Genomic DNA, 80,989 nt, shown 5'->3' with positions numbered 1-80,989 from the left:
AAAATATCGAGTTCGCACATCTTGTTGTCTGGTTATTGATTTTTCTCAGAACCATTTGATCACATGACAAGATGTGCATCTACCTTAAATTTATGATTTTTATCAAAATCATTAGGGGATTCCTCAGCACAAAGTAGCCCTCTAATTATGATTTTTTCTAAAAATAGAGGTTTTCCTGTGAAAAGGTTATGAAGCTTGCGTTTTTGTTGACTGTATATTGACGTATTCACTTAAGGTGTCATTTTTTTGAACCTTTTATCTCCGGTTTACTTACTGAGCTTCAGCCTTATTTATTACAAAATTTTTAAAATTAGTTTGGTCGTTTTTATAGCAATTAACCAGTCGAGGGAGTGCTCCCAAGAGAGTAAATTACACCTAAAAAAGATTCAATTTGATAGCTTTATACTCAGTTGCAGTGATACTGCTGCACCAATTATCCGATGCTGTAGATGAGCTAACTAGCGGATATATGGCAGATTATTGCTAAGGGGTGAGGCAATTGCGTTAACTTAAATAATCAATTGCATAATTTGCAATCGTTTGAATAAGCATAACTTAGCGTTTAAATAACATAAAAATTCAAACAAAGGCTTATTGATATTTAATCGATTTTTTAGTCGCTTGCTGGCAATAATTATTCTTTGATAAAGCCAGCAGGTTTAAATAAGCGCGTTTAAATTTGGTTGGATAACTGTTTTGATTTTATACGCTAGTATTTGATAGCTAAATAGACGCTGGTTTTTAGGCTTTATGGTTTTAAAACAATCGAATTGTTGAACTAAGATATGTCATCAATTTGGGGCTAGGAGTTAAGAGTTAAGAGCCTGAAAGGATTGTTGAGGAACAGCGAGCTTATAGGCTCGATGATAAAAAGCAAAAAAGGTTAGCCTGGGCTAACCTTTTAGGTGCCTTAGAGTCATCTAAGCAGTGTTATCTAAACGGTGTTATTTGAGTCTTAAGGATAGATCCAGTGCTCTTACGTGCTTGGTTAATGCGCCAACAGAGATATAGTCGACACCGGTTTTAGCGAAGTTAGCAATAGTATCTATTGTTACATCACCTGATACTTCAAGCTTCACACCTTGGCCGTTAGCCTTATAGCTGTTGTTGAGCTCAACCGCCTCTATCATCATGGTGACATCAAAATTATCTAGCATCACTATGTCTGATTGCGCATCGAGAGCCTGCTTTAACTCATCAAGACTCTCAACTTCTACTTCTACTGGTTTATCTGCATGTAGTTCTCTAGCGGCTTGAATAGCTTTGGCTATGCTGCCACAGGCCATGATGTGATTTTCTTTGATCAGAAAGGCATCGAATAATCCGATGCGATGGTTTTGCCCACCACCACAGGTAACCGCGTATTTCTGCGCGGTACGCAGGCCGGGAATTGTTTTACGGGTATCGAGTAGACGGGTATGAGTACCAGCTAATCTGTCTACATAATGTTTGGTCAGTGTTGCAACACCAGAAAGGGTCTGGATAAAGTTCATCGCCGTACGCTCACCCGTTAGGATGGCTCTTGCTGGCCCTTCTAGCTCACAAAGTAGTTGGTTAGGCAGTACTAGGTCGCCATCATCAACATGCCAATGCAGGGCGACTTCACCACCGAGTTGGTTAAACACTTGTTCCGCCCAAGCCTTGCCGCAAAATACCCCTTCTTCTCGGGTGATTAAGTTGGCTTGTGCATTTCTATCGGCTGGAATAAGTAGTGCAGTGATGTCTGCGTCGGCTCTTTGGGTAGAACTCAGATTCGAATTGGTATCTTGGTGGCCTAAATCTTCATCTAAAGCTGCTTTGACTGAGAGACGAATATCATTTTCAAGCATGGTGGCTATCCTTACTGACTTATAACTTGTTTATAGCTGTCGTCGTAACTGTGGCTATAACTGATTTATATATGGGGCACGCTTTAATAGTGGTTTTAATCTTAACATAAGTCTCTAGGGAGTGAGCTAGCATTATCACTGCTGATACTCAGCAAGTAGCGATATTTAGAGGGTGATAATTCTCAAAAGCGCGACTATATTCATAGGGTTAAAACTGCTAAAGTGAATAATAATATTTGCTTAAGGATCATTGTTTTGTCGCTATCTTTAGCCAATGGCTGGGTGGTACAGGCGCGATGGTGCCAGTCACCACATTTTAATATCAGGCCACTTGATGAAGTGAGCTTGCTGGTGATCCACAACATTAGTTTGCCTGCGGGCTGTTTTGGTCAGCCTTATATTGATCAGTTATTTCAAGGTTGCCTCGATATTGAAGCTGATGCGAGTTTTAAAGAGCTGCAAGGCTTAGAAGTATCAGCACACTTTCTAATAAGGCGTGATGGTGAGTTGGTGCAGTATGTCTCTTGTGATGATAGAGCTTGGCATGCAGGGGTATCTGAGTTCGATGGCCGCAGTAATTGTAATGATTTTGCCATAGGCATTGAGCTAGAAGGAACTGATAGCATTACTTATTCAGACGCACAGTATCAAATGCTTATGGAATTAACTAAGAGCTTAATGGCTCATTACCCAGATATTACGCCTACAAGAATTACTGGGCATAGTGATATCGCACCAGGGCGAAAAACCGATCCGGGTAACGGCTTTGATTGGCAGCGTTATAAAGCTGGAATATAAATAGGCTGCAAGTTCGGTGATAGATACGGCCGATACAAGCAGGTTAACCATTGAAGGGTGAAAATTATGGCGTTATTTGCGTTATTAGTCGCAATTTTAGTTGAGAGATTACGGCTTTTACCTAACTCCTGGCAGTTTGATGCCTTGTTATCAAAATATCATAAGTCGCTTATTAGTGAGCAACAGCAGCCGTCATTATTGATGATGACGTTAGTCATTTTGCTGCCTGCAGTTTTTGTCTACATCTTATCTTGGCTAGTATCAGGAGTGTTGTGGGGGGCTATCAGTGTCGTGCTATGGGTGTTGATTGCAGTGCTTTGCTTTAGTCATAACGTGCAAAGAACGGCATTCAAGCGCTATATACAGGCGGCTTGCCGCGGGGACTCACAAGCTTGCTTTAATTATGCCAATGAATTGGATTCTAGCCTTTCTCTAGAGTCAGTTAACGAGAAGGAATTGGGCGAAAAAGTCGGTCAAAGTGTTGCGTGGATCAATTATCGCTATTACGGTGCAATTGCACTTTACCTTATCGTTCTTGGCCCTGTCGGCACAGTGCTTTATTGCACTGTACGCTTTTATAGTGAGCAGAGTCGTAAGAATGATGCGGAGTTACCTTTAGTCGACAATCTGCTGTTCGTGCTTGATTGGATCCCAAGTCGCATTTTCTCATTTGGCTATGTATTAAGTGGTCATTTCAGGCAGGCAATTTCAGCTTGGTTATCACATGCATTAAATCCAAAATCCTCTGCGCGAGATACGATTACTCAAGTCGCAGTCGCTGCGGAGACATTACCTGAGTCATCGTCGGCACCGATTTGTTTACAGTCTACTATTGCTTTATTGCAGTTAAGTAAACGTAATTTTATATTGCTCATTACCGTGTTGTCGTTAATGACCATCTTTGGGGTGGTTAATTAGTCATCACTTGAGCATGTTGTTAGCTAAAAATTAGTCAGTCCTAAATTTGATTTCATTAAATTAATTAGGCTGATTTATGAACGGCTCAGCAATTTTTGCTGGGCCGTTTAATCACCTTTAATTCTTATCCATTTACCAAAAATCTTTCCATGTTTAATTGCTTATAATAATTATTATCAACGCGCAGCTTATTAAAATTGGCACATTGGTCAGACCCCGTTACGATGAAAATCAGCTATGCTCACACATCGCGCATAGATTTGATGTAGATCACTAACTGGACATTCAAAGTGTGATTTGATAAAGTGCGCTCAGTCAATTAAATTGGTAAGACCAATTTACAATAGGAGCTGAGGCCCACATGGCTTATAGCAAAATAAACCAGCCAAAAATATCCGATGTCATTATGGGGCAGTTGGAGCAGATGATTCTGGAAGGCAGTATTCAACCAGGACAAAAGCTACCACCTGAGCGTGAATTGGCATTGCAATTTGAAGTTTCGCGCCCTTCTTTACGTGAAGCGATTCAAAAGCTCGAAGCAAAAGGCTTGTTAATGCGTCGTCAAGGCGGCGGAACCTATGTAAAAGAGCAGCTCTGGCAAAGTCTTGCCGATCCAATCGTTGAACTTATGCATTCAGATTCAGAAAGTCAGTACGACTTACTGGAGTTTCGTCATGCCACTGAAGGCATGATGGCGTATTTTGCGGCGCTTCGTGGTAACGACGCCGATATGCAAAATATCAAGCGTACGATTCTGGAAGTTGAGTCAGCTAATTTAATTGAAGATCAAGCTAATGCGATTGTGCGCTTTTACCGCGCGGTTGCCGAAGCGTCACATAACGTGGCTATGCTTCACCTAGTATTGAGTTTATCTCCTGTGCTGCACAAAAACGTGGCACAAAACTTAGAGCTTTTAAGCCGACGCGAAGAAGCCTCTACCACGGCTAATGATCACAGGCGAGCACTGCTTGCTGCAATTATTCGCCGCGACCCTGAAGCTGCACGCGAAGCCTCCAATGAACACTTAAGTTACATTGAAGAGGTGATGCTATCAGTTAGGGAAGAAGACAGCCGATTGCAGCGTAGCCTGCGTCGATTAAAGAGTGGTGTATAGGTCGATTCTTTAGTGAACCTCCTGTTGCCAGCCAATATTTTTAAAATTTAAATACACTAATCACTGCAGTAGTGACTTAGGTATTACGTATAGGAAAGGACTGCAAAATGTCTGAACATATGCTTAATGACATCGATCCACTAGAAACTAATGAGTGGTTGTCTGCTCTAGAATCAGTTGTACGCGAAGAAGGGGTTGAGCGTGCTCAGTACCTACTTGAGCAAGTACTTGATAAGGCGCGTCTAGACGGTGTCGACATGGCGACAGGTATCACGACCAACTACGTCAACACTATTCCTACGAGCCAAGAGCCTGCATATCCTGGTAATACTACTGTTGAGCGTCGTTTGCGTTCAATTATCCGTTGGAACGCGATCATGATCGTACTGCGTGCATCTAAGAAAGACTTAGATCTCGGTGGTCACATGGCGTCTTACCAATCAGCTGCATCATTTTATGAAATGTGTTTTAACCATTTCTTCCGTGCACCAAACGAAGTTGATGGCGGTGATTTAGTTTACTATCAAGGCCACATCTCTCCAGGTATCTACTCACGCGCATTTTTAGAAGGTCGTTTAACTGCAGAGCAGTTAGATAACTTCCGTCAAGAAGTAGATGGCAAAGGTATTCCTTCATACCCGCACCCTAAGCTTATGCCTGAATTCTGGCAGTTCCCTACGGTATCTATGGGTCTTGGCCCAATGTCTGCTATTTACCAGGCTCGTTTCCTTAAGTACCTAGATGGCCGTGGCTTAAAAGATACTTCAGCGCAGCGCGTATATGCATTCCTAGGTGATGGCGAGATGGACGAGCCAGAATCACGTGGTGCTATCTCTTTCGCTTCACGTGAAAAGCTAGACAACCTATGTTTCCTAATCAATTGTAACCTACAGCGTCTAGATGGCCCTGTAATGGGTAACGGTAAGATCATTCAAGAACTTGAAGGTCTATTTAGAGGCGCAGGCTGGAACGTAGTTAAAGTGATCTGGGGTAACAACTGGGACTCACTAATCGCTAAAGATACTACTGGTAAGTTGCTACAGCTTATGAATGAAACTATCGATGGTGATTACCAGACATTTAAGTCAAAAGATGGCGCTTATGTTCGTGAGCACTTCTTTGGTAAGTACCCTGAGACTGCTGCCCTTGTATCAGATATGACAGATGCAGAGATCTTCGCGCTTAAGCGTGGTGGTCATGATTCATCTAAGCTATACGCTGCATTTAAAAATGCACAAGAAACCAAAGGCAAGCCAACGGTAATCTTAGCTAAAACAGTTAAAGGTTACGGCATGGGCGAAGCGGCTGAAGGCAAGAACATTGCTCACGGCGTGAAGAAAATGGACATGACCCACGTACTACAGTTACGTAACCGTCTTGGCCTAGAAGATTTACTAAGCGATGATAAAGTATCTGAACTACCTTACCTAACGCTTGAAGAAGGTTCTGAAGAGTACAAGTACTTACACGCTCGTCGTGATGCGCTTCATGGTTATACACCACAGCGTCTACCTAACTTCACCAAAGCATTAGAGCTTCCTGCTGTTGATGAGTTCAGCTCTTTGCTTGTTGAGCAAAAGCGTGAAATCTCAACCACTATGGCATTTGTTCGTACACTGAACATCTTGCTGAAGAACAAAGGCATTGGTAAGAACATCGTTCCTATTATTGCTGACGAAGCACGTACTTTCGGTATGGAAGGTCTGTTCCGTCAAATCGGTATTTACAACCCGCATGGTCAGGAATACACACCTGAAGACCGCAGTGTTGTGTCTTACTATAAAGAAGCGACTTCTGGTCAAGTATTGCAAGAAGGTATCAACGAGCTAGGTGCTATGTCTTCATGGGTTGCTGCAGCAACGTCATACAGCACTAACGATTTGCCGATGATCCCATTCTACATCTACTACTCTATGTTTGGTTTCCAACGTGTTGGCGACATGGCGTGGATGGCAGGTGATCAGCAAGCACGTGGTTTCCTATTAGGTGCAACAGCTGGTCGTACAACCCTAAACGGTGAAGGTCTACAGCACGAAGATGGCCATAGTCATGTTCAAGCGAACACGATTCCAAACTGTATCTCTTATGACCCAACATTCGCATACGAGTTAGCAGTAATCATGCAAGACGGTATCCGTCGTATGTATGGTGACCAAGAGAACGTGTTCTACTACTTGACGCTGATGAACGAAAACTACGCAATGCCAGCAATGCCTGAAGGCAGCGAAGAAGGTATTCGTAAAGGTATCTACAAGCTTGAGTCGTACACTGGTAGCAACAAGGTTCAGTTAATGAGCTCGGGCACTATCATGAACGAAGTACGCAAAGCGGCTCAAATTCTAAGTGAAGAGTACGGCGTTGCATCAGATGTTTACTCTGTGACTTCATTCAACGAATTAACTCGTGAAGGTCAAGATGTTGAGCGTTTCAACATGCTGCACCCAGAAGCTGAGCAAAAGACTGCGTACATTACTCAAGTAATGGGCACTGAACCAGCTATTGCAGCAACCGATTACATGAAGAACTATGCTGAACAAGTTCGTGCATTTATGCCTTCTGAATCATTCAAAGTACTAGGTACTGACGGTTTTGGTCGTTCAGACAGCCGTGAAAACCTACGTCGTCACTTTGAAGTAAATGCTGGCTACGTTGTTGTAGCAGCGCTGAATGAACTCGCTAAACGTGGCGATATTGAAAAGTCAGTAGTTGCAGCTGCAATTGCTAAATTCAACATCGACGCTGACAAGACAAACCCGCTATACGCGTAAGAGGCAATACAAAATGACAATCGAAATTAATGTACCAGACATCGGTGCGGATGAGGTTGAAGTAACAGAGATCCTTGTTAGCGTTGGCGACAAGGTAGAAGAAGAGCAATCGCTTATCTCTGTTGAAGGCGATAAAGCGGCGATGGAAGTTCCAGCGTCGAAAGCGGGTATTGTTAAAGAAATCAAAGTGGTTGTAGGTGACAAGGTGTCTACCGATTCATTGATTATGATCTTTGAATCTGAAGGCGCGGCATCTACTCCTGCTGCAGTTGAGTCAGCACCTGTTGCGGCTCCTGCTGCACCAGCTGCGGCTGAGCTAAAAGAAGTTCACGTCCCAGATATCGGTGACGATGAAGTTGAAGTGACTGAAATTTTAGTAACTGTTGGCGACAGCATTACTGAAGAGCAATCGCTAATGAGCGTTGAAGGTGACAAGGCTTCTATGGAAGTTCCTGCACCATTTGCCGGCGTGCTAAAAGAAATCAAAGTGAATGTAGGCGACAAAGTGTCTACTGGCAGCTTGGTAATGGTATTTGAAGTTGCGGGTTCAGCTCCTGCTGCCGCGGCTCCAGCGCCAGTTGCAGCACCGGCTGCAGTGGCGTCAGCACCATCAGTACAAGACGTTAACGTGCCAGACATTGGCGGTGATGAAGTTGAAGTGACTGAAATCATGGTTAGCGTGGGTGATACTGTGACTGAAGAGCAATCACTTATCTCTGTTGAAGGTGACAAGGCTGCGATGGAAGTACCTGCACCGTTTGCTGGTAAAGTGTTAGAAATTAAAGTGGCTCAAGGCGATAAAGTATCGACTGGCTCTTTGATTATGACTTTTGAAGTTGCTGGTAGCGCACCCGTTGCTGCATCAGTACAAGCAGCTCCTGCTCCAGCGGCACCAGTTGCAACTCCTGTTGCAAGCCCTGCTACTAGCCAAGCAGCACCGGCAGCGAAAGAAGACTTCGTTGAAAACAGTGCATACGCTCATGCTTCTCCAGTTATCCGCCGTATGGCGCGTGAACTAGGCGTTAACCTAGCTAACGTTAAAGGTACTGGCCGTAAGAATCGTGTAGTGAAAGAAGATGTTCAAAACTACATTAAAGCGGTTATTAAGCAAGTTGAGTCTGGCGCAGTTAAAACTGCAGCTGGTGGCGGCGAGCTAAACCTACTTGCATGGCCAAAAGTGGACTTCAGCAAGTTTGGTGAAACAGAAGTTAAACCGTTATCACGTATTCAGAAGATTTCTGGTGCTAATCTACACCGTAACTGGGTGAAGATCCCGCATGTTACCCAGTGGGATGACGCTGATATCACTGAACTAGAAGCTTTCCGTAAGGCGCAAAATGCTGCCGAAGCGAAGAAAGACTCTGGCATGAAGATCACACCACTTGTGTTCATCATGAAGGCGGTTGCTAAAGCGCTAGAAGCATTCCCAACCTTTAACTCTTCATTGTCAGAAGACGGCGAAAGCTTAATTTTGAAGAAGTACGTTAACGTAGGTATTGCGGTTGATACGCCAAACGGTCTAGTTGTTCCAGTATTTAAAGATGTGAACAAGAAAGGCATTCACGAGCTATCTGATGAGCTGAAAGAAATCTCTAAGAAAGCACGTGGTGGCAAGCTAACCGCTGCTGATATGCAGGGTGGTTGCTTCACAATCTCAAGCTTAGGCGGTATTGGTGGTACAGCATTTACACCTATCGTTAATGCGCCAGAGGTAGCCATTCTTGGTGTGTCTAAGTCAGATATGAAGCCTGTTTGGAATGGTAAAGAGTTTGAGCCGCGCTTAATGCTGCCGCTATCACTGTCTTACGATCACCGTGTGATTGATGGCGCTGATGGTGCTCGCTTTATCACGTACTTGAATAACTGCTTGTCAGACATTCGTACCTTAGTGCTTTAATCCAAATAGGCTGCTTGATTCAAGCAGCCTATTTTCTAGGTCGCTTATTTGAATCGCTTACCTAATTCGCTTAATCGGCACTATTAATAAACATCAGCAAGATTAAGCGTTTCTAGGATTGTGATCAGCATCAAACAAAGGTTAAAATGCGGCCACCTTACAAGATTTGGCCACAGTTTATCGTTGAGTCGGTTTTATCGTTAACTCGGTGCCACCAACGACATAAAAAGAATAGAGGAAAACATGAGTAACGAAATTAAAACTCAGGTAGTTGTACTAGGCGCTGGCCCTGCTGGCTATTCAGCTGCATTCCGTGCTGCAGACTTAGGTCTAGATACTGTTATCGTTGAACGTTTCAGCACGTTAGGCGGCGTATGTCTAAACGTGGGTTGTATCCCTTCTAAAGCTTTGCTTCATGTATCTAAAGTGATTGAAGAAGCAAAAGCGGTTTCTAGCCACGGTGTTGTTTTCGGTGAACCTCAGATTGATCTTGATAAGCTGCGTGAGTACAAGCAATCAGTAATCGGTCAGTTAACTAGCGGTTTAGGCGGCATGTCTAAAATGCGTAAAGTTAACGTGGTTAACGGTCTTGGTAAGTTCACTGGTCCTAACACGCTAGAAGTTCAAGGTGAAGACGGCGTTAAAGTTGTTCATTTTGAGCAAGCAATTATTGCTGCGGGTTCTCGCCCAATTCAATTGCCATTTATTCCTCATGAAGACCCACGTGTATGGGACTCTACTGATGCGCTAGAACTTAAAGAAGTTCCAGGTAAGCTACTTGTTATGGGTGGCGGTATCATCGGTCTAGAAATGGGTACAGTTTACTCTTCACTAGGTAGTGATATCGACGTGGTTGAGATGTTCGACCAAGTTATCCCTGCAGCAGATAAAGACGTAGTCCGCGTTTATACCAAGAAGATCAAGAAGAAGTTCAACTTGATGCTTGAAACTAAAGTGACTGCTGTTGAAGCTAAAGAAGACGGCATCTACGTTACTATGGAAGGCAAGAAAGCGCCTGCTGAACCTGTACGTTATGACGCTGTTCTAGTAGCTATTGGCCGTATTCCAAACGGTAAAGGTCTAGACGCAGAGAAAGCTGGCGTTAATGTTGATGAGCGTGGCTTTATCAATGTTGATAAGCAGATGCGTACTAACGTACCAAACATCTATGCAATTGGTGACATCGTTGGTCAACCAATGCTTGCACACAAAGGTGTGCATGAAGGTCACGTAGCTGCAGAAGTGATCTCTGGTCTTAAGCACTACTTTGACCCTAAAGTTATCCCATCAATTGCCTACACTGACCCAGAAGTTGCTTGGGTTGGTCTAACTGAGAAAGAAGCAAAAGAGCAAGGTGTTGCTTACGAAACTGCGACTTTCCCATGGGCTGCAAGTGGTCGTGCAATTGCATCTGATTGTGCAGATGGTATGACTAAGCTTATTTTCGACAAAGAGACTCACCGTGTAATTGGTGGTGCTATTGTTGGTGTTAATGGCGGCGAGCTTCTAGGTGAAATTGGCCTAGCGATTGAAATGGGTTGTGATGCTGAAGATCTAGCATTAACCATTCACGCTCACCCAACTTTACATGAGTCAGTTGGCCTAGCGGCTGAGATTTATGAAGGTTCAATTACTGACTTGCCAAACCCAAAGGCAAAGAAGAAAAAGTAAGCATTTACTAATGTTTTGAAAAAGCGCTCATTTGAGCGCTTTTTTTATGTCTAACAGCTCGGAAGAGTTGATTTTTAAGTGAACAATAGATGAATCTCTGTTAGCTAAATGCTACATTCAGGTTAATGTGAAAAGTCCCTAAGCACGTGAGAATAATAATCAAAAAAATTTGGCTTAGCTTCATTCTATTACTGTTAACTTATGCTGTGCCTACCTTGGCCAGTGGCGTAGTCCAGCGGGTGTTTACTGCAAGCGATGGTCTGATTAATGCCACTGTTTTGGATATTGGTTTCGATGAATATGGCTTTACTTGGTTGGCAACCGCAGAGGGCTTATATCGAGTTAGCAGTAATAAAGTTCGTCGTATCGATAAGGTCGGTTTAAACTCTAAAATCAACGATAGCGTGCTTTCTCTCTCGGTTCCTCTAAGTAAACAGCACATCCTAGTCAGCGGCAAGTACCAAGCTTATCTGTATGATATTAAAGCTAATCGATTTGTTGAGTTTGGCAGCCCTGAATTATTTCCAGAGTACCGTGGTAGTGGCATAGTATCGCAAATACAAGATACTGACGGTGAGCGGATCTTTTTGACCTATGACGGTGAACTGCTTAGGTTTAACTACCAAAACATGTCACTTGAGCGAATAAAGTTTCTTCCAAGCAACCCTGATCACCCTTGGTGGCACATCCTATCTTTGTCTGAGAACCGTCTGCTTATTGGTAAAGAAAAGCACTTAGAGGTTCGCGATATTAATGGCGTGAGATTAGAGGTTTTACCCTGGAAAACTGAATGGGGAGGGATAAAAAACGTCATTAAGCATTCCAGTGGGCGAGTCTGGATCAGTTCGAGTAAGGGGCTATTTGAAGTTGACCAGCAAAATCTGTCGATACAAAAAGTCGAACAGCTTGAACACTATATCACCAATATAGCTGAAGATAAGCAAGGCTATCTTTGGCTCTCGACTCGAGCAGGATTACTACGATGGCTCCCCGATTCAGCAAAAGGCATGCTTTATGGTAACGAGTTAAAGCAAAAGTCCAACATAGATTATACCTATGATATTGCCGTCGATGAGACAGGATTGATCTGGGTGGGTGGCAGCGGTGATGGGGTTGCAATTTTAGCTGTCGATCCAGACTTTGTTATTGATAAATACACTAAACAGCCTCCTTACAAGCTTAAAGATGAAGTGGTATGGACCATTTATGCTGATGAAAATCATATTTGGCTCGGTACCGATACAGGCTTGATGTTAGTTGACAAGCACACTCAGAAATCCTACGCGATTAATCCTCAAGGCCTAAGTCTTAGTGACAGCATCTTTAAAATTGACCCGTTAGATAAAGACCATCTGTTGCTGTCTACCACCAATGGTTTGTCGGTGGTGAATAAGAATACCTTCCACAGCCAAAGCTTTGCAGCTTGGTCTGGTGGCCGCAGTTCACTTGAATATAAAATGGTTTATAACACCTTTTTTGATACGTTAATTGAAGGGCGGATCTGGTTTGCGACTAGCAGCGGGCTTTATTATTGGGAAAAAGGGTTTCTCGAGCCCAAACTAATCCGCTTAGGAAGTGCTCTCAATAGTAATATTGCAGTGGAAATTGTTGCGGTTACTCGTGACAGTGAGCAGCGCTTATGGCTCGGTGGTTCACGTATTTTTGGCTACTTAGACTCTCAAAATACCTTCTATCCTGTATTGGCTCCCTTAAGCTTTGCGACAAGCAGTGAATCGAATATTCGATTTATTAAAGAGGTTCATCCAGGAGAGCTGTGGCTTGGTTTAGAGACGCAAGGCTTACTGTCATTTAAGGTTGATTCTGGGGCGATTAAAAGTGTGACCGATGAGTTGGGGGTTAGTTGTGATTCGGTCTACTTTATCGACAATGTTGGTGATTACCGTGTCGTGGGCTGTCCTCGTTCGTTGCTGAGGAAGAATATGCTCGATGGGGAGCTCTTAGTGTTTTCCCCTCGGGATGGTTGGCTGAGCGATGAGCTCAATGAAGGGGCTTACTTTGCCTCCGCAGAGGGCTTATATCTAGGTACTCCAGATGGAGCCATGTTGGTCGATGTCGAGCGATTAGAAAACAGGATCGCAGATGACTCTATGATGCTAGAGTCGATAGAGATCTATTTTGAAGATCGCAGCGAACTCAATTTAATGCCGGAGAATGACTATCATATCTTACCCGGGGCGCAGTTGATCAGTTTTCAATTAGCGCGCCATGACTACCTCAATCAGAAGCCTATGCAGATTAAGTACCGTTTACGTCGAGGCGGAATTGATGAGCAGGCAAGCTATATTTTTCTCGATGGAAAATCCCAACTGAATATTTCCGGTTTAGCTTCAGGATCCTATGTGCTGGATATTCTAAGCACGAACAATGAGGTTTGGTCTGAGAAGCCGTTTTCATTCAGTTTTTACGTTGAAAAATATTGGTGGCAAACTTCTTGGTTTAAAGGTGGTATTTTGCTTTGTCTGTTGCTAACAGGCCTAGGCATTATTTTTTACCGACAGCGCCAAGTGATGGCATTTAAAGGTGTCAATTTGGCACTAATCGATAGTGAGAATAGGCTTAAGCAAGCGCTTAAAGGCAGTAACTCAGAACTGTGGGAGTGGCAACGTGAAAGCGACCTTTTCCGCCTAGAAAATACGGCAGGAGTATTAGCTTCTGGGCAGTCACAAGTTTACTTTAAGTTAGAGCAGTTCCCTATCCACATTGAGGATATCGATGAAGTTATGGCGGCATGGCAAGATATGTTGCTAGAACGCACGGATAGGTTCGAAGTTGAGTATCGATACTGGCGTACCGATGGCGCTATGGGCTGGGTGCGTGTATTGGGGCGCCCAGTTGAAAGGAATGATGTTTCAGGAGTTATCGAGCGGGTTGCAGGGATTTATAGTGATATTACCGAGCAGAGAAAGCTAAAAGACGACGTTTACCTATTGGCGCAAGCATTCGAAAATACATCAGAAGCTGTGCTTATTTTTGATAGCGATGAGAAGATTCAAGTGTCCAATAAGGCTGCTGAAAATATTATCGGATTAAATTCTGAAAGCTTGAACGGTATGTCTTTCTCACAGGTTATACGGGGCGAAGAGATAAGCTCCACTATTGCTCATCTATTGCAGCAGGGGGTTAGCTGGGCTGGAGAGTGTGTTGTTGATTCCGGTAGTAGTCAAAAGTGTGCGGTTTGGCTGAACGTTTCCTCGATTTTGAATACCAGCGGTAATGCTAGCCGCTATGTGGTGGTTTTTTCTGATATCACAGAGCGTAAACGAACCGAGGCTGAATTGCGTCGCTTAGCTAATTTTGATGTATTGACAGGTTTGCCTAACCGATCCTTGTTCTCCAGCAAACTCGCACAGTCTGTGTATCAAGCTGAAAAAGATGGCGGCAATTTAGCCCTACTATTTTTGGACTTAGACAGGTTCAAGCATGTGAATGATTCATATGGTCATAGTATGGGGGATGCCTTGCTAGTCGAAGCGTCTAATCGTTTACAGTCTCTGATTTCAGATGAAAATGTCTTGTGCCGTTTTGGTGGTGATGAGTTTGTCATTTTGCTGCGTGATACTCCTACTATTGATACTGTTAATTACCTTTGTGAGCAGTTACTCGCCAGCATTGAACGGCCCTTTATGCTTTATGGACGCGAGTTCTATATCTCAACCAGTATTGGTGTGAGTATGTGGCCAGAAGATGCAAAGCAGCCAGAAGTGTTGATTAAAAATGCCGACTTAGCTATGTACCACGCTAAGGAAGAGGGCAAGGGGCACTTTAAGTATTATTCCAAGGAACGCAATGCTGAAGCGCTTTATCATTTAGCGTTAGAGGCCGATTTACGCAAGGCCATAGAGCGAAACGAACTAGAGCTTCATTTTCAGCCTCAAATAGATATTTTGCAAAATGATAAACTCGTCGGGGTAGAAGCGCTATTACGCTGGAATCATCCACAGAAGGGTTTTATTCGCACTGATATCTTTATTAAGGTGGCAGAAGCGTGTGGGCTGATCGTGGAAATTGATCGCTGGGTCATGCGTGAAGCTTGTCTTTATGGAGCTCGTTGGGCTCAAGAGTTAACCGAGCCCGTTAAAGTTTCGGTTAATATTTCTGCACTGCATTTCCGTCTCCCCGATTTTATTGGCGGTGTTCAGCAAATCATGACTGAGACCAAGATGCCACACTCGGCGCTTTCGTTAGAGATCACTGAAGGGGTGTTGATGAAAGAGCTGAAGGTGGCTAAGCAACATCTTAAAGCGCTTAAAACCTTAGGTATCGATGTGGCTATTGATGATTTCGGTACTGGCTATTCTTCACTGGCTTACTTGAGGCATTTTGAAGTTAATACCCTTAAAATTGATCGCTCTTTTCTTATTGATATCGCGACTAATAAGGCCGATCAGGCGATAGCGAGTAGCATCATTGAGTTGGCAAGAAATTTGAAATTAGATGTGGTTGCCGAGGGGGTGGAAACCCATGAACAGCTCGAGCATGTTTTCAGTCGAGGTTGCTATGTTATTCAGGGCTACTACTTCGCCAAACCTATGCCGCTTGCCGAAATTGAAACCTATATGGGCTTAAATAAAAGCTTAAAGCAGAACGTAAATAACAAGTTAGCCTTAGAGGTTTAGCCCTCAAGTAGCCTGTCGGTAGCGCTATTTCTTGCGCATCGCCACTAAATAAAATACGTTAAGACATTAGTAGAAGAGTTAAGTAAGTCATTATGATTAATAGAATTATCATTCTTTGCCTAGCAATGGCTAGTTCGCAAGTTTCATTCGCTGAAGAGCGTCCTAAAATCGGCTTAGTCTTGAGTGGTGGCGGTGCAAAAGGTGCGGCTCATATCGGCGTGCTTAAGGTGCTGGAAGAGAAAAATATCCCCATCGATTATATTGCCGGAACCAGTATCGGTGCCTATGTGGGAGGGATGTACGCATTAGGCTATAGCGCTGCAGAGATTGAAGCGATCATGATGAATACTGATTGGAGCCAAGGTTATTCAGACACCATTCCTCGGGAGTCATTAAGTTACCGCGACAAAGAGACTCGTGATCAGTTTAATATTCCAATCAATGTAGGTTACAGCGACGAGCAAGTTAAAATGCCTGCAGGTTTGCTTCGAGGGCAAACGATGTCGCAACTTCTACGTAGTTCGACTAATTTAGTTCACCAATTTGGTGACTTTGATGATCTTTCTATTCCCTATCGTGCAGTGGCAACCAACTTAGTCACCAGCGAACCTGTGGTGTTAAGTTCTGGTAGCGTGGTTGCGGCAATGCAAGCATCGGCATCAGTGCCAGGAGCCCTACAACCTGCGGTTATCGACGGCAAGCTGTTAGTGGATGGCGGGATTGCTAACAATATGCCTGTCGATGTGGTTAAGGCGATGGGCGCAGACATTGTCATCGCGGTCGATATTGGTTCTCCCTTAGTTGGTAAAGATGAGCTAAATAGTACGGTCGCTGTGTTAAACCAGCTCTCCACGATTCTTACCAATGCGAGCTCAGAGAGGCAGAAAGCCCTGCTTAGCGATCATGATATTTTGATCCGTCCCAATATTGGCGACCTAAGCACCACGGACTTTAGCATTATGCCTATTGCACTGCCGCTAGGTGAGATCGCTGCTCGGGAGCAGAGCGATAAGCTTGAGCAGTACAGTGACACTCGTAGTGATTTCAAACAATATTTGGCTCAAAAAAAGCATAAGAGTAAGCAATGGCTAGCGGAGATTAATAGGCCATTAATTAAAGTGGTTTATAACAACGACTCCAAGGTTAGTGAGAAGTTATTGGCGGATAACCTTTCTCTGAATGTTGGTGACCATGTCACAGTAGAAGATTTAGATGCCGGACTAGATAGAATTTATGCATTGGATAAGTTTGAACGAGTCGATGCGGAATTTACAGACACTGATGAGGGGCGGGTATTAACCGTCACAACAAAGGCTAAATCCTGGGGGCCGAATTACTTCCAGCTTGGCTTTAGTTGGGAAGATGACTTTAGCTTAGATTCTGTCATCTCTCTCGATATGGCCTATACCATGACTGAGCTTACCGAGAATGGTGGTGAATGGCGTAATGAGTTATCGCTCGGTTACGACAAATTAATCGCATCTGAGTTTTATCAGCCATTAGCTAAAGATCAGTCCTATTTCAGCCGTGCTCGAGTTGAGTATGAACTGAAAGATTGGAGCTTCTTTGAAAATAACAACCGGGTGTTAGAACTGAAACAAACAGCCTACCGTACCGAAGTAGGTATAGGGGCTAATTACACTCAAAATGGCATGGTCGAAATTGGTGTGCTGGGGGAAAGAGGCGATCTGGAGAACGACATCTGGGGGCTTGGAAAAGTAGATTACTCGGGTTATGGGGGCTACTTCAAATTCGCCTATGATGACCTAAATAGTATTAACTTTCCGACTTCGGGTAATCGTTTCACCTTCAATGTGTATATGAGAAAAGAGAGTTATGAATTAGATGGTGTTGGTGATTCTTCTGATTTCTCGATGCAATATGAAGCCGATTGGCGCGGAGCTGTTGGCGTGGGTAATCACGCTTTTGTGGGTATAGCCTCATTGGCAACAGTTGATAAAGATGGCGCGTTTACAGTAAACGTGTCGGAGCTTGGTGGCTTTTTAAATCTCTCTGGTTATCACAAGAACGCTCTATATGGTTCACACAAGGTGTTTGGTGCCTTTGTGTATCAGTATGACTTAGGGCGAGATGTGCTCGGTATGACCGAATATCCGCTTTATTTAGGTACCAGTATTGAGGCGGGTAACGTTTGGAATCAAAAAGACAATGTGTCACTTGATGACTTAATCTACGCAGGTAGCTTGTACTTAGGCATTGATACTGGCGTGGGGCCTGCTGCGTTTGGTTTTGGCGCATCAGATGATGGTGAAAAAACCGTCTTTCTATTTATCGGTAAGAACTGGTAGTCATTTTGGCGAAAATAATTTCAAGCTAAATGCAATAAAAAGCCCATCAAATGCTGGGCTTTTTGTTTTCAGCTCGATAGATATTCAGCTTGATGAAAATGGCGCTATTGATCGTAAGTCAAAAAGTTTGCTAATGCTTCTAGGCTATCGAGTTGCTGGTGGGCAATCACCCATTTGCCTAGAGTGGCATGTTGTGGCTCTGGGATCGCGATCGTTTGCATATTGGCTGCGCGCGCGGCGATTAACCCATTAAATGAATCTTCAATTGCTAAACAATTAACTGGGTCAATATGTAAGGCTTTAGCGCAATTTAAATACACTTCGGGATGGGGCTTACCATAAGCGAGCGATTCGGCTGATTCAATGGCGTCAAAGTAGCTCGTGATGTCTAACCTGTTTAAAACGGCTTCAATGATTAGACTAGAAGAAGAGGTTGCCAGACCGATTTTAAGCTTATTTTGCTGACAAGCTTGCAAAGCACTGAGTACACCTCGCATAGGTTCACCATCATGCTTGATGTGGCTAACAACCGTATCAACAATGGCCTGAGCCGTTTGCTGGTTATTGTAGTTTTGCCAAGGAGAGCGCGCATACCAAAACTCAACAACTTGGTCGATTCTAAGCCCCGTAGTGAGCTGCATATCCGCCATCGAAACGTTTAAACCCAGCTTACTCATAACTTCGAATATCGCCATTTGCCAAACAGGTTCTGAATCGATCAATACGCCGTCCATGTCAAAAATAACCGCTTTTAGCTGTGGTTTACTCATAGGTATCCAATTATGTTCATTATAACTTTGGTGAATATTAGCTGTGTAAATGCCATAGTTTACGAATAATCATACGATTATCTCGAGCCTAAGCACAGGATTTTTTGACCTATAACGCTTGATAAAATAGCCGGTAACTTAATTTAAATATATGATTTATATAATTTAGATCAATGTTTCAAACTATGGTCTAGTTTTCTTTTTAGTAGAATAGCTTTACTGTATAGCCCGAGATGTCGAACGAGCGTTGTTTTGCTTTTGTGGAAACGTGATCAGATTCATACTTTTGCAAAGCTGTAGTATAATAGCGCTCGAAATAAAGGGTCGAACCTGCCGAGCTGTCAGTTTCAATTTGAAGACGAGCAGTTTCGCTGTAAGAACGCCAAAACAAAAGGAAGGTTGCCGTGCTAGAAGCATATCGTAAACACGTCGCAGAACGTGCTTCAGAGGGCGTAGTCCCTAAGCCACTAGATGCCCAACAAGTGGCACAGCTAGTCGAATTGGTAAAGAATCCACCTGCAGGTGAAGAAGCTGTCATTCTTGATCTGCTAGAAAACCGTATCCCACCAGGTGTTGATGAAGCCGCTTATGTAAAAGCGGGCTTTTTGGATGCTGTCGCAAAAGGCGAAGTATCATCTTCAATCTTGTCATCAGAGCGCGCTGTTGAGCTGCTTGGCACTATGCAAGGTGGTTACAACATCGAACCACTGATTGCTCAGCTAGATAATGAAGCGCAAGCACCATTAGCCGTTGAAGCGCTTTCGCACACACTATTAATGTTTGATTCTTTCCACGATGTAGTGGAAAAAATGCAAGCAGGTAATGATTACGCTAAGCAAGTTGTTCACGCTTGGGCCGACGCTAAATGGTTCCTATCGCGTCCTAAACTTGCTGAAAAAATCTCTCTGACTGTATTTAAAGTCTCTGGTGAGACTAATACCGATGACTTATCTCCAGCACCAGATGCATGGTCACGTCCAGACATTCCATTGCACGCATTAGCGATGCTAAAGAATGCCCGTGAAGGTATCGTGCCTGACGAAGCAGGTACTATTGGTCCAATCAAAGAGATTGAGTCACTTAAACAAAAAGGTTTCCCATTAGTTTACGTAGGTGACGTTGTTGGTACGGGTTCGTCTCGTAAATCAGCAACTAACTCAGTGCTTTGGTTTATGGGTGATGATATCCCTAATGTACCAAACAAGCGTGCTGGTGGTTTCTGCTTAGGTGGTAAGATCGCGCCAATCTTCTTCAACACTATGGAAGATGCGGGCGCATTGCCAATCGAGCTAGATGTTAGCAAGATGGAAATGGGCGATGTTATCGACATCTATCCATACCAAGGTGTTGTTAAGCGTCATGGCTCTGAAGAAGTGATTTCTGAGTTCTCATTGAAAACTGACGTATTAATGGATGAAGTCCGCGCCGGTGGCCGTATCCCATTAATCATTGGTCGTGGTCTAACAGACCGTGCTCGTGAAACGCTAAATCTTGAAGCATCTGCTGAATTTGTGCGTCCACAAGATGTGGCTGACACAGGTAAGGGCTTTACCCTTGCACAGAAGATGGTAGGTAAAGCGTGTGGTGTTACTGGTATTCGTCCAGGCCAATACTGTGAACCTAAGATGACCTCTGTTGGTTCGCAAGATACTACAGGTCCTATGACCCGTGATGAGCTTAAAGATCTAGCTTGTCTTGGTTTCAGTGCAGACCTAACCATGCAGTCTTTCTGCCATACAGCGGCTTATCCAAAGCCAGTTGACGTGAACACGCACCACACACTACCTGATTTCATTATGAATCGTGGCGGTGTTGCACTGCGCCCAGGTGACGGCGTTATTCACTCTTGGTTAAACCGCATGCTTCTGCCTGATACCGTTGGTACTGGCGGTGACTCGCATACGCGTTTCCCTATTGGTATTTCATTCCCTGCCGGTTCAGGTCTTGTGGCATTCGCTGCTGCAACCGGTGTGATGCCGCTTGATATGCCAGAATCAATCTTGGTTCGCTTTAAAGGTGAGATGCAGCCTGGTATCACGCTACGTGATTTGGTACATGCTATCCCGCATAAAGCGATTGAAATGGGTCTGTTGACTGTTGAGAAGAAAGGTAAGATCAACGCTTTCTCTGGTCGCGTCCTTGAGATTGAAGGTCTTGAGCAGCTTAAAGTTGAGCAAGCATTTGAGCTTTCAGATGCGTCAGCTGAGCGCAGCGCTGCAGGTTGTACCATTAAGCTTGATAAAGAGCCTATCATTGAGTACTTAAACTCAAACATCGTTATGCTTAAGTGGATGATTAGTGAGGGTTACGGCGATCGTCGTACTATCGAGCGTCGTATCACTGCTATGCAGGAATGGTTATCAAACCCTGAGCTGATGGAAGCGGATGGCGATGCTGAATACGCAGAAGTGATTGAAATCGATTTAGCTGATATCAAAGAGCCTATTCTTTGTGCGCCAAACGACCCAGATGATGCGATCCTACTGTCTTCAGTTGTAGATACTAAGATTGACGAAGTATTCGTTGGTTCTTGTATGACTAACATCGGTCATTTCCGTGCAACGGGTAAGATGCTTGATAAGTTTGCTACCACTTTGCCAACACGTTTGTGGATTGCGCCGCCAACTAAGATGGACCGCGACCAGCTAACAGAAGAGGGCTACTACGCAATCTTCGGCCGTGTTGGTGCACGTATTGAGATCCCAGGTTGTTCATTATGTATGGGTAACCAAGCACGTGTTGCTGAAGGTGCTACGGTAGTTTCAACTTCTACACGTAACTTCCCGAACCGTCTAGGTACAGGTGCTAATGTTTACTTAGCATCTGCAGAACTAGCGGCAGTTGCTGCACTACTTGGTCGTTTACCATCACCAGATGAGTATCAGACATACGCTAAAGAGTTAGATGCAACTGCAGCTGACACTTATCGTTACCTGAACTTTGATCAAATTGCGTCGTACACAGCAAAAGCTGATGAAGTGATTTTCCAATCAGCAGTTTAATCAATTGATTTAAACCTGTGTGTGTCTAGTCCGAAAAAAGCCTGCTTACTAGCAGGCTTTTTTGTTTTCAGCGACAGCTTAAAAATGCAGTTTTCTAGCCGGAATGCATTGGCAGCATCAGTGAACTCCTGCTCGCTAATTGGTCGCGTTATGATTGGTGTAATTTTAATGCCGTGTTTATTGGCTAAGCGTAGTTATACCAATTAGTATAAAGATTTGGTCGCTCAGCGAGAATTTAGCGGCACTGAGACAAGGTCATTAAGTGCTCCTGCTTTAATGACATTCGCTGCATCCATGCAACTCGCAACGAGTGCAGAGCATAGTTAAACTAGGTTCAAGCTTCCTCTTTTTATCAAGAGTCGCAGTATCAGAGCCGCTAAAACTCGCCATTCTGGAGTGTTTTTGGCTTCCTACTTCTGCGTTGAATAACTTCACAAGGGAGCAACCATTCCTTCAGTTATTCGCCTTGAATTAGTTTGCCAAAAACGCTCTGAGTAGAGCAACTTCTTATACCGATTGGTATGAGCTAGATTGAAGCACTAAAAAGGCCAGCTAATCAGCTGGCCTTTTTTAATTCATTTTTATTTTGCTAGAACCTAGAACCTAGAACCTAGAACCTAGAACCTTTTTTGAGTCTTAAGAATGCTTGCTATGTAGTACTTCTAACAGTTTATCTTCTAACTCAAAGCGAGTTTCCATTGCATGACCTAAAGAAGATAAATCTTTGTCTAAATGGAACAGCACTTGCTCGTCATCGGCTTCAGTATATTTATCATTGAAATCTAGAGCGGTATCCGTGGTCTCGCTGATCTGCGGAACCAGTTGCTGAGCGAGTTCTTGGCTTGAGCTACCATTCTTTTCGCAAGCGGTTACCACTTGGTTATAGATCTCAAAATGGCCTTCTGACACATAATCCATCAATTGGTCACAAAACTGTTTGACTGAGTCAAAGGCGGGTAGTGATTTGTCAGTTTCCTCATACGGCGGGATCCCAGCAATCTGGCAATAGTTAATAAGCAAGTTGCGCCGATTATTTAACCATTGATCTATAAGAGTATTTGAGCCGCCCCATTTTTGTTCGGCTTTCTCTAACTTTCTTAGCATGATCTTCCCCGTTAAGAATCCTTCTCTGTACTTCTAATGTAGGGGAAAAATGTAGTTTTGATCAACCATTTTTGGCCAATTTATGAGGAAATGCTAAATGGACATACCAGAGGAAGGATTGTGAACAAAGTGCTATAAAATAAAATGCCCAGCGATAGAAAGCTATCGCTGGGCGAGTAAAGTTTGTAGCGGGCTCGATGCGACGAGCTTCTTGATTGTTCTTGCTAGCGCAGACTTTTTATACCAAAGCTAGCACTTAGGTGCAACTTTTTTCTGTCACATTGCGAACTGTACAGCTTAGGTTAAGCTAGGTTGTGAATCTATTTCACGTTTTTACTGAAAGCTGTGAACTGCGCTTAGGAGCAAGTAATTGGGCCTGTTATATAAGCCAATAATGTTAACTGCCTCCGAGTTGGCAGAATTTGTCGCGTTACTTGTCACATTATTTTACCTATAGAGGTTACTTTATTAACGTAAATGCTAAACTACTGCCCCAAGCGGATATCACTATAAGTTTAGGAATCAAGCCAAATGGCAGAATTAAAGAATGATCGTTATTTACGTGCGTTATTAAAACAGCCTGTCGATAGAACTCCTGTCTGGATGATGCGTCAAGCTGGCCGTTACCTTCCAGAATATAAAGCCACCCGCGCAGAAGCTGGCGACTTCATGTCTCTTTGTAAGAACCAAGACTTAGCTTGTGAAGTGACTCTTCAACCTCTACGTCGCTACGACTTAGATGCGGCTATCTTGTTCTCAGACATTCTAACTATTCCTGATGCAATGGGCTTAGGCCTGTACTTTGAAACTGGCGAAGGCCCACGTTTCGAACGTCCTACAGATACAATCGATTCAATCAAAAAGCTTTGCATCCCAGATCCAGAAGACGAGCTTGGCTATGTAATGCGTGCTGTAAGCACTATTCGTCGTGAACTAAAAGGCGAAGTACCTTTAATTGGTTTCTCTGGTTCACCTTGGACACTAGCGACTTACATGGTTGAAGGCGGTTCTAGCAAGGCATTTGAAAAGATCAAGAAGATGGCTTACGAAGAGCCAGCTACTTTGCACATGCTACTAGATAAGCTAGCTGACTCTGTGACTTTGTACTTGAACGCTCAAGTTGCAAACGGTGCACAGTCTCTAATGATTTTCGATTCATGGGGTGGCGCGCTTTCTCACCACGCATACCGTGAATTCTCTCTACGTTACATGCAAAAAATCGTTGATGGTCTAACTCGCCATGCAGACGGTCGCCAAGTACCAGTTACTCTGTTCACTAAAGGTGGCGGACTATGGCTTGAGTCTATGGCTGAAACAGGCTGTGACGCACTAGGTCTAGACTGGACTGTAGATATCGGTGATGCACGTCGCCGTGTTGGTCATAAAGTTGCTCTACAAGGTAACATGGACCCATCAGTACTTTACGGTACGCCAGAGCGCATTCATCAAGAAGTGGATCAAATCCTTTCTTCTTACGGTGAAGGTACTGGTCACGTATTTAACTTGGGCCATGGTATTCACCAGCACGTTGATCCAGAACGCGCAGGTTCATTCATTAACTCAGTACATGAGTTATCAGCTAAGTACCACAAGTAATTAGCTCGCCTATCGGCGAATGACTTACCATTGTTTGGTATGAATAAAGGCTCAGTTTACTGGGCCTTTATTGTTTCTGTCGTTTGATTTTATTTCCCATTATTCAGTTTGTATTAAATGTATTTTGAGAAAATACAGCGGCAGATTGATGATTATTTGCAATAAAAGATGAGATTCAATAATGATAGTGAGTTTGTTGATGTTTTTATCAACGACTGTTACACATACAGGTATTATCTGTGGAGGATATAGGGTAGTTTGCTCACACAAACCAAGTCGTAGCCAGAGTGACTGGCGGGTTTTGAATTAGAGAAGTTGTCCTCAGATGCAAATTGGCAAGAAAGTTGTCTTAGTGATATTTGGGATCTGTATCCCCCTCCTAGCTTTAGCTTGCTTAGCTGGAGTGACCTGGCTACACAGCGAAGTTGACGCTATACGTAGTTATGTCATCGAGAAAGAACTAGAGAGCATTCAGTCTCAAGTAGACCGTGATATCGAACGTTTTCAGTTGCAGCTTGATAATTTTTCAATAAATTATCAAATAGGTAATCCCACAGACCTATTGCCAGAGGATGCATTATTTAGCAGTACTCATATGCTGCAAATTAAGGGGGGGAAACTTGAACCTCTCGATATGCAGCAGCCTATGGATTCACAGTTGCCAATGACGTTGCTTGCGAGCGAGCAGGCAAAGGCAGGGGTATATTTCGACAAGGTTCCAGCTTTAGCTTATCTCATCAGCATTCAAGCTAAGTCTGCCGATTCTGAGCGGCTAGTGAGTATGAGTCGGCTCACAGATGATTACCTAGCGACATTAGGCTTTGTCGATTTTGCTACCCGAATAACAATTGCAGCCGGAAGCGCTAAGCCTGGGCTGGTTTTAACTGCCAATACTGTTACTGCTCAATTAGCTCTTCCTGCACTTGTTAATCAAGAACCGGTGCACCTTTCTATTGCCTTCTCGAATCAATTCTTCTCGCGCATGGCGTGGCAATACAGCTTACTAACGCTAGGCGGGCTGGGGCTAGTGATTGCATTACAGTTAGTGGTATTTATCTGGCTAAGAAATGCAGTGTTTAGGCCTTTGAATAGACTCTCTGAGCAAGTAGGCGGCATAGGTCTTGACTTAAAAGGCCGTGCTTACATTAACGGAGCGGGTATTCACGGGACTGGCAAAAATGAGTTTGGCCAGGTCACTAAGAGTATTAATCACCTACTCGAGAACCTCTATCGACAAGAGAGTCAATCTCAAGTCACCTTGGAGTCTATTGCAGAGGCGGTGATCTTGACTGATAATAATGCTGAGGTTAGCTATATCAACCCTTATGCCGAGCGCCTATTGAAGCAGAGTACCGCAGAAGCACTAGGTAAGAGGATCCATGAATTATTACCAGATAACCAAAGCTTAAGCGAGAAGGTTACCGCCTTTCTGCAAAGCGTACCGCTTAATGTAGAGCCCATACTTTTACGCCTTAATTGTGACACTCCAAAGTTAATGAGTGGCACCTTGACACATTTATCTAATCACTCTGGGGAAATCATTGGTGCCGTGCTGGTATTAAAAGACACGACTCAAGAAGCCTTGTTAAAGCGTAAGCTTCAGCGTCAAACTTATTTAGATCCCGTAACGGGTCTACTCAATAGAGCCACTTTTGAAGAGCGCTTTATTGAGTATGCTCAATCATCCCAATCCCTAGCCGTCGTCTACCTAGATCTGGAGCAGTTTAAGCTCATCAATGACTCCAGTGGCCATACCGTAGGTGATAAGATGCTTAATAAGGTGGCCAAATCGATTGAGTCTTGCTTATCGGATAATATGCTATTGGGACGCATAGGGGGCGATGAGTTTGGTTTGATCATTAAAGATAGTTCAGCCCTAGCAGTTGCTAAGTTAATTAAGAAGATCATTGCCGGCGTAGGTCGCCAAACGGTAACGCATAATGATACTTGCTATCGTGTAGGTGTGAGCGTTGGAGTGGCATTGTCACGCTTTAATAAAGACACCGATCTGCTTGGACTGCTCAAAGATGCCGATATCGCCTGTCTTGCAGCCAAGAGCAAGGGCAGTAATCAGGTGTACTTTTATGATGGTCGTGATATCGATTTAAGTTATCAGCGTAATGCGCCTAAATGGGCGGTTAGAATCGTGCAGGCGATTGAGCACAACGAGCTTATTCTCTACTACCAAAAGATAAAGTGTCTTTCTTCGCATAGCCATAGGCAGCGCCTTGAGGTGCTACTAAGGATCCAAGAACCAGGAGGGCGAGTTCTGCCTCCGGCACAATTTATTGCAGCGGCAGAGCGCTTTAAACTTATCGTCGACGTGGATAAAGAGGTCATTAGAAAGACCTTCCTATGGTTGTCTTTAAATGAGGCGCTGTGGGATGACCATTGCCTATCAATTAATTTATCGGGTAATAGCCTTGGCGCCGAGGGCATGGTCGACTTTATTTTGAGTCAACAAAAGCGTTTTAGCGTGCCAAGTAGCTGTATCTGTTTTGAGATCACTGAAACCAGTGCCATTCAAAATCGCAGCCGAGCGATGAAGATGCTATTAGACTTGCGCAAGCGTGGCTTTGCCTTTGCTCTGGATGACTTTGGTAGCGGATTTGCCTCCTATGGCTACCTTAAAGAGATGCCTGTCGATTACGTTAAGATTGACGGTTGTTTCGTGAAAAATTTAGCCAGTAACGCTAAAGATTATGCCATCGTTAAGTCGGTTAACGATGTTTGCCGTGTGATGGGGATTGAGACGGTGGCAGAGTTTGTCGAAAACCAAGAGATTATCGACAAACTCGAGGTGATTGGCGTGAACTATGCTCAGGGCTACGGTATTGGCAGGCCGCAGCCTTTAGACGCCTATCAGAAGCTTTCGACTCCTGAGAAACTGATGGCTTAACATTGATAGCTCTTAGAGGGAGCTATTTGCGATCTCGATTGTTATGTGTGAGGTTTAGGGGCTAAACATATTAACGATTTTGATGGTTAGGCTATAAATGCAAATCTTTAAAGATAAAGTCATTATCATTACTGGTGCATCGGAAGGCATAGGGCGAGCGTTAGCACTGGCACTTGCTCCATATGGATGCAAGTTAGTGATCAGCGCTCGTAATCTCGAGCGGCTGAACTCCTTGGCCAAGGAGTTGGCTGAATTAGGCCATCCTCCTTTAGTTCATGTGGCTGACGTATCGGACCAAGTTGAATGTACTGGCCTAATCCAAGCTTGTATCGAAGCGTTTGGTAAGTTAGATATCTTAATCAATAATGCCGGTATGACCATGTGGTCACGCTTTGATGAGCTTGAAGACTTAAGCGTTTTATCACAGATCATGCAAGTGAACTATCTCGGCCCCGCCTATCTTACCCACGCCGCAATTCCTTACCTTAAACAGACCCAAGGTCAAATCGTCGCTGTTGCCTCGTTAACAGGTATGACTGGTGTACCAACACGTTCGGGTTATGCTGCTTCTAAGCACGCTGTAATTGGCTTTTTTGATTCATTGCGGATTGAACTAAGCGATGACAATGTGGCTGTGACAGTAATTTGCCCTGACTTTGTAGTGACCCAGACCCATAAGCGCGCGCTTGATGAACAAGGTAAGCCCTTGGGGGCAACGCCAATGCAGGAAAGTAAGATCATGACGGCAGAGGCTTGTGCGCAAATGATGTTACCCGTGATTGCCAAACGACAACGTTTATTAATCACTTCTTTTCGAGGTCGAATAGGCCGCTTCTTTAAAATTATCGCCCCAGGCTTAATTGATAAAATTGCACGTAGGGCGATTGCGTCAGGCCGTTAATTCAATTTCGATTAACAGCTTAGACTGAAGCTACTTATTGAGATGTTTTACAATAGTTTCAGCGGCTTCAGCTTTGGTTGCTTTGTCTGCCGTTGGTTCAATATGTGCCGTTGCGTTATGACCCGTCATATCTTCTGCAATATGCAACCAATCTGGATGCCAGTAAAAAGATGAGCCTGATAGTGTGTCCCAGTTATGCACACCAGATGTCTCGCCTTGATAGATAAGATCGCTTACTGAATATTTCATTGTCTAACCCCAGCTTGTTAAGTTTAATTCTTGGCAATTTATCGATCCACTCTGTTTAATATTTATCTTTTAATTTGCGTGGATCTATTGCTGCAGGGTTCAGCATGCACTTTCAAGTCACGCTTTTGTGCTACATAGATCACAAAAAACATGATTGCTTGATATTGGTTTACAAGCTGAAGGCACAAATCAGAGGTTATAAATGAAAAATCGCAGTCACAACCTCTGCGGCTTTCACGGGCACATATTACACGGTAAGTGATGTCATTACGGCTAAGTGATAACCCTTGTTATACCAATATTTTTTTAATGGATTAGCCTATAAGTTAATATAGTAGGCATAAAAAAGCCCTGAATTAACAGGGCTTCTAGATTAACTAGCTAATAAAGAGTCATTTAGCCTTCGCCGTTTTCACGAGCAATCGCGCGGTACGCAATATCAGTTCTAAAGTAGACATCATCCCAATGGATAGCATCAACTAAGTTGTAAGCTGCTTGCTGTGCTTCGGTTACTGTATTACCAAGGGCAGTAGCGCATAGTACGCGGCCGCCATTAGTTACTACGTGACCGTCTTGCATGCTAGTACCTGCATGGAATACTTTCGCGTTGTTATCACCAAGAGTTAGACCGTCAATCACATCGTGCTTGCGATATGCATCTGGGTAACCACCTGCAGCTAGCACTACGCCTACAGCTGCGCGCGAGTCAAACTCAGCAGTCACTTGGTCTAGTTCACCACGAGTTGATGCTAGGCAAAGCTCTACTAGATCTGACTTAAGGCGCATCATAATAGGTTGAGTCTCTGGGTCACCAAAGCGGCAGTTGTACTCAAGTACTTTTGCGCTGCCATCGGGCGAAATCATCAAGCCTGCGTATAAGAAACCAGTGTAAACATTGCCTTCTGCAGCCATGCCATCAACGGTTGGACGAATAACATGTTCAATAGTCCAGTCGTGAACCGCTTGGGTCACTACAGGAGCCGGAGAATACGCACCCATGCCGCCAGTATTTGGACCATGATCGCCGTTATCACGGGCTTTATGATCTTGGCTGGTGGCCATAGCAAGAATGTTCTTACCGTCTACCATTACGATAAAGCTGGCTTCTTCGCCTTTTAGGAACTCTTCGATAACTACGCGAGAGCCTGCTTCACCAAACTTGTTGCCAGCTAGCATATCTTCGATAGCTGCATCGGCTTCATTTTGGTCTGCTGCAATAATCACGCCTTTACCTGCGGCTAAGCCGTCGGCTTTAATCACGATAGGGAAACCTGTCAACCCAGTCACTTGTTTAACATAGGCTTTAGCAGGCTTTATCTCAGTAAAGTTTGAGTAAGCTGCTGTAGGAATATCGTGACGGGCTAAAAAGTCTTTAGTGAAGGCTTTAGATGATTCTAACTGCGCCGCACCTTTAGTAGGGCCAAAGATAGGTAGGCCGGCTTCATTGAACGCATCAACTAGACCAAGTGCTAATGGTACTTCAGGACCAACAATAGTAATTGCGACTTTTTGCTCTTCGGCAAATGCCACTAACGCTGAGATCTCTTCAACATTAATTGCCACATTCTCAAGCTTTGGCTCTAGTGCTGTACCAGCGTTACCAGGGGCTACGAAGACAGTTTCAACTTGCGCCGATTGCGCCGCTTTCCAAGCTAATGCATGTTCGCGACCGCCGCCACCTATAATCAATACTTTCATATCTTTACCTTTTATAGCTGCGCCATTCTTCCTATCTCTGCATCAAGCATGCTCACGTATTGGCATACGCTGCGCGTGCTTTCTTTGACCTAGAAAGAGTGGCTTGCTCTAAACGTTAAATATTAATTTTGTTAATGCGCGAATAAAGCCCTTTATTCGCGCAAACCAATTAATGACGGAAGTGACGCATACCGGTAAATACCATTGCCATGCCGTGCTCGTCAGCCGCCGCGATGATCTCTTCATCGCGGATTGAGCCGCCTGGCTGGATGATACAGCTGATGCCAGCTTCTGCTGCAGCGTCGATACCATCACGGAATGGGAAGAATGCATCTGATGCCATTACTGAGTCTTGTACTTCTAGACCTTCGTCAGCAGCTTTAATGCCCGCAACTTTTGCACTGTAAACGCGGCTCATTTGGCCTGCGCCCACACCGATAGTCATGCTGTTCTTGGCGTAAACAATCGCGTTTGATTTAACAAACTTAGCCACTTTCCAGCAGAACATTAAGTCTTTCATCTCGCTTGCAGTAGGCTGACGCTTAGAAACAACTTTAACATCGTCTAGGCCTACCATGCCTTGATCGCGATCTTGCAGTAATAGACCACCGTTAACGCGCTTGTAATCTAAGCTGGTGGTTTTGCTTGCCCACTCACCGCACTCAAGTAAACGTACGTTAGCTTTAGCTGCAACAATATCGCGCGCTGCTTGGCTCACTTTAGGGGCAATGATCACTTCAACAAACTGACGCTCAACAATTGCGCTTGCAGTTTCAGCATCTAACTCGCCGTTAAAGGCGATGATGCCGCCAAAAGCTGACGTTGGGTCAGTTTGGAATGCACGGTTATAAGCTTCAAGCAGGTTTTCACCAATCGCTACACCACATGGGTTAGCGTGCTTAACAATCACACAAGCTGGCTCGTCGAATTCTTTTACGCACTCAAGTGCAGAATCAGTATCGGCGATGTTGTTGTATGACAGTGCCTTACCTTGCAGCTGCATGGCTGTAGCTACAGAGGCTTCATCCAGATTAGTATCAACATAGAATGCGGCTGTTTGATGGCTGTTTTCGCCATAGCGCAAGTCTTGCTTCTTCACTAGTTGAGTGTTGTAAGTGCGTGGGAACTTAGAGTCTGCATGGCACTCATCTTTGCTGTGCGCAGGAACTTTAGTACCGAAGTAGTTAGCAATCATGCCATCGTACGCAGCTGTGTGCTCAAACGCGGCAATCGCTAAATCAAAGCGAGTTTCAAGGGTGGTGCTACCTTCGTTTGCTTGCATCTCGGCAATCACGCGGCCGTAGTCGTTAGCGTTAACGATGATAGTGGTGTCTTTGTGGTTTTTAGCGGTAGAGCGCACCATAGTTGGGCCGCCGATATCGATGTTCTCGATAGCGTCTGCAAGGGTGCAACCTTCTTGAGCGACAGTTGCAGCGAATGGGTACAAGTTAACCGCTACCAAGTCGATAGGCTTGATATTGTTTTGTTCCATTACGATTTCGTCGATACCGCGACGCGCTAAAATGCCGCCATGCACTTTAGGGTGCAGGGTTTTAACGCGACCATCCATGATCTCTGGGTGGCCAGTATAGTCTGACACTTCAATGACAGGCACACCATTATCAGCCAGAAGGCGTGCGGTGCCACCAGTAGAAAGTAGTTCAACACCTTGAGCATGCAACGCTTGTGCAAACTCTAGGATTCCGGTTTTATCTGAAACGCTTAACAGCGCGCGACGAATAGGTCTGGCATTATTCATTGTAGGTACAGGGTCCAGTAGTTATTTTTAAGGATCTTTCGGAAAACAGAACAGTCTCACGCCTTATAGGCCTACACTGCTTTCCAAAAGTCCCTCAATACTCTCCCGTCACGGCGCGCATATTTTAACGTAAATTTACACTCGGCGGTGTTTTTTTCTGCGCGATTTCACAATACGTTCAGCAGAACAAGCTTTCTTGTTTATTTAAGCGCAGAATAACTATTGACCTTGGATACAACTCCAAGGTTTATACTCTAGCCGTTACAGTGACAAAAACCTGTTTGTTGGTTGATTTTATCACTGGTGAATGCTTGAGCTTGAAGCTGGATTGCAAACAGAATTTTAAATTGATTTGGAGCTAGGCATGTATCGAATTGGTGAGCTTGCACAGCAGTGTGAAGTTAAGACTGACACCTTAAGGTTTTATGAAAAGCATGGGTTGTTAGCACCATCTTCACGTACCGATTCTGGTTACCGTATTTATACGGAAGCTGACGCCGAGCGGTTGCGCTTTATTTTACGTGCAAAAGCAGTGGGGTTCACGCTTGCTGAGATCACTGAACTTTTGTCGATTGAATTAGATAAATCCAATTGGGCCTGCGCCGATGTAAAAGGCATGGTCGATGATAAGCTAGCAAATGTCGAAGCTAAAATCGCTGAGCTAAACCATTTTCAATTGTCTTTGCAGCGTTTGTCGCAAGCCTGCTGTGGCGGCCCTGAAAGTGCCGAGCATTGCTCGATTCTCGAAGCGCTAGAGTCAAATACAGATAGCATTCGCTGTGAAAATAATAAGCATAGCCATGGTGAGCATAAGTTCACTAAAACCTGCGCTGATAAATAGAAAGCAAAATCGAATACTTAAATTGAAAGCTTAAGAATACACGTGAGAAGTCGTTATGTTATTAGAAAACTTTATTGAGCTGTTTCTAGAGTCTGCCCCCTGGCTTTTGCTCGGCCTAGTGTTAGCCGGTATGTTGAAAATGTTTGTGCCTATGGCTTGGATGCAAAAGCAGCTTGGCGGCCACGGTTTTAAAACTGTGGTAAAAGCAGCGGTACTGGGCGCACCGCTACCTTTGTGTTCTTGCGGCGTCATACCTGCCGCGGTGGGTTTACGTCGTAGCGGTGCATCGAAAGCCGCAACTACTTCATTTTTAGTCTCGACTCCAGAAACTGGTGTTGACTCGGTAACCGTGTCTTATGTGCTGCTAGGCCCATTTATGGCAATTGTTAGACCGATAGCTGCGGTGATTAGCGCGATTGTGGCGGGTCTATTAGTTGGCCGTGACGACGATGACGGTAAACCAATTGTTAGCGAGCAAGCTAAATCTGGTTTAGGCACTCAAACCGAGCCAGCTGCATCTTGCTGTAGTAGCAAGAAGCCAGCACCAAAGGTTGAGCCTGTTGCTTCTTGTTGTAGCAGTAAAAAAACCGAGTCAAAAGTTGAGGCGGTTACATCTTGTTGCAGTAGCAAAAAAGCGGTTGAGCCTAAAGCAGAAAAATCTTCGTGCTGCTCTACTAAAGCGCCTGTTGCTGAAGTTGTAACGGCAGAAAAGTCATCATGCTGCAGCAGTAAAAAATCCGATACAGACACTCACGCCCATAGTCACGAAGCAGAAAGCTGCTGTGAGTCAACTAAAGATGTGGCCACTGAATTAAAAGGCACCTCTATTATTAGTCGTATCGGTAAAGGCTTGCATTATGCGGCAACCGATCTGGTTCGTGACACGACTATTTGGTTGCTAATCGGTTTGTTCTTCGCCGCGTTAGTGCAAACCTATGTGCCAGCCGACTTTATGGCTAAGTGGGGCGATGGTATTTTGGCAATGTTAGTCATGGTGCTTATCTCTATCCCTATGTATATTTGCGCCACGGCATCAACGCCAATTGCGGCAGGTTTGCTATTAGCGGGTGTATCACCAGGTGCGGTATTAGTATTTATGTTGGCAGGCCCTGCAACCAACATAGCGACCTTAGGTGTGGTCACTAAAGAGCTAGGTAAGCGTGCCTTATATGGCTATTTAGGTGGCGTACTAGGTGTGGCGTTAGTGTCGGGCATCTTGGTTAACTATCTCGTTGATACCTTCGGTTTTGTGGTTATGCCGCAAATTGGTGAGCAGCATGAGCTATTACCTGCGGGCATCGTTTACACTTCAGGTGTGGTGCTTGCAATATTAATGGCTAAAGTTTTCTTAGATAAGCTGCCTAAAAACTGGTGGCGTAGAGACTGCTGCTCTTAAGCACTAACCTGGCATAGCTGATAAAGGTACTCATCTGAGTGCCTTTTTTATTTTTGGCGTGTAATACTCTATAACTAATATGAAGTTAGTTTGGGTTTAGCGGGATTAGATTAGCCTAGTTATATATGTAGCGTTAGGTCGTTACTTTTCTTTGGCTAAACCTCATCTAGGAGTCGTTAATTGACTTGCGATTAACCACTATTGCTGCAGATTAATAATAAGTACAAAAGGACCTGTTATGAAAAAAATCCTCGCTTTAATGTGTTTCGCGCTGGCCATTGCGGGTTGCTCTGAACCCTCTAATTTGGATGCTAATGGTAATTACGTAAAAGGTGTACATTATCGTGAATTAGCTAATCCCATTCCCGCAAGCAGTAACGATATCACGGTAACTGAGTTCTTTGGGTATGGTTGCCCACACTGTGAGTTGTTTGAAAAGCCGCTGCATAAGTGGGAAGAGACCTTAAGTGATAGTGTTGTTTTAGTGCAGTCCCCGGCTGTGTGGAATGAAGCAATGAAATTGCATGCTAAGGTGTTTTTTATTACTCAGCAGCTAGAGAATAGTAAACAAATTCATGGAGCGCTTTTTAATGAGATCATTGGCTTGCGTGAAGTCAGCAGTCTAAGTGAGCAACAAGCAAAACTGGCAGCTTTTTTATCGGACTACGGCCTAAGCGAGCAAGAGTTTAACGCCTTGCTCAACTCTGCAGATATTGTGTCTAAGCTTAAGCAAGCCATGTTGCTTATGTCGTCGGCAGAGATCCAAGGCACGCCAACTCTATTAGTTAATGGTCGCTATATTATTCTCAATGAGTCAGCCAGTTCGGTAGAGCAGGTAATGGATATCGCAAGCTATTTGGTTGAGTTAGAAAAGACTAGATTATCGAATCCATAGGGCTCTCCAATTAGCGATTTTTCTTTATATGAGGACGGTTAATGTCTGATATGCAAGCGGTAGTGATATTTGATGGTGCTTGTAACTTATGTGATGGCGCAGTGAGTGTTATTACAAGGCATAATCAACATAACAAATTTGAGCTAGTGGCGTTGCAATCGTTACAAGGACAAAGCTTATTAAGGCAATATCAGTTAACCGATATTGCCTTGGATAGCGTGATCCTGATTAAGTCGGGTCGCTATTATTTACGCAGCGATGCAGTGATAGAAATTGCCAAGTCATTGAGCTCACCTGCTAGCGGGTTACGATACTTGGCTTACTTGCCTAAAGCGCTGCGTAACAGTGGTTATAACCTGGTTGCAAAATATCGTTATCGTTTGTTTGGCCAAAAGGCCCTATGCCGCCTACCTGAACACAAAGTCCAGCATCAAACTGGCACTGACGCTCGTTCCAGCGAAAATTCCAATTCCAGCTCTAATTCGAAGAGCAAACCAAAATCTCACGGCTAAATAACGTACCCATTTCAAATACCAATACTGTTTGCTCACTTTATTGAGTTGTAATTAAGGGGACGATTAGGCTTATTTGATGCAAATCTCATCGATATCTTTGTTTGATGCTAGGACATATTGGTCGCAAATGGCTTAGTGGTCTATTTTGGTACAACGGCAAATCATTCTATTTTTAGGCTGTGAAGAGCTTTGCAAGATGATTGTTCAGCGTTCTGATGTGCCATATTGTCTAAAGCCCTGTGCTCTAACATCGCTAAAGTCATAGCGTTAAGCAGCGGTTAAATGTTCTTATGGGCTGTAAACGCATGGCTGGCTTGCTATCAAGCTCCTTGTAACTTGCCATTCTCACTTTCTCCTACGATACATTTAACATCTTACCTCTATTGTTTTTGCGACATAATGTCCTTTCTATGTTGGTCATAAAGTCCTTTCGGCGTCATTGCGGCTACCTTGGTGTTTTAATCTTCACTTTTGCTATTTTTGTTGTTTTTGTTCTTATATTTGTACTATTTCTCATGTTTTATTGGTTTTTTATTCTGTTGTGGTTTTAGTGTGATTTGGATCGTGTGTTATAAATTGTTCGTTTAGCTGACTTTAGGGATAATCGTTTCGCGTTAATTAGTCTTTGTTTAGGTCGTTTGCTGTAGGTCATCTTGGTTGCAATAAACATGATGAGCTCCTTTTAATGATCACAATGTGAGATTCGATTATCGAAAACCAAAACTACGGCGCCGAGATGAGAAAGTCGGTTCTAAGTAGAAAATACTAATTGTGTGAGGGTGATATGGACAGACGACAGTTTTTTAAACTGTGTGCCTGCGGAGCGACCACATCGGCAATATCAGCGTTGGGATTAATGCCCGGCACTGCGATGGCTGCGCCTCGTGAGTATAAGTTGTTGAAAGCAAAAGAAACCCGCAATAACTGCTGTTATTGCTCAGTGGGTTGTGGCTTGTTGATGTACAGCCATGGCAGCAACGGTAAAAACGCTGAGAAAGCGATTTTCCACATTGAAGGCGACGCTGACCATCCGGTTAACCGCGGCGCATTGTGTCCTAAAGGTGCCGGTTTAGTGGACTATGTAAATAGCCCTAACCGTAACCATTTCCCTGAAGTACGTGAGCCAGGCACTAACGAGTGGAAGCGTATTAGCTGGAACGACGCATTTAGTCGTATCGCACGTTTGATGAAAGACGACCGCGATGAAAACTTTATTGAAAAAAATAGTGATGGCACCACAGTAAACCGTTGGTTGAGTACCGGCATGATGACTTCATCTGCACAGCCAAACGAAGGTGGTTTTATCACTCACAAGTTTGCTCGTTCTCTTGGCCTAGTGGCCATCGACACTATTGCGCGTAACTGACACTCCCCAACGGTAGCAAGTCTTGCTCCAACATTTGGGCGCGGTGCCATGACCAACCACTGGATCGATATTAAGAACTCTAATGTCGTGGTGATCATGGGCGGTAATGCCGCTGAAGCACATCCTGTCGGTTTCGGTTGGGTAACGGAAGCTATGGAACACAATAACGCCAAGTTGGTAGTTGTGGATCCACGCTTTAACCGCAGTGCAGCGTTAGCTGACTGCTATGCACCACTTCGTAGTGGTACTGATATCGCATTCCTTCTAGGTCTAAGTCGATACCTCATTGAGACTAAACAAGTTAACTACGAGTATGTCAAAGCGTACACCAACGCTAGCTACATTATTCGTGAAGATTTCGAGTTCAATGAAGGCCTATTTAGTGGTTTTGATGACAAGAGTCGCACTTACGACAAGGATTCTTGGTACTACGAATTAGATGAAGATGGTTATGCCAAAGTCGATGAAACTTATGAGCACCCACGTTGTGTGTGGAACTTATTAAAGCATCACGTTGACCGTTACGACTTTGAAACCGTAAGCAATATTACCGGTACGCCAGTTGAAGATTATGAAAAAGTTTGTGCGCTAATAGGTAGCACACACGTTCATGATAAAGCGGCGACTTTCATGTATGCATTGGGCTGGACCCACCACACTAAAGGCGCACAGAACATCCGTTCTATGGCATTAGTGCAGTTGCTACTGGGTAATATCGGCGTATTGGGTGGTGGTGTTAACGCACTACGTGGTCACTCAAACGTACAGGGCGCAACCGACATGGGTCTGCTATGTCAGAACCTGCCGGGTTACTTAAAGCTACCAAATGATAACGATACAGATTTAAGCACATATTTAGACAACTATACGCCTAAGGCATTACGCCCGGGCCAAACTAACTATTGGTCAAATTACCCTAAGTTCTTTATCTCACAGATGAAGAGTTTCTGGGGTGAGAGCGCAACAGCGGCTAATAGCTTTGGTTATGACTGGTTACCTAAGTGGGACTTACAGTACGACTTCACCAAGCACATCGACATGATGTACAAGGGCCAAGTTAACGGTTATTTCGTGCAAGGGGTTAACGCGATTAACTCTATGCCAAACCGTAACAAGACCTTAGCGGCATTATGCAAGCTGAAGTACCTAGTGGTGATGGATCCGTTAGCGACAGAAACCTCAGTATTCTGGCAAAAAGCCGGTGAGTTTAACGACGTACAACCAAGCGAAATTCAAACAGAAGTGTTCCGTCTACCGACAACACTATTTGCTGAAGAAGAAGGCTGTATCGTTAACTCTGGTCGCTGGATGCAGTGGCACTGGAAAGGTGCGAATCCGCCTGGTGAATCTAAGCCAGATGCAGAGATCCTATCGGGCATTTTGATGAAGCTGCGTGAGCTTTATAAAGCTGAAGGTGGTGTATTGCCTGAGCCGATTGAAGCGGTTAACTGGGCTGGCTACCACAATCCATACTTCCCACATGGTGAAGAAGTGGCAAAAGAGCTTAACGGTATCGATCTTAAAACCGGCAAACAGCTTGATAGCTTTAGCCAGTTAAAAGATGACGGTAGTACGTCATGTGGTTGCTGGATCTACTCTGGTAGCTGGACCGAAGACGGCAACATGATGGCGCGTCGTGATAACTCTGATACGTCAGGTAAAGGTATCACTCCAGGTTGGGCATTCTCGTGGCCACAAAACCGCCGCGTACTATACAACCGCGCATCGTGTGACGTTAACGGCAAGCCTTGGGATCCAAAACGTGTAATCGTTGAGTGGAACCACGGTAAGTGGCACGGCATCGATGTGGGTGACTTCAATATGACGTTACCACCAAAAGAGTCGGCGCATCCGTTCATTATGCAGCCTGAAGGTGTGGGCCGTTTCTTCTCGCTAAAACTACTGGCAGAAGGTCCGTTCCCTGAGCATTACGAGCCGATGGAGTCACCAATTGGAACTAACCCATTACACCCTAATGTGATTAGTAACCCTGCGGTACGTTTGTTAGAGGGCGTGGAAGAGACATTGGGTTCACATACTGAATTCCCATATGTGTGTACCACTTACTCGCTAACCGAGCACTTTAACTTCTGGACGATTCATTGTCGTTTAGCAGCGATTTCTATGCCGGAAACTTTCGTTGAATTAGACGAAATTCTTGCGGCGAAGAAAGGCATTGCTAATGGCGATTGGGTCAAGGTGAGTTCTAAGCGCGGTAGCTTGTTAACTAAGGCATTAGTCACTAAGCGTCTGCAGCCACTGAAAGTTCACGGCCAGATGGTACACACAGTGGGCTTACCACGTCATGGTGGCCATAACGGTCTTACACGTAGAAGTTATAGCTGTAACGTACTGACCACGGAAGTGGGCGATGCGAATACCCAGGTACCTGAATTTAAGGCGTTCCTAGTGGATATCGCTAAGGCTGAGGGAGTTTAATCATGTCTGCTCAAGATATCATTTTAAGCTCTGGCACATCAGAGCTCACTCCTGCAGCGCAGGTACGACGTAAGTTAAGTAAGGTGGCTAAGTTATTCGATGCCACTAAGTGTAATGGCTGTAAAGCATGTCAGGTGTCGTGTTCTGAATGGAACGACCTGCGTGCACCAGTGGGTAGCTTCCAAGGTTCTTACCAGAACCCAATGGACCTGTCTTCTGAGTGTTGGACGCTGATGAAGTACCAAGAAGTTGAGCGAGATAACAAGCTAAATTGGCGTTTCGCCCATAGCGCATGTATGCACTGTGATGATCCAGCCTGTTTAACCGCTTGTTCGACTAAAGGTGCCATTGTGCAGCGTGCAAACGGTGTGGTGGATTTTGACTCTGATAAGTGTACTGGTTGTGGCTACTGCGTGTCGGCTTGTCCGTTCGATGTACCAAGACTCGACCCTATCGATCAAAAAGCTTACAAGTGCACCATGTGTTCAGACCGTATTCAAGTGGGCCAAGAGCCAGCTTGTGTGAAGTCTTGTATCACAGGCGCACTGAAGTACGGCACCCGTGAAGACATGCTGTTTATTGCCGACTTACGGATTAAAGAACTGCATAAGCGTGGCTATGTTAATGCAGGTCTATACAACCCTGAAGGTGTGGGTGGTACAGGCATGATCATGATTTTGCATGACATTAATAAGCCGCAAGACTATGGCTTACCAGCGGATCCGAAAACGAGTGTGCCAGTTAAGTTATGGCAAGACGTGGTTAAACCATTGGGTGCGGCGGGCATCATGGCAACAGTTGCTGTTGCGTGTTTGCACCGTATCACAGTGGGTCGCAACCTTGTTGAAGAGGACGAGCCAGCACAGTTCGACCACACTCACTCAGATAAGTCAGATAAGGAGTAACGCTCATGCATAAGCAGAATATGATTTTGCGCCATAAGTTGTTCGACCGCATCTGTCACTGGTTTGTGGTCGCAGCAGGTTTGGTGACATTCCTCACCGGCTTTGCTTTCTTCTTCCCATCATTTCAATGGTTGGGATCGATTGCAGGTACGCCACAGATGGCGCGCTTTGTTCACCCAATTGCCGGCTTGATGATGTGTCTGCCGTTAATGGTGATGCTAGTTCGCTATTACCACCATAACAAGTGGGAAAAGAATGACCTGACATGGATGTTAGCTATCAAGGATGTGATGTTCGAAAACGAGGACAAGATCCCCGCTATCGGCCATTACAACCCAGGTCAAAAAGTGCTGTTCCGTACCTTCGTGGTGACCTCAATCGCATTGACGATTACCGGCATCATGATGTGGCAGCCTTACTTTGCCCCTTACTTTGAAGCAATTGCTATTCAGTGGGCCATTTTGATCCACGCAATCTGCGCCGTGATCATGTTGATCTTCGTGATTGTGCACTTTTGGATGGCAACGTGGGTAGAAGGATCGGTTGCTGGCATGTTGTACGGCTATGTGTCGCGGGCTTGGTGCAAGAAGCATCACCCTAACATGCTAAACGATCCTGAATTAAAGACTAATAAGCAGGAAAAACACTAATTATGAGCACAGCAATACTCGACGCTGAAAAGATCCCTGGTCAGTCATTGGACATTAAAACCGTGATCGCAGCTGATCCAAAAGCCGTTTATCAATTTCGCGCTAAGCGACTTGCAGAGCTTGCCGAAGAATCTGGATTAGCAGAATACTTTGGCCTACTTGAGCAGTTAGTTGGCGCGCAAGAAAAGGTATCGGCTCTATATGGTGAGGCGGCAAAGAGCTGCTTTGGCCCTCAGCCAAAGTTAGATCTAAGCCAAAGCCAGCCGATGGCGCAGCAGCATTTTGAGTGGGGCAATTATTGGCAGTCGGTATTGCTGGAGCTGATTAGTGAGCTTATGCCTAAAGTCAGTACAGACTTGCATGTGGTACTAAAGGAACTGGCTAAAGCCAAGGCTGATGTACTGCAAGGTTATGCCCAGTCGATGCTTGGTGGCCGCTTTGCCGAAGTCCCTGCGCAGTACAGCCTGTTTATTTGGGCGGCGCTGTCAGTGTACTGGTCACATTGGGCGGTTAATGTTGCACAGGCTTTGGCTGATAAGGCAGAGGCACATAAGCGCTTATGCCCAGTGTGTGGCAGCCACCCAGTAGGGAGCGTGATCAAGGAAGAGCCACGTGTTGGCCTGCGCTACTTACATTGTAGCTTGTGTGAAACCGAGTGGCATGAAGTGCGCGCGGAGTGTACATCATGCGGCGAAAGCAAGGGCGTGTTCTTGTGGGCTGAAACCGAAACTAATGCCGCGATTCGGGTAGAAAGCTGCGACACCTGTCAGGGTTATACCAAGATGTTCTTTACCGACATCAACCCAAGACTAGAAGTAGCAGCCGACGACTTGGCGACCTTAGTGATGGACAGCCATTTGGTTGAGCAAGGATACAGCGCAACCACGGTGAATCCGCTGCTACTTGCTCATGAGCAAGAAGTAGAGCCTCTGCTAAGTGAAGAGCTTCAGCGAGAAAATGAGCCTGAGCCTAAAGTCGGCGATATCCACTAGGTAGCTGTAACCAGCAGGTAGTAAGTAACTTTTAAGTTAATTAGTAAGCAAGAGCCGCATTTCGCTGCGGCTCTTTCATTAAATCGATTCAAAATCATTCCAACAATTAGACGAAGACCTATGACTCAAGCTATCAATTCCACTCAAGCCCTTTACCGTTGTTTACCTGCAATGGACAGCTTGCTGCTGATACCTCAAGTGATAGGTTTTATCGACCAGCAGGGTAAGCCCTGGATTAAATCCTTATTGGCACAGATGCTTCAAGATGCGCGTCAGCAAATCGCTGAGCGACAAAGCTTGCCAAGCTGGTGCTTAGATATAAGCAATATTACAACCGAGTTAGCCAGCCGAATAGCTAAAGCTCAGCGCCAAAGCATGACGCCAGTGATTAACTTAACCGGCACCATATTACATACCAATCTTGGTCGCTCGCAGATGTGTGAGGCCGCAATCGATGCGGTGACCCAAGTGATGCGTAGCCCGGTGCCGCTAGAGTTCGATATGGGACAAGGCAAACGTGGCCACCGCGATAGCGCAATCTCGGCACTTATTCACGAGCTAACCGGTGCAGACAGTTGCTGCATCGTCAATAACAACGCCGCGGCGGTTTTATTGATGCTGGCCGCCACATCTGCTGGTAAAGAGGTGATAGTTTCCCGTGGTGAGCTGGTGGAAATTGGCGGCGCGTTTCGGATCCCCGATATTATGGCGCAGGCCGGCTGCAAGCTGGTGGAAGTGGGCTGCACTAATCGTACTCACCTTAAAGATTACGCCGCCGCGATAACTGAAAACACTGCGGCAATTATGAAGGTGCACACCAGTAATTATCATATTAGTGGTTTTACTAAGGTCACCGAAGAGGCTGAGCTTGCGGCTCTATGTAAAGAAAAAGGCATCGCGCTTATTTCAGACCTTGGTAGCGGTGCACTGACGGATCTGTCGCGCTTTGGTTTATCAAAAGAGCCAATGCCGCAGCAGATGCTTAGCGATGGCGTAAATCTAGTAAGTTTTTCTGGCGATAAACTGCTGGGCGGACCGCAAGCAGGTTTAGTGGTTGGTGATGCGGAGCTGATTGCTAAGCTACAAGCGCATCCACTAAAGCGGGCACTGCGCTGCGATAAAATGACGCTAGCGGCGCTTGAAGCCACCTTAATGCAGTACCGTAATCCACAAACGCTAGATAGCCAATTACCCATTTTTAGAAAACTATCCCGTCCTTTGGTTGAACTTGAACGGCTTGCACAAACACTGCAGCAGCAATTAGCCGATAGCGTCAATAGCAGCCTATTTGATGTAACAATTCAAGCTTGCCAAACCCAAGTGGGTAGCGGCTCACAACCTGATGTGCTGCTTGATTCTGTCGCGCTGTGTTTTGCTGTTAATACAAACTCGACCAAGCAGAGTCACTCGCCAAGCGTGTTGCAATTAGATAAGCATTTTAAAGCCGCAAGTTTACCGATTATTGGCCGCATTACCGCTAATCAGTTGTGGTTAGATTTGCGTGGCACTGACAGTGACAGCCTGCTAATCGAGGTACTGACAACAAGCCTACTTAGCTTTCATAGAGAGATTGGTTTTGAGGAGAAAACCGTGGAGGCCGCATCATGATTATTGTTACCGCAGGTCATGTGGATCACGGCAAGACTAGCCTTATTCAAGCACTAACAGGTACCGATGCCGACCGTTTACCGGAAGAAAAGCAGCGCGGCATGACTATCGAGCTGGGTTACGCCTTTATGGATTTAGCCGATGGCGATCGCCTAGCCTTTGTCGATGTGCCCGGCCACAGCAAGTTTATTAATACCATGCTCGCCGGAGTGAGCTGCGCCAAACATGCATTATTGATTATCGCCTGTGATGACGGGGTGATGCCGCAAACTCATGAACATTTAGCCATCTTGCAGCTACTTAATCTGGAGCACTTAATTGTGGTGTTAACTAAGCAAGATAAAGTCGATGCAGTCAGGGTCGATGAAGTTAAAGAGCAAGTGAGTGAGCTATTGGCGCAGCACCAAAGGCAAAGCCAAATCTTTGTGGTGTCGGCGCAAACAGGCCTTGGTATCGACGGATTAAAGCAGGCGATTACAGAACTTGCGCAGTCGCAGATTCAAGCGTTAAGTAAGAACGCTGAGCAAGCTAGTTTTCGTATGGCAATCGACAGAGCTTTTAGCGTAAAAGGGGCGGGTCTTGTGGTCACTGGTACTGTGATCAGCGGCCAAGTCAGCCAAGGGCAAAACCTGTATTTATCGGGTCAACGTAAACCGGTAAAAGTCAGAACGCTGCATAGCCAAGGTCGAGCAAGTGATAACGCCCATCATTGTCAGCGGGTGGCACTCAATATTACTGGCGTTGATGCGCATCGCGGTGCTGTTCGCGGCGACTGGCTAACCGCTCTGGAATCTGCAACTGAAGTGCCAAAAGTGATTTGTGGTGTATTTGAATCTGTATTGCCATTTAAGCATTGGCAAAGTGTGCAAGTGCATCTTGGTAATCGTCATACTACGGCGCGTTTAGGCTTACTGCAAAATCTAGCAGATGGTAGCGCCTTGGTTGAGCTGCAATGTGAACAGCCATTGGGCTGTGTCGAGCAAGACAGAATTATCGTGCGTGATGCCGCGGCGAAAACCACACTGGGTGCGCTGCGAGTATTAGATATTAACCCGCCAACCCGAGCTAAGCGCAGCATTGAGCGCTTAGTTTACTTAGAACAACTTAAGCAATGTAAATCGCTTCGCGCTAGCTTACAGGTGCAAATAAACCATCACTGCGTGTCAAAGTCTGCTTTTATGTGGGCCAATCAGTTAACTGAACAAACTCCCTGTTTGGCTGATGATACTGTTATTAGCCTCGATGGTTATCTGTTATCAAGCGCATTGCAGCAGCAGATTGAAGCGCAATTACTGGCTCTTATCGCCGATTATCATCAGCAATCACCAGAGCTGTTGGGGTTGAGCATTAATCGGCTGCAGCGCATGACTCACAATCATTTTCCACTGCCAGTGCTTTTGAAGCTCACCGATGGTCTTAGAGAGCAAAAGCAGCTGCAAAGTACCCGCGGTTTATTGCACCTTCCAAGACATAGTCTTGCGCTATCGGATGCTGAGCAGCAGCTGTGGTCACAGATAAAGCAGCAAATGCTTAGCGCTAATGGCCCGTTATGGTCGTCAGACTTAGCTCAAGCGCTAAACCTTGAGCTGACTGCCGTGCGCGCCTTGTGCCGTAAGCTTATTCAGTTGGGGTATCTATCGGCGATTATTAAAGACCGCTTTATGCTCACCGAAAGCCTGTATTTCTATGCCGATGTGATCCGCAAACAGATCGATGTGACGGGTGAGATAAAGACAGCAGATTTTAATTCGATTATTAAATTAGGCCGTAAAGCGAGTATTCAGTTATTGGAATTTTATGACCGCAGTGGATTAACGTGGCGTAAGAAGAAAGACAATTCGAGAGTGATACGAGACAGCAGTATTTTTATCGCAAGTGATTTGGCGGAAGAACATAGGAGTTGAACCTACCCGGGACTGCTGGCAGCCCCACCTGGATTTGAAATCCAGACGTTTCACCGGAAACGACGTTCTTCCGTATCACTTGCGGCGAATAATAGGTAATTGCATTTGGCTAAACAATAGCGGCTAGCGGCAAACTTTATTAACTGTGAGTACAAATACTATTTATCGGTAATAGCCGTGAAGAGTGGGACATTATTTACCAAATAGTTAAAACATGGCTCAGCCAGAATCAGTGTTTTTATAAATGATATTAATCGACTTATATGTTTAGTAAATGTGAGTCCTATTTACATCTATCCATTTGGCAATATTAAACGTGCTTAGTGGGACCTTATTTAATAGAAGAAATGGAATAGCTTTATGACGGAACTTGTATGTGGCGTAAATAATATTACTGAGCAAGCTGCAGTGACGTGTTTTCGTAATGATAGAGAGCAGTCATTAATAGAAACGGTGGCGAAAGAGGTCAGGGTCGCACTGATTTATAATGGTATTTCTCATGTGGTGATGATGGCTTGCCCAACAGCATTAAAAGAGTTTGCCATTGGTTTTAGCTTGTCTGAATCGATTATTGAAAGCGTACAAGATATCCGTTCGATTGAGATTGAAACCATCGCCACAGGGGTGCTGGTGCATATTGAGGTTTCGCAGCGCTGTTTTATGCAGCTCAAGCAACATCGCCGCAGTCTTGCTGGGCGCACAGGCTGTGGCCTTTGCGGTATCGAGCAGATAGAGCAAACGGTGAAGCCGATTGTAAAGGTCACAGACACTGCAAGATTCGATTTAAATAGTTTGAAGTTGGCCTTATCTAACCTACATAAGCATCAAAATGCATTTAATTTGACCGGAGCCACACATGCTGCTGCCATGTTGTCGGCAGAAGGTGATATTATGTGCTGCTTCGAAGATGTGGGGCGTCATGTCGCACTAGATAAATTAATTGGTCATATCAGTATCGATAAGCAGACTCGTCATTCGGCGTTGTTATTAACCAGTCGAGCCAGTTTTGAAATGGTGCAAAAAGCAGCTATTTCAAATATTAGTATTATATTTGCAATTTCTTCAGCAACTTCGTTAGCTATTGATATCGCAAACAGATCGAATATTACCTTGGTTGGGTTTTGCCGTGAAAATCGGGTGACAATATATACCCATCCTGAAAGGTTGTATTTATGTAATGAAACACTCACTAATGTTGAAAATAATAATTTGGCAGTGATCTAGCTAAGTTTTTAATTTCAACTATTAGGGGGTGCTTTAAGTGTTTCATGTGAGTTGGTAAGTTTTAAATATGTGGTTAACCTTTAAAAATCAGTTTTTTATTAAATTCTGGTCGCCTTTTGCTGCCGTTATTGCGGCGGGAATATTGTCGACTTATTTCTTTGGTCTTACAGGCTCGCTTTGGGCGGTAACCGGCGAGTTTACCCGCTGGGGTGGCCATGTATTGCAGTGGTTCGGCGCTGAGCCGGAGTCATGGCAGTACTTTAAAATAATCGGCCTTAATGGCACACCGCTGGACCGTGTTGGTGGCGTGATGATTATTGGTATGTTTGGCGGCTGTATGGCGGCTGTGCTGTGGGCAAACAACCTAAAGCTGCGTATGCCAAGCTCGAAAAAGCGTATTGCACAGGCATTGATTGGCGGCATGATTGCCGGCTTCGGTGCGCGTCTTGCTATGGGCTGTAACTTGGCGGCTTTCTTTACCGGTATTCCGCAGTTTACCTTGCATGCGTGGATCTTTGCTTTCGCTGCCGCTGCAGGTACTTATATCGGCGCGAAGATCACCTTGTTACCGTTTTTCCGCTCTACAGCCACGCTAAAAGCGGGTGGCCTGAAGAAAATTGCCAAGCCAAATCCAAATCAAGTACAAAACCGTTTCCGCTTAGGTTGGCTAGTATTTGCGGCCATGATTGGCTTGTCGCTGTATGTGATGCAAAGCTCGACTAAGCTTGGTATTGCCATGTTTATGGGCATGATGTTTGGTCTATTGATTGAGCGTGCGCAGATCTGCTTTACCTCAGCATTTCGAGATATGTGGATCACCGGCCGTACTCATATGGCTAAGGCGATTATCTTAGGTATGGCTGTCAGCGTTATCGGCATTTATAGCTATGTGCAGCTAGGCATGACACCTAAAACCCTTTGGGCTGGCCCTAATGCGGTGATTGGCGGCTTACTGTTTGGTATCGGTATCGTTATCGCTGGCGGCTGTGAAACTGGCTGGATGTACCGCGCATTAGAAGGCCAAGTGCACTTTTGGTGGGTTGGCTTAGGTAATATCATTGGCGCAACCATATTGGCTTATTACTGGGATGCAATTGCTGAGCCTATGGCGACCAGTTGGGACAAGATAAACCTGCTTGATGTGTTTGGACCGCTTGGTGGAGTGGCCGTGACGTATCTATTGCTGGGCTTATCTTTTGTGCTGATTCTAATGTGGGAACAGCGATTCTTTAACAAGCAGAAAAGCCAGCAAGAAGCGGTGACTGCAAAGCTTGCAGCGCTAGCGGCTAATAAAGAGCTAGCGACTAATAAAGAGTTAGCCGCTAATAAATAATTAGCGGCTAGCACACAAGCTTAAAGAACCCGTCTCAAATTAAACAATGATTTATGTGTTTTATATTCGGCTCAATTAACCTGAGCCGATTTTTTGCTGAGGAGCAGTTTATGCCAGCATCTATCGTACCCGATTACAATTTAGAGATTTACGGTGAGCCTTGTCCATACCCAGCGGTTGCCACGCTTGAAGCGATGCAGTCACTGAAAGCGGGTGAAGTATTGGAAGTGATTACTGACTGCTCGCAGTCGATTAATAACATTCCTAATGATGCCAAGAACCATGGCTATGAAGTATTAGACATCAGCCAGCAGGGCGTGATGTTGCGTTATCTTTTGAAGAAGTAATTTAAGAAGAAGCTGAAGAATTAAGTTAAAAGTTAAGCCCAAATGATGCAGCTATCATCAAGAGCAGCACGGCTATGAAGTATTAGATATTAGCCTGCAGGGCGTGATGTTACGTTATTTAATTAAGAAATAGCTGAAGAAACAAGCATGAAAAAGGCACTCAATGAGTGCCTTTTTGCTGACTCGCGATTGGCGAGTCAGTAGCAGTAAAGATTACTGTGGAGCTTTTATTGTGGAAGCTCTGCGTTGTGGTAAACGTTCTGAACGTCATCACAATCTTCAAGCGCAGCAAGGAATTTCTCGAACTGCTCAATCTCTTCAGCGTCAGTCAATGCTGTCATTGTTTGTGGTAAGAAAGTGATTTCTTCCATAACGTAGTCAGTGTCTTCTGGAAGCTCAGCTGCTAAAGCAGTTTTCACTTTGAAGAATTCAGTGTGCGGTGCGTAAACGCTGATCATGCCATCTTCTAGTTCAACGTCAGATACATCAACGTCAGCCATCATAAGCATTTCTAGAATGGCATCTTCGTCATCGCCAGCGAATACGAATACTGCCTGGTGATCGAACATGTGGCCAACAGTACCTGGGCCGCCTAGCTTGGCATCGTTTTTAACGAATGCTTGGCGAACTTCAGTGAAAGTACGCTTAACGTTATCGGTAAGACAGTCGGCAATAACCATGCAGCCGCCAGGACCAAAACCTTCGTAACGTGCTGTTTCGTAGTCTTCACCACCACCGCCACGCGCTTTTTCAATTGCACGTTCAATAACGTGTGCTGGTACTTGGTCTTTCTTTGCTTTGGCAATCATGGTGCGAAGTGCAAGGTTGCCTTCTGGATCGAAACCACCGTTCTTGGCGCAAACGTACAACTCTTTCCCGTAACGAGAATAAATTCTAGTTTTTTGCCCAGCCGTTTTCGCCATGGATTCTTTCTTGTTTTGGTATGCTCTACCCATCTTGATCTTTCTCACTAAGCCTAAAAAATTGCCAGCAATGTTAGCAGCTTTATCGAAATAAATCAGGTACAGGCCTTTAAAAATGCTAAACGCGGCGATTAATTTTGTTTTATAGCAGCAACTAAAGCCTTTAATCCCAGAGAGCGGAGCCGTTAGCTTGCTGTTTAAGCTTGTAATTGAAAAGACTCAATGAGTACGTCGATGGTTTTTTTGATAAGTAACGGCGGGGTACGGCCAAAATCATGCACAGCATAAACGCTGTTTAACGGGCATTGGTGAGAGGGGATAAGCTCAATGAGAGATGGCTGCTGCTTAAATACAAAATCAGGTAGTAACGCCACACCTAAGCCTGCTTTTGCTAATGACAGTACCGCAGACGAAGTATCGGCAAAGCGATTAGCACTAAAGCTTAGCGTGAGTGCTGAGCCTGGTTTATTGGCTTTGGCTTGTAATTGGTGCTGGATACTTTGCCCCTGCCAAGAGTTAGCTATGTAGTCTAACTCTTGCCATTGCTCGGCGGCTATCTGCTGTTGATACTGAGTGATAAAAGTGGGGCTGGCACACAGTACATCGCGAAACTCGCCGACTTTACGCTGCATTAAACTGCTCGATGTTAACTTACCGACACGCACGGCAAGATCGATATCTTGTCCAAGCAGATCGATACGGCGATCTTGCACCTGAATGCTCGGTCTAATCATAAGATTACCTTGGCATAGCTTGCCAATCGTAGGCGCAATAAAGCTGTCGACTAAAGCGTGGGGCGAGCTGATTTTTATTGGCCCAGCTAGCTTGTCGGCGCTTTCTCTAGCTTGCTGCCAAGCTAGATTAGATATACTGGCTAATTCACCGCAGCGTTGGTAAAAGTCCTTACCAGCGGGAGTCAGTTGTTGCTTGCGAGTTGTTCTATGTAATAGTTGCACCCCCACAGCTAGTTCTAAGGACTTTAAATGATGGCTGACTACAGATTTAGACAGACTGAGCTTATCAGCAGCAGCGCTTATCGAGCCGTTATCGACGATTTGTTTAAATATGGCCATATGCCGTAGATGATCCATATTTCTTTCCTCTTCTCTTAGCTTCTCTGGATCAGTCTAAGCGATTTTCTATTGTTCTATTTAATTGAACTATGATTGCTGTTTTCGCTAGGTTATCAAGGCTAATAATCACTGTAAACTGGTGACATAAATTGATAGTTAAATATAGGTACACACTATGTCACAGCAATTACTCGATGCCGTAAAGCTAGCTAGCGCCACTTGGATGCAAGGCTTTAATACTCAAAATGCAGCACAGTGCGCTGCACAATACACCGCAGATGCGCCTATGTTAGCGCGTCCTTTTGGAGAATTTGTTGGTACTGAAGCGATTCAAGCTTTCTGGCAAAACCTAATTGATCAAGGTTATGCGGATGTTGAATACACTAACCCTGAGTTTAAAGTGCTCGATGAAAAGTCAGTGTTACTGACCACTGCCTGGAAAATGAATAAAGCCCATGGCGTAGTCCACAAAGAGATTTGGGTACTGCAAGATGATGGCACAGCTAAGCTTGTGGATGATGAGTTTGAGGTTTTAGGCTAGGCGGTATACCTGTTGTTATAACCGCAAGCAAATATTGATATAAGTTCAAGTAAACTATCTTGCTTGAACTTATATCAGTCAGTATAAAAATTTAGTTTACACTCTATTATTTCAGTATTTTATCAGTTGCGTACCTACCGTTTTTTTACCGCATGCCACTCGCTTAATTTTTCATTAAATCGTAATTTCTCCAATCTACATGTTAATCCTTTACCTTTGGCTTTTTGTGTCTTTAGGTATTGTTTTTAAATGATATTTTAAATTGTAGCTTTGCGGTAAAGATTAATTGAAGATTAAGTTGTTTATGCATTGTGTATGTTTGTTTATTTATGTGAACCATACCTCTTAATAAGTATGTTGTTGGGGAATCAATCACAAAATTAAGCTGTTACTGCTAATAAGGTATTTACGGGGGAGTAAAAGATCACGACTTAATTATAGTTTGGGAGTGATGATGAGAAAATTTAATAGATGCAAAGCGGCGCTAATTGTCGCCGCAGCTTTTGGGCTAGCAGCCTGTAGCGACGGTAAAGATGGTAGCGACGGTGAAGATGGTACTAGCCCATTACCGCCGATAGTCGAGGCTACAGAGATCACCAATGTCGAAGTGCTAAGTCATACTCTTGAAGAGGGCGCTGTGCGCTTCGAATTTGAAGTGACTAACGAAGAAGGCTTGTTAGTTAGCGGACTTGAAAAGGTGAGTGCAGAAGTTGCAGCACTAACCGATAAAGGTATTGCTCGCAGTCGCCCTGATTTTGAAGGGACGATTGTTGGTGGTAGTGCCTCGGATGAAACTGAAGGCGCAAGCCTAACGATGACTGAAGATGGTCGTTATGAGTTCTTAGCGCCAATGCCGGCAGTTAATTCGGGTACTGAAGGTATCATTCGTATTGCTGTGGGTGGCAGCGAAAAAATCGCTAAGTCTGCTTACATTGTTGTTGATAAATCTGAAGGTTTACACACTACTTCAACGGCAACCTGTCATGGTTGTCATGTCGATTACGCTGCATCTAATCTAAAACACCCAAGTTACACCGCAATTAACACCGATGGTGAGACCGACTTAGTAGCGGGTTGTATGGTATGCCACGGTAACGTGGTTCGTGATGACGGTGGCTATGCGCGCAATTCAATGCAGAAGATTGGTCATATCAATCACCAAAAGTTTGAAAAAGACTTCGATGCCGCCAACTGTTATACCTGTCATGCAGAGCCTATTACCAAGGTAAACAGCATGAGTACCTGTACCGATTGTCATGACGCTGCTGGCGTTGGCACAACAGCTATTTCCATGACTTACAGTGGCTTTAGCGAGTCAGATGATGTGCGTCTATTCCATAAGAAAGTGGGTGAAAAAGCGACAGTGCGCGATGAACATTCATCTACAGTATCAGCGCCTTACATGAGCGCCGATGCGGGTTATTGTACTGATATTGCATTGTTTAAAGGTGAAGACCAGCTAAACCTTGAAAGCTTATTAGCTGACGGAACGCTTTCTTATCTTGGCGCATATCTACATGGTTATGACAACGGATCCATTGTGGGACGTGCAGCTCGTACCTCGACGACTACATTTGATGCTAACGGTACCGCTGCTGTGTGTTTCGCTAGTTTAGACGCAACATTCCCAGAGTTAATGGCAAGCTCGCGCATTACTTTTAACTTTGGTGAAGATGCGAGTTATGAAGGCGTAACCTTACATGGCTACTCTGACATGATGTCAGGCACGCTATATGAGCGCCGCCATAGCGTAACAGTCGATAGCTGTAGCACTTGTCACAACAACGAAACCAACTACCACAAGAATGGTAGTTATGCCGATGGTGGTTTAGGTTGTGTGGCGTGTCATAACAATGGCCAAGACCGTAACTCTAAGGGCTCTGCACCAGGCTTTGGTCCTATGGTCCACAGTATGCACTGGGGCGTAGGTAGTTCTGCTGTAACGGGTGAGCCAAACTCGGCGACTAAGCTTAATGCTGAAAACTGTGTGGCGTGTCATGCCGAAGGTATCGACTTAAATGCGGTTCCTAACCAGTACATGTTGTCTAAAGCCTTTAACGGCGGACAATCAGGAGTGGCATCAAGCCCAGTAACAGCGAACTGTTTTGCGTGTCACGATAGTGACCAAGCGCTTAACCACATGAAGTCTAACGGTGGCGAAATCAATACTCCGGTTGACCATACTGGCGATTGGTTCAGCCAAGGCACTTCTGAGTCGTGTGCAACCTGTCACGCAGAAGGTCGTTCATACGGTATTGAAAATTACCACGTGTTTGACCGTAAAGAATAAAAAGTAACGGCTAGCTTCTCCCTGCAAATAGCTAGCCCATCACTTTTTTGGGGCTCTTTTATAGAGCCCTTTTTTAATAGCTTAGCCAACATCCCCTAATTAACAAACTCCTATCAGTAAACTGTCATTCACTAGAGGTTCCTTAGATTGAGCTCGGGGTTTGAGGCATTCATTAGTCATGGATATTTCTGTTTTTGTTTCTGCTTTTATTAAACTTAAATGTTAGACTGCGGCTCTACTAAGTTGTTTTGGAGAGCTTGCTAATGCTTTGGAAATCGTTGTCTTTTTCTGAGCTTTCATTGAATGAGCTATATGATTTACTCAAGCTCAGAGTCGATGTTTTTGTTGTTGAGCAAAACTGCCCTTATCCGGAGCTCGACGATAAAGACCGCCAGAGCCAAACTCAGCACCTTCTTGGACTCAATGAACAAGGTGTGATCCAGGCTTATGCGAGAGTGCTGGCACCTGGAGTTAGTTATCCAGATGCGAGCATTGGTCGTGTGATTGTTGCACAGGCGGCGCGAGGCGCTGGAGTGGCTAATACCTTGATGCAAAAAGCGATAGCCATATCGAGCAAGAAGTGGCCTGAAAATAATATTCAGCTAGGCGGGCAAGAGCATTTAAAAGATTTTTATCAGCAGCTAGGCTTTAAAGCCGTATCTGAGATGTACCTGGAAGATGGGATCCCGCATGTGGATATGCTGCTAACTTTGGAAAAGTAGTGCTAGAAAAGATCGATTGAAAATAAAAAAGCGCACCGAAGTGCGCTTTTTTAATGTCTTTACCCATCCTAAATAACGTTGGCCTAAGCTCGTAGTTTGACGTCAGGCTTATAGTCGACCTCACCATTTCTGCTGATCACCGCAAGTGTTTTATTTTGCATAATAAACGCTAGGGGGCCTGAAGGCTGATGGCGTACGAATAGTAATCGAAAGCCGAATTTATGCAGATCGTAAAGAGCAATTTTTTGCTCGGCGCTCATCGCGTCCCAGTGAACGTCATGATGGAGCGGAGCCTTTCGCTTCTCTTTAGATTTTAATGCAATAAGCATGCTTTTCTCTCTATAAGGTAGCGTGTCTGTACCTGTGATAATTAAGTATACAACGGCACACTAATATAACTAGTTTTCCATCAAAAAATGATAGGGCTGTGCAATAAATCTTTATTTTTAGTGAGAAAAATGTTCAACTTTTTTTAGTGCGTCCTACTAATGTATTAAGAGGTGGTTGTGCTCAACTATATTGAACCTGTATTTCGTCCTCCATCGGAGTGGAAATCTCTGATCCTCCAGGTGACCAACGGCTGTAGCTGGAATCAATGCAGTTTTTGTGACATGTATACTCAGCCGCAGAAGCGTTTTCGAGCGCAAAAAACTGACAAAATAGAACAAGACCTTATTGCTGTAGCAGGCTCTCAAGCTCATATCTCACGAGTGTTTTTAGCTGATGGTGACGCAATGACTTTGCCGTTTGCGCGCTTAGAAGAAATTTGCTTATTAATTAAAGAGTATTTGCCGCATGTGACTCGAATTAGCAGCTATTGCCTGCCTCGAAATATCAATAATAAAACACCCGAGCAGCTGCAGCGTTTAAGAGATCTTGGGTTAAGTCTGCTGTATATCGGCTGTGAAAGTGGTGACGATGAGGTGCTGGCGCGGATCAAAAAAGGTGAGACTTTCGAGTCCTCTTTGGCAGCGCTGCAAAAAATTAAAACCGCAGGGATTAAAGCCTCTGTGATGATTTTAAATGGTTTAGGCGGGGTTGAGCTATCGAAACAGCATGCTGAAAACTCGGCAAAATTAATGAATGCTGCGCAGCCTGAATACTTGTCTACATTAGTGGTGACATTGCCTCTAGGTACTGAGCGTATGGACGCTGCCTTTGATGGTCAATTTAAGTTGCCAAATCAAGCTCAACTGTTCGAAGAGATGCATACTCTGCTAAGTAAGCTAGAGCTTGATAAAACCGTGTTTCGCTCGGATCATGCGTCTAATTACTTAGTGCTAAAAGGTGTGTTAGGTAAAGATAAGCAAGCACTTATGGCGCAGGTGGAGGCGGCAATGCATAGCCCTGAGCGTATAGGCTTGAGGCAAGAATGGCAAAGAGGGCTTTAAATTGAGCCTGTTGACTCAGGAGCCGCCGCTTTGCCGCTGTAGCTGGCTGACAATATCCAAGCATTGATCTTTAAACCATTGGATCAATGGATCTTTGTGCACTCTTGCGTGCCAATAAAGGGTGCTGTCTAGCTGGGGCAGCTCGGTGAGCACGACTCCCTTTAATTGTGAACGCCACTTCTCGGAATTGAGTACACGCTGGGGCAAAAAACCTACGTGCTTTCCGCAGAGCAACCCCTGTAGTAAGACGAGAAACGAGCCTGTCGCAAAGGTGATCTTGCGTTGCAATTGATTATGCAATGCTAACTGTGTGATTTCCTGCTCGACTAGGTTTGAAGCTGAGTATTCGGCAGTATCATAAGCGAAAATCTGCGCCAGGGTCGGCTGTGCAATTTTTGCTAAGGGATGCGTTAGGCTATAGGCCGCGCAGTAATTATCTGTGCTGATATGACGGCCATGAATATTTGCGGGTGGTGTGTCGGTTCCCGCTGCCGCAATATCAATCTCACCTGACTCGAGTAAAGAAAATACATCTCTAGGCTTGTGTACAAACTCAAGCTCTACATTAGGCGCAAAAGTGAGGATCTTATCTAGCATAATGGGGATCATGCTCTGGGTAAGATCATCCATAAATGCAATGCGGATCACCCCGTGACTTTCCATCGGATCGAAAGCCGTCTGCGAGATCAGTCGATCGCTCATTTGCAACCATTCTGTGAGTGAACCATATAATCTCAATGCTTTACTGGTCGCACGAATGCCTTGGCCCTGTTTTACAAACAGCGGATCATCAAATATATTGCGCAACTTCTTTAAGTTTTGGCTCATTGCTGGCTGAGAGATGTCGAGTCGGTCTGCACTTTTTGAAACACTCTGTTCTTCAATAAGGATCGCTAGACTCAGCAATAAGTTGAGATCGCACTGTTGAATAATTTTTAAGTCAGTTGGATTCATAGGATTTGTTTTAAAGGAAAGTGTTTGTGAAAAAGGCTGACCAACTGACGTCTAAACCACTGTTGTAGCTCAGGAGCTCTTTGGTGGCGATCCCAGCAGATTTTAAGCTCAAGATTGATTGGCGAGCCGAGCCAGTCGAACTCTTTTGTCTCATGCTTAGGTAAAATGTGCATGGCGAAGTGGGGCAGCAAGGTAACGGTATTATTGGTTTGCAGTGCATAAAGCAGGGTGCTTAAAGAGTTACTTGTTAAAGCATATGCTGCATCGAGTGCGTCTAAGTGCTCTAGCGCTTCAATTGAATGCAGTTGGTTATGCTCTTGAAATTGATAGCGTAAGAGCTTGATCGCCTCTTTATTGGCGTGAAGGTTTTGCTTGTTCGTCGCTCTATGCGTGACCATCTGCCAAGGTGCAAGGCCTATAGGTTCACTAGCAATTGGGCTCGGTACATTGTCGTAGAAGCCGATAACCACATCGGCTTGCCCTCGCCTGAGAAGCTGGAAAGCATTGGCGTTTTGCGAGATGTATTCTAGCTCTATTCCTGGGGCTTTCTCACTCATCAACTCGATTAACGGTGCGATAATTAGCTGTGCGGTGACATCATTCATGATAAAACGTATACGGCCTTGAGCCGTTTTTGGGTTGAAATGATCGGCTTCTAATAGACGAGCTGTTTTATCTAGCAGAGGGGTTAACTCAATCGCAATGGCTTGAGCTTTATTAGTGAGAGTCATACCATTATTGCTTTTAAGCAGTAATGGGTCGGCAAACATTAGGCGTAAGCGTTTTAGCATTTGACTCATGGCAGATTGAGATAAACCTAATTGCTTGGCAGCATTAGAAACATGAGCCTCATTGAGCAACACTGCTAGGGCTAGTAATAGGTTTAAATCGCAATTTTTTAATCGTTCAAGATTGAGCTGGGTCAGCATTACCTAATCCTCTTCAAGATTCTGACTATAAACGATAAAAATTTGCTTGAATAGCTTTGGCCCAAAGAGAATAAAAGCCGTCCTTGGCTTAGTCTATCCTTGTTGCGCCCAACATTGCAGGCAACTTATCCTAGCTGTTCCCTAGTGAGAGTTGCTTTTGCTTACCTTAGCTAAAGTGACTCTCACAGCCGCTAAGTCAATATAGAACTAACGGGTCCTTACGTATCGTTTCGCCATCCTAGTGAGGTCGGGTCCTTAATGCTGATACTTAACTCTTTTACTGAGTAACTAACACTTGCTTTTGGCTAGTCAAAGTTACAACCACGCGGCGTTCAAGTGCACGATCTTGAAGAGAATTTGCCTGTGCGTCTTGTTCACCCACAGCTTGAGTATCAATACGCTGTACTTCAACACCATGTGTTTCTAAATAAGCCTCAACCTGCTTTACGCGCTTTTCAGAAAGCTTAAGGTTATATTCGCTGTTACCTTGATTGTCTGACTGGCCACTCAGTAAGATCACATCTTGATCTTGTTGCTTAGAAATACGAATGACTTCATCAAGCTGGGTTTTTGCATCGCCATTTAGCTCTGATGAGTCGAAACCAAATAACACTGCAACACTGTTGGTTTCTGTGATGATTTCATACACAGGTTCAGGCTGTGGCTTTGGACGTGGCATAGGCTTAGTTTGCTTCTCGATAACAGCTGGTAATACAACGGCTGTGGTTGTCGAAGGCTTTACACCAAAGCGGTAAGTAAGCTGAAGACCGACTGTTTGGGCATCCATGTTAGCGGTGTTCCATGCCGTTTCATCAATGTTAGCGAAACGGCGGTATTTAGCTGAAATAGCTAAAGAGTCAGTGATGTTGTAGCCAATGCCTGCACCAAAATAAGGAGCGGTATCAGTGGCGCTGACATATTTATTAGCGCTCATCTGGTGTGCTAAATGGTACTGATAGGCACCAGCTTCACCTGTTAAGAACCATTTTTCATTTAGCGGCAGCGTGCCCACAACTCCAAGAGTAAAACCGTCGACATCGATAGACTGACTGCCGTCTAGCCCGCCCCACATATGGGTATCGTCGTTAGTGCCTAGATCTTGCCAGCCAGCTTCAAAAGCAAGGTATTTGTTTAGTTGATAACCGACTAAAGCATTCCAGGCTAGATCGCTATCATCGCCTAGGTGGCTAACGGCAGAAACTGATTCGTAATTGCTCTGGCCTGCACCAGCTCCAATGTACCAAGTGTTATCTATGTCGGCTGCATTGGCGTAACCACATGTACCAATTAATGCTAGTGCAATTAATGTCTTGTTCATCATGTTATCTCCATTGAGTTTTCATTAGTTTCTTATTTCAATGGAGCGTATTTTGCGGGATCAGCTAAATTAGAGCGATAGAGTAAATACAATAACGATTATTTGATTTGCTTATGTATTTTGCTTGTTTTCGCTCTTAAAAGCGATAAAACGCGATGTTGCAGCTATTTGATATAAGTGATTTGGATGATGAAAAAAACGAATAGTTAGCGGTTATAGCAAACCGCTAACTATCGAGCAGGTTAGTGCTCTTGGATATGGATCTGCTTAACTGGACAAGGGATCTCTATATTCGCCTGTTTTAATGCTTTAAATAGTTCGGCATTCGTTTGGTATTTGTCTTGGAAATAACTGTCTGTGGCTACCCAGTATCGAATACCTATTTCAATACCAATACTGTTAAAGTCGTTAATACCGACCTGAGCTTTATCACCTTGGTAGACTTTAGGGCTGTCGGCTAGCACCTTAGCTAGCATGGCTACCACTTCTTCAGTATTGGACTGGTAGCTGATATTAAATTTAGTTTCGACTAGCTTATTAGCAAAAGAGTTATGCAAGATCTCCCCGATAATATGTTTATTGGGGATATTAATCTCTTCGCCTTCCTCATTGGTTAATACTGTCATGCCTAAATGGATATCCTTTACTAGGCCACCAACACCTTTAATTTCAATGGTGTTGCCCACAATAAAAGGCCGAGTCACAATAATAGTAATACCAGCAGCGTAGTTAGCTAACATGCCTTGCAGGGCTAGGCCCGCACCAAGAGAGGCTGCACCTATCGCAGCGACCATAGGGGTGACGCTGATCCCTAGTTTACCTAGAGCAATGACCCCCACCATAAGGATGACTAAGATCCGCACAAAGTTGCTGGTAAAGTTGCTGAGGGTGATGTCTATTTGGTGTTTTTCAAAAATTCGAGTGACAAGGTTGGCGGCCTTGGCTGCTAACCACAGGCCAATCAGAAAGATAATGACGGCACCTAGAATACTAAAGCTATATTGCACCAGAAATTCGGTGATGGCGGTATAAGCGTTTTGAATTTGCGCTATTTCTTGGTCTAGGCCTTGCTCATTCATGGATCTATCCTCTATGACAACCTTTAGCAATTAGCTTACTGAAAATAAACAGTTTTGTAACTCAGTTTTTGCGCAGTTGTGAGCTGTTATGAGTACATTTTTGACACTGAGCAACTTAGCGTGAAGAGGATCAAGCTTTGTTGCTAAGTTTACTGTTGCTCTGTAGAGAATAGGTTATTCTTTCCGCTAATTCTAATTTGCCGAGTCCTGTTATGAGAGCACTTATCTTCGTTTTATCTAGTATGTTAGCCACGTCTGCGTGGGCAAATTCCTATCAAGTTGGCGATCAAATCGTTGATATCAAGTTGCAAGATCAACACGAAGCGCAATACCAAGTTGATAGCACTACAACTCGGGTTTTATTTAGCAGCAGCATGGATGGCGGTACAGTTATTCAAGAGACTTTAGAAGCCGACCCTGAGTTAGTTAACGATTCAACTTTGATTTATGTGGCTGATATTAGTGGTATGCCGTCGTTGATTGCTCGTTTTGTTGCCTTACCTCAGTTTAAAAAGTTTCCGTACAGAGTGGCACTCGACAGCGAAGGTGAACAGACTAAGCCGTTACCTGCTCAAAAAGATCAGGCTACTCTAATTGAGCTTAATAATAATCAGATCACTAGCATCAGTTACTTTGAGACTGCCGATGCACTGCTCGCAGAATTGAAATAGTAGTGTAAAGCTGCTGTGACATTAAAAAGGGCGCTTAGCGCCCTTTTTACTTTTTTGCTGCTGATGCGAGCAATATTAGGCTGTATGCCCCTTTAAAATATCGTAGATCTCTTCTTTTAAATGTAGCTTCTTAAGCTTGAGATCATGCACCTCTGAGGTGTAATCACTAGCGCTGCTCTTTTCCAGATTTTTTATCTCCTCATCAAGTTGGTTATGCTTGTTAAATTTCTTCTGAAAGTGCGTGTCAGATGTCTTTAGTTGGCTGATAAGTTCTCGGTACTCTGGAAACATGCAGGCGTCCTTTTGGCTGTTTTATTGCGGTTTTTCGTTTGGTTCAGCTTTAAATTAACGCGATTTACTATGGCTAAATGTGATATTGATCAAGTTGTGAACGATTAAATATGTAAGATTGAAATGAGTGAATTTTTGGCATAATTCTACTGCTACAAGCTCATAGATACTCTAATAAAACGGTTTGAGTTTAGAAGAAATAATCTTGGGCAATTGCTAGCTAAGCAATTGCTAATGTTCGAGTTGTATCTTGTGGTCGACGGGCTCAACATTTGATTATAGACAGGTTTTTTAGCTGTTTATTTGGCTGGCGCTATGCTGAGTAGCTGCTATATTCTAGCTCAGCGTTCTGATTGGTTTAGTAACTAGATTACGACAAATCATTTACTCTTGGCGGGGAAAGTGTGATCTGCTTAACCTTTTTGGTGGCTAGACTAGGTTAAAGTCGTTTTAATTCGATTTATAAATTCAAAAATGAAAGGGGTTTTCACGATGTCTGATGTATTTCATTTAGGCTTAACTAAAGAGATGTTAGATGGTGCTAGCTTAGCGATTGTGCCAGGTGATCCAGAGCGTGTTAAACGTATTGCCGAGTTAATGGAGAATGCGACATTTTTAGCGAGCCATCGTGAATACACCAGTTATTTAGCATACATAGACGGCAAAGCTGTGGTTGTATGTTCAACGGGGATTGGTGGTCCATCGACCTCTATTGCCATTGAAGAGTTAGCACAGCTTGGTGTGCGTACCTTCTTACGCGTAGGCACAACAGGCGCGATTCAACCACATGTTAATGTGGGCGATGTGATTGTGACTCAAGCCTCAGTGCGTTTAGATGGTGCAAGTCTGCACTTTGCACCAATGGAGTACCCTGCGGTAGCAAACTTCGAATGTACCACGGCTATGGTAGCAGCGAGTCGTGAAGCGGGTCTTGAGCCACATATTGGTATTACGGCATCGTCAGATACTTTCTACCCGGGCCAAGAGCGTTACGATACGGTATCTGGCCGTGTGACACGTCAGTTCAAGGGCTCTATGCAAGAGTGGCAAGATCTAGGTGTGCTTAACTATGAGATGGAGTCTTCAACGCTGTTTACCATGTGTGCATCACAGGGTTGGCGTGCAGCTTGTGTTGCGGGGGTTATTGTTAACCGTACTCAGCAAGAGATCCCAGATGAAGCAACAATGAAGAAGACCGAAGTTAGCGCGGTATCTATTGTGGTTGCTGCAGCTAAGAAGCTGCTCGCATAAGCTTGGCAATATGCAATAAAAAAGGCGCTTATAGCGCCTTTTTTATTGCTCTATACTCGTTATAAAAACCGTTCTAGAAATGGTATTTAGCAATTACCGAAAAGGTGTTTTGGTCAATACCATCAACACCGTATTTGTTCTTCCAGTAATCGTACTCGATACCGACAAATAGCTTGTTTTTCTTATGCTCACCTAGCACTACCGCACCTAAGTCATACTTAATTTGTGGGTTGAAGTGGAAGTTGGTCTCATAAGCGGCTTCATCTGCTGCAAATACCCAGTCAATAAAACCATCAAAAACGATATTTGAGTTGCCTACAGGGAAGTCCATTCTAAATGATGGTGTAAGCTGCCAGCCATCACTGCTGTTATCGCTACTGATTGCATGTCTGCGGTAAGTGTTTAGCTGGAAGTAGCTAAAATAAGGGACGTTAATGTCCATACCCACACCGTACAAAAAGGCTTTAACTGGGCCTTCACCTTCTTCAAGTGTTAGCGCAAGAGATAGATCGGTAACTGGGCCAAAGCCAACGGTTTTACCTAAAATCTTACCTGCACTGAGACGGGTTGAGATTTCGCCATAAGTCGTGTTGTTTTTGCCGCCATTTGTACCATTGAAATAGGTCAAATCTTGGAAAGCAAACCAGTCACCGTACTTCCAGTCACCAGCCGTTTCAAAGGTAATAGTGGTCTGTGATTCTGACGGGGCTAAATCGTAGTTGTCACCATAAAGTGCTGTCACGCTAGCGTCCCACCAGTTAACCATATTGTCAGCCATTGCAGCCGGGCTGACTAGCAAAGCTAAACAGAATAATTTCTTGTTCATCGTAAAACCTTTTATTGTTATGAGATCTCGGGTACAGCAAATTGGAATTATACCTATAGGCATTTAATCGTTATTTTGCTGGCGGGGAATATAGGCGGAAAGTGATTAATGTTCAAAGGGTTTATTGAGCTTTTTTGAGATAGCTAATGAGCATGCTTTATAACTTATTGATTATTTGATTTCTCGCCAACGTCTTATTTAGTGACTGTCTTTTAAAGAGAACTTTTATGCTAAAAATTGAAATCCATCGACTAAATAAGAAGCAGGAGGCTGCTTGCCTAGAGGAGTTTGGTCGCCTGTGTTACAGTCATTATTAGAACTCTTTTGACATATTATGTCGCGCAAAATGTGTTCAGCTGATATAGTCATCATAGGCTCTTTCATTTCAGGGGGAAATATGGAGTTTTCAAATCCGATCATAATTTGGGCATGTATCGGGGTTATTCTCGTACTCGCTGAGATCATATTGCCGGGCGGTATTGTGATTCTTTTAGGCGCGGCATGTTTAGTGGTTGCAAGCGCCTTAGCTATCGGTTTAGTCGAAGGAATAGTACAAAGCTTAACGCTTTGGTTTATCGCATCTATGGTGCTACTACTTGCCTTTCGTCAAGTCACACAGAAGTTGGTTGGCGGCGATGCTCATGTTGGCAACACTGATGAAGAGTTGGATATTTACGATCAGCTCGCCATCGTCAAACAAACCATAGGTCCGGCGCAGCAGATGGGACGGATCGAATTTCAAGGCTGTGAATGGTCTGCACTGGGGGATGGTAGTGAGATTGCTGCTGGCTCCAAAGTTAGGATTATCTGCAGAGATAATATTGCGTTAGTGGTTGAGCCTTTAAAGGCTGAAGACGAGCACTTCGTAGAAAAGTAATTAGTTAACCCAGGAAGGGACCTCTCTATGTTCGCATTTACACTCTTTGTTCTATTTGTGTTTTTTATCCTCTATAAATTACTGCTAATTGTCCCTATGCGTGAGGTCAATGTGATTGAGCGCTTAGGTAAGTTTCGCACCGTGCTACAGCCCGGATTTCACTTTCTTATCCCATTTTTTGATCGCGTGGCCTATAAGCATGAGATCCGCGAGCAGGTACTCGATGTGCCCCCGCAAAGCTGTATTTCAAAAGATAACACCCAGCTAGAAGTTGATGGTTTAGTCTATTTAAAAGTGATGGACGGTAAGCTTGCCAGTTACGGTATTGAAGATTACCGACGCGCCGCGGTAAACCTAGCGCAAACCACCATGCGCTCAGAGATAGGTAAGCTAAGTCTAAGCCAAACCTTCTCAGAGCGAGATAGCCTGAACGAGTCAATCGTACGTGAAATCGATAAGGCTTCAGATCCTTGGGGGATCAAGGTGCTACGTTACGAGATTAAGAACATCACCCCATCACGCAAAGTCATTCACACCCTAGAGAAACAGATGGAAGCGGAGCGCAGTAAGCGCGCCGAAATCACTCTGGCCAATGCAGAAAAAGCGGCGATGATTAACCTGTCAGAAGGCGAACGTCAAGAAGCGATTAATCTATCAGAAGGTGAGAAGCAGCGCCGTATTAACGAGGCGAAAGGTACCGCACAAGAGATTGCTATTATCGCCCGAGCTAAGGCTGAAGGCATGGAGCTTGTTTCTACTGCGCTGGCAAAAGAGGGCGGTCATGAAGCGATGAATATGCAGCTTAAAGAGCAGTTTATTACTCAGGTTGGCAAGATATTGGATGAGGCCGATGTGTCTGTCGTACCAGCTGAGCTCGCTAAAATTGAAGGATTCTTTGAAGGCATGGAACAGGTCACTCACGCAGTGTCTGCCAACTCATTGAAAGGAGCACGCTAATGATTGCTGGAATTAATACAGATTTGATTGTAATGGCTATCTGGGGCCTTATCTTTGCCATCTTCGTGATTAAGCTATTTCAGTCGATTCGTCTCGTGCCGACAAAGTCTGCTTACATCGTTGAACGTCTAGGTAAATATCATTCAACCTTAGACGCAGGCTTTCATGCCTTGGTGCCTTTTGTCGATAAGGTAGCGTATATCCACGACTTAAAAGAGGAAACCATTGATGTGCCACCACAGGAGTGCTTCTCTTGTGATGAGGTTAATGTTGAAGTCGATGGGGTTATCTATATCTCTGTAATCGATCCTGTAAAGGCGAGCTACGGTGTCACTGACTACCGTTATGCGGCAATTCAGTTGGCACAGACAACAACTCGAAGTGTCATTGGTACCCTAGATCTAGATCGTACCTTCGAAGAGCGTGATGTGATTAGCGCTAAAGTGGTAGAAGTGTTGGACCAAGCGGGCGCTATGTGGGGAATTCGTGTTCACCGTTATGAGATTAAGAATATCACCCCGCCTGAAACGGTAAAAAATGCCATGGAGATGCAGGTCAATGCAGAGCGTGAGCGTCGTGCATTACTGGCAAAGAGTGAAGGTGATAAGCAGAGTAAGATTAATCGCTCTGAAGGTATAAAAGCAGAAACTATTAACCATTCAGAAGGTGAAATGCAGCGCCGTATTAATGAAGCGGAAGGTAAAGGGGAAGAGATCTTAACCATTGCCCGAGCCACGGCGGAGTCGATTGAGCGTATGGCAACTGTGATTGCGGCGCCAGGCGGCAAGAATGTGGTGCGTATGCAACTCGGTGCTCAGTACCTTAAGCAGCTTGATGGAGTCAGTACTGGTAAGAGTAAGGTTATCTTACCTGGTAATATGATGGACTTCGATCACTGGATGAATAGCATAGGTCTAGAAGAAGCTAAAGACTAGCCGATTCTGGCTGTCGCTAAAGTATTGATGCTAGCTCCTGTAATGGAGCTAGCATTTTTATTTGGCAGCTATCGGTTCCATATTAGATTCATTGAGTTTAAAAACGATAAGGCGAGGTACTATGGCATTTAATGATAAGTTTAGGCTTAGTAGCCACGCGGTGATCTTAAAACCGGGTGTCAGCGAACCGAGCGTCTTACTGTTAAAGGCCAACTATGGTGACTGTCGTTGGGGGCTGCCTGGCGGGGCATTGGAGCCAAATGAGACTATTCATGAAGCGCTGCTACGTGAATGCCAAGAAGAGCTGGGGGTTCTAGTGCAGGTTAAGTGTCTTACCGGTGTTTACTATCACCAAGCGTATGACTCGCAAGCCTTTATCTTCTTTTGTGAACTCGATGACTCTCACACCATATGCCTTAGTGAAGAGCATAGCGAATATCACTACACACCCGTTTCAAGATTATCTAAGGTACAAAGGCAGAGGATAGAGGATTGCCTTAGTTATGACGGCGTAGTGGTTAGCCGCAAGTTCTGACGTTTCTTTTTAGGTCATAGCGATATCGGTCATGGTCAATGCCGTCAGTCTTGACGGCATTGACCATTTAATTACATGGCAGTTAGCGGAATAGGTTGCTCTTGAGTCGCAAGGTTTTCGTGGATCTCCTTATAGTGAGCACCAATTTCGAGTAACTCTTTTAGAGGCACAACCTTACTGATTAGAAAGCCTTGAGCATAATCACACATCATAAAGCTAAGTTCATCTAACTGCTCTTGAGTCTCGACCCCTTCGGCAATAACTCTGATCCCTAGAGCGTGAGCCATCTCGATAGTGGCGATGATCAGCTCGTTACTCTTACCGTCTTTATTCATATCGTTAATGAAGCTGCGATCAATTTTAAGGATCTGAAAAGGATAGGTTCTGAGGTAACTGAGCGAAGAGTAGCCTGTACCAAAATCATCCATGGAGATACAAAAACCGGCATGACTTAGTTGTTTTAGAGCATCCAAAGTGTAGGCATGGCCACTCAGCAGTACACCTTCGGTGATCTCGAGTTCTAGGGAATCGGGGTTCATGCCAAAATTGTTAACTTGATCTATGATGATCTGGACTAGGTTTGGATTTCTAAATTGCCTTGGTGACAGGTTAATGGCGACCCTAAAGTTGTCATTAAACTTCTTCTGCCAAGTGCGCGCAGCTTCTAGCGCTTGTTCGAGAATAAACTCCCCCATTGATTCTATCACTCCCGTTTGCTCGGCAATTGGAATGAATTCGGCAGGTGATACGCTGCCTAGGGTTGGGTTATTCCAGCGAAGTAGGGCTTCGGCTCCCATAATACTGCCATCTCGGATATCGAGTTGAATTTGAAAGTGAGCTTGCAGTTCCTCTCTCTCTATGGCTCCGTGGATCTGCTCTTCAATTGCCAGGCGGCGTGATACTTCTTTATTCATCGCGTGAGTGAAGTAGGAGTAGGTATTTCGGCCAATACTTTTGGTGTGATACATGGCCGAGTCGGCATTTCGTAGCAGCTCGGATGGAGTTTCGCCGTCATTAGGATAGATGGCGATACCTATACTGGCGGTAAGCACTAGTTGCCGGTTATTGATATAGAAAGGCTTTCTAAATCCACCAATTAAATTCTCTGCTAGAGGTTGGGCGTCACTGGCACTCGACAGATCATCGAGTAATATGATGAATTCATCTCCCCCTAGGCGCCCTACAGTATCTTCTGCTCTAGTGGCATCAAGTAAGCGCTTTGATGCGCTGATAAGTAGTTGGTCACCGGCTTCATGGCCTAAGGAGTCGTTAATCTTCTTGAAATCATCCAGATCGAGAAAGATAACTGCAATCTTCTGGCCGCTTCTCTCACTGGCTTCGACTAATTGCTCAAGCCGTTTTAGGGCGGAGAATCGGTTAGGTAGGTCAGTTAAGGTATCGTAATGGGCTTGATGGCGAATAAGTGCTTCAGCTTCTCGGCGCTCGCTATTGTCATAAAAAGAGATCACGGCACCATCTTTTTTGTTCTGTAGTGCGAGAGGTTGTGATTTGTAATCGACAGGAAAGCTGCTGCCGTCGGCTCGCCAAAAAATATCTTCCTTAATCTCTCCATTATCGAGTTGCTGCGCCACTTCGTTAGAGGGATTATTTTGATAGAACAGCTCCTGCATATCGGAATTTAGTAGTTGTGCAGGGCTAGAGTATCCGAGTAACTGAGCACATATGGGGTTGGCAAAGATGCACTTTCCTTTATCGTCGATGGCATAAATAGCAACCGCAGCCGACTCTAACACAGCCTGAAGAAGTGGATTATTTGCTTGAACGTCCTCTTGTAACAGCTCTTGTTCCGTTTTGCGCTGTTTGTGTTTAGCGCGTAGTTCTCGCTTGGCTTGTAATTGTTTTAATGAGTGGAACTTAGCGACATTGGATTGGGCGTTAGGCGATTGCCCAATATCAGTCGAACTCTCATCTTCAGGCGTTTGTATCTGCGAGGGCTGTTGATAAAAATACAGCCAAAGCGCGCCGAGAAGGGCGATGTTAGCGGATAAAAGTAAGGGGATAACTATCTGTATTTCAGGGCCTTGTGATGGCGAGCTGAATACCCAAAGTATGCCTAGTGTAACGGTTGAAATCGTCATTAGAAGGCATAGGTGCCATGGATTTATAGAAAAAATTTTACTGATTTGCATACATCACATCCAGAGTTTGACAATTAAACTTGCTCTCTTGCGGCTAAATTAAATCGGACAAGCCAGTTTACTGAGGTCATGCTGATTGTGGCGTTAAGGGGATAGGCATAAGGCCATGTGCGTAGCGGTATAGGGCTGAGTTTGCAGAAGTATTAGGTAATTCATATTTAGTCCTTTAAATATTTAGATAAATGTTCAGAAATCAAATCCGTTGATCACATTGCAACTAAGTATAGGACTTAAATCAGTAAATGGTAAATACGCTTATATGTAACAAAACATCCGCTTGAGTCTTAAAAAGTTTTCATAGATAAATCAGATGCTAATCAAGGTAATCTTATTTAGAATTGTGCTTATTACCGCAATTAATTGAGTAAAAGAGCTAAATATGACAATTGAAAGAATTGAAACTGCCGCCCGCATGAGCCGCATCGTTAAGCATAATGGCACCATCTATCTATGTGGTCAGGTGGCCAAAGATGCAGAACAAGATATTACCGAGCAAACACGTACCATGCTTGAAAAGGTCGATGCACTACTCGAGCAAGCTGGCAGCGATAGAGAGCACATCTTATCAGCCACAATTTACATTAAAGATATGCAGTACTTTGCTGAAATGAACGCAGTGTGGGATGCATGGGTGCCTGCTGGCCACGCACCTGCTCGTGCATGTGTAGAAGCTAAGATGGCTCGTGATGCACTATTAGTTGAAATTTCAGTGGTAGCTGCTGAAAAAGCTTAATACCCCATTACCGAAGTGACCCCTCACTTCGGTAATATCATTTCCTCTCCGATTTTAACCCAGTGCAATCGCGCTTATTCTATCCCCGAGTTCCTCGCTTCTGTTATACTGCCCGCCTGATTTTTTGGAGGCAATAATGGACGTATCATCTTTACTTGACGGCCTAAACGACAAGCAGCGTGAAGCTGTTGGTGCACCGCAATCTAGCATGCTGGTATTAGCGGGCGCGGGTAGTGGCAAAACGCGGGTACTCACCCACAGAATTGCCTGGTTGATGCAGGTTGAACAGCAAAGCCCTTATGCAATTTTAGCGGTAACCTTTACCAATAAAGCGGCAAAAGAGATGCGAGAACGTGTTGAGAAGGTTGCTGGTGGCAATATGAGCCGCATGTGGATAGGCACTTTTCACGGCTTAGCACACCGTTTGCTGCGCACCCATTATAAAGATGCCAATCTGCCTGAGAGCTTCCAGATCTTAGATTCAGACGATCAACTGCGTCTAATCAAACGTATTCTAAAAAGCCTTAACTTGGACGAAAAGCAATATCCGCCAAGACAAGCGCAAGGCTACATCAATGGTAAGAAAGACCTAGGTCTACGCCCATCACATATCGATGCTGGCGGGTTTCCTATTGAGCAAAACTTACTGAAGATTTATCAAATCTATCAAGACTCATGCGACCGCGCAGGTTTGGTGGATTTTGCCGAAATCTTACTTCGAGCTCATGAACTGTGGCTCAACAAGCCGCATATATTGGATCATTACCAAGACAGATTTAAACATATCTTGGTGGACGAGTTTCAAGATACCAACGCCATTCAATATGCCTGGATCCGTGTACTTGCAGGCTCTACGGCCAATGTGATGATTGTTGGTGATGACGACCAGTCTATTTACGGCTGGCGTGGCGCTCAGGTTGAGAACTTGCATAAGTTCTTAGCCGACTTCCCGGCAGCACAAACGATTCGGTTGGAGCAGAACTATCGCTCCAGCGGTAACATTCTAAATGCATCGAATGAGTTGATTGCCAATAACCCTGATCGTATGGGTAAAAAGCTTTGGACCGATGACAAAGACGGTGAGCCAATTGGCCTTTACTGTGCCTTTAACGAAATGGACGAAGCGCGCTTTATTGTTGGTCGTATTACCGACTGGCAAGATGAAGGCGGCAAGCTAGAAGACTGCGCCATTTTATATCGATCTAACGCTCAATCACGGGTACTGGAAGAAGCCTTATTACATAAAGGTATCGCTTACAGAATTTATGGCGGCCTGCGTTTCTTCGAACGCCAAGAGATTAAAGACGCCATGGGCTACCTGCGCCTAATCAATAACAAGAATGACGACGCGGCGTTTGAACGTGTCGTTAACACCCCAACTCGTGGTATTGGTGATCGCACCTTAGAGATCATCCGAACTACCGCACGTCAGCAAGAAATGACCTTGTGGGAAGCGAGTATTCGCTTACTGGAAGAGAAAGTCCTTAACGGCCGCGCCGCCAATGCGGTACGTGGTTTTATGGATCTGATTGTCGCCATGAGAATGGATACTGACGAGCAATCTTTGCACCGCATGACAGATCACGTTATCCAAACGTCAGGCCTAAAGGCTATGTACGAGGCTGAGAAGAGTGAAAAAGCTCGTGCTCGTGTAGAGAACTTAGAAGAATTAGTGACAGCCGCTCGCAGCTTTGTGATGCCTGAAGAGATTGAAGATATGGGCGAGCTTAATGCCTTCTTGTCTCATGCGGCGTTAGAAGCTGGTGAAGGTCAGGCCGATGAGTTTACCGATGCGGTGCAGTTAATGACACTGCACTCGGCCAAAGGTCTAGAGTTCCCTATGGTATTTATGGCGGGAGTCGAAGAGGGTTTGTTCCCAAGTCAAATGGCGATAGATGAGGGCGATCGTCTCGATGAAGAGCGCCGCCTTTGTTATGTGGGTATGACCCGCGCGATGCAGAAGCTGTATATCACCTATGCAGAATCTCGCCGTATTTATGGCCGTGAAAGCTTCGCTAGACCATCACGCTTTGTAAAAGAAATTCCTGAGCAATATGTGCAGGAAATTCGTATGCGAACTCAGGTTTCTGCGCCAGCGGTAAGCAGTCGCTTTAGTAAGCAAGATAGCGCATTTAACGAATCAGGTTTTAAGATTGGCCAGCGTGTGATGCATCCAAAGTTTGGCGAAGGCACTGTGACTAACTACGAAGGTAGTGGTGCACAGGCGCGTATTCAGGTTAACTTTTTCGACGTGGGCAGTAAGTGGTTAGTCATCGCTTACGCACGCTTAGAAACGGTGTAATTGAGCTAAATAAGTTAAAACTAAAAATAAGGCTGAGCGTAGACTCAGCCTTATTTTTAGCCGATAAAACCAGCATAGGTTTTATTTATCTCGATACTGGTTGAATACTGTTACAGCTCAGTCATAATGCGGTTACAAAACTAAAGGCCGAAGACGTTGTAGGAGAGCCTAATCATGAATTTAAGGGATAAACTAGACGTTTATATGCGACTCGCGCGTATGGACCGTCCCATTGGTACCTTGTTGTTAATGTGGCCATGTTTAATGGCCTTAACTTTTGCTGCTGGTGGGTTACCCGATCTAAAAGTCTTTATTATTTTTGTGATTGGCGTATTTTCGATGCGGGCTTGTGGCTGCATCATTAACGATTATGCCGATAGAAAGCTCGATGCCCATGTTGAGCGCACCAAAGCGCGGCCACTAGCTAGCGGTGAGGTTTCCAGTAAAGAAGCCTTGTTACTGTTTTTAGCTGTAGCCTTGTTTTCCTTTGGCTTAGTGCTAATGCTAAACCCGCTGGTGGTACAGCTATCGGTTGTTGGTATCATTCTTACCATCATCTACCCCTTTACCAAACGCTATACCAATATGCCGCAGATGTTCTTAGGGACGGTATGGAGTTGGTCTATTCCTATGGCATATGCCGCGCAAACAGGCACAGTTCCTGTTGAGGCGTGGTGGTTATTTGCAGCTAACTGGTGCTGGACGGTGGCTTACGACACCATGTATGCCATGGTTGATAGAGATGATGATTTAAAGGTTGGCATCAAGTCGACGGCGATCCTATTTGGTCGTTTTGATAGGCATATTATCGCGCTATTCCAAATTGCAGCATTGAGCTGCTTTATTATTGCCGGATTGGTTGCTGGCCGAGGCGAGATCTATGCCTTAGGCATTGCGGCTTTTATTGGCTTTGGCTTGTACCAACAAAAGTTGATCTATGGCCGAGAACGAGCGCCATGTTTCACCGCTTTTCTGAATAATAACTGGGCCGGTATGGTGTTATTTACTGCATTATTACTGGACTACTTAATTATTGGTTAATCGCTTGCCGAGCCAAAAAAAACGCCTCTTTTGAGGCGTTTTTTTATGGCTAAAATATAGCAGTGTTTCACCTCCTCGCGACGTTGATATCACAACGAGTTGAAGATCTCTGACTATACTTACGGTTGTCGTTAACCATGGCTTCTTAAGGATCATAGAAGTGACATCTTGGTTGGCTAAGCTTAGATAACTGCTTTATCACTGATGAGCAATATATTGGTATTAGTGGGGTAGCAGCAAATGGATTTGAATGCGGTGGGGGGATTGATGTCACCTTGGGTTATTGCTTATGAAGCGGGGCAGTGGGCCGATTATGAACTGGCTTTATTGCTGGTGCTAGCATCAACATTACTGGTATGGCTACTGGTGTGCAGGTTTAAACCGCAAGGGTTTTTACGCTGGACTCTTGCAGTGCTCTGCTGTGTTGCACTTACCGGCCTGTGTCTGACGAGCCGTGTCGATGCTCTGCAAATTAGCTCATTGCTAACCAAGGGCAAAAATATTGAAGTGCTGGATGGTCTCTATCGCTATGGCGAATACCACTTTCCTCACCATAGCGCCCATGGAATAGACTTTCGGGAAATTCATATCGGTCAGCGTATGCTAAAGCTTTATCACGGTGGTTACTTAGCGCATAGTCGCTGCTATCGTGACTTCTACAATAGCAACCGATTTAGTGACAATATCGAGCTGCGTTTGTACATACATTGGTATAAACACGAACTAGTATATAAGCGCGAAAAGGTTGTGATCAAAACTCCCTGTATCTTAAAAATCGAGCAGCGAAACACCGGTTAAAAGGCCTTAAATTTTTTGCTGTACGACTGCCAACTTATTTTAGGGTTAGACAACGTCTTGATTTAAAACTTCTCAGTGGTGGTAGGCAATATCGGTGTTAACTGCTGCGAGTTATTTAAGGTCTTATACCAATTAGTATAAAGATTTGGTCGCTCAGCGAGAGTTTAGCGGCACTGAGACAAGGCAACGAGTGCAGAGCATAGTTATTCTACGTTTAAGCTTGTTAACGCAGTATCAGAGCCGCTAAAACTCGCCATTCTGGAGCGTTTTTGGCTGCCTACTTCTGCGTTGAATAACTTCACAAGGGAGCAACCATTCTTTCAGTTATTCGCCTTGAATTAGTTTGTCAAAAACGCTCTGAGTAGATCAACTTCTTATACTGATTGGTATTACTATCAGCAGTTTCTATTGAGCTTTTTAGGCTCTTTCCTTGCTCAGTGTTAAACAACCAATCCATACCATGAATCGCAGTGGTAGCAAAGGCGGTGGCGTGGTGGGCTTCATCGATAATCAATAGCTTGCTGTTCAATGCAGGGCTACTGATTTCAAGATTGTTGAGTAATGCCTTAAAGTGCTGAGCATCGGCCACCATGTTATGTTGAGAGTCGCCGCCTTCCTCGTTATGTTCAAGCGCACCTATCCCGATAAATACATTCGCATCTATCGCGGTAAGTGAGTTGATATTCTTTGCAAACTGAGTCAGAAACCAGCGTTCATGCCACCAAAAAGAAGGGCTACCTATTAAGTAATTTGTGAAGAGGTCAGGTTGTTGCAACAATATATAGGCGCCAAACAGGCCACCTAAAGAGTTACCTACATAAGTTCGCTGACTGGCATCAGTGCGAAAGTTCTGCTCCATATAGGGGATGATTTTAGTCTTCAGAAAGTGTAAATGTCTGTCGGCGCCGCCGGTTATTTTTTTCCAACTTGAGTCTACCGTAGGTGTGTAATCCCTGACTCGGCTATGATCACTTTTCAGCCCCAGCTCCCATGAGATCCCAACGATAATTGCCGGTGCCATTTGATTTGAATTCATCGGGAAGCGGGTCACGCCAGACATGATCTGAAAGGTATACATAGCATCGGTAAGGTAGATCACCGGGTAGTGCATATCTTTGTTTGCAGAAGATTTATAACCTTTTGGCAGTTTGATATACAGTCGATAGGTACGTGCTTTATCGCTAATTTGTACAGTATGGCTACGGGGAATGCTGAAAGGCGTGGTTAAGTGTGCGGTTGCTTCGATAACGGTTTTATTGGCCATGCTCGCAGTAGGAAAAAAGCTCGCTAACAGTATGACGCAAAGCATGAGTCTAATTGATGAGGCATTGAGGTTTCGGGATAACATTAGCGGCTCTACTTATCCATAAGTTATGGCAATAGCTTAACCTTTTCTTCAAATGAAATCTCTTACATTTAGCGTAACAAATAACCAGCCTTGGTGATTGAGTTTATCGCTGGTGACAAAATAAAACGGCTAAAGGTTATCCAGCAGACTTGTTTAGCGGCGAGGATCTCACATTGTAAATAAAGCGAATTAGTAGGCTGCTTATAAATAGGCTGTTAAGTAAGTAGGTTTTTGATAAGTAAGCAGAACATTTAGGCCTGCTTACTCTTGCTTAAAAGCGGACGCTTTTAATCAGGGGGGTTAAAGCCTACGCTTTAACTAGCTTTTCAAGATCAGCTGGGCGGTAGTAAACAGACTTTAATACCTTGCCTTGGCGAACAACCTTGCCGGCCATTTCAACATCTTTAGCACACTTGGCGATAATGAAGTCCCCTTTAGTGCTACCGACAATTTCAACGCCTTGTTTAGCGTAAAATTCAATTGTCTCATTAAGCTCTTGCTCGCTGCGACATACCTTACTCATATTGCTTGAGTGCACTTCATCCCAGCAGCTAACAAAATCGATTTCGCGGTTCTTTGCTACATGTAATAGCAAGTCGATAACGTAGCTAATTTCAAGTCTATCTGTAACTTGTGTAGCACCTAGGTGCACTAAGCGACCCATCAATACATAGACAGAATCAACAATTGCGTCGGCTTGTTCTACGCGACTGTCAGCTTCAGCAAGCTCGGTGAGCTCTTCAATCGCAAGCGATGTGTGTAGCGTATCGGCCTTATCATCTAGCGTGCTGACATCCGCGATCGGTAGGTCAAAAGTCATGCGGAACTCTCGAATATCGCGATATAGGTGATCGTATAGTGGCTGATCCAAAGCGGATAGTTTCATCGGTAGTGTGCCTTTGTTGCTGAATATAATTAACAGCCGCCATACTAATGAAATGGTGCGCTAAATGAAAGTCGATCGAGTGGGGAGCTGAGGTTTCATCGGAGTTTAATTAACAGCGAGATTGTAACCGTTCAAATAAAAAACCGATTGGTATTAATCTAGCTTGCTGCAAAGGTGCGTGATGATCTGAGTTTGGATTTGTTTAATTAAGTTTTGACTATGTTGATGGTCTATATCGAGAGCTTGCCAGCCATCAGTGCCCATTATTGATAATTGACAGATATTGATGCTACCCGTTAGCTCAAACTCACCTGACAGCTTAACTATTCCTAGGCTGGTATTGAGTCGATTAATAGTAAAGTTTGCCATGATGAACTCAACTGTCATTGTCTATAAACAACATAAGCCGATGTCGACTCGCTTGCAATAAAGTTTGCGCAGTTGTTGTCTTTTTGTTCGGTCAGTAGGCCTGGTATGAATTTTTATCATCAGCGATGACTTTCAGGGTAAATGCAGCTTGGGTGCATGTTTAATCATTATTAGCTCTTTGTTTGAATAGCTAGGCTATTTTACAGCCAAATGTCAATTACTTAGCCTGGCGGGGACGGGCAGAGTGCTAGACGCTGTTGTTAACTTTATGTAAGGATGTGGTTTCATCCTATGCACCTTGGTTTATTTTTCAGTGCGAAAACCGACATAATTTAGAGGTTTCATTTTAGAAAGAGTGCTTAGGTAATAAGAATAATAAAAAGGATGCTACATGAGCTCAAATAATGATCTTCAACAGTCTGAATCAGTGACTATGGATCCTCTGCAAGACGGTAAGCATACCACCCCAACATTACTCGATGCACTTCTGCCCATTATCGCCCTAGTGATGATGCTTACCGCAGCCGTTTACCTGTTTTCATCTGACAGCTCTTACGGGGCAAATCAGATAGCCTTGATTATGGCGGGCTGTATAGGCCTGTTGATAGGTTGGAAAAATGGTTATAGCTGGGCTGAAATGGAGCAAGGAATTGTCCGTAGCATAGGTGTCGCCACCGGAGCACTACTCATTCTATTTACCGTAGGCTCCCTTATCGGTACTTGGATCCTCGCTGGCACAGTACCGACCATGATCTATTACGGCATGCTGGTTCTTAATCCAGAATATTTTTATGCGGCCTGTTGTTTGTTATGTGCGGTTGTCGCCATCAGTATCGGTAGTTCGTGGACGGTTGCGGGTACCTTAGGTATTGCCTTGGTCGGTGTGGCCTCTGCCATGGGGCTGAGTGTCGAGATCACCGCTGGCGCCATTATCAGTGGTGCATACTTTGGCGATAAGATGTCTCCAATGTCAGACACCACCAACTTAGCACCTGCAGTAGCTGGAACCGATATTTTTAGTCATATCCGCCATATGGTTTGGACCACTGTGCCAAGCATTATCATCGCTATGATCTGTTTTCTATTATTAGGTTTCAATAATCAGGCGGTTATCGATAACAATAACTTTGAGCAAACCTTATCGCTGATTCAGACGCAGTTTAATCCGGGAGTACATCTGCTGTTGCCGCTATTAGTGGTATTTATCCTAGCATGGAAAAAAATCCCCGCCTTCCCAACTGTCATCATAGGCACAATAGCTGGAGCTGTCTGCGCAGTACTGTTTCAATTTGATAACGTAGTGGATTTTGCTGCTGATGACAGCCTAAGCCCTGTGGTTGCTTTGGTCAAAGGCGTCTGGGTGGCAATGTTTAATGGCTATACGGCGAATACGGGGGACGAGGTACTAGATAACCTGCTGAGTCGCGGCGGTATGAGCAGTATGATCAACACTGTGTGGCTGATTTTATGCGCCATGACCTTCGGTGGCATTATGGAAGTCACTGGGCTACTTAAGCGTATTTTGCAAAGTGTTCTAGGCTTGGTGAAATCTAGTGGCAGCTTGATAATAACCACGCTGGCAAGCTGTATCGGCGCCAACCTTATCACCGCCGATCAGTTTATCGCAATAGTGCTGCCAGGAAGGATGCTTAAGGTGGAGTACACCAAACGCGGTCTAGCTCCAGTTAACCTAAGCAGAGCGTTAGAAGATTCTGCCACCATTACTAGCCCGCTTATTCCGTGGAATACCTGCGGCGCCTATATGGCTAGTACATTAGGGGTGGCGACGGTTGCATATCTACCTTATGCCTTCTTTAATTTAGTCTGCCCACTGATCAGTGCTGCCTATGCAAAATATGATTTTAAAATTGAGCGTATAGAACCTGCTGAAGCCGCAACTGCTGTAGCTTAAGGGCGGTAGCTTAAGAGTTGTACATTAGACAAAAAAAAGCCTTGCCGGTTAGGAGTCGACAAGGCAGTTGGCACTGTGATTGACAGAACCTAAATTCACCATGGAGAGGTGAGGTAACCCATCGAAATGGGCGTTTAGCAGGAAAGCAATGTTTAAATCACTTTAGGACCTAGGACCTAGGACCTAGAGCACTCGCATGCTCCTTTCGAGGGCGCTTCGCGGCTAGAACAGACTTCGTCCTGCTATACAGTCAAAAGACGGCATAAATGCCGACCTACAAGGGGCTTTGATGACGGCAGTTCTAATCTTTTCCTGCTGTTTCGGCTTTTATCGTCTTGGCCTGTTCCGTCTTAGCTTGATTCTAGCTCCTAAAACCTAGAACCTAGAACTAACGATGCGCATATTTCGCCGTCAGCTTTTCAAGGTATGGCTGCACCTCTTTGTCGCCCCAATCAAGGTAACCACGCAAGAAACCTACAAGGTTGCCTGAACCATCGAATACATAAGTGGCTGGCACTACGTCTGCAGGCATAATTTGGTCGATAGTTTTCTTCGGGTCTAACCAAGTCTGGTAATGGCCTAGTTCGTGGCGATCTAAGAAGGCCTGTACCTTGTCACTTTCTTCATCAATTGAGATGGGTACAACTACCAAGTCGTTATTCTTGTTTACTTGGCGGATGTTTTCCATCTGCGGGATCTCTTTGATACACGGTGCACACCAAGTAGCCCAAAGGTTGACCAGTACTAACTTACCCTTGTATTGCTTAAGGCTAATTTCATCGCCTTTAGTGTCGGTGAACATCACTTCAGGCACTGAGCGGGCTGACTGCATCTCAATAAAACGTGACATAATCAGCGGCTTTTCAATGGCTTTACCTGTGTTATAAACCTTAGTCGATGCAACTTGAGCTTGGGCTGGTATAAGTAGAGATGACAGAACCAATAAGCCGCTCAGTAGATGTGTTTTATTCATAGGTGGTAGCCTTCATATCTTGATGTTTACGTTGTTCACGGATCCACATTACTGCAAATGCAATAATGCCAAATAGCAGTAGTATCGGACCAAACCACAGCACGGCAGTTGCGCCTGAAAAGCTAGGTTGGTATCTGATTTTTTCGCCATAGCGTTGTACTAAAAAGTCGATGATCTCAGCTTTAGACTCACCTTGTTCTAGCATTAAAAAAATCTGACCTTTGAGCTCGCTAGCAATCGGTGCGCCTGAATCAAATAGATTCTGATTAACCGACATCGGGCAGCGTAGCTCATGGGCAATTTCAAAGCCTAAATCGCGAATTTGATCTGGGGTGTAATGGAGCTTGTCGCTAGCCGTTTGTGCTGACGCTTGCACCGAAAGACTGATGCACAGCAAAATAGCCAAGCCTGATAACAAGCGGATTAACGATGAGGTGTAAGCTTTACTCATGCGAGTTCTCCCGCTTTAGGTGTATTGGCAGAGTATTGCAGTGTTACAGAGCTAGCGTTTGCTGTGCGGCGTAGGCGAAGTTGATAAAGGCCTGATACAGCTGCAATCATGCCACCTAACATCATCATTAGCGCACCAATCCAAATCCAACAAGCTAAAGGCTTATGGCTAATACGTACCAAGTACTCTGTTTCACTTAGCTGTTGGCCACTCGATACATACAGGTCACGCACTAAGTTGCGCATAATGCCTGCTTGAGTCGTCTGCATCGCATTGGTCTTAAAGGTTTGGCGCTGAGGGGTGATGTAACCTACAAAGTTATCATCCACATCGGTTACGCGAATATTGGCTTGAATTGCAGTGTAGCTTTTGGCGTCCACATCCACTGTGTCTTCATACACAAAGGTGTACCCTGCCACTACTTTGCCTTGACCGGGTCCCATTCTTAATAACTCTTGGGTTTCAAAGTTAGACACCGCAGTTGCACCAATAATGCTGATAGCCACACCAAAATGAGCAATCATCATTGGCGCTTTTTTAGTGATGGCCGCAAAGCCTTGTGAGCGAAGGCTAAATACTAAGTATCCCAACGTTAGGAACACCCAGCTTGCTGATGTTGCGCCGATCCATACCCAAGGGTTAAAACCGCCGCGAGTTTGCATCGCGACTAAGCCACCTATTATTGCTGCCACAGCGAATAGGCCTGCAAGCGGGTATAAACGGTTTAGCGATTGCTGCTGCCATTTAATTAAAGGCGCGGCGCCCATCAGTAATACCGCTACAAAAGTTAACGGTACAAAAATGCTATTAAAATATGGCGCGCCTACCGACAGCGTGCCCAAATTAAGTAGTTCAAATAACAGTGGGTAGAAGGTACCTAGTAGCACCGAAATAGCTGCCACAACCAATACAATATTACCTAATAGCATTACAGTGTCGCGCGACAGTAAGGCGAACTCAGACTTAGATTTAATCAGGTTAGCTTTGAGCGCGAACAGAGTTAATGCGCCGCATACAAATACCCCAAGCAGGAATAAAATCGACATGCCGCGAGTTGGATCTGAGGCAAAAGCATGTACCGACTGCACTATGCCAGAGCGCACTAAGAAGGTACCCAATAAGCTCAGAGAGAAGGCCAATAAACACAGTAATAAAGTGGCAATCTTAAAGCTGCTACGTTGCTGGCTCAGTACCACGCTGTGCAGCAGGGCGGTGGCTACCAGCCAAGGAATAAACGAGGCATTTTCTACCGGGTCCCAGAACCACCATCCGCCCCAGCCAAGCTCGTTATAAGCCCACCATGAACCAAAAGCGTTACCACCGGTTAAAAACACCCAAGCCATTAATACCCATGGGCGTAAATAGCTAGCATGTTGCTGAGTAAACTTACCGCCAAGCAAAGCCGCAATCGCCGCAGCAAACGTCACTGTTAAGCCCACATACCCTAAAAACAACATAGGTGGATGGAAGATGAGCCCTATGTCTTGCAAGATGGGATTAAGGTCACGGCCTTCAATGGGGAAATTGGGCAACAGGCGTGCAAACGGGTTAGAGGTAAACAGCATGAATAAGTTAAAGCCGGCAATCACAAACGCCAAAATAGCAATCATACGGCCGATAAATAGTGGGTCTTGGTAGCGCGACGAAAACACAATCAAACAGCCCCAAATAGCAATTGAGACTACCCAAAACAGCATTGACCCTTCATGGCTTCCCCATACCGCCGCCACTTTATATAAGGTGGCGAGCTGAGTATTGGAGTGGTTGGCAACATAAGCGACTGAGAAGTCATTAACTAAGAATGAAATAAGTAAACATAATATAGAAGCACTAATCGTGACGGTCATTAATGCTGTTAGAGTCTTTACGTAGCTAAACAGATAGCTGTTCTTGGTATAAGAAGCATAGAGGGGAATAAATGAAAGCAGTAAAGCCGTCACTGTACTAATTATAAGGAAAATAAGTCCGAGTTCTGGGATCATCTTATTAACTCTCTATTTATTAACTTATCTATTTGCAAAGGTTATGTTCAACGGAAGTGTTAAAAAAATTGTTATAAATTCATTGTTGCTAAACTGAATTAAGCTACTTTGGGTTGTTAAGTCTTACTGCTTATTTAT

General features: G+C 44.6%; 62 protein-coding genes and 1 tRNA gene. 40 read left to right on the top strand and 23 right to left on the bottom strand.

What is annotated here, in order from left to right:
* Positions 1–944: 944 nt before the first annotated feature.
* On the bottom strand, positions 945–1,829 hold the full coding sequence (gene nadC / locus K5Q73_RS14590; RefSeq protein ID WP_220763584.1) for a carboxylating nicotinate-nucleotide diphosphorylase: 885 nt from the start codon (positions 1,827–1,829) through the stop codon (positions 945–947).
* A 255-nt stretch (positions 1,830–2,084) separates the two neighbouring features.
* On the opposite strand from nadC, the gene ampD reads away from it, so the two are divergent.
* The 8 genes from ampD to K5Q73_RS14550 all read left to right on the top strand — a co-directional run bounded on the left by ampD (position 2,085) and on the right by K5Q73_RS14550 (position 17,941).
* Positions 2,085–2,627, top strand: coding sequence for a 1,6-anhydro-N-acetylmuramyl-L-alanine amidase AmpD (gene ampD / locus K5Q73_RS14585; protein ID WP_220763582.1), 543 nt, complete (start codon positions 2,085–2,087; stop codon positions 2,625–2,627).
* Between the two features lie 66 nt (positions 2,628–2,693).
* Positions 2,694–3,545 carry a beta-lactamase regulator AmpE gene (ampE, locus tag K5Q73_RS14580; RefSeq protein ID WP_220763580.1) on the top strand — a complete coding sequence of 284 codons (852 nt, stop codon included), beginning with the start codon at positions 2,694–2,696 and terminating at the stop codon, positions 3,543–3,545.
* A gap of 361 nt (positions 3,546–3,906) precedes the next feature.
* Positions 3,907–4,659: a pyruvate dehydrogenase complex transcriptional repressor PdhR gene (gene pdhR, locus K5Q73_RS14575; RefSeq protein ID WP_012153684.1), complete on the top strand. Its 753-nt coding sequence runs from the start codon at positions 3,907–3,909 to the stop codon at positions 4,657–4,659.
* Between the two features lie 107 nt (positions 4,660–4,766).
* Positions 4,767–7,427, top strand: a complete 2,661-nt coding sequence (gene aceE / locus K5Q73_RS14570) for a pyruvate dehydrogenase (acetyl-transferring), homodimeric type (protein WP_220763578.1) — start codon at positions 4,767–4,769, stop codon at positions 7,425–7,427.
* 13 nt (positions 7,428–7,440) lie between these two features.
* Positions 7,441–9,324: a pyruvate dehydrogenase complex dihydrolipoyllysine-residue acetyltransferase gene (gene aceF / locus K5Q73_RS14565; RefSeq protein ID WP_220763576.1), complete on the top strand. Its 1,884-nt coding sequence runs from the start codon at positions 7,441–7,443 to the stop codon at positions 9,322–9,324.
* A 243-nt stretch (positions 9,325–9,567) separates the two neighbouring features.
* Positions 9,568–10,995, top strand: a complete 1,428-nt coding sequence (gene lpdA / locus K5Q73_RS14560) for a dihydrolipoyl dehydrogenase (protein ID WP_220763574.1) — start codon at positions 9,568–9,570, stop codon at positions 10,993–10,995.
* Positions 10,996–11,141: 146 nt separating this feature from the next.
* A complete protein-coding gene (locus tag K5Q73_RS14555) occupies positions 11,142–15,632 on the top strand; it encodes an EAL domain-containing protein (protein ID WP_220763572.1) in 4,491 nt (1,496 codons plus the stop codon).
* Positions 15,633–15,724: 92 nt separating this feature from the next.
* A complete protein-coding gene (locus tag K5Q73_RS14550) occupies positions 15,725–17,941 on the top strand; it encodes a patatin-like phospholipase family protein (RefSeq protein WP_220763570.1) in 2,217 nt (738 codons plus the stop codon).
* Between the two features lie 104 nt (positions 17,942–18,045).
* Here the strand turns inward: K5Q73_RS14550 and hxpB are convergent, their stop codons facing one another.
* Positions 18,046–18,711 carry a hexitol phosphatase HxpB gene (hxpB, locus tag K5Q73_RS14545; protein WP_220763568.1) on the bottom strand — a complete coding sequence of 222 codons (666 nt, stop codon included), beginning with the start codon at positions 18,709–18,711 and terminating at the stop codon, positions 18,046–18,048.
* A 404-nt stretch (positions 18,712–19,115) separates the two neighbouring features.
* On the opposite strand from hxpB, the gene acnB reads away from it, so the two are divergent.
* Positions 19,116–21,713, top strand: coding sequence for a bifunctional aconitate hydratase 2/2-methylisocitrate dehydratase (acnB, locus tag K5Q73_RS14540; RefSeq protein WP_220763566.1), 2,598 nt, complete (start codon positions 19,116–19,118; stop codon positions 21,711–21,713).
* 636 nt (positions 21,714–22,349) lie between these two features.
* Here acnB and rsd read toward each other — a convergent pair.
* Positions 22,350–22,817 (bottom strand): sigma D regulator, encoded by a 468-nt coding sequence (gene rsd, locus K5Q73_RS14535; RefSeq protein ID WP_220763557.1) that lies wholly within the window; start codon positions 22,815–22,817, stop codon positions 22,350–22,352.
* A gap of 531 nt (positions 22,818–23,348) precedes the next feature.
* Between rsd and hemE the strand changes: the two genes are divergently transcribed.
* The 3 genes from hemE (at position 23,349) to K5Q73_RS14520 (ending at position 28,213) form a co-directional block, all read left to right on the top strand.
* Complete coding sequence (gene hemE / locus K5Q73_RS14530; RefSeq protein WP_220763555.1) at positions 23,349–24,413, top strand: uroporphyrinogen decarboxylase; 1,065 nt, start codon at positions 23,349–23,351, stop codon at positions 24,411–24,413.
* Positions 24,414–24,738: 325 nt separating this feature from the next.
* Positions 24,739–27,312 carry a bifunctional diguanylate cyclase/phosphodiesterase gene (locus tag K5Q73_RS14525; protein ID WP_220763553.1) on the top strand — a complete coding sequence of 858 codons (2,574 nt, stop codon included), beginning with the start codon at positions 24,739–24,741 and terminating at the stop codon, positions 27,310–27,312.
* A 97-nt stretch (positions 27,313–27,409) separates the two neighbouring features.
* Positions 27,410–28,213 (top strand): SDR family oxidoreductase, encoded by an 804-nt coding sequence (locus K5Q73_RS14520; protein WP_220763530.1) that lies wholly within the window; start codon positions 27,410–27,412, stop codon positions 28,211–28,213.
* Positions 28,214–28,243: 30 nt separating this feature from the next.
* Here the strand turns inward: K5Q73_RS14520 and K5Q73_RS14515 are convergent, their stop codons facing one another.
* The 3 genes from K5Q73_RS14515 to purH all read right to left on the bottom strand — a co-directional run bounded on the left by K5Q73_RS14515 (position 28,244) and on the right by purH (position 31,919).
* Positions 28,244–28,462, bottom strand: coding sequence for a hypothetical protein (locus K5Q73_RS14515; protein ID WP_220763528.1), 219 nt, complete (start codon positions 28,460–28,462; stop codon positions 28,244–28,246).
* A gap of 396 nt (positions 28,463–28,858) precedes the next feature.
* The gene (gene purD / locus K5Q73_RS14510; protein ID WP_220763526.1) at positions 28,859–30,160 is read right to left on the bottom strand and encodes a phosphoribosylamine--glycine ligase; all 1,302 of its coding nucleotides are present in this window, start codon (positions 30,158–30,160) and stop codon (positions 28,859–28,861) included.
* A 169-nt stretch (positions 30,161–30,329) separates the two neighbouring features.
* A complete protein-coding gene (purH, locus tag K5Q73_RS14505; RefSeq protein WP_220763524.1) occupies positions 30,330–31,919 on the bottom strand; it encodes a bifunctional phosphoribosylaminoimidazolecarboxamide formyltransferase/IMP cyclohydrolase in 1,590 nt (529 codons plus the stop codon).
* A 364-nt stretch (positions 31,920–32,283) separates the two neighbouring features.
* On the opposite strand from purH, the gene zntR reads away from it, so the two are divergent.
* From zntR to selB, 10 genes are all read left to right on the top strand, one after another.
* Complete coding sequence (gene zntR / locus K5Q73_RS14500) at positions 32,284–32,760, top strand: Zn(2+)-responsive transcriptional regulator (protein ID WP_220763522.1); 477 nt, start codon at positions 32,284–32,286, stop codon at positions 32,758–32,760.
* 55 nt (positions 32,761–32,815) lie between these two features.
* Complete coding sequence (locus tag K5Q73_RS14495; RefSeq protein ID WP_220763520.1) at positions 32,816–34,156, top strand: permease; 1,341 nt, start codon at positions 32,816–32,818, stop codon at positions 34,154–34,156.
* A 238-nt stretch (positions 34,157–34,394) separates the two neighbouring features.
* On the top strand, positions 34,395–35,051 hold the full coding sequence (locus K5Q73_RS14490) for a thiol:disulfide interchange protein DsbA/DsbL (RefSeq protein ID WP_220763512.1): 657 nt from the start codon (positions 34,395–34,397) through the stop codon (positions 35,049–35,051).
* 41 nt (positions 35,052–35,092) lie between these two features.
* Positions 35,093–35,563, top strand: a complete 471-nt coding sequence (locus K5Q73_RS14485; RefSeq protein WP_220763510.1) for a thiol-disulfide oxidoreductase DCC family protein — start codon at positions 35,093–35,095, stop codon at positions 35,561–35,563.
* 787 nt (positions 35,564–36,350) lie between these two features.
* Positions 36,351–39,371 (top strand): formate dehydrogenase-N subunit alpha, encoded by a 3,021-nt coding sequence (gene fdnG / locus K5Q73_RS14480; RefSeq protein WP_220763508.1) that lies wholly within the window; start codon positions 36,351–36,353, stop codon positions 39,369–39,371.
* Positions 39,372–39,373: 2 nt separating this feature from the next.
* On the top strand, positions 39,374–40,276 hold the full coding sequence (gene fdxH / locus K5Q73_RS14475; RefSeq protein WP_220763506.1) for a formate dehydrogenase subunit beta: 903 nt from the start codon (positions 39,374–39,376) through the stop codon (positions 40,274–40,276).
* 5 nt (positions 40,277–40,281) lie between these two features.
* Complete coding sequence (locus K5Q73_RS14470; protein ID WP_220763504.1) at positions 40,282–40,926, top strand: formate dehydrogenase subunit gamma; 645 nt, start codon at positions 40,282–40,284, stop codon at positions 40,924–40,926.
* A gap of 2 nt (positions 40,927–40,928) precedes the next feature.
* A complete protein-coding gene (gene fdhE, locus K5Q73_RS14465; protein ID WP_220763502.1) occupies positions 40,929–41,918 on the top strand; it encodes a formate dehydrogenase accessory protein FdhE in 990 nt (329 codons plus the stop codon).
* A gap of 120 nt (positions 41,919–42,038) precedes the next feature.
* Positions 42,039–43,526, top strand: a complete 1,488-nt coding sequence (gene selA, locus K5Q73_RS14460; RefSeq protein ID WP_220763500.1) for an L-seryl-tRNA(Sec) selenium transferase — start codon at positions 42,039–42,041, stop codon at positions 43,524–43,526.
* A complete protein-coding gene (gene selB, locus K5Q73_RS14455) occupies positions 43,523–45,430 on the top strand; it encodes a selenocysteine-specific translation elongation factor (protein ID WP_220763498.1) in 1,908 nt (635 codons plus the stop codon). Before selA ends, selB begins: the two co-directional genes overlap by 4 nt.
* Here selB and K5Q73_RS14450 read toward each other — a convergent pair.
* Positions 45,408–45,502: transfer RNA gene (locus K5Q73_RS14450), tRNA-Sec, on the bottom strand. The genes selB and K5Q73_RS14450 overlap by 23 nt on opposite strands.
* Positions 45,503–45,790: 288 nt before the next feature.
* On the opposite strand from K5Q73_RS14450, the gene fdhD reads away from it, so the two are divergent.
* From fdhD to yedF, 3 genes are all read left to right on the top strand, one after another.
* Entirely contained in the window at positions 45,791–46,654 is an 864-nt protein-coding gene (gene fdhD / locus K5Q73_RS14445; RefSeq protein ID WP_220763496.1) for a formate dehydrogenase accessory sulfurtransferase FdhD, read from the top strand.
* Positions 46,655–46,721: 67 nt separating this feature from the next.
* Entirely contained in the window at positions 46,722–47,987 is a 1,266-nt protein-coding gene (gene yedE / locus K5Q73_RS14440; RefSeq protein ID WP_220763488.1) for a selenium metabolism membrane protein YedE/FdhT, read from the top strand.
* A gap of 110 nt (positions 47,988–48,097) precedes the next feature.
* Entirely contained in the window at positions 48,098–48,334 is a 237-nt protein-coding gene (gene yedF / locus K5Q73_RS14435) for a sulfurtransferase-like selenium metabolism protein YedF (protein WP_012153712.1), read from the top strand.
* Positions 48,335–48,561: 227 nt separating this feature from the next.
* Here yedF and K5Q73_RS14430 read toward each other — a convergent pair whose 3' ends face one another.
* Complete coding sequence (locus K5Q73_RS14430) at positions 48,562–49,290, bottom strand: YebC/PmpR family DNA-binding transcriptional regulator (protein ID WP_220763486.1); 729 nt, start codon at positions 49,288–49,290, stop codon at positions 48,562–48,564.
* A 164-nt stretch (positions 49,291–49,454) separates the two neighbouring features.
* Positions 49,455–50,348 carry a LysR family transcriptional regulator gene (locus K5Q73_RS14425; protein WP_220763484.1) on the bottom strand — a complete coding sequence of 298 codons (894 nt, stop codon included), beginning with the start codon at positions 50,346–50,348 and terminating at the stop codon, positions 49,455–49,457.
* A gap of 157 nt (positions 50,349–50,505) precedes the next feature.
* Here K5Q73_RS14425 and K5Q73_RS14420 point away from each other — a divergent pair, with 157 nt between their 5' ends.
* The 3 genes from K5Q73_RS14420 to K5Q73_RS14410 all read left to right on the top strand — a co-directional run bounded on the left by K5Q73_RS14420 (position 50,506) and on the right by K5Q73_RS14410 (position 53,883).
* The gene (locus tag K5Q73_RS14420) at positions 50,506–50,871 is read left to right on the top strand and encodes a nuclear transport factor 2 family protein (RefSeq protein WP_220763482.1); all 366 of its coding nucleotides are present in this window, start codon (positions 50,506–50,508) and stop codon (positions 50,869–50,871) included.
* A gap of 454 nt (positions 50,872–51,325) precedes the next feature.
* Positions 51,326–53,161 carry a hypothetical protein gene (locus tag K5Q73_RS14415; protein ID WP_220763480.1) on the top strand — a complete coding sequence of 612 codons (1,836 nt, stop codon included), beginning with the start codon at positions 51,326–51,328 and terminating at the stop codon, positions 53,159–53,161.
* A gap of 263 nt (positions 53,162–53,424) precedes the next feature.
* Complete coding sequence (locus tag K5Q73_RS14410; RefSeq protein ID WP_220763471.1) at positions 53,425–53,883, top strand: GNAT family N-acetyltransferase; 459 nt, start codon at positions 53,425–53,427, stop codon at positions 53,881–53,883.
* Positions 53,884–53,966: 83 nt separating this feature from the next.
* Here K5Q73_RS14410 and K5Q73_RS14405 read toward each other — a convergent pair whose 3' ends face one another.
* On the bottom strand, positions 53,967–54,212 hold the full coding sequence (locus tag K5Q73_RS14405; protein ID WP_220763469.1) for a hypothetical protein: 246 nt from the start codon (positions 54,210–54,212) through the stop codon (positions 53,967–53,969).
* Between the two features lie 177 nt (positions 54,213–54,389).
* Between K5Q73_RS14405 and K5Q73_RS14400 the strand changes: the two genes are divergently transcribed.
* Positions 54,390–55,274 carry a radical SAM protein gene (locus K5Q73_RS14400; RefSeq protein ID WP_220763467.1) on the top strand — a complete coding sequence of 295 codons (885 nt, stop codon included), beginning with the start codon at positions 54,390–54,392 and terminating at the stop codon, positions 55,272–55,274.
* Between the two features lie 15 nt (positions 55,275–55,289).
* Here K5Q73_RS14400 and K5Q73_RS14395 read toward each other — a convergent pair whose 3' ends face one another.
* The 4 genes from K5Q73_RS14395 to K5Q73_RS14380 all read right to left on the bottom strand — a co-directional run bounded on the left by K5Q73_RS14395 (position 55,290) and on the right by K5Q73_RS14380 (position 59,554).
* Positions 55,290–56,228 (bottom strand): LysR family transcriptional regulator, encoded by a 939-nt coding sequence (locus tag K5Q73_RS14395; protein WP_220763465.1) that lies wholly within the window; start codon positions 56,226–56,228, stop codon positions 55,290–55,292.
* On the bottom strand, positions 56,225–57,157 hold the full coding sequence (locus K5Q73_RS14390; RefSeq protein ID WP_220763463.1) for a LysR family transcriptional regulator: 933 nt from the start codon (positions 57,155–57,157) through the stop codon (positions 56,225–56,227). Before K5Q73_RS14390 ends, K5Q73_RS14395 begins: the two co-directional genes overlap by 4 nt.
* 277 nt (positions 57,158–57,434) lie before the next feature.
* Positions 57,435–58,478 carry an outer membrane beta-barrel protein gene (locus tag K5Q73_RS14385; RefSeq protein WP_220763461.1) on the bottom strand — a complete coding sequence of 348 codons (1,044 nt, stop codon included), beginning with the start codon at positions 58,476–58,478 and terminating at the stop codon, positions 57,435–57,437.
* Positions 58,479–58,717: 239 nt separating this feature from the next.
* Entirely contained in the window at positions 58,718–59,554 is an 837-nt protein-coding gene (locus K5Q73_RS14380) for a mechanosensitive ion channel family protein (protein ID WP_220763458.1), read from the bottom strand.
* 212 nt (positions 59,555–59,766) lie between these two features.
* Between K5Q73_RS14380 and K5Q73_RS14375 the strand changes: the two genes are divergently transcribed.
* Positions 59,767–60,225 carry a hypothetical protein gene (locus K5Q73_RS14375; protein ID WP_220763457.1) on the top strand — a complete coding sequence of 153 codons (459 nt, stop codon included), beginning with the start codon at positions 59,767–59,769 and terminating at the stop codon, positions 60,223–60,225.
* 75 nt (positions 60,226–60,300) lie between these two features.
* Here the strand turns inward: K5Q73_RS14375 and K5Q73_RS14370 are convergent, their stop codons facing one another.
* Positions 60,301–60,516, bottom strand: coding sequence for a YdcH family protein (locus K5Q73_RS14370; protein ID WP_220763455.1), 216 nt, complete (start codon positions 60,514–60,516; stop codon positions 60,301–60,303).
* Positions 60,517–61,008: 492 nt separating this feature from the next.
* Here K5Q73_RS14370 and udp point away from each other — a divergent pair, with 492 nt between their 5' ends.
* Positions 61,009–61,767: a uridine phosphorylase gene (gene udp, locus K5Q73_RS14365; protein ID WP_220763453.1), complete on the top strand. Its 759-nt coding sequence runs from the start codon at positions 61,009–61,011 to the stop codon at positions 61,765–61,767.
* A gap of 73 nt (positions 61,768–61,840) precedes the next feature.
* On the opposite strand, the gene K5Q73_RS14360 is transcribed toward udp, so the two are convergent.
* On the bottom strand, positions 61,841–62,593 hold the full coding sequence (locus K5Q73_RS14360) for an ion channel protein Tsx (RefSeq protein WP_220763451.1): 753 nt from the start codon (positions 62,591–62,593) through the stop codon (positions 61,841–61,843).
* A gap of 397 nt (positions 62,594–62,990) precedes the next feature.
* Between K5Q73_RS14360 and K5Q73_RS14355 the strand changes: the two genes are divergently transcribed.
* The 4 genes from K5Q73_RS14355 (at position 62,991) to K5Q73_RS14340 (ending at position 65,897) form a co-directional block, all read left to right on the top strand.
* Positions 62,991–63,470: an NfeD family protein gene (locus tag K5Q73_RS14355; RefSeq protein ID WP_220763449.1), complete on the top strand. Its 480-nt coding sequence runs from the start codon at positions 62,991–62,993 to the stop codon at positions 63,468–63,470.
* Between the two features lie 27 nt (positions 63,471–63,497).
* Positions 63,498–64,427: a slipin family protein gene (locus K5Q73_RS14350; RefSeq protein ID WP_220763447.1), complete on the top strand. Its 930-nt coding sequence runs from the start codon at positions 63,498–63,500 to the stop codon at positions 64,425–64,427.
* Positions 64,427–65,362, top strand: a complete 936-nt coding sequence (locus tag K5Q73_RS14345; protein ID WP_220763445.1) for an SPFH domain-containing protein — start codon at positions 64,427–64,429, stop codon at positions 65,360–65,362. The genes K5Q73_RS14350 and K5Q73_RS14345 overlap by 1 nt, the downstream gene beginning before the upstream one ends.
* Before the next feature lie 121 nt (positions 65,363–65,483).
* Positions 65,484–65,897 carry an NUDIX domain-containing protein gene (locus K5Q73_RS14340; protein WP_220763443.1) on the top strand — a complete coding sequence of 138 codons (414 nt, stop codon included), beginning with the start codon at positions 65,484–65,486 and terminating at the stop codon, positions 65,895–65,897.
* Positions 65,898–65,968: 71 nt separating this feature from the next.
* Here the strand turns inward: K5Q73_RS14340 and K5Q73_RS14335 are convergent, their stop codons facing one another.
* Positions 65,969–67,996 carry an EAL domain-containing protein gene (locus K5Q73_RS14335; RefSeq protein ID WP_259650799.1) on the bottom strand — a complete coding sequence of 676 codons (2,028 nt, stop codon included), beginning with the start codon at positions 67,994–67,996 and terminating at the stop codon, positions 65,969–65,971.
* Positions 67,997–68,435: 439 nt separating this feature from the next.
* Between K5Q73_RS14335 and K5Q73_RS14330 the strand changes: the two genes are divergently transcribed.
* The 4 genes from K5Q73_RS14330 to K5Q73_RS14315 all read left to right on the top strand — a co-directional run bounded on the left by K5Q73_RS14330 (position 68,436) and on the right by K5Q73_RS14315 (position 72,930).
* Positions 68,436–68,789, top strand: a complete 354-nt coding sequence (locus tag K5Q73_RS14330) for a RidA family protein (protein WP_220763440.1) — start codon at positions 68,436–68,438, stop codon at positions 68,787–68,789.
* A gap of 136 nt (positions 68,790–68,925) precedes the next feature.
* Complete coding sequence (gene uvrD / locus K5Q73_RS14325) at positions 68,926–71,091, top strand: DNA helicase II (RefSeq protein WP_220763438.1); 2,166 nt, start codon at positions 68,926–68,928, stop codon at positions 71,089–71,091.
* A 174-nt stretch (positions 71,092–71,265) separates the two neighbouring features.
* Positions 71,266–72,132 (top strand): 4-hydroxybenzoate octaprenyltransferase, encoded by an 867-nt coding sequence (gene ubiA, locus K5Q73_RS14320; RefSeq protein ID WP_220763436.1) that lies wholly within the window; start codon positions 71,266–71,268, stop codon positions 72,130–72,132.
* A 240-nt stretch (positions 72,133–72,372) separates the two neighbouring features.
* Complete coding sequence (locus K5Q73_RS14315) at positions 72,373–72,930, top strand: hypothetical protein (protein ID WP_259650798.1); 558 nt, start codon at positions 72,373–72,375, stop codon at positions 72,928–72,930.
* Positions 72,931–73,276: 346 nt separating this feature from the next.
* Here K5Q73_RS14315 and K5Q73_RS14310 read toward each other — a convergent pair whose 3' ends face one another.
* The 3 genes from K5Q73_RS14310 to K5Q73_RS14300 form a co-directional block, all read right to left on the bottom strand.
* Entirely contained in the window at positions 73,277–74,278 is a 1,002-nt protein-coding gene (locus K5Q73_RS14310; RefSeq protein WP_220763434.1) for an alpha/beta hydrolase, read from the bottom strand.
* A gap of 307 nt (positions 74,279–74,585) precedes the next feature.
* A complete protein-coding gene (locus tag K5Q73_RS14305) occupies positions 74,586–75,164 on the bottom strand; it encodes a nucleoside triphosphate pyrophosphohydrolase family protein (RefSeq protein WP_220763432.1) in 579 nt (192 codons plus the stop codon).
* A gap of 153 nt (positions 75,165–75,317) precedes the next feature.
* Positions 75,318–75,533, bottom strand: a complete 216-nt coding sequence (locus K5Q73_RS14300; protein WP_220763430.1) for a hypothetical protein — start codon at positions 75,531–75,533, stop codon at positions 75,318–75,320.
* A 391-nt stretch (positions 75,534–75,924) separates the two neighbouring features.
* Here K5Q73_RS14300 and nhaC point away from each other — a divergent pair, with 391 nt between their 5' ends.
* Positions 75,925–77,445, top strand: a complete 1,521-nt coding sequence (nhaC, locus tag K5Q73_RS14295) for a Na+/H+ antiporter NhaC (RefSeq protein WP_220763428.1) — start codon at positions 75,925–75,927, stop codon at positions 77,443–77,445.
* A 388-nt stretch (positions 77,446–77,833) separates the two neighbouring features.
* Here nhaC and K5Q73_RS14290 read toward each other — a convergent pair whose 3' ends face one another.
* The 3 genes from K5Q73_RS14290 to K5Q73_RS14280 are packed head-to-tail and all read right to left on the bottom strand — an operon-like array spanning position 77,834 to position 80,851.
* Positions 77,834–78,418 carry a TlpA disulfide reductase family protein gene (locus tag K5Q73_RS14290; RefSeq protein ID WP_220763426.1) on the bottom strand — a complete coding sequence of 195 codons (585 nt, stop codon included), beginning with the start codon at positions 78,416–78,418 and terminating at the stop codon, positions 77,834–77,836.
* Positions 78,411–78,869, bottom strand: coding sequence for a cytochrome c-type biogenesis protein (locus K5Q73_RS14285; protein ID WP_220763424.1), 459 nt, complete (start codon positions 78,867–78,869; stop codon positions 78,411–78,413). The genes K5Q73_RS14290 and K5Q73_RS14285 overlap by 8 nt, the downstream gene beginning before the upstream one ends.
* Positions 78,866–80,851, bottom strand: a complete 1,986-nt coding sequence (locus K5Q73_RS14280) for a heme lyase CcmF/NrfE family subunit (RefSeq protein ID WP_220763422.1) — start codon at positions 80,849–80,851, stop codon at positions 78,866–78,868. The genes K5Q73_RS14285 and K5Q73_RS14280 overlap by 4 nt, the downstream gene beginning before the upstream one ends.
* Between the last annotated feature and the right edge of the window lie 138 nt (positions 80,852–80,989).

It is taken from the genome of Shewanella sp. MBTL60-112-B2, assembly GCF_019655055.1.
Taxonomy (GTDB): Bacteria; Pseudomonadota; Gammaproteobacteria; order Enterobacterales; family Shewanellaceae; genus Shewanella.
This window is presented reverse-complemented; position numbering and strand designations above follow the sequence as displayed.

Coding starts and splice junctions, on each gene's coding strand:
- nadC (WP_220763584.1), bottom strand. CDS start 1,829: ATGCTTGAAAATGATATTCGTCTCTCAGTCAAAGCAGCTTTAGATGAA.
- ampE (WP_220763580.1), top strand. CDS start 2,694: ATGGCGTTATTTGCGTTATTAGTCGCAATTTTAGTTGAGAGATTACGG.
- pdhR (WP_012153684.1), top strand. CDS start 3,907: ATGGCTTATAGCAAAATAAACCAGCCAAAAATATCCGATGTCATTATG.
- aceE (WP_220763578.1), top strand. CDS start 4,767: ATGTCTGAACATATGCTTAATGACATCGATCCACTAGAAACTAATGAG.
- aceF (WP_220763576.1), top strand. CDS start 7,441: ATGACAATCGAAATTAATGTACCAGACATCGGTGCGGATGAGGTTGAA.
- lpdA (WP_220763574.1), top strand. CDS start 9,568: ATGAGTAACGAAATTAAAACTCAGGTAGTTGTACTAGGCGCTGGCCCT.
- K5Q73_RS14550 (WP_220763570.1), top strand. CDS start 15,725: ATGATTAATAGAATTATCATTCTTTGCCTAGCAATGGCTAGTTCGCAA.
- hxpB (WP_220763568.1), bottom strand. CDS start 18,711: ATGAGTAAACCACAGCTAAAAGCGGTTATTTTTGACATGGACGGCGTA.
- rsd (WP_220763557.1), bottom strand. CDS start 22,817: ATGCTAAGAAAGTTAGAGAAAGCCGAACAAAAATGGGGCGGCTCAAAT.
- hemE (WP_220763555.1), top strand. CDS start 23,349: ATGGCAGAATTAAAGAATGATCGTTATTTACGTGCGTTATTAAAACAG.
- K5Q73_RS14525 (WP_220763553.1), top strand. CDS start 24,739: ATGCAAATTGGCAAGAAAGTTGTCTTAGTGATATTTGGGATCTGTATC.
- K5Q73_RS14520 (WP_220763530.1), top strand. CDS start 27,410: ATGCAAATCTTTAAAGATAAAGTCATTATCATTACTGGTGCATCGGAA.
- K5Q73_RS14515 (WP_220763528.1), bottom strand. CDS start 28,462: ATGAAATATTCAGTAAGCGATCTTATCTATCAAGGCGAGACATCTGGT.
- purD (WP_220763526.1), bottom strand. CDS start 30,160: ATGAAAGTATTGATTATAGGTGGCGGCGGTCGCGAACATGCATTAGCT.
- purH (WP_220763524.1), bottom strand. CDS start 31,919: ATGAATAATGCCAGACCTATTCGTCGCGCGCTGTTAAGCGTTTCAGAT.
- zntR (WP_220763522.1), top strand. CDS start 32,284: ATGTATCGAATTGGTGAGCTTGCACAGCAGTGTGAAGTTAAGACTGAC.
- K5Q73_RS14495 (WP_220763520.1), top strand. CDS start 32,816: ATGTTATTAGAAAACTTTATTGAGCTGTTTCTAGAGTCTGCCCCCTGG.
- K5Q73_RS14490 (WP_220763512.1), top strand. CDS start 34,395: ATGAAAAAAATCCTCGCTTTAATGTGTTTCGCGCTGGCCATTGCGGGT.
- K5Q73_RS14485 (WP_220763510.1), top strand. CDS start 35,093: ATGTCTGATATGCAAGCGGTAGTGATATTTGATGGTGCTTGTAACTTA.
- fdxH (WP_220763506.1), top strand. CDS start 39,374: ATGTCTGCTCAAGATATCATTTTAAGCTCTGGCACATCAGAGCTCACT.
- K5Q73_RS14470 (WP_220763504.1), top strand. CDS start 40,282: ATGCATAAGCAGAATATGATTTTGCGCCATAAGTTGTTCGACCGCATC.
- fdhE (WP_220763502.1), top strand. CDS start 40,929: ATGAGCACAGCAATACTCGACGCTGAAAAGATCCCTGGTCAGTCATTG.
- selA (WP_220763500.1), top strand. CDS start 42,039: ATGACTCAAGCTATCAATTCCACTCAAGCCCTTTACCGTTGTTTACCT.
- selB (WP_220763498.1), top strand. CDS start 43,523: ATGATTATTGTTACCGCAGGTCATGTGGATCACGGCAAGACTAGCCTT.
- fdhD (WP_220763496.1), top strand. CDS start 45,791: ATGACGGAACTTGTATGTGGCGTAAATAATATTACTGAGCAAGCTGCA.
- yedE (WP_220763488.1), top strand. CDS start 46,722: ATGTGGTTAACCTTTAAAAATCAGTTTTTTATTAAATTCTGGTCGCCT.
- yedF (WP_012153712.1), top strand. CDS start 48,098: ATGCCAGCATCTATCGTACCCGATTACAATTTAGAGATTTACGGTGAG.
- K5Q73_RS14430 (WP_220763486.1), bottom strand. CDS start 49,290: ATGGGTAGAGCATACCAAAACAAGAAAGAATCCATGGCGAAAACGGCT.
- K5Q73_RS14425 (WP_220763484.1), bottom strand. CDS start 50,348: ATGGATCATCTACGGCATATGGCCATATTTAAACAAATCGTCGATAAC.
- K5Q73_RS14420 (WP_220763482.1), top strand. CDS start 50,506: ATGTCACAGCAATTACTCGATGCCGTAAAGCTAGCTAGCGCCACTTGG.
- K5Q73_RS14415 (WP_220763480.1), top strand. CDS start 51,326: ATGAGAAAATTTAATAGATGCAAAGCGGCGCTAATTGTCGCCGCAGCT.
- K5Q73_RS14410 (WP_220763471.1), top strand. CDS start 53,425: ATGCTTTGGAAATCGTTGTCTTTTTCTGAGCTTTCATTGAATGAGCTA.
- K5Q73_RS14405 (WP_220763469.1), bottom strand. CDS start 54,212: ATGCTTATTGCATTAAAATCTAAAGAGAAGCGAAAGGCTCCGCTCCAT.
- K5Q73_RS14395 (WP_220763465.1), bottom strand. CDS start 56,228: ATGAATCCAACTGACTTAAAAATTATTCAACAGTGCGATCTCAACTTA.
- K5Q73_RS14390 (WP_220763463.1), bottom strand. CDS start 57,157: ATGCTGACCCAGCTCAATCTTGAACGATTAAAAAATTGCGATTTAAAC.
- K5Q73_RS14385 (WP_220763461.1), bottom strand. CDS start 58,478: ATGATGAACAAGACATTAATTGCACTAGCATTAATTGGTACATGTGGT.
- K5Q73_RS14380 (WP_220763458.1), bottom strand. CDS start 59,554: ATGAATGAGCAAGGCCTAGACCAAGAAATAGCGCAAATTCAAAACGCT.
- K5Q73_RS14375 (WP_220763457.1), top strand. CDS start 59,767: ATGAGAGCACTTATCTTCGTTTTATCTAGTATGTTAGCCACGTCTGCG.
- K5Q73_RS14370 (WP_220763455.1), bottom strand. CDS start 60,516: ATGTTTCCAGAGTACCGAGAACTTATCAGCCAACTAAAGACATCTGAC.
- udp (WP_220763453.1), top strand. CDS start 61,009: ATGTCTGATGTATTTCATTTAGGCTTAACTAAAGAGATGTTAGATGGT.
- K5Q73_RS14360 (WP_220763451.1), bottom strand. CDS start 62,593: ATGAACAAGAAATTATTCTGTTTAGCTTTGCTAGTCAGCCCGGCTGCA.
- K5Q73_RS14355 (WP_220763449.1), top strand. CDS start 62,991: ATGGAGTTTTCAAATCCGATCATAATTTGGGCATGTATCGGGGTTATT.
- K5Q73_RS14350 (WP_220763447.1), top strand. CDS start 63,498: ATGTTCGCATTTACACTCTTTGTTCTATTTGTGTTTTTTATCCTCTAT.
- K5Q73_RS14345 (WP_220763445.1), top strand. CDS start 64,427: ATGATTGCTGGAATTAATACAGATTTGATTGTAATGGCTATCTGGGGC.
- K5Q73_RS14340 (WP_220763443.1), top strand. CDS start 65,484: ATGGCATTTAATGATAAGTTTAGGCTTAGTAGCCACGCGGTGATCTTA.
- K5Q73_RS14335 (WP_259650799.1), bottom strand. CDS start 67,996: ATGACGATTTCAACCGTTACACTAGGCATACTTTGGGTATTCAGCTCG.
- K5Q73_RS14330 (WP_220763440.1), top strand. CDS start 68,436: ATGACAATTGAAAGAATTGAAACTGCCGCCCGCATGAGCCGCATCGTT.
- uvrD (WP_220763438.1), top strand. CDS start 68,926: ATGGACGTATCATCTTTACTTGACGGCCTAAACGACAAGCAGCGTGAA.
- ubiA (WP_220763436.1), top strand. CDS start 71,266: ATGAATTTAAGGGATAAACTAGACGTTTATATGCGACTCGCGCGTATG.
- K5Q73_RS14315 (WP_259650798.1), top strand. CDS start 72,373: ATGGATTTGAATGCGGTGGGGGGATTGATGTCACCTTGGGTTATTGCT.
- K5Q73_RS14310 (WP_220763434.1), bottom strand. CDS start 74,278: ATGTTATCCCGAAACCTCAATGCCTCATCAATTAGACTCATGCTTTGC.
- K5Q73_RS14305 (WP_220763432.1), bottom strand. CDS start 75,164: ATGAAACTATCCGCTTTGGATCAGCCACTATACGATCACCTATATCGC.
- K5Q73_RS14300 (WP_220763430.1), bottom strand. CDS start 75,533: ATGGCAAACTTTACTATTAATCGACTCAATACCAGCCTAGGAATAGTT.
- nhaC (WP_220763428.1), top strand. CDS start 75,925: ATGAGCTCAAATAATGATCTTCAACAGTCTGAATCAGTGACTATGGAT.
- K5Q73_RS14290 (WP_220763426.1), bottom strand. CDS start 78,418: ATGAATAAAACACATCTACTGAGCGGCTTATTGGTTCTGTCATCTCTA.
- K5Q73_RS14285 (WP_220763424.1), bottom strand. CDS start 78,869: ATGAGTAAAGCTTACACCTCATCGTTAATCCGCTTGTTATCAGGCTTG.
- K5Q73_RS14280 (WP_220763422.1), bottom strand. CDS start 80,851: ATGATCCCAGAACTCGGACTTATTTTCCTTATAATTAGTACAGTGACG.